The sequence below is a fragment of the Collinsella sp. UBA1693 genome (assembly GCF_002320115.1).
In the GTDB taxonomy this organism is placed as follows: Bacteria; Actinomycetota; Coriobacteriia; order Coriobacteriales; family Coriobacteriaceae; genus Collinsella; species Collinsella tanakaei.
Genome location: NZ_DCJT01000010.1, coordinates 289697 through 404301 on the forward strand (window position 1 = coordinate 289697; position 114605 = coordinate 404301).

Below are 114605 nucleotides of genomic sequence, written 5' to 3' on the forward strand. Positions count from 1 at the left end.
TTATGGACGAGCCCACCTCTGCTCTCGATCCCATCTCTACAGTTATGATCGAGCAGCTGGCAATGGAGCTTAAAGAGCATTACACCCTGGTTGTTGTCACGCACAACATGCAGCAGGCGTCTCGTATTTCCGACTCCGTGGCGTTTTTCCTGTTGGGCGAGTTGGTTGAGCATGCTGAGACCGGTGAGCTGTTCCGCAATCCGCGAGATACCAGGACTCAGGATTACCTTACCGGCCGCTTTGGCTAATCGACCGAGTTCGCACCGATTGCGGAGTCGCTTCTGATGACATGCACGCTGACTTGTTATCGGCGCGTCCGGCACGGTGTATGATTGGTCGCATAACAAGTGTGGGCAGTTGACGGGCGCCGAGGCCTTGATGGGTCTGCGGCGCCACACGATATCCGCGGGAGGCGAGCGGCATGATCTATTACGTTGAGGACGATGACAACATCAGGGGTTTGACACTATATGCCCTGCACCAGCAGGGTATCGAGGCGGAAGGGTTCTCGTGCGACAGCGAGTTCAAGGCGGCGGTGGCAAAGCGCGTGCCGGATGCCGTGCTGCTCGACATCATGCTGCCGGACACCGACGGCCTTGAGATCCTTCGTCGCTTGCGCTCGTCTTCGGAGACTGCAATGGTTCCCATCATGATGCTGACCGCAAAGGACACGGAGCTCGATAAGGTTGTGGCTTTGGACGGCGGCGCCGATGATTACCTCACCAAGCCCTTCTCGTTGATGGAGCTTACGAGCCGTTGCCGTGCGCTGCTCCGTCGCGGTGGCATGACCAAAAAGACCTCCGACATCCTGACTCTGGGCGGCATCTCTCTATCTCCCAGCCATCGTCAGGTTGTGGTCGACGGGCAGGAGGTCAAGTTGACCCTGCGCGAATTCGACCTTCTTGAGTACCTTATGCGCAAGCCGGGCGTCGTGTTCTCCCGTGAGGCCCTACTGCAAAGCGTGTGGGGGTGGGATTTCGACGGCGGTTCGCGTACCGTTGATGTCCACGTGCAGACGCTCCGTCAGAAGCTGGGTGAGCGCGCCGGTTGCATCGAGACGGTGCGCGGCGTCGGGTATCGCCTGGCTGACAGCGCAGAGTAGCTCGGGGCGTTGATTGTGACCACTCGCCATTCGCTTTCTCAACGCGTTTTCGCAACCTTGTTCATAATGGCCGTCGCGGTCATCGCGGTGTTCACCGTCGCGGGCACGTTGTATCTGCAGGGGAATCTTGCCGATTCCACTCACGAGGAACTGCGCGAAGAGACCGACGTGGTGGCGGCGGCGCTTAACCAGGCAAGCGATGACTATGTTCTCCTCGACCAAATCGAGCTGGGCGATACGCGCGTGACGCTGGTCGCCGATGACGGCACCGTTTTGTACGATAGCGACGAGAGCCCTGCCGACATGGCGAACCACGCTGATCGCCCGGAGATCGCCGAGGCGTTGGCGGACGGCGACGGTATATCAGAGCGCTCCAGCTCTACTATGGGCGAGACCATGCTGTACAACGCGGTGCGCTTGGACGACGGCAGCGTGATACGCCTCTCCAAGCGACAAGAGGGCTATATCTCCATCTTTTTCACCCTCCTCATTCCGCTTTTGTGCCTGGGCGCCGTGGCGGCGCTGCTTGCGTGGGCGGCCGCCAGCCGCGAGGCCAAGGCGATCATCGCCCCGCTTGAGCTGGTCGATCTCGATCATCCCAAGCGCAATATGGAAAATGCCTATCAGGAAATGGTGCCAATGCTTGAGCGCATCGAGAATCAGCGCCAGGAGCTCAAACGCCAGATGCGCGTGCTCGCTGACAACGATCGCATGCGTCGCGAATTTACTGCCAACATTACGCACGAACTCAAGACTCCGCTTACCGCAATCTCTGGCTACGCGGAGCTTATTGGCAGCGGTATGGTGGCAAGCGAGGATGACCAGCGTGATTTCGCCATGCGTATCTATAAGGAGGCAGGGCGTCTCACCTCGCTGGTTAACGATATCCTTACCCTGTCTAATTTGGACGAGGCCGAGCATAGTGCCGATGCCGCCGCTGCGAGCGTGCTGGGCACTCGAGAGCCGGTGGACCTGCCCCGCATGCTTGACTCCGTATATCAGAGACTTGAGGGCGTTGCCGCCAAGCAGGGGGTACTGCTGACCGTTTCCTCCTGCCCCGCGGTGGTCGAGGGCGTGCCGCGCCTGTTGGACGAGCTGGTCTACAACTTGGCGAGCAACGCGATTCGCTACAACAAGGCAGACGGCTCCGTTCTCTTGGCCTGCGGGCTCAATAGCGATGAACGACCCTATATTCGCGTATCGGATACGGGCATCGGCATCGCGGAGGAGGAGCGTGAGAAGATTTTCGAGCGTTTCTACCGCGTGGATAAGAGTCGTTCGAAAGCGCGCGGGGGAACCGGTCTGGGGCTTGCTATCGTGAAGCACGCGGCCGTGTTCCATAATGCCGAGCTAAATGTGGAGAGCAAGTTGGGTGAGGGCACGTGCATTACCGTTACGTTCCCCGAGGCATTCAAAGTCTCTTCGTTTTAGTTCATAAAAAGCGAGGCCGCCCCCTTTCACTCGACATTATGCGCTGCTAGACGAATTTGCTTTTAGCCATGAGAGCGAAGGTTCCGCTAAAAAACTGGGTCTTAAGAGCCTGAATGGTTATAAGGTGTCCGTTTCGAGCGAGACCACGTCGCGCGTCATTACGCTGAGCGTTACCGGCAAGGATGCCGAGGGTGTCGCCCGCGTTGCGAACGCTATCGCAGAAGAGGTCTCTGAGGTTGCGCAAAACGTGCAGATGGCTCAGAGCGTCAATGTGATCGATCGCGCCGACGCCCCCACATCTCCCAGCGGCCCCAACCGTACTTTGTATGTTGCCGTCGCGTTTTTGGCAGGACTGTTTGCCGCGGTTGCGATTATCGTACTTATCGATATGCTGAACACGCGCGTCCGCAGCTCTGAGGATGCCGAGGACCTCCTTGGCATCTCTGTCATTGGCCGTATCCCGGTTCTTAAGGACGGTAGGTAATCCATGGCGTTGAAAAAGAGGGCTGGCAACGATCGCCGCGCTGTTCAGAATGCAATGAAAACCTTGCTTGCCAACATCCGTTTTGCAAGCGTAGATAAGCCCATCCAGACCCTTGCGGTCACCTCGTCCAAACCTAAGGAGGGCAAGTCGACCACGGCATGCAATTTGGCTCGAGCAATTGCATCGAGTGGTGCTAGCGTGGTTTTGGTCGAATGCGATATGCGTCGTCGCAGCCTGGCGAATATGCTTGGCGTCCACTCGTCTGGTGGTATCTACGCCGTTCTTTCCGAGCAGGCAACGCTTGATGAGGCGCTGGTTGAGGTTGATCAGCCCGGTATGTTCTTCCTTGACTGCGAGCCGCATATTCCCAATCCGGCTGACCTGATTGCCTCCCGTCGTTTTGCAGACCTAATCAGTCAGCTCGAGAATCGCTTTAATTACGTGGTTGTCGACACGCCGCCGGTGGGCGCCTTTGTCGATGCTGCCGAGATTGGCCAGCTGGTTGATGGCGTTGTATTTGTTATTCGCGAGAACTATACCAGGCGCAAGGAGGTTGTGGACGCTGTCGCCCAGCTTCACAAGGCAGAGGTTCATATTATCGGCACGGTGATGAATTGCTGCGAGAACATTGGTAACGAGTATTATTACTCGTATTACTCCAAGGACGGCTCTCATCATAAGTCCAGCGCGGGCCAGCCCGATCCCGTGGCTGATGGCGTGCTGAGCGCTCCGGTAAAGCTTGAGCCCGCTTCGCGCGCCAAGCGCCCCAGCGGCAGCCGCTTCGCAAAGCGTTAACGCGGCCGTGCGCGATATACATTGCCACATTCTCCCGGGTGTCGATGACGGCGCCCGGGATTGCATGAAAGCTTAGATATGCTGCGGGCGGCAAAGAAGGCGGGTATAACCCGTATTGTTTGCACGCCCCATTGCCGGGACCCCTACTTTAATTATGCGGCCATGTGGAATGCCTTTAGGCTCCTACAGAGCCGTGCCGGGGGGGGTTCCCCTTGCAGATGGGCTTTGAGGTCAACTATGCAAAGCTGATGGACTTGGGCCTTGATTACGCGCGCTACCTTCACTTTGATGGCAGCAACGAGCTGCTGCTGGAGCTTTCTCGCGGCGCCACCAAGTACGACTTTGTGGAGTACGAGCGCACCATCTACGAACTCCAGGGTAGGGGCTATCAGATTATCATCGCCCACCCAGAGCGCTGCCGGGCTATCCAGCAGGATATCGAGATCGCTCAGCGCTTGTTTTCGATGGGTTGCAAGCTTCAGGCTTCGGCTGACTTTATAGCTGGCGGCAGATTTGGCAAAGAGAAGCGTCCCGCGCTTAAGTTGCTCAATGCCGGCTTGTATGATTATGTGGCAAGCGATGCCCATAACGCCGGCCATTACCGCTACTTCAAAAAGGTATGCTCGCGCTACGTCGAGCGCTAGTGTCTAGGGCTTCGCGCTGCTTTTGGTTATTGTGCTGCGGCAAGGAGGCCCAGATGGAACTGACCGTGCGCTTTGATGCGCGAGATGCGGCGTTTGATGTGCGCAAGCGCGTGTTTATGGACGAGCAGGGCTATGAAAACGAGTTCGATCAGATTGACGACGATCCCCGGTGCATTCATGTGACGCTCTACGTTGATGGCGAGGTCGCTGGCTGTTCCCGCGTGTTTCCCGAGGAGCTGGAGAGGGCGGCTGCACCCGATGCCCCCAAGTCTCCCGCTTGCGAGTTCGATGAGGGAATTGGGGCTTCTGAAACCTACTTGCTGGGGCGCGTGGCGGTTCTGGGCGAGTACCGGCGCCGCGGCCTCGCGAGCGAGATAGTGCGTGCGAGCGATGATGCGGCGCGTGCCGCCGGCGCTCGTCTGGTCAAGCTACATGCGCAGGAGTACGTGCGCGACTTGTACGCGAAGATGGGATACACCCAGATCTCCGACGTGGATTATGAAGACGAGGGCCAGCCCCATCTTTGGATGGCAAAGCGGCTTTAGAGATTATCTAAGTCTTTATCGCTTAGGTTTTATGAGCGCGAATGTGGGTAGTATAGAATCCGTTAATGTATAGGGCGCCTCAGCAAGGTTTGTGGGCGCCCGCTTTATGGAGGGATTCTCGCATGCGCCAGTTTAAGACGGAGAGCAAAAAGCTGCTCGACCTCATGATCAACTCGATCTATACCAACAAGGAGATCTTTCTTCGCGAGTTGATCTCCAACGCGTCGGACGCCGTGGACAAGCTCAACTTCAAGAGCCTGACCAATTCCGATATCAAGCTAGACTCCAACGACCTGGCTATCAGAATCTCGTTCGACAAGGACGCGCGCACGTTGACCGTTTCCGATAACGGCATCGGCATGACCGCGGAGGATTTGGAGCGCAACCTGGGCACCATCGCCCATTCGGGTAGCGAGGAATTCAAGCAGGAAAACGCCGAGAGCCAGGGTGGTGACGTCGACATCATCGGCCAGTTTGGTGTGGGCTTCTACTCTGCGTTCATGGTCGCATCCAAGGTTCGCGTGGTGAGCCGCGCCTTTGGCGAACAGACGGCGCACGTGTGGGAGAGCGACGGCCTTGAGGGCTACACCATCGAAGATGGCGAGCGCGCCGAGCACGGCACCGATGTCATCCTGACCATTCGCGAGAACTCCAAGGGCGAGAACGGCGAGGCGGGCGAGAATTACGACGCCTATCTTACCGAGTGGGGCCTGCGTGACCTCATAACCCGCTACAGCAACTACGTGCGCTATCCCATCCAGATGATGGTAAGCAAGAGCCGCGAGCTTCCTCGTCCAGAGGATGCCGGCGACGACTATCAGCCCCAGTATGAGGACTACCAGGAGCTCGAGACCATCAACTCCATGACTCCCATTTGGAAAAAGCGCAGCTCAGATGTTGAGCAGTCCGATTATAACGAGTTCTACAAGTCGACTTTCCACGATTGGGACGATCCCGCGCGCACCATCAGCTTCCATGCCGAGGGCTCGCTCGAGTACGATGCGCTGCTGTTCATCCCCGGCCGTGCGCCGTTTGACCTGTACAGCAAGGATTATCAAAAGGGCCTCTCCCTCTACAGCTCCAACGTCATGATTATGGAGAAGTGCGCCGACCTGCTGCCGGACTACTACAACTTTGTGCGCGGTGTGGTGGATTCCGCCGATATCTCGCTCAACATCTCTCGCGAGACCCTGCAGCAGGACCGTCAGCTGCGCGCCATCGCCTCGCGCGTAGAGAAGAAGATCACCGGCGAGCTCAAGGCTATGCGCGACGATGATCGCGAGACCTACGAGGCCTTCTTTGAGAACTTTGGACGCGGACTGAAGTTCGGCATCTACTCCAGCTATGGTATGAAGGCTTCCGAGCTGGCAGACCTGCTGCTGTTCTGGAGCGCGCGCGAGAACAAGATGGTGACGCTGGCGGAATACGCCGCGACCATGCCCGAGGGGCAGAAGGCGATCTATTACGCCGCCGGTGACGACCGCGAGCGTCTGTCCAAGATGCCCGTGGTGAAGGGCGTGCTCGATCGCGGCTACGACGTGCTGCTGTGCACCATGGATGTGGACGAGTTCACCTTCCAGGCCATGCGGACCTATCACGCCTGCGGCCTGCCCAAGGTCTACGAGGACGAGGTGGCGCGCGAGGCGGCTGCCAAGGCGGTGGCCGACGGCGCCGAGCCCGAGGTGGAAGATCGCGACATCGAGTTCAAGAACGTTGCGACCGGCGATGTTGATCTGGCAACCGAGGATGAGAAGAAGGATGCCGAGGAGGCTACGCGCGAGCACGGCGACCTGTTCGAAGCCATGAAGGAAGCCCTTGGCGATAAGGTGGAGAAAGTCGCCGTTTCGGCCCGTCTGACCGATGCCCCGGCCTGCATCACCACCGAGGGTCCGCTGTCGCTTGAGATGGAAAAGGTCTTGGCTCGCGGTCCCGAGGCGGGTGCCGAGGGCATGCCCAAGACCGTCCGCGTGCTGGAACTCAACGCTAAGCACCCGGTGTTCGAGAAGTTGGTGGCCGCTAAGGAGGCGGATGACACTGAGAAGCTCTCCCTGTACGCGGGGCTGCTCTATGACCAGGCACTGCTGGTGGAGGGTATCTTGCCTGCCGATCCCGTTGCCTTTGCTCAGAATATCTGCAGCTTGATGTAGATTGCTTCTTGGCGATGTAGTGCCGAGCGAACAGAGGGCTTCGCAGCTCATATACGAGTTGCGGAGCCCTTTTTGATGGATTAAGGCTTTCTGAAGGGACATGCTTTGGCCTTCTATAATTATGTGGAGCTGCCGGTTTGGCTGCTAAAATAAAACTCCAAGTACTACGGGGAATTATGGGAGGTGTGCATGGCGAGTTCGTACGGCACCGATGCTGACAAAAGCGCTTTGCGAGCGGGCTACCTTGCCGCGCGCCAGCAGATTCCCGCCCCTTTCAAGGCCCGTATGGATCGATCGATCGACGAAACGCTACTGGATTTTCCGCTGTTTGCAGAAGCCCCGCTTGTTTTGTCCTATATATCTTATGGGAATGAAGTCGATACACACGGCATTATCCAGGGCGTTCTCGAATCGGGGCGCCGCGTGGGCGTGCCCTTGGTCGATTCGGCAACCCGAGAGATGGCGTTTTACGAGATCGAATCCCTCAATCAGGTCTCACCTGGTTTCAAGGGCATTCTCGAGCCCGATCCAGATGAGTGTCGCCTGCTTTCTATGGACGATTTCTTTGGGTCGGTATGTTTGGTCCCCGGTTTGGTATTCGATGCTCAGGGTCACCGCATAGGGTATGGAGGCGGTTGCTACGACCGTTTTCTCTGGCATTACCCGGGAGACAAAATCGCCCTGGCAAGGACCATGCAGATCAGTTCGAATCCGCTTCCCGTCGAGTCATTCGACGTTCCGGTTGATTTCATCGTGACCGAGGGCAGCGTCTGGGCGTGCCGCTAGGCGCATGCTAGGAGATGTCTTCTAGATCAATCTCGTCAAACGGTAGCGTAAGCTTTACGTGCGAGTTCACCATACCCTGGGATTCGTAAAAACCATGCGCCTCCGAACGCGTGCGGTTGCTGGTGACTTCAAGTTGCACGCATCCCATTTCTTTTGCGACGCGCTGGGCTTCTTCGAGGAGCGCGGCCCCAATTCCCTTGCCGCGGTGGGGCTCGTCCACAATGAATTCAAGGATCTCAGCGACGCGCGCCGCGTGGTGCAGCTGGTTTTCAAAGCGCAGGTTCAATATGGCGCATGCGGGGGCATCTGCTTCTTCGCGGGCGACAAGGCAGCAGTAGTGCGTGCTCTTCACTTGTTTGACAAACATTTCGCGAAAGGGCTCAAAGGGCAGCCGACACTTCTCTAGCTGGCAAATGAGGTCCCAAACGCGTTCGCAATCGTCTGCGGAAGCGGTATCAAAGACAAACGACATGATCATCCCCCGTCCCGGTGCGACTATAGGGTGCGCGCCGACAGTGTATCCAGTATAGGCGGTGCGTGCGTGGCCTTTTGTAAAGTCTCGGTGCGCGGTCTATCGCGGGGAGCATGCGGAAAAACAGAGTACTTACAACAGTATATATATGCTACAACAACTGTCGCGTAGGCTTCGAATGTGTTGGTTTATTTCATCTGTCAACCAAAATTACTCCCCACATGTACGTTTATACACAATTGTTGTATAGTGCTGGAGCAATCGTATCGGAATCCTTTTCTGTCAACGACCCCTGTCTTGGACGGGGAGTGTACGTGGGGGACAGCGTCGACTAGGTTTGGATGGTTCTAGTGAAAAAGGCATTTCAGATTTTCAAGCGCGATATCTTGCGCCTGCTTAAAAATCCCGTTGCTTTGGTTATCACTATTGGCGTATGCGTTATTCCGTCGCTCTACGCTTGGTACAACATAGTTGCCAACTGGGACCCGTACGGAAACACGGCAAATATCAAGGTTGCCGTTGCCAACAACGACCAGGGCACGTCCAACGAATACGTGGGAGAGCTCAACGCGGGCGATGAGACCGTCTCCAAGCTTAAAGAAAACGACCAGCTTGGTTGGGTCTTTACAGACGCGGATGCTGCCGTGGAGGGCGTGAAGTCCGGCGAGTACTACGCAGCGATCATCATTCCGGATGACTTCAGCACCAACCTTACCAGCATGTTGACGGGTACGTTTACCCAGCCTCAACTTGAGTATTATTGCAACGAGAAGAAGAATGCCATTGCGCCCAAGGTGACCGATACGGGCGCGCAGACGGTCGAGGAGCAGATTAACGAGACCTTTGTCGCCACGGTGAGTGAAACGCTGGTCGAGAAAATACAGAATGCGGCGGGCGATCTGGATGCTCAGGGCGCCGAGACCCAGGGCGGCATCTTGGAGAACGTCCAGCGTTCCAACCAGGCTCTGCAGGACGTGCGCGATGCCCTGGCGGGCATGCAGAAAACCATCGCGACCTCCAAAGAGGCGGGGGCCAAGGCTGACGAGACCTTGTCGGCGCTCTCCGGCCAAATCCCCTCATTGGTCAACGCGCTCGATAAGGGCGATGCGCTGCTGGCATCCGCGCGCACCAGCTCGCGCAACTTTGCGAGCTCGCTCAACACAACTCTTAGTCACGGCTTGACCCAAATGGGCAAGGCGTCTTCCAATGCCAACGTCGCCGTGGGCAAGCTTTCCGGTGCCATTAGCGCGGCTGGCGGCAAGGTTGATGGAGCTCTGGCAGATGTCCAAATGGTCATCAATGATGTTAACCGGATTATCATCGATATTCGCGAAATCACGGGCATCGACAGCGGTCTTGTTCTTTCCGCGCTCGAAGAGCAGCTGGCAGAGCTCCAGACGTTGAAGGACGCCCTGCAGGACCAGAGCACTGATATTCAGAACTCCGCGGGCGCGATTGCGGGTGCGGTGTCATCTCTTGACTCGGCAACTCAACAGGGGATCAGCGCTATGGAGGGCGTGCAGCAGGATATGGCCAGCACGGTGCTTCCGCAGCTAAGCCAGGGCATGGATTCATTCTCCGAGGTATCCGGAGATCTTACCGGCGTGGTGGCAAGCCTTGAGCCCACCATCGCGCAGGCTCGCGGCGTGCTCTCCCAGCTCACCACAACCTTGGACCAGGCTTCTTCGACCATGTCGCAGGCTGACTCCTCGCTAGAGAAGTTGCAGGGCACGTTGAGTACGGCTGCAAATGATGTTGCCGCGCTTCGCGCATCCGAGTCGCTTGATAAGCTGGACGAGATTCTTGGTGCCAGTTCTGCCGACCTGGCGGATTTCATGTCCAGCCCCGTGACCCTTACCACTAAGGCAGTGTATCCCGTGAGCAACTATGGCTCCGGCGTGGCCCCGTTCTACACCAACCTGGCGCTGTGGGTGGGAGGTTGCGTCCTCATCGCCATCATTAAGCTAGAGGTCGATGGCGAGGGCATTGGCGCTTTCACTGCTACCGAGGGCTACTTCGGCCGCTGGTTGCTGCTGGTGGTACTTGGCTTTGTGCAGGCCTTTATCGTGTGCTGCGGCGATTTGGTCCTAGGCATGCAGTGCCTGCGCCCCGAGCTGTTTGTGTTGGCGGGTATTTTTACCTCATTCGTTTACGTCAACATCATCTATGCGCTTGCGAGCGCGTTCAAGCATATCGGCAAAGCGTTGGTTGTAATCTTGGTCATCGTCCAAATCCCGGGTTCATCGGGCATGTACCCCATCGAGATGATGCCGGGCTTCTTCCAGCGCCTGCACCCTCTGCTGCCCTTTACCTATGGCATCTCTGCCATGCGCGAGACCATTGGCGGCATGTACGGTATGGACTACGCAATCAATCTGGGTGTCCTTGCGGTCTTTTTGGCGGTCGCGCTCTTTATTGGTGTGAAGCTGCGCACCCTCATGCTCAACCTCAACCTGCTGTTTGATAAAGAGCTGGAGCGCACGGGCGTTATGATCTGCGAAAAAGATGACCGTCCCCGTGAGCGCTTCTCTTTGCGCTGGGCCCTGCGCGCCATGCTCGACACCGCGGGTTATCGTGAGGACCTTATTCTGCGGGCGGCTCGATTTGAGGAGCGCTACCCCAAACTCATCAAAGCTGGCTTCATGCTGGTGTTTGGTCTTCCCGTGGTGCTGTTCATCCTTACCGCCACGCTCGATTTGGAGATCGAGGGCAAGATTATCATGCTGGTCCTTTGGATTGTTTCGGTCATTCTCGTGGATACGTACATGATTGTGGTCGAGTACATACGCGAAAGCATGCAGTTCCAGCTTCGCATCGCCGAGCTTCCGGATGATGCCTTGGTGAATGAGATTCGCTCGCACACAACCGTGCTGCCCGGGTCGCTTGCGGTCAAGGTGGCCCATGACGGCGCGGATGAGGACAAGGACGTGGCGGGGGACCACAGCGCACCGCGCGCCAAGCACATGAAGGGAGGCGACCAGTAATGAAAAACATCATCAACCTGTTCAAACACGATCTTTCCAACATTCGCAAGAGCGTCATCGGCCTTATTGTGATGGTGGGCCTGGTCATTGTCCCCGTGCTCTATGCTTGGTTCAACATCGCGGGCAGCTGGGACCCGTATGGCAATACGGGCAACCTCAAGGTGGCGGTCGCCAACAGCGACGAGGGTTATACAAGCGATTTGATTCCCATCAAGATCAACATGGGTGACAACGTAACCTCTGCTCTGCGCGCCAATGATGCGTTGGACTGGGTGTTTGTGGATGAGGACGCGGCGATCGAGGGCGTGAAGTCTGGCGAGTACTACGCGGCAGTGGTGATACCGCAGGAGTTTTCGGCAGATATGATGACCTTGTTTTCAACCGAGGTGAAGCACTCTGAGATCATCTATTACGAGAACCAGAAAGCAAACGCCATCGCCCCGCGCGTGACCGATAAGGGCGCAAGCACGGTGCGCCAGCAAATCGACGAGACCTTTACCCAGACCATTGGCGACATTGGCCTAGCTACCAGCTCGAGTTTGCTTGAGTTCATGGATAGCGATGAGGTCAAGAATTACGTGTCAAACCTTAGCTCTACGCTGGATGGCGGCATCAGCAGCCTGCGCGACGCGGCGTCCACCGCCGGTTCGTTCGGCGGGCTCATGGGGTCAACCTCTAGTTTGGTGTCGTCTGCCGGCGACCTGTTGGGCACGTCTGGCGAGACGTCCGACCGCTCGCAAGAGCTTTTGACAGACGCTAAGGCAGGGCTGGCGAGCGTTCAGGGCGCGCTTGGCGACTCGGCCGACTCCATCAATGATGCCCTAGCCTCTGTGTCCGGCAGTTTTGATGACGTTTCAAGCGCTGTGGACGATGTGTTCGACGCGGCGGGAACCCAATCGCAAGATACCCAGGATCAAATGAATGCCTTGGCAGATAAGGTGGGCGCGCAGGCGTCCAAGATCGAGGCGATCACGGCGGACGTCGAGGCGCTCAAGCAGAAGCTGCCGGATAACGCCTTGAAGCCCCGGCTTGAGGCGCGCCTGAACGATATCATCACCAGTTTGACGAGCGTCTCGACCAAGCAGCGCCAGCTTGAGAGCCGCTTGCGCCAGGCGGCGAGCGATTTGGCAAGTGGTCTTGCGAACGCCCAGCAGGCCCGCGCCGACGTTATCGCCCTGATCGACGAAGCGAAGCAGACCTTGTCCCAGGTTAAGGGCGACTACGATGAGACGTTGAAGGGCCAGGCTGAGGAGCTGAAGTCCTCTGTTGAGAACATTGCGTCTTCTGCATCCGGCATCTCAGACAACGTTGACGCGACGGTGGACAGTCTCAAGAGCGCATCGGGTTCCCTGGCAGCAGACCTGGGCAATGTGCAAAGGGTCCTGACAAATACCTCGTCCACGCTGAATGCGTCCGCAGATGATTTGCAGCAGATGAAAGCGGAGCTCGACGAGGCGGTCCAAAACGGTGATCTCCAGAAGATTCGCGAGCTGATCGGCAATGACCCCGAGGCGCTGTCGGAGGCGCTTGCTGCGCCCGTTGGCCTTGACCGCCATGCGGTCTACCACATCAAGAACTATGGGTCGGCGATGGCTCCGTTCTACACCATCTTGAGCCTGTGGGTGGGTGGCATCGTCCTGGCCGCTATGCTGAAGGTCGGCGTGGATGATTCCGTAAAGATGCAGCTGGCCCCGGTGCGTCTGCACGAGCTATACCTGGGTCGTTTCATGCTGTTCGCCATGCTGTCGCTTCTGCAGAGCACTCTGGTGTGCGCCGGCGACATCCTGTTCTTTGAGATTCAGTGCGAAAGCCCGCTGCTCTTCTTGGCGACGGGCTGGCTTGCGGGCTTTGTGTTCTGCAACATCATCTACACGCTCACCGTCTCGTTTGGCGATATCGGCAAGGCGCTTGCGGTTGTGTTGCTGGTCATGCAGGTGGCTGGCTCGGGCGGAACGTTCCCTATCGAGATGACAGCGGACTTCTTCCAGATGGTCTATCCGTTCCTGCCGTTTACGCATGGCATCAATGCGATGCACGCTGCCATGGCGGGTTCGTATGGAATGGAGTACTGGGTTGAGATGGGCACGCTTGCCAGCTACCTTATCCCGTCTTTGGCTCTGGGCCTGGTGTTCCGTCGTCCGGTGATTCGCGCCAACAACTGGATTATCGAGAAGCTCGAAGAGACCAAGCTGATGTAGCGCGCGCCCGGGTCCGGATAGGTCGCGACGATTATGGGCGCGTCGCCCGGTGTTGGGGTCACTGCTAAAATCGCGCTCCAGTTGGACTTGGTGCCGCTAAAAATGACCTTCAGTTGGACTATCTGCTAAAAACGGCCTTCAGTTGGACTTGGTCGCTGCTGAAATCGGCCTTCATTTCGTCCCAATTACTAAAATCGGCCTCCAGTTGGATTTGGCTTCGTGAGTCTTCCGGTGCCTCGTCTTATCTACCTGCGCTTTCTTATATGCAGACATCATGCCGTTCCAACCGAAGTCCAACTGGAGGTCGATTTCAGTAGTCCCAAGTCCAACTGGACCCCAAAAATAGCAAATCACCGTACATGAAGGTCGATTTCAGCAGCGATCAAGTCCAACTGGAGGCCAAAAATAGCGGTGGTGCTACACGGTCGGGAGTGAGTGGCGTGTGGGCCCGTTTGCTTGGCTGAGATGCTCCCCCTGAGTTGCGCCACGGTTTCGCGTGCGACCAGAAAAGCTCGAGCCTAACGCAAAAGGGTCCGGACGAATCCGGACCCTTTGAGTCGCCATGGGGCGAAGACAGCCTTGCGGTGACGCGCCTATACGGGGGAAATGCTCAACGCGTCAAGCAAGTTGTGGAAGGAGCGCTCCAAGTTAACCCGTTGGTTAGAGGAGCGACGTTTGGTGGAGTCGAGGAGGCCAGTTCTCTGTGTCGGGGGGAAGGAGAAATGGTTCGCACGTCGGGATGGCTGCACCGAAAAGGTACTAGCTGCGTCTTTGGGAGAATGCATGCGTCGACCTCCTCGCCCGTCCACCTGTACCATGCGCATTACAGTCGCTGCTCTCGTAACGCGCTTAGTCCATTATCCCTTGTTTTTGCGATTAGAAAAGACCTAGAATCTCTTACACTCAAACGTGGTATGTATAAAATCGCAGGTAAAAATGGTTGTATTAGGAATTACCTACCGTTTAACCGTGAAAAATATACCGTCTACCGTGTGCGCCTCGTGATGAAACGGTAGGGGGTCAATGGAGACGGTTCGGTGCGCTATCAAATGAAATCATTCTCACAGGCACTTTGCATAATGAATAAAAGAATCACAGGTAAATGAGAAATGCTATTCATAACGTGATAAAATGTTACAAATTGCTGCGAATTAGATCTGTTCTATGCAAAACCCAAACATGGACATCACCTTACAAGGGGGCTACGCCTTGGTGGCCTCGCGTATCTGGGCGATAACGCGCTCCATGGTTTGGTCGATGTTCTTCTTTTTGAGCTCGCATTCCCAAATGGTGATAGCGGTCCATCCTAGGTTTTCAAGCTCGGCGATTGCCGCTTGGTCTCGCTCCACGTTGCGCTTAAACTTGGCGATCCAAAAGTCGGTGTTGCGCTTGGGAATGGATGGATTGCAATGGGGGCAGCGATGCCAAAAGCAACCGTTGACAAAGATGGCTATCTTGCGACCGGGAAACGCGATGTCGGGGCGGCCTGGCGCCTTCTTCCACTGCAGCCGGTATCCCGTAAGGCCGGCTTCGCGCAATCGCTGCCTCACCAGAAGCTCTGGCTTGGTGTTCGCCCTCTTGTTTCCCTGCATCGACTTCCTGCTGTCATGACGACGTTTTACCTGGCGCGCGTCTCCTTCGGCATCCTTTGCCTCGGTGAGCACTTGCACCACCTCAACGTCGGCGGGCATCCATTGCAGCGTGGCGAGCGCTTCGCGTTTGACCCAGCGGATATCCATCTGCTCGGTTTGCTTGATTTCGCCTGAATCTATCTGGCACAAGAAGCAGTCCATCGAGAGGTGGAAGTCGTCGTAGTCAAATTCAACGGTGTAGAAGTTTCTCAGGTTGGAAACGGTGACGTGTAGCTCTTCTGCGAGTTCGCGCACGCAGGCATCTAAAGATTGCTCTCCTCGTTCGACCTTGCCCCCGGGAAACTCCCATAATCCCGCCATGTCGCCGTACCCACGCTGGACGGCGAGGACTTCATCGGTTTCATGGTTGCAGATGACGCCGGCGGCAACATGGACGGTTTTCACGGTCTGGGCAATCCCTTCTAAACGCTTGGGCAGGGGGACGATTGAACGCTTGGTGCAAGCGATTGTCCCGATCGACCTAGCTATAGTAGCGCTCCGGCGACGCGGGGGTGAACCTTACAAAAGCGAAAGCATCTCGTAAGGCAAATCGATGGCTGTCGCAGCGTCAACTTGAGAGTATATGGTCAAGGAGGTGTTCGTCATGAAGGCAACAAACAACACAATGGATGGAATCGCATACGGTATGTCGATGGGCCAGATGGCTCTTGTGCTCATTGTTATGGCCGTGCTTTCTCTGGGCATGCTGTGGCTCATGGCAAACGCATCCATGCACAGCACGTTATAGCTCGCATATACAGATGTAGGGCAAAAGGGCGCCGTTTGGCGTAGATGAGAAGTGGAGTCATTATATGAATATGAACGTACCTACTCCCAGTATGGTTGGACGCCATGCGGCGCCTGCGGCGTCTCGGACCTCTACGGCTCCGGTGGTACTCGATGCGCAACATATCGAGAAGGTGTACGGTTCGCGTAATAACGTGACGCGTGCTTTGGACGATGTCTCGTTCAAGGTCACCAAGGGCGAGTTCGTCGCCATCATGGGTCCTTCCGGATCCGGCAAGTCGACGCTTCTGAACTGCGTCTCCACCATCGATCAAGTGACTAGCGGATCGGTGATCGTGGGAGGGGCGGACGTCACCAAGCTGAAATCAGCTAAGCTCACCAAGTTCCGCCGCGAGCAGCTCGGCTTCATCTTTCAAGACTCAAACCTGCTTGATACCTTGACCGCGCGGGAGAACATCGCACTGCCGCTCACCATCGCGCGCGTTTCCGCCAAAGAGGTGCTTGCCCGCGTTGAAGAGGTGGCCCTGCGACTCGGCATCGCCCAGACGCTCGACAAGTATCCTTATCAGCTGTCCGGCGGCCAGCAGCAGCGCGTGGCGGCGGCGCGCGCCCTGGTGACCAAGCCCGCGGTGATTATGGCGGACGAGCCCACCGGCGCGCTCGATTCCAAGAACGCCCGTCTGCTGCTCGAGAGCTTTGAGAATATGAACCAGAACTACGGAGCGACGGTTCTCATGGTCACCCATGATAGCTTTGCCGCCAGCTATACCGGTCGCGTGCTGTTCATCCGCGACGGCAAGATCTTCACCGAGTTGCGTCGCGGCGACAGTTCTCGTCGCGAGTTCTTCGACCGCATTATGGAAGTCGTCGCCATGATGGGTGGGGAGGGATCCGATGCTCTTTAAGCTCGCATGGGGCAACGTGCGCCGAGCGGGCAAAGACTACCTGGTCTACTTGCTCACGCTCACGCTTGCCGTAACGGTGTTCTACGCATTCAACACCATTTCCGTCCAGGCGGATATTGTCCTGGAGGAGGAGGGGTTGCCAGAGCTTCTCGGCACCATCATGTCCGGCCTCACCACATTTCTTGCCGTCGTCATGGGCTTCCTGATGGTTTACGCCAACAACTTCATCATGAAGCGGCGTAAAAAGGAGTTCGGTCTCTATCAAGTGCTGGGCATGAGCCGAGGCCAGGTATCGCGTGTCATGGCGCTTGAGACGGCGATCGTCTCTGGTGCGGCTCTGGTGCTCGGCATTGTGTTGGGCGTGGCGTTTTCTCAGTTCATGACGTTTTTTACGGCATCGTTGTTCAAGACGCAGATACGCGACTTTCATTTCTTCTTCTCGATTCCGGCCCTGCTGATTACCGTGGGGTGCCTGGTCGCCATCTTTTTTGTCACGTTGCTGTTCAATCTGGGCGTAGTTCGCCGCGCTAAGGTTATCGACCTTATGAGCGCAAATCGCAAGAACGAGGCGGTAAAGACGCGCAATCCCATCTTATCGGCTGTGATATTCATTGTCGGAGCGGTCATGATTGGCGTGGCGTACTACCGCCTGTTGCGCGACGGCCTGCCCATCGATGCGGCGCCAAGCGAGTACGATACGGCGTTTGTACAGTTCGCAACCACTACGGGAATCGTGGTCGTCGGCACAATCCTGTTCTTCTTCGGTTTCTCCGGGTTTCTGCTCAAGGCGCTGCAGGGGGCCCGCGGTCTCTACTGGCGCGGTCTCAACATGTTCACCATGCGCCAGCTCTCCGCCAAGGTGAACACGGTGAGTTTCTCCATGGCGATTATCTCGATGATTTTGTTCCTCGCCATTACTAGCGTGACGGGCGGTATGTCTATCGTCAACGTTATGAACACCAGCGTGGAGCGGAGCACAATCGCGGACTATTCCCGTGCGGTGATGTATTACGGACCCGACATGTTCAACGATCCTCAACTTGAAGCCGATCGGGCTCAGGAAGGCTATGCACCGATTAAGCTCGCGTCCGAGCCGCTCAACATACTGAAAATCAGCGAGAACAATATCATTGATGCCGGCACTGCTAACGAAGAGCCCTTCGACCTTGCTCATATCTTGGGTAAGTACGAACAAGTGGAAGTGTATGACTCTCGACGGATGGGCGAGGAGGTTCCGTTGGTAAGCCTCAACGGTCTTGCCGATGCGGTGAATATGCCTTTGCCCAAGGGCACGGCAAGCAGCAACGCCAATATGATGGGCTTGCAGGTCATGAAGGAGAGCGATTATAACCGCTATCTTGCTTTTCGTGGCATGGATCGCGTTGACCTGGGCAGGGACGGGTATTTGATCGCGAGCGATCTGGGCGAAAGCGTCGGCAAGATATATGATGCCGCCCTCCATGATGGCGTTGAAATCGACATGGGCGGTAACGTTTTGCATCCGGTGTCCGATCATGTGGACGAGGCGGCGAGCTCATTCTTTAACGCTTCAATGGGTTCCAATTCGGGTACCGTCATCGTGCCAGACCGAATCGTCGACGAGCTGGGGCTTCCGCTCTATACGAGCTACTTTATGGGAAACTACAAAGAGGGGCTGTCCTACGAGGAGACCGAGGGCTATGTGCGACGCGAGCGCACATGGGGAAGCATAACAAACGCCGACGGCACGGAAAGCGCCATATGGGGCATGGAGGCAACTAGGCTGCAGACCTACGAATCCACCAACTCGATGAATGGCCTTATCAGCTATCTGGCGATTTATATCGGTTTCGTTCTCGTCGTGGCGTGCGCAGCCATCCTTACTATTCAACAGCTCTCCGGCGTGGCGGATTCCAGCAAGAATTGCCGCATTCTCTCCGAGCTGGGTACGTCGCGTCACGAGATCATGCGCTCCGTACTGGTGCAGCAGGCGATCTTCTTTGTGTTCCCGTTGGTTATGGGCGTGGCGCACTCGCTGGTCGCGCTCCAGGTTGTTATCGAGATCGTGGCGCTTTTTGGTGGCATGTCGATCGGTGGCACGGTGGGGATGACTTGTTCGATCTTCCTGCTCTGCTACGGCGGTTACTTCCTGGTCACCTACCTCATGAGCAAAGGGATCGTGTCGGACGCCATCCGTGTGCGCCATGCGCACTAGCGAGCCCGTTTTTCGCGTACTCGTGTCCACCCTCGTTTTTGCTCGAGTGATTGGAGGCAAACCCCATGGTGCCTCGTCCCGTTATAGAAGCCATGGTCTGCGGTCTTAACGATGTGTTGCTTCCCGTTATGGGATGGGCGGCCGGATTAGCTGTCGTCTGGCTGGTTGTTGACATGTACCGCCGTGGACCCCGCGGCTAGGCTTGCTCCGGCAGGCTAAAACCGAGGATATAAGAAAGCGCTCCAGTGCCGCGTTTGGCATTGGGGCGCTTTCGCGTTGTGGTTGCAGAAAAAATGCGCCCCAGCTGTGGTACAAGGCAGCCGGGGCGCATTGGGGGCCAAGTGCGGGGATGGGGGAGGAGGAAGGGAAACTCGTATCTCCCCGCACTGGCTAGATTGAGGCGGCGTAGGGTCGCATGGGCCAGGCCTCGGAAGGAGAAAGAACCTGGGCGGCGGCGTTGCCTGCCTTCTTGGATGCGCGGATAAACGCCTGGTATGCGCGCTTGAGATTGGCTCGCTGGTCGGCAGAGTGATTGCGCTTAAGCGTTACTTTCTTAACGGGCGCGGGTTTGTGTGCCGGTTTGGGCGCAATCTCGATGGCGGTCTCGCCGATGGTTGCAAGAGCTGCGTCCTGCGGGGGAAGCGGGACATCATCAGGCTTTGCAATCGTGTCTTTGTGGCGCATACGATCAACTCCAATTCAGCGTTGCCGGGCCAGTGGCCCAACGGTCGTTTGGCGCACCGCTGTATATGTACCACCGCCCTTTTTTATTAATCAGGGGCGGTCCTTAAGAAAGACTGAATACAGATTCAGTCCACAGTTACATCGTTCCCATCGACATCAACGGTATTGCTTTCGCTGCTAATGGTCCGTGCGGCGCTTTGCAGGGCATCGTGGATAAGGGACGAGAGATTGCGAACAAATCGCTCGCGGTCGTCATCATCAAAAGCGCTGAAGCCGCCCGTCTTGCCGCCCGCTCGGCGCACCTTCTTCTCCTCATGGCGAATGAAGAGCTGCATGTCTATGGTCTCCTTGCGGTACAGGTGCCCGCGTACTCCTATGGCGAAGGCTCCTCGTCCCAACACCATGCTGGCAAGGCCAATGTCTTGGGTTACCACAACATCGCCGGGTTGCAGGCGCTCGACGATGGCGAAGTCGGCGGCATCCGCACCTACGCTCACGTCGAGCGTTTCAACCCAAAAGCCCCGGCGCGCGGACAGGGCGTCTCGGGGGTCGTCGCGGCGGATGCGGCGCTGCAGGTTCTGCGTACTGTTTCCGGCGACTACGGTATGGATGCCGTGTCTCCTGGCGGCATCGAGCGCCTCGCGCGTGACGGGGCATGCATCGGCGTCGATAAACAGGGTGGGTGCAAGCGGGGACGCGGTTTGCATGGGTAGGTCCTTTGCTGGATTGCGGGAGGCTACAATGGGGAACAAATGCGTCGATAGATGTATCAAAGGGGGATACCGTGTCTGTTCTCTACGCACTTGCCGGCCTGCTCATTATAGCTGCCGTTGTATCGCTGGTCTTATCTCTGCTGGGCGTTATCGTGGTGGGCGCGCTGCGCATCCTGCCCGTGGTCTTTGTGGTACTCGCGGCGGTGTTTTTTCTTTCCGGTGGTCGCATCGACGTGCACCTGCCCGATAAGTGGCGTAGGAAATAGACGCGATCGCCTTTTGCCGTCACCGGTTTGAAAGGTTTTTGGGACGGCGGCCATGTGTGTCCAAGGTGTGTTCGTTCAAGTTATTCGCAATCAATCTTTTTCCTGTGGAATAATCTAACGGCGTTAGATATTAGGAGGAACCGGTTGTGGCTACAGAAGAGCAGGTCGATGAATTCATAGCGTTGGTTGATGAAACAAGGCCGGTGCACCTATTCCATCACATCGATGAGACCACTGTGGGCGCCGGCGGCATCATGCGTATGCTGTGCTGCGCCAAGGAGGGAGACGATCCCGTCACGGCCGGCGCGATAGCCGAAGAACTGCACGTCAGCACGGCCCGCGTCGCAGCGCTCCTCAAGAACATGGAGGCCAAGGGGCTTATAGCGCGCGAGCGCGCCATATCAGACGCCCGCGTTACGGTGGTCATCCTCACGCCCCGCGGGCGCGCTCTGGCAGATGCGGCGTATCGAAACGTTCGCAACCATGCGGCCGCCATCATCGACGCGGTGGGTATCGAGAGGCTCCGGGCGTTTTTCGAAACGGCTCGCGACATCTGCGCCGTGGCTCGTCCCGCTTCAGTTGCTATGGACGAGGAAGATAGCGAGCAGGCACCCGGCGCATCGCGCTGCCCGTTCTCGTCCTAATACGGCTATGTCCTAATCAATCCCTGCAGCGCATGGCTGCATATAAATATCTCATAGGGTTAGGTATAAGGAGCGCGTGTACGATGGTCGATCTATCGGCGCATGCGCCTGCGAAGAAAAGGAGCAACGTGTGACAAAACTACTACGGTATCTCCGTTCGCGCGAATGGGCGGTGGCGGTGCTGGCACTGGCATTTATTGTTGTCCAGGTGTGGCTTGACCTTAAATCACCTGAGTATATGGCCGAGATTACCCGCCTGGTGCAGGTTGAGGGTTCAACTATGCCCGAGATCTTAACCGCGGGTGGCAAGATGCTCGCCTGCTCGCTTGGCAGTTTGCTGGCGGCCGTGGCAACGGCTGTATGCTCGTCGTTTATCGCGGCGGGTTTTGGCGGCACCATGCGCGCCAAGATGTTTCACAAGGTGCAGTCGTTCTCTATGGAAGAGATCGGCCGCTTTTCCACCCCAAGCCTCATTACCAGGTCGACCAATGACGTCATGCAGGTGCAGATGCTGATCGTGCTGGGTCTGCAGATGCTGATCAAGGCGCCTATTACCGCCGCTTGGGCTATCACCAAGATTGCCGGCAAGCGCTGGGAATGGACGGCCGCTACGGGTGTGGCGATTTTGGTTTTGCTTGCCGTTGTGGGAATCTGCCTGCTTATCGCTACGCCGCGATTCCGTCGCATGCAGCGTTTGACGGATGACTTGAACCGGGTGTCGCGCGAGAACTTGTCGGGCCTTTCCGTGGTGCGCGCCTATAACGCCGAGGCCTATCAGCAGGATCGTTTCGACGTCGTCAACGATACGCTCACCAACAACCAGCTGGTGGCTTATCGAACCATGGTCTTCCTCATGCCCACCATCCAGGCGACCATGAGCGGCCTGTCGCTCGCCATCTATTGGATTGGCGCGGCAGTTATCAACAGCGCTCTCATGGCGGATAAGATCGCGCTGTTTTCCGACATGATGGTCTTCTCCCAGTACGCAATCATGGTGGTCATGGCGTTCATGATGCTGGTAATGATCTTCATGATCTTACCCCGCGCCCAGGTGGCGGCGTCGCGTATCAACGAGGTGCTGGATACCGAGGCTTCTATCGAGGACGGCGCGCTTGAACAGGGCAAGCCCGGCCAGACCGGTGAGATCGAGTTCCGCGATGTGACCTTCCGCTACCCGGATGCAGAGGGCAGCATGCTGCGGCACGTCTCCTTCTCGGCGCATCGCGGCGAGACGGTGGCGCTTATCGGTTCGACTGGCTCGGGCAAGTCAACGGTGATCAACCTTATCCCGCGCTTTTACGATGCGACGTGGGGCGAGGTGCTGGTCGACGGCGTGAACGTGCGCGAGTACACCATGCGCGCGCTGCGCAACAAGATCGGCTACGTGTCGCAGCGAGCCACGCTCTTTGGCGGCACGGTCACGAGCAACATCGCCTACGGCGATAACGGCCGCGGCCCCGCGACCGATTCCGATGTTGAGGCGGCTGTGGGCACCGCGCAGGCGACTGAGTTTGTGGAGAAGATGGAAGGTGCGTACCAAGCGCAGATCGCTCAGGGCGGCACCAACCTTTCCGGTGGTCAGCGCCAGCGCTTGTCCATCGCTCGTGCAATCGCCCGCAAGCCTGAGATCTTGATTTTTGACGACAGCTTCTCCGCGCTGGACTACAAGACCGACCGCGTGCTGCGTGATGCGCTCGACCGCGAGTGCGCGGACACCACCCGCATCATCGTGGCGCAGCGCATAGGCACCATCCGCGATGCGGACCGCATCGTGGTGCTGGAAGACGGCCGCGTTGTGGGCCAGGGCACGCATGAGGAGCTTATGCGCGATTGCGAGACCTACCAGCAGATTGCCCTGTCCCAGCTAAGCGAAGAGGAGTTGGCGTAAATGGCAACCAATCATGCTATGCCGGCGCGCGGTCCCATGGGAGGCCACGGCCCTATGGGTGGACGAGGACCCATGGGTGGACGCGGCGCCGCTGGCCAGAAGATAGACCGCAAGACCTGGGGCAAGCTGCTCGCGTTTTGCCGCCGCTACGTTCCCGCGGTCGCGATCGCGCTCGCGTGCGCTGCGGTGGGCACCATCTTGACGCTGCTGGGCCCCAACATGCTCTCCGACATCACCGATGCCATCCAAAACGGCATCGCGCCCGATACGGATAAACTCGAGCTCATTGTGACCACCGTTTCTGACAACATGCAGCAAAACGCCCAAAAGCTGGCAGAGCAGCAGGCCGCTGCCGCAGTCGCCGCGGGTATGGACCCTGCTGCTGCGGGCGCTGCCGGCGACGCCGTCGCGATGGGCTCCATGCAGGATATGGCGAGCGTCGCGGACACCCCCGACACCTCGGCCCCGGGCGATGCCGCCAAGGGCATGGAGGCGCTGCTCCAGATGCCCCAGGAGACGCGCGCCGCGCTGATGACCGACGTTGAGGTCGATGGTGTCACCATTACCTCCAAGGATCAGCAGGAGCTGCTCGATATCTTTGCGAACCTTGATATGACCGATACCCAGGCGACCATGTCCGCCCTGGATAACCTACCCAAATCCGTCAAGAGTCTGGTTGAGCCCGGTATCGACATGGAGCTTGTATTGGGCACGGCGACGGTGCTCATTGGGTTCTACATAGCAAGCTACGTGCTCTCGGTGCTGCAAGGCCTCATTATGACCACGGTGACGCAACGCATCTCGCGCGGGCTGCGTGCAGAGATCTCTGCCAAGATCAACCGTCTGCCCATGTCCTACTTCAACCGCGTGCCCACTGGAGATATCCTCTCCCGCATCACCAATGATATCGATACGCTGGCCCAGTCGCTTAACCAAAGCGTCAGCACCCTGCTTTCCGCCGTGGTGCTGTTCTTTGGCAGTCTGTTCATGATGATCCGCACCAACGGGTGGATGACGCTTGCCGCCGTAGGTGCCAGCCTGTTGGGCTTTGCGTTGATGATGATCATCATGGGCCGCAGCCAGAAGTACTTTATGCGCCAGCAGAACGCCTTGGGTGCGCTGTCCGGCCATATCGAGGAGTCCTATACCGGTCACACGGTCATCACGGCCTATAACGCCGAGGATCTGGTTGGCTCCGAGTTCGACCGCATGAACACCGAGCTTGTGTCCGCCGGTTTTCGCGCCCAGTGCCTGTCCGGCCTCATGATGCCCATCATGACGTTCATCGGCAACTTTGGATACGTGGCGGTGTGCGTGGCGGGCGGCGCCCTCGCGCTTGACGGCCAGATTGGCTTCGGAGTGATCGTCGCCTTCATGCTTTACGTGCGCTACTTCACGCAGCCGCTTTCGCAGATGGCCCAGGGCGTGCAGGCGCTGCAGTCTGCCGGCGCCGCGGGCACGCGCGTGTTCGAGTTCCTCGATGCGGAGGAGATGGCGGACGAGTCCGCCAAGCCCGCGCTGGGCGATCGCACGGTGCGCGGCGAGGTTGAATTCGATCACGTGCGCTTTACGTACGACGGCGCGGACAAGCCCGTCATCAAGGACTTTTCGGCCCATGCCCTGCCTGGTCAAAAGGTCGCCATCGTGGGTCCCACGGGTGCCGGCAAGACAACCATGGTCAACTTGCTCATGCGTTTCTTCGAGATCGACGGCGGCGAGATCCGCATCGACGGGGTGTCCACGCGCGACATGCGCCGCGAGGATGTGCACAGCCTGTTTTGCATGGTGCTGCAAGATACCTGGTTGTTCGAGGGCACCATTCGCGAGAACCTGGTCTACTGCGATGAGGGCGTGGACGATGAAAAGGTACGCCAGGCGTGCCGGGCCGTGGGCCTGGACCACTTCATCCGTTCGCAGCCGCATGGGTATGACACGGTACTGAACGACCAGATCAACCTTTCGCAGGGCCAAAAGCAGCAGATGACCATCGCGCGCGCCATGATCGCAGACAAGCCCATGCTCATCTTGGACGAGGCGACCTCGAACGTGGACACGCGCACGGAGCTTAAGATCCAGCAGGCCATGGACGAGCTCATGAGCGGTCGCACCAGCTTTGTGATCGCGCACCGCCTCTCGACCATCAAGAACGCCGATCTCATTTTGGTGATGAAGGAAGGCGATATCATCGAGAGCGGCACGCATGATGAGCTGCTCGCGCAGGGCGGTTTCTACGCCGATCTGTATAACTCGCAGTTCGCTGAATAGCTGAGCTTGCAGACGGGCGCATCGTCCAAAAGAAAGCGGCGACCCTGGAGACGCTCCGGGGTCGCCGCTTTCGTATGGCGAATGTGCATGGGTGCGCGTGGATGCGCGGCTGCGATGACCGCAAGGGTGCTTAGGCGCCCCAGACCTCTTGGGCGATCTCGCGCACTAGGGCGATCTTTGCCCACTGCTCGTCCTCGGTGAGCTTGTTGCCTATCTCGCAGCTGGCAAAGCCGCACTGGGGAGAGAGGCAGAGGTTGTCGAGCGGCACGTAGCGCGCGGCTTCGTGGATGCGCTTGATGACGGCCTGCTTGTCCTCAAGTTCGGGGCGCTTGGTGGTCACCAGGCCCAGGACAACCTTCTTTCCCGGCGCCACGTGGGCGAGAGGTTCAAAACCACCTGAGCGCTCATCGTCAAACTCAAGGTAGAAGGCATCGACGTTCTCGCGGGCAAACAGGATGGGTGCGACCAGATCATATGGACCGCTCGAAGCATGGGTTGAGTGGTAGTTGCCGCGGCACACGTGCGTGGTGATGGCCATGCCTGCCGGGCGGTCGACCAGCGCCAGGTTGTTTACGCGCAGGTACTTCTCCGCTTCCGCTTCGGGCGTGGAACCCGCGGCGCGAATGGCTGCCTGGAAGCCCTCGTCCACCAACGCGCCCCAGGTGCAGTCATCTAGCTGCAGGTTGCGGCAGCCGGCGGCGTAGAGCTCGCGGATAACGGTGCGGTACGCGGCGCCGATGTCTTCAAGCAGCTCATTCTCATTGGGGTAGATGCTACGCGTGCGCTCGGTGGCGGCGGCGTCGCGATAGAGCTCCAGCAGCAGTTGGGCGGGCGCGGGGATGGTCTGCTTGGCGACGTGGCCGGGTTCCTCAAGCGCCTGCACAAAGGCGAAGTGGTCGATAAAGGGATGGTTCTCGCCAGAGATCTTGCCGGTGAGGACGGCGGAGCCATGCGTGGTCTCCTCGCCCACAAAGAAGTAACCGTGGTCTAGCTCCACGTGCTCGATGCCGGCGAATCCCCACATAAAGTCGAGGTGCCAGTAGGAGCGGCGAAACTCGCCGTCGGTGATAAGGGGCAGGCCGGCATCCTTCTGCTTTTGGACAAGTTCGGTTATGCACTCGTCCTCAACCTGTTTGAGCCCGGCGTCGTTCAGCTCTCCGGCGGCATGTGCGGCGCGTGCGGCTTTAAGGCGATCGGGACGAAGAAAGCTGCCGACGATATCGAAGCGAGTGGGTGCGATGGCGGTCATGATTGGTTCCTTTCATTGGATGCGCTATCTGATGAAAGGAGTATGCGCGGACGCACCTCGATTGGGAAATATAGAAATCAATGCCTATTTGATAGGAAAAACCTATAGTGTGGATGAACTGGGAATATGCTTGCGAATTGCAGCGATAAACGCCTCGCCGTAGCGCGAGGGGCGCGTGTCGCGGCGCGTGACTATGCCCACTTCCATGCGCTCTTCAACTTCAAGGGGGATTGCGATGATGTCTTCGCCGTTGAGCTCGTGCGAGATCACGCCCGAGCACACGGTGTAGCCATCGAGGCCTATGAGCAGGTTGAACAGGGTGGCGCGGTCGCGCACGCGGATGTTCTTGGCGCGGCCCAACGTGGAGAGCGGCTCTTCTGAGAAGTAGAACGAGTTGAAGTCGCCTTGCTCATAGGAGAGGTAGGGGTAGCCGGCGAGATCTTCGAGCGTGACCGAGGGACGCGTCGCCAGCGGGTGCGTCGAGGAGAGGAAGACGTGCGATGCGGTCGAGAAAAGAGGCTCGAACTCAAGCTCCTCAGCGCGCAGCATGCGGGTTATGACCTCGCGGTTTGCGTCCGAGAGGTAGAGCACGCCCAGCTCGCTTTTCATATGGGCGACGTCCTCGATGATCTCGTGCGTCTGCTCCTCGCGCAAGGTGAACTCGTAGCGGCTGGCGTTAAAGGTGCGGATCACGTCCACAAAAGCGTTGACGGCAAACGAGTAGTGCTGGCAGGAGACAGCGAAGCGGGGCACGGGCTGGGTGTCGCGCTTGAAGCGCTCTTCAAGCAGGTCGGCCTGCTCCAGCACCTGGCGCGCGTAGCCGAGGAAGGTCTGCCCCTCGGTGGTGGTCACCATGCCCTTACTCGTCCGCTCAAATACCGTGATGCCCATCTCGCGCTCCAGGTCGCGCACGGCGGCGGTCACGCTTGGCTGCGATACAAAGAGCCTGCGTGCGGCCTCCGTGACGCTGCCGCATGCTGCTACCTCGACGATGTACCTAAGCTGCTGGAGTTTCATCTGGTTTCCGTTCTTTCATGGGGAAGGCTTGCCGGAGAGGGGGCGTCCCATAGTCGCCGGTACGCGGTCGATCGCGCTGCGCCAACTTTCTCGATAATGCCCTCTTGCTGTAGCTTTGAGAGAATGCGCTCGAGCGTGCGTTGACTCATGCCGGGGTTGGCGTCCAGGATTTCCCGTTTTGTCGCGGTGCCGAGTTGCTTGTCGAAAAACGCACGGACCGCATCTTCGTTGCTCGCGGGGGCGCCCGCCAGAGAGAACCTGTCGGCGAGCTCTCGGTAGCACGCGCCGATGATGCCTAGCATGTACGTGATAAAGGGAGTGTAGTCGTTATCGCCCTCCCGCCAACCATGGGAGCTTGCGGCGAGGGCCTCGTAATAGGTCTCCTTCGTTTGCTCGATCTCCCTTTCGATTGAGATGTACTTTCCCACGTCGTATCCAGAGCGGTACATGAGCAGCAGCGTGACCAACCTGCTCATGCGTCCATTGCCATCGTTGAACGGATGGATGCTCACGAAGTCGAACGCGAACACAAGGGAGACAAGCAGGGGGTCGTACACCATGGCCTCGACCTGCTTGCGATATTCGTTGCAGATGGCCTCGATAGCGTCGGGCGTTGCGGCGGCGGACGTGGGGATGAAACGTGCGACGAGCTCGCCTTGGGCGGTTCGCTTGGCGACGACGTTATCGGAGTCCTTCCATCTGCCTGCATGGGAATCTCCGGAGAAACGGTATAGGTCGCGGTGGAGCTGGAGGATGACGCCGGGCGTGATGGGGATGTTATCGTGGCTCTCGTGGACGATGTCCAAGACGTACCGGTACCCGGCGATCTCACGCTCGTCGCGGTTTTTCGGCTCCACGTTCTCGAGCATAAGCTCGCGCAGGCGCCTGTCGGAGGTCGAGATGTTCTCGATCTTGTTCGAAGCGCTCGTGCTCTGGATCTTGGCCACCTCCACCAAGGTGGCGAAGCGGTTGGGATGGGCGGCGGAGAGCAGGGACGTCCTGCCCTTGAGCTCCCGGATGTTCCCGAGAGCGGATACGACCTCCGGAGTCATGAGGCTGGCAAGCGCCCTGTTGAAATCAAATTGAGTCACGATATCCTCACCATCTTCGTAATATTATCGACAAGTATACTAGATATGGCGAAGATAAGTTTGAGCGGTCGCACGGGTCGACGATCCCCCCCCATCGGTGTACCCCGCTACCGAGAACTTTGTTTAACTTTGTTCAACTTGTTAAAGCTCGCCATACCAGGCGGCCGCCTCCTGCCGGAGGCGTCTTGTGGACTTGGTGCCGTTCGAAACTCCTTCATATGGCATGGTTGGTATCGCATTTCCTTATGTGCGCGAATGCCGGCTCGAGTGCGTAAGGGAACGGGCGCTGCCTCAAGCGTGCCCTCATACTTCTCTCCAACGAAGTGAAGAAAAAGCTTAAACTTCTCTCCATTGAAGAGAAGTTGGTATACTGATGGCGGAGGAAGGGGAGTATCCAATGTCGCCGACTGCGTTTGACTATGCCGATCTTGTGCAAGAGGCTCGTGCTTTTGAGTTTCCGAGCCCCCGTCCGCGCCGCGAGGTTGTCGAGGCGCTGCCCGAGCCCGCGCCGTTCAATCTCATCCATGCCATTACGGGTATCCGTCGGTGTGGCAAGACGTTCTACGCGTTCCAGCTCATCCAGCAGTTGTTGTCCCGCGGCGTGCCGCGCGATCGGGTGTTCTACTTCAACTTCTCAGATGACAGGCTTCGACCGACGCCTCCTGCGTTGCTCAATGATGTCGTTGAGGAATACTGGCGTCAGGTCCCTTCTGCCAGAAGCGAAGGATGCTACCTATTCCTCGATGAGGTCCAAGAGGCGGACGATTGGGAAGGATTCTGTCAGAGAATCGCGGAGCGAGAGCGCGTGACGCTTGTGGTGACGGGTTCGTCGTCCAAGCTGTCCGCTGACGAGATCGCGAGCCGGTTTCGCGGCAGGCTTCTCGAGCATCCCATGCGCCCCCTGTCCTTTGTAGAATTCTGCCTATTTAATGGCATCTATCTTCCAGATGCGGACGACCTCGCGCTTGCAGGTTCCGTTGCTCCGGCGATGAGAAGTTCGTTGGAAGCCGCTTTTGATCGGTATTTGATTGAGGGCGGTTTTCCTGGGGCGCAGGGCTGCGGCGGCGCCGAGCGTATGGCGTTGCTGCAGACGTACGTTCGCGATGTCGTGGTGCGCGACGTGGTCGACAGGTACCCGCGTGCCGGCGTGGCGCTGGCGAACCAAGTCGCGCTGTATGGGCTGCGCAACACCGGTTGCGAGTTGTCGGTTAACAGCCTTGTGGCGAGCCTGAAAAAGGTGGGGTATCCAACAACGTGGGAGACTGTCTCGGAGGTGTCGCGACTGCTCGAGCAGGCACATCTCTACGATGGCGTAAGCGAGTATTCCACGTCGTTCTCCCCGTCGAGCACGGCGACCCGCAAGGTGTATGCCGTCGACACCGGCATGGCGCACGCCGTCTCCCGCGCGAGCCAGCAAGATGCTGGCAAGCGGCTGGAGACCGCCGTGCACAACGAGCTCGCTCGCCGAGCGGCATCGGCCCGGATTGACACGGTTTGCTCGCTCACCGTTCCCGGCGCAAAGCGGGAGAAGGTCGACTTCGTGGTGGGTGACGCTCTTTCGCTCGAGCCATATGGCCTTATACAGGTGACGGTGGATATGACGGCGGATCGCACGCGAGCACGCGAAATCGGTTCTTTGGCGTCCGCCATGCGGTATGCCGGGGTGGACAAGGGTCTAGTGGTAACGCTTCGCGAGCGCTCGACGATCGAGGTTCCCGAGGGAATGATCGAGGTCGTGCCCGCGTGGCATTGGGCGCTTATGGACGGCGGGGAATAGAGGACCGCGGACCTTACTGTAGGGGCAGACTTTTCTGTACTGCGCCACGGGTATACAGGCGCTGCTTTCGCAGCCGCTTTGCATCGGCCCGGCGTTGGGACTCCTGGTGTTTGCCGGCATTCAAGGCCCGCATGGAATCCTGTTTAACTTGTTAAACTTCTCCGAATGCAGAAGGTGATGCACGGTGGCACGCATCAACCCGTTTAAGCCAACGGCAGGGATGAACCCGCCCGAACTCATTGGGCGAGACGAAATTCTTGACGACTTTATCGAAGCACTTGAAAACGGCCCAGGCGCTCCCGACAGGCTACTGCGCGTCTCCGGGGTTCGTGGCGTGGGCAAGACCGTGCTTCTCAACGCATTGGGCGATGTCGCACGCGAATACGGGTTCCACGTGGTTGATGTCGCTGCGAACGCAGGTTTTTGCGATCGCATTCTCGGCGCCCTTGCGCGGAATCGCGAAGTGTCTTCTCTGTCGATATCGCCTTCGATTCCGGGCGTGAGCCTGGACTCCGTTGGAATATCCAAGTCGGCGACGCAGCTGGGACAGGCCATGTACGAGGCTTCGTGCAACGGAGGCCTCCTTATCACGCTCGATGATATTCAAGACGCGCCGCTCGATGAGATGCGCGAGCTTGGTAACGAGATCCAGCTGCTGGTGCGCCAGGGTGCGAACGTTGCCTTCGCCTTCGCGGGGTTTCCTGCCTCGGTCGACGGCGTTGTGATGGGTGAGACGTTGACGTTTTTGCAGCGCGCCAAACATGTCGAGCTCAAGCGCCTTATGGACTTCGAGGTTGGCGATTCGTTTGAGGAGACGATGGTGCGCGCGGGCAAGTCCGTCGCGCCCGGGGTGGCCGACGCTCTTACCGCGGCGGCAACCGGTTACCCTTTCATGGTGCAGCTTGTCGGTTACTACACGTGGCAGTCTGCTTCGCGCCGCGGCTCCGATGCGGTTGAGTTGTGCGATGCGGAAAAGGGTATCGCGACGGCGCGTAGGAGCTTCGACAGCATGATGATCGAGCCGGCGCTCAGGCATGTTTCGGGTAAACAGCTCGAATACCTTTCCGCTATGGCGCGATGTGGGACTGGGCCCGTGTCATTTGGCGATGTTGCGCGTGAGATGGGGGTCGACTCCGCGTCCGTGGGCACATACCGCCGTCGCCTTGTGGACGCGGCTCTCATCGAGGCGCCGGCATACGGTGTGGTCAGCTTCGCGATTCCCTACATGCACGAGTATCTGCTCGAGCATGTAGGGAATAAGATGCCATCTGAGGCGGTCTTCAAGAAAGCTCTCTTTATGGGTAACAGGGTCCTCGTCCAAATTGCCTGCCAATGAAACTGCAAGCTGATTCCGCGGTAGGCTGCTTGAGCATCCCATGCGCCCCTGTCTCTTGCCGAGTTCTGCGCGCTCAGCGACATTAGCCTTTCCGATGCCAAGGGCCTTGAACTTACGGGTCCTGTTGCCCCGGTGATGAAAGGCGCCTGCTCGAGATACTTTCCAACGTCCCTTCGTCAGAATAAGAGCATGAGCGTTGCGCAGCCGAAGCGAAGCGTCTTTAATGGCATTGTTCATCACGGTACGAAGTGACATGCAAGGGGGTCTCATGGCATCTTCCCGAGACTATCTCGATTATGTTCTCGAGCTGCTTTCTGGAGTCGACGGACTGACTACGAGAAAGATGATGGGGGAGTACCTCCTCTATTCGGATGGGATATTGTTCGGTGGAATTTACGATAATCGCCTCCTTATCAAGGAGAGCCCTGCTTCTTTAGCAGCGCTGAGGTCGACCGCGGTTCCCTATGAGGGTGCAAAGCCGATGCGGCTTGTCGATTTGGAGGACGGGGAGACGATTTCTCGTCTAATAGGAGCCGTGTGTGAGGATCTCAGCGGCAGCTCGGTTCGGAAGAGTGGTAGATAATGAGGCAGATTGTCTGTGCGCGTTGCGGACGAAGAGTGCCAGTCAAGTGCGGCGTCATGCCGAGGCGGTGTACCTGTGGAGAAGAGTTCGAATGGGCGCCGTTGGACGGAACCGGCAGATTAGCCTCTGTCTTACTAGCCTTTGCTCTTCTCATGTCTCCGATTCTTGTCCTCATATGGCTTGCGCGGCAGCTTCTTCAAGATTTTATCGTCCTGTACGCTGTTGCGTTGATTGTCGTTTTCTATTGGTTTCGCGTATGCGAGACGCTGCTCGTTCGTTTTGGCTTGGTGCGTATGGCGGGCATTGAGGTCGAATAATCGATGCCCCATCTTAGATTGAGCCGAAAGGGTCGACATACGCAATGCGGGCTCGATAGCGCTGTCGCCCAAAGATGATGGGGGCGCCTATTGCTGCGATGAAGGCGGTCTTCTTACGCATGGGCGTCTCCTGCGGACGTAAGGCCAAGCGGTGGTATCTTTTGATCATTATATTGCCGCGCTTGAACAGTGGGTAACAAGCGGCGGGTTTATCTACTGGGTGGGGGTTGCCATGGCATTTGACTACAAGAAGGAATACAAGGAGTTTTATCTTCCGCCAAAGAAGCCGAGCATTGTCGAGGTTCCTAAGATGACGTTTCTTGCGGTGAGAGGGCATGGTGACCCCAACGAAGAGGGCGGGGCGTACAAGGATGCGCTCGAGATGCTCTACGGAGTTGCCTACACCATCAAGATGTCCAAGAAGGGCGATCATCGCATTGAGGGTTACTTTGACTTTGTAGTGCCTCCGCTAGAAGGATTTTGGTGGCAAGACGGCGTGTTTGGCGTGGACTACGCGCGCAAGGAGGACTTCAACTGGATCTCTGCCATTCGCGTGCCGGATTTTGTGACGCGCGGTGAGTTTGAGTGGGCCGTTGAAGAGGCGACTGCCAAGAAAAAGCGCGACTTTTCCCAGGTGGAGCTGCTTACCATTGAGGAGGGACTGTGCGTTCAGTGCTTGCACGTAGGTCCCTATGATGATGAGCCGGCGACCGTTGAGGCGATGCGCGCGTTCGCCGAGGAGAGCGGTTATGCTGAGGATTTTTCTGACGAGCGCCTGCACCATGAGATCTACCTTAACGACGCCCGTCGCACTGCGCCCGAGAAACTCAAGACGGTGATCAGGCATCCGGTTTGTAGGGCTTAAGCGTCAGAGCGGTGACGGGATTGCTTTGCGTGCTGCTAGAAGTCCTGGGCATTCTGTTGCTATATCGAGGTTCAATGAATAAGAAACGGCACCAGACTCGCGAAGCCTGGCGCCGCCCAGAAACCCGCAGGCGGCGTGCAGGGGCGCCGGATAAGCGGGTATGCTGGTAGCGACTCGGGAGGCGTACGCCCTCCTGGATTGGTGTAAGTGGGGTAAAACCCGCACGAACAGCCGCTCCGGCCAGGGCGGCTGTTCTCTTATGCGGCGAGTTTCACCCCTATATCGCTAGAAAAACAAACGTAAAGCAATCCTAAAGCCTTGCCTTCTACCATGGGGCTGTGGAGGCCTCCCGTCCCATGGTCCGCACCTGTGGGTGCCGTTGTTTGGAGGATGAATATGAGGAACATAGGTAAGCTTGCGTTGGCGTCCGCTGGCCTGATTGTGGCAGCCACCGTCGCCTTTGGCTTGTTCGCTCCTGCATTTGCTGTCGCCGACGAGGGGACGCCCGTCGAAGGGGGAATCGTAATAGGCGTGGGCGAGGCGACGCCGCAGTCTGATGGAAGCGTGGAGTGCGAGGTCACCCGTTGGATCGAGGACGGCGTCGAGGTGACGCCCGTTCCCGACGTGAGAGTGTTCGCTGGTGCTGCAGAATAGACGAGTTAAGTAGGTGCGGCGGCGCGGGTTGAGATGGTCCGTGCCGCCATTGTGGGAGGACTTGCATGAGGCTTTTGCTGGTGGAGGACGCGCGGCTCATTCGGGAACCGCTTTCTCGCGCGCTCGAGCTTTGCGGGTGGGAGGTGGAGACGGCTGCGGATGGAGAAGGTGCCCTTAAGAGGCTTTCCGCGGCGCCGGTTGACGCCGTAGTGCTCGATATCATGCTGCCCGGCAATGACGGCTTCTCGGTTCTGTCGGAGCTGCGGGCTCGCGGCGATGATACGCCTGTCGTCTTGCTCACGGCCCGCGATGACGTGCGCGATCGGGTGCGCGGCCTGGACCTTGGTGCGGATGATTACCTTGCCAAGCCCTTTCATGTGGAGGAGCTCCTTGCGCGGTTGCGTGCTGTTCTCAGGCGGCGTGGCGTCTCCGATCCATCCACGACGATCGAGGCGTTTGGCATGTCCTACGCACCCGACTCGCGAGAATTGAGCTACGGCGGAAACGTTTGCACCCTCACGCCAAAAGAGGGTTTAGTGCTAGAAGCGCTCCTTCGTCATGCTGGTTCGCCTGTTCACAGGGAGAGGATAGAAGCGGCAGCATGGGGAGACGTGATCGAAGGAAGCGCCGGTAGGCTTGAGTCGCAGGTTTCGTTGCTGCGCACCAAGATTTCCGCGCTTGGGGTGCCCGTTTCGATTCGTGCGATTCGCGGCATTGGCTACGCGTTGGAGGCAAAGGATGAAGATGCCTAGGGACCTCATGGTTTTCCGCCGCCGTATCGTCGCGTCGGCTGCATGCCTTATCGTCCTTTGCGTCGCCGCGTGCATGGCCACGCTTGCTGTTCCACTTGCCGATGCTGACAAGATGGCTCAAAGGCGCACCTTAGAGAATCTATCGAATCAGCCGTTTGATGCTGTGGGCAATGAAATTAGCGGCGATGAGGGCCGAACGTCAAGCGTTGCCATTGTGGAAAACGTTGCATCCTGGTGTCGCGTGGCTGTGGACGAGTCGGGCGAGTTGCTCGCGATCGATCGCGGTGGCACGCCTCGCGATGATGACATGTCAAAGAGCGACTATGCACGTCTGGTCCAACTTCGTGATAAGGCGGGAAGCGAGGTTTTTTCCAGCGATGGACGCGAGTGGATTGGGTTGTGGCAGCCGCTTGGTGTTCAGGATGGAGCGTTAACGGTTTCGGGTGAAGACATTGCTGCGGTCGACACATCTTCAACTGAGGGACGTGTCTACACGTTTCTCGACGTAACATCCCATGGCGAGTTTGTTGCCTCGCTTATTGGGGGCTGCGTAGTCTGCGGAGGGGTCATGGTGCTAGGCGCAACGGCGGTAGTTGCCCTTGCAGTTACGCGGGCGCTTCGTCCCGTTGCGGAATCTCGCGAGCGTGGGAGGGAATTCGTCCTTTCTGCATCCCATGAGCTGAAGACTCCTTTGATGGCGATTACCAGCGCCTGCGATGTATTGGAGGCCGAGGTGGCGCGCTCAGCTGTGTCACGCGATGAAACGGCTGCTTATGGTACGTGTGATCTTGCCGATGGCTTGGCTCGTTGGATCGTTGTTATTCGTGAAGCAACTGATGAAATGGCGCGGAGCGTGTCGTCGATGCTCAGGGATTTAAAGGACGAGGAGTAACGCTGATGGGAATGTTCTGGCCATCCTGTCGCGCCGGTAAAGGCTGTGCGAACAATGTATGCAATGGCACCTGACCGGCGGGGAGGGAAAGCGGAACCGAGTTCTCTCAAGCGAGTCTTTCGGCGATATACTGATATCTATCGAAGATAAAAACACAGCGCCCGTCGGGTAGTCGGGCCGCGGGCGTCCGCCCGCCAGTAACCTGCCTCCTTGGTTGTCCCTTCTTCGCGTAGCCCTACATAGAAGGAGGTCGCGGCTATGCGGAAGAGAGAAGTCTCATCAACTCTGACGGTCTACCATGACGGTCAGTTTTGGGTGGGCGTGGTCGAGCATGTCGAGAGTGACATGCTGAGCGTTGCGCGCGTGGTATTTGGCGCGGAGCCATCGAATGAAGAAGTCTATACATGGGTGCTTGAGCGTTGGACGAGCTTGCATCTAAGCACAGCGACGGAACCGGTTGAATCTCATCAAAACCGGCTGCCTGGCAATCCCAAGCGCCGTGCGCGTGAAGCAGCGAAGGCCTTGCATATGCGAGGCGCCTCAACCGCGTCGCAACGTGCTCTCGCTCGCGAGCGGGAGCGCTCGAAGGATGAGGCTCGATCAGAGCGTATGGCGCGCGGCAGGGAAGAGACACTTGCGCGATGGGAAAAACGCCGCGAGAAAAGGCGTCGCAAGCATCGCGGGAAATGAACAGTTGCGTCTCTGCCCGCAGGGCGTGGCTGGTCTATCTGGATGAATGGAAGGCGGGGCCGCCAGCCGGACTCTCGAGTAAGCTCGCATAATCCGCTCAATTTATGCGAGGATTGAAAAAACGCATTGCCCCATGCTTGTTTTCGGAAGGATGGTGACCCTATGGGCTGGATAGAAGGGTTGAATGCCTCTGTGGACTACATAGAGGAGCATCTTGACGGTGATGTCGATATCGCGCGTGCGGCGTCTTTTGCGTCTTGCACCGAAGGGCAGTTCCGGAGGATGTTTTCCTATCTTGCGGGGATGGGGCTGGCGGAGTACGTGCGCAAACGTCGTTTGTCGTGTGCCGCGCTCGATTTGTCTAGGGGCGAGCGCGTGCTCGATGTGGCGGTGCGGTATGGCTACTCTTCGCCAACGGCGTTCAATCGAGCATTCCAAGAGGCCTTTGGCATATCTCCCAGTGAGGCAAGGCGTCCCGGCGCCCCTCTTCTCGTTTTCCCGCGGTGCACGTTCGCCCTTACCGTTACGGGTGCGGAGCCCTTGTCGTGGAGGGTTGCGTCTCAGCCGGGAATGCGTCTCGTGGGAATAGCGGCATTCTGCGGTGGCGCTCAGGGCAATCCGCTAGTTCAAATGTCCTCTTCAGGCAGAGAGGGCTTGCGCAATCTCTGGGAGAGCGCTTCGCAAGATGGGGTTATCGAGCAACTGATCGCGCTGACGGATGGGTCGGGGCCTCAAGGAATCCTCGGCGTCAACGTGTGCAAGGACGATGGCCAAAGCTATCAGATAGCCGTTGCATCGTCTCGTGAGGCGCCGGCGTGGGCGGATGAGATCCATGTTCCGGCTGGGCTTTGGGCCGTATTCGACTGCACGGGTCCTTGCAGCACGGCGACGGCAGAGCACTATCGCAAGGTCTACTCCGAGTGGCTGCCTTCGTCAGGCTACGGGCTGTCGGGTGACGTAAGTATCGAGGTGTATCCGCAAGGCGATTTCTCGTCCACGTCATATCGCAGCGAGATATGGATGCCCATCTTGAAGCGGCCCGGCGCATAGCCATCCTTCCTTCTGTTCGTTGCGGGTTTACCGCGCGGTTCGTCCATGAGGACGAGGAGAAGGAGGAGTACAACAATGAAAGAAACCCGTACCGGTGGAGCTTGTCAACCTGTTGGCGGGTTGATGACGGCCGGGCTCATGCTCGCGTTGTTTATCGCTGCGCTTGATTCTACCGTGGTGGCAACGGCGCTGCCGACGATTTCGGCCGCCTTGGGTGGAGCGGCGCATTATGCCTGGCCTATGACTGCATATCTTGCTTCAAGCACTGTGTCCACGCTCCTATGCGGCGGCCTTGCGTTTCATTTTGGCTTGAAGCGAACGTATGCGTTTGGCCTGGCTCTCTTTGCTGCGGCGTCTGCGCTGTGCGCCGCGGCTCCCACCATTGAGGCGCTTGCCGCGTTTCGCTTGTTACAGGGTGTTGGCGGCGGCTTGTTAGAGGCCGGCGTCTTCATAGCCGCTGCCATGATGCTTCCGCCGCGCGATAGGGGTCCTTATCTTGGGGCGGCGTCCGCCATGTACGGCGTGGCGAGCGTTATCGGTCCCGTGATTGGAGGGGCCGTTGCCCAGGGGTTGTCTTGGCATGTCATTTTTGTTGTGAATATTCCGATCGCGATTGTCGCGTTTGCACTATCGTCGAGGAGTCTGCCGGGCAGGGGCGATGGGTACCGCTCGGCGCAATTCGATGCGGCGGGAAGCGCGCTGGCATCGTTGAGCGTATTGAGCCTCGTTGCCGTGTTCAGTTTGGCGGGCGGCGCGTTCCCCTTGGTATCTCCCCGGGCAGCCGCTCTCATAGCGCTATTTGTTATCCTCACGTTTGCCCTGTACAGGGTTGAGGCTGCTGCGAGTGCTCCCGTGATTCCCATGGGGCTGTTCTGCCGCCCTCGGGTTGTCGCAGGATTCATCTCGGGCTTCTGCGTGCAGTTTGCTCTCATGGCGGGCGTGACGTATCTGCCGCGGCTTTTGCAGGAATCGATGGGTATCGCCGCCGCCTCATCGGGTGCGGCGCTCATTCCCATGACGCTTGCCCTCATGCTTGGAAGTAACGTGTCGGGCGCCCTGTTCAGGAAGAATGGCAGGCTTCGTGCGCTTGCGGTGACATCTTCGTTCGTAATCTTAGCTGCGGCTGCAGCGTTCATTGTTGGGGCGCAAAGCCTGACCGCACCCCTGGTTACATTGCTCACGGCGGCGCTTGGCCTGGGCGTCGGCGTGGGAATGCCGGTTTCCAATCTATCGGCGCAGACGGGGGCAGATGCCCGCGACGCTGGCAGGGCAACATCCACGGCGATGTTCTTTAGGGGATTTGGCGGAACCGTATCCACTGCTGTATGCGGAATGCTTGCCCCCGCTGCATCCCCTGCCGGCACCACTTGGGTATTTTGCGCTGTGCTTGTGTCTGCGGTGGTGGGCCTTGCGGTGTCGATTCCTATTGCAAGGAGAATCTCGTCCCAAATGATTTCAAGGTGATGCTTGCGTTGGCACCTGCCTTACTTATCCGTTGCATTCCACCTGCGCAGATTGGGCAAGATCGCCCCCAAAAGCGATGCGCATTCGTCCACTGACCAGCCCATGTGCTCCGCCATGCGCGGCGCGCAGTCCTCGATCATCTCTTCCATGGTGGTCTCGTAGGTGTACGCGCCCTGGTCGTAGCACCAGCGGCAGAAGTCTTCGGTCTCGGTGCCGTCTGCTTCGTGCCCATGCTGATCGGGTCCGGTGAACATCATGCCGCAGCTTTGACAGTAGTGCTCCGGCATGTCGAGCAGTCGCATCACGGGCACCTCGAGCTCGCGAGCGATGAGCTTGATCATGTCGATGCTCGGCTCCGTCGCTCCCGGTAGAGAAATTGCCCTTATATAGGGAAAGGAGTAAAATATAGCCATTGTCCTGCGCAAATGTATCTGAATCGGCCCTAGGGGTGATGTACGCGTGGGACAATCGAACAAATCCAAGACTAACGATACAGTCGAGAAAACTGCCGCGATCTACGTCCGAATCTCGCTCGACCAAGGCTATGGCGAGATGGCGCTCGACCGTCAGGAGAAGGAGTGCCGGCAGCGAGCGGCACGCGACGGAGTCGAGGTGCCCGCCGACCGGGTCTACTCCGACCTCTCGATTTCCGCCGCGGACGCGAAAAAGAACCGACCCGCATATAACAGACTCATCGAAGACGTGAAAGCGGGCTTCATCAATCGCGTCTACGTGTGGGACCTCGACCGCCTCACGCGACAGCCCGGACAGCTCGATCAATGGGTCAAGCTCGCCAAAGCGGGTCTTTGCCACGTCGTCGAGGCGCACGGCATGGATCTCGACCTATCGAAGTCGGGCGGCCTGCTCATCGCCCGCATCCGCGTCGCCGTCGCTGAGAACGAGTCGAAGCACAAGGGCGAGCGGCAGCGTGCGGCGATGCGGCAGCGAGCACAGCTGGGCATCGTGCCCGTGGGCAACCGCCCCACCGGCTACTCGCACAAGGGCGAGGTCATCGAGCACGAAGCCGAGGCCGTGCGCGCCGTGTTCGACGCGTTTCTCGCCGGCGCGTCGCTCAAGTCCATAGCCCGCGCCCTCTCCGGCGAAAAGGAAGAGCTCACGGGAGACATCCCGACGCTGCCACGCCCGAGCTGGACAGCGACGGTCGAGTGGAACGAGCGCCACCCCGACCGCGAGCCGCACGATCTGCCCGCGAAGCAGCCCTGGTGCAGCTCCGCCGTGCTCAAGATGCTCCGCAACCCGCGCTACGCCGGCTTCGCGACCTACATCCCCACCGAGGTCGGCAAGAACGGCGACAAGAGCGCCAAATGGCACAACCGGCGCGTTCGCGACCCCAAAACCGGCGAGTGGGTGCGCGGGCAGTGGGAGGCGATCGTCGACGACGAGACGTGGGATCGCGCCCAGCACATCCTCGACGACCCCGCGCGCAAGATCAAGGTCGCCGACCCGGGCGTGCGCATAAGCCTCGGCAGCGGCCTCTACCGCTGCCCCGTCTGTCACGGGCGCGTGCACCGGCAGGGTCGGAGCTATACGTGCACCGGGCATGCCAACCGCGTCGCCGCACCCGTGGACGAGTTCGTCGAAAGCGTCATCGTCGCCGTACTCTCTCGCCCCGACTTCCGCGAGCTCGTGTGCGTGAGCAGCAGCGACCAGTGCGTGCAGACCTCGAACCTCGAGGCAGAAGTCACGCGACTGCGCGGGCGCATCGAACACGCGGAGAAGGATTACGTCGACGACCTGATCCGAGCCGATGATCTCAAGCGCGTGCGCGACGCGGCGGAGGCGCGGATCCACGAGATTGAGATAGAGATCAGCCAGATCAAGAACACGCAGGCGTCATCGCCCGTGTTCCGCGAGGTGTCGCCTGCCGAGGCGTACCGCAGTGCAGACCTCGAGACGAGGCGCGCCGTCATCGACCTTTTGTGTGACGTCTACATCACAAAGACCGACCGCGCAGAGACCGCCCGCAGGAACGGGCGGCGCATCCCGTTTGACCCGACGGAGGCCGTCCGCTTCGAGTGGAAGACGGCGGCTACGCCGCCGGCCGAATAGCGACTCCGTGTTCTTCGCGCCCGTCCCGCTCACGCCGGGGCGGGCGCTTTGCTTTCTCGTTCCTTCCACCGCGCGGCAGACGCCGGCGCGGGCGGCGGGCGCGCACTTATTAACTTTCACACCTCGAAAGGCGGGAGCGGCAGCCCTCGTTTTGCCGCAACCAGAGAGTTGTATCCTTTTCCGTGGCTTTGTAACACTTTTTGGTTACAAGCATTTTCCCTGCTCAGAGTACCTGTTTTTGGGTTTGTAACACTTGTAGCCCATTTGGTGGACAAACTTTTTTTCGGTATATAGGTACTGTATTGCGTATTCTGCTTTAGGTACGCCATTCCTGACACAATCAGTAATCCTATATAGGAAAAAACTTTTCTACTGAAAAGTGTTACAAGCTATTTTTGAGCTGTTTTATATAGGTTTGCCTGCGGAAACCTTTGTAACCTAAAAGTGTTACAAACAGGCCAAAAAGGTTACAAGGCCCTACCGGGCCCGCCGGCCGCGTTTTCCGATGTGTCGTCCGACAAAAGGGCGCTCGCGCCTCGACCGCCACCGCACCGCAGGCACGGCAGTGCAGAGACAGAAGAGCGCCCGCTACCGGCGTGTGCCGGTAGCGGGCACGTGTATCCCATGTTCGTTTATGCCACTTATTTGCTGTTATCTGCGCTTGCGCTTGAGCGCTCGCTTCTCCCGCTCGAGCATGTCGTAGAAGATCACGTCGGGGCTCACGCCCTCCGCGGCGGCGACCTCGCGAATCAGGCGCACCCAGCCGATAATCGTCGACTGGTAGGCGACCATCGTGCGGCCTGCCTCCTTCGACCAGCGCTTGAGGTCGTCATAGTCCTGCGCCCCCATGGACGCGAGCCACTTCTTCTTCTGCGTCTTGCCCTCGCTCGTGCGCTTCGCCTCGTTACGGTCGAGATCAGAATCGCTCAGAAGCGCTTCGACGTCGCGCACGGCATCCGTATCACGCATGTGCACCCACCGCCTCAATCACATACCGCGTCAGCTCGCCCACGGCCTCAGCTACGCGCGAGCGCTTCGCGAGCGCGACAACGCTCTTGCGCTCGTTCTTTCCCCTGCGCACGAGCACCGTCTCGGGCACGTAGAACACGGCCCAGCCCTTCTCGCGCCACCTGTCGACGTGCGCCTCGAAGTCGCGTGCCGCGTTGAAGCGCGTCCACTTGTTCACGACCAGCACTTTCACAGCATCAGGGCAGTTGCACTCGACGAGCGACATGGTGTACTCGGTCGCCGGCACCTCGCCGTCGTCGGTTTCCGTGGGGATCACCACGACGTCGGTCTGCACGAGCAGATCGTGCAGCTGCCGCATCAGTCCCGCCGGCGTGTCGATGACGAACACGTCCGCGGCGCGCCTTTCCTCAGGCGTGCTCTCCTCGTGCGGTGTGCCGCCCTGCTTGTCGAAGTTCAAAAAGGCGCACGGAACGCTCTCGCGCTCGAGTCCCCATGCGATTTCGTCGGCGATGAAGGTCTTGCCGACTCCGCCCTTTTGATTGACAACTGTGATTGTAGGCGTGTGCTTACGTTTTTGTCCCATGTGATTCGCCCAAAACTAGTGTTTACCTGCGAATATTATACCCCCTGTGTGTGCGTTTTAATATCTACCTAATATTATTTTCCACAGCTTGGGGCAGCGATTTTAATATCCAAAAGATATTAAAATCGCCGACCTTGAAACGCGCCTGCCTACAAAACTTGTACCTGTTTTGTTGCTCGATTGTTCAAAACCCAGACGAATCTTGTACACAGTACATTTCCGGAACAATCCGCGTACCCACTCTGTACGCTCTACGTACAACGCACCCTCGCTGTCCCAAAACACGACAATCCACGAACCGTTTTTGTTGCTCTTTTGTTCAAGCTACGTACAACGCCCCGAAAATCGCTCCCGTTGTATGTTCTCGGTACATTTCACGTTCAATTAAACGACAAACTCTGTACACCCGCCCCAGCACCCTCATCTCAGGCCCGCGACTGCCGTCTCGAGCCACGGTTCCATCCATGTCAGCCTCCGATAGGAAAGGAACCCATCATGTCCATCAACACCTGCGCCCTCTCCGGCAACCTCGCCGCAAACGCCGAGCTCAGGGCCACCAAGTCGGGCACCCCGGTGCTCAGCGCCACCGTCGCCGTCAACGAGCGCGCCCGTCAGGAGGACGGCTCTTTCGCCGACCGCCCGAGCTATATCGACCTCGTGCTGTTCGGCCGCCGCGCCAACGCCCTCGCCCAGTACCTCATGAAGGGCACCTACGTCTCGGTGCAGGGACGCCTGCGTCAGTCCAGCTACGAGGATCGCCAAGGTGTCCGTCGCTCCAAGGTCGAGGTCGTCGTCGACGAGCTCGACTGGCGCACCCGCACCTCCGAGCAGACGGCGTAACCGCAGCTCAGCGCCCTATCCGCCCATCGCCCGCGAGCCGCACCCGGCTCGCGGGCTTTCTTTTTCCGAGGCAGGCCCCGCACATGCGCGCGGGGCCACGGGTGACTCAGCGACCCGTGTCCCCGCTCGAAAGGAGCCAACCATGTCTCTCGTTGTGACCTCAATCCAGATCAACGTACCCGACGTCCCGACCCTCACGCCCGTGCTCGGCCGCTACGTCATGGGCGACCGACCTGCGGTGATGCTGTACGACCTCGCCGAGGAGGAGCTGTGGAGCGACCTGACCGTCAACCTCAACGACGCCCTGCCTCAAGGCTGCGCGTTCGTGCCCTATGACCAGCGCGTCTACCTCGACGCCCTCATCGAACAGGGCTACGCGAGCATCATCGGAGACACGAGCTACGGCAACTTCGGTCAGCGCGCGTACATCGTTCAGCTCGCACCCGAGCTCATCGCGAAGGAGGCGTAACGATGCAGGTCAGCACCATCATCGCCGCCCTCGCCAACCAGCGCCCCCGCTCAGCGTGGGAGCGCGGAGTGGTCGCCTACGCTCAGTCCATGCTCGACGAACTGGAACCAACTGAGGAGCTTTGGCCTCGAACTGTCGAGAAAGTGCTGCTCAACGGTGCGCCGTCGTGGCACGACTACTCATGGGGCGGCTGTTCGCTCATCTACAACGCCGACATCGCCGAGCGCCTGTGCTGCCCTTCCGAGCTTCGCCGCAGTGACAACGGACGACGTCGTCCCAACGCCCGCGAGGAGTGGCTGGACACGCAGGCACGTGCGTGCTTCCAAGCAGCTCAGCTCGTCAAACGCATCGTCTGCGCCTACGAGAGGAGCGCCGTATGAACGCCATCGGAACCACGACCATGAACCAGATCCTCGCTGTGACGGACGAGCTGCGCGCCTGCGTGCGCGACGAGTTCGCGCCGTTCGAGGGTGTGTACCGGCTCAACGACTTCGGGGAGTACATCGCCGAAGAGGACTGGCTCAACACCTGGGCGGCATATCCGCTCTGGTGGATGCACGCGTGGCTGCTCGCCGACAACGGCCAGCTCACATCCGCGCAGGTGAGCGCTATGTCGGTCGAGGAGATCGAGGCCGCCTACGCCGACCCGGGGTTCGAGCCCGAGTACGCGTTTTACACCGAAGTTGACGAGGAAGGACGACCCTAATGAATGATGAAACCACCTGCTCAGAGATTCGAACGCTTGATTTCAGCGGCTTCGACTTCACGTCACAGCTATCCGAGCACGGCGTTCAGATTATGAACCGAGCTTACCGCATCGCGATGCGCCGCTATGACCGGCACGACGACCGCGATGACCTGAGGCTCGCGCTGCTCACGCGCTATTGGAGCGATGCGTTCGTCAATATCGAGGACTACGCCGCCTCGTGGAACGCGACCTGCGTCGACGCCGACCTCGGCATCAGCCTGCCGATATGGACAAAAGCGAGCGTCGACCTGCGCGCACTGTACGTCGCCCACGAGCTCTGCGAGTGCGTCGAGCGGATGATGCAAGCCCTCGAGAACGCCGAGTGCGGCGTGCACGACCGCATGCCGTGCGCGTGGGAGATCTGCACCTTGTGACATGTAAACCCCTGCTCGGCATCGCGCTGAGCGGGGGTTTTATCTTTTGGCCATGTGCCCGAGAGGCGGGTACACGTCGAGAGGAGTCCCCATGCGTGTTGCCATGTCCACTGCCATGCTCATCGAGGTGCTCGAGGGCGTGTCGGAGCTGCTTCGCCAAAGCGTCGAGGCAGACTATGACCTCACGGTCGGCATGCGCGCCGCCATGCACTGCGCATGCGAGGAGTGCATCGAGGAGTTAAGGGCACGATGGGAGGAGGAGTAGCCCTCACCCACGCCTGAGCAGCGCTTTTACATGTTCGTGGTGATAGAATCACCCATGGAAGGAGGTGTCGTCAGAGCGCACTTTTAGTGGTTATGAACAGAAAGGATACGTTATGAAGAACACGACCATCACGAAGTGCGTTAGTCAGGCAACCAAGGCCCTGTCCTCGCTCGACGTCAAAGATGCCGCCGTCATCACGGCCCTAATCCCGCTCGCGTTTTACATCACGGACGCGGTGAAGGAGATTGCGTCAGAGGCGATGGAGAACGGGTGCAAGTTCAGCTTCAAGTGCCCGTTCGCTGAGGTCAACCTTGAGCCTGCAGACGCGTCGTAACCGCTCGTTCTCTTCGTCTCGATAACAACTCCGTTCATTCATAACTCCTTTCTCGAGAACTTTACCTTTCCGCACGCCCCAAAGCGATACGAGGGCAGCGCGATGACGGCCCTTCTTCCACTCTGACGAGAAAACCCCGAGGCCAAACGCTTGACCTCGGGGCTCTTCATTACAGAGCGTGTTGAAAACAAGCAAATCGTCGATTGGCCTCATCCAGCTTTCGACGCATAAACGCTTCCATGAACGCCCAATCTGGTTCGCCGTCACCTGTCACTGGAAGCCGCACAACTTCTTTCGCCATCGTCGCCTTCGTGCGCTTCTCAGTGAAACCGTAACCATAGATATCCCGGTTACGGTTGAGCGCCGTGACGAGAAACATACCCGTATAAAGATTGAGGTGATCGTTATACCCCACCTTAATATCACGTGAACCTATGAAATCGTCTGGCATATAGACCGTGTATCCACCCGACCCCTGCCCGTTGCAGATGAAAACGATGCAGTTGCCTTTTGAGATCATGGAGGGGTTGTCGTCAGCAACGTAGCGCATAACACCGTTGTTCCTGTTCGTCGCCCCGATGTAGGGGATGTCACCATCCAGCAAAGTACCGGCCGATTTGCACTTCCCAAAGTCAATGCCGTGGAACAGCCCGTTTGAGCCTCCTACGAGAAATTCGCCCCATGCTGTAACATCGAGGTTTGTCATGACAGCGCCTCCTCGCTGCGAAGCGTCACTTCAACTGCATGCCCGTGCGTATTGACCTCACTCGCATACATGACCTTCGATAGTAGATTGTTGCCAAACTCACCCGCATCGACGCCGTTTTGGTACATCGTCCAATCGAACGCGACGCGAAGAAAATCCTCGTCAGTGATGGAAAACTCAACGGGCGGCATCTGGTAGGACAGGCATTTGGAAGGATCGTTCCACTGCACCGTTGCGTCCCCGCTTTGGCGGCGAACTACCTGCACCCAATAATCCTCTATGGCGTCCCACTTGCCGCGAACATCGTGCCGACCCTTGTTCTTAACCGCCTCGAGCCCGTCTTCGGCCATGTAGCAGGCGAAAAACTCCTGACCGTTTTGCGGGACCCGTGCTTCGAACACGAATATCGAGGTCGTAATACCGACGTTCTGGAACAGGGATTCGGGGAGCTTAATCACCTTCAGCAGCCTGTGGTGCTTGAGCAGCCGAGTTTGGGACGCCTTCGGCATCTTTTCGAGCTTCTTGTCCGGCAGGATGAACCCGCACATCGTGTGAGGGGGTACGTGGTCGAGCACATTCTCGACGATGGTCATGCAGCCATACTTGTTCTCGAACGGCGGGTTCATCATGACCTTGGTAATCTTCTGTCGCGCTATCCAATCCGCGGCGGACTCATACCGGGCGTCAAGCTGCTCAAGATTCGTTTTGCCGTCCTTGTGGATGAGCATGTTCGCGCAGGCGAGAGCGTAGATTTCCTTATCGAGCTCGATGCCGAAAAGCTGCTTCTGTTTAATTGCTTTTGCCTTATCCGTATGCGGGCCGCCCGCTTCTTGAATCATGTTTGCCATGGCTTTCACGAGGAAGCCGCCGCTGCCACATGTCGCGTCAAGTATCCGATCATTCATGTCGACGTCGAGAATCCGGTACATGAAGTCCGTGATGTGTTCGGGCGTGAACACCTGCCCGCCCTCGTTCTGCTTCTTGTAGCGGTTGAACTCGTTGAAAAAGATACCCATCACGTCCTCGCCGCGCCATGCGTCGGAGTTGATGCACGCGGAAATCTCCTCGATCCACCCGATGAACTGAGCGATCAGGTCTTTCACGCGCTTCTGTTGCTTCTCATCCTCGCTCGTGACGTCGAGGTTCATCTCGATTTTCGAGAACTCGTCGGTGAGTACGCCGAGCTTTTGGTTTTGGCGCTTGAAGCGAACGAGTTCCTTGTTCAAGCAGTTCAGTATCGCGTTGTGGAACTCGCTGTAATCCATGCCCCGAACCATCGTCGCGTCATAGCGTTTTGCGACCAGCGCGCAGGCGGTGAAAATCATGCGGCTGTACAGGTTCTTTATGCCGAAGTCGAAATGCAGGCAGTTGTTGATGCGCGCAGTGAGCTCGTAGATGCGCTCCTTGTCGATGCGATCGACCGTGAACAACGCGAGGTAATGCTCCTTGTTCTGCAGAGCCGGCGCGTCGTCAATTTCCTCGCTGCCCTTGAAAACACGCGTGTCCTCGCCGTTGTAGAGGATGCCCACGACGTGCTCATACGACGTTTCGGCGATATCGACGTTCTTCATCAGCTCGATGACCTGCTTATCGCCAAGGGCGACCTTTGACGCCTTGACCTCAAGGATCAACGCCGTGTCCGCATGGTTGTGCGGCAGATACCACCCGTCGGGCTTGTCAGCGACACCGTTGAATCCGAGCTGGTTGAACGTGGTGAGTTGGCCGACGCCGCACTGAGCGTCAACCGAGCTATCGAACTCGAGAATGACACGAGCGCGATCGCGCACCTGATCTTCGGTGAGATTGAGCGCCATCTCACGCCTCCCTAGTCAGGGCAGCGCGCCGCTCACGCTCACGCCCCATCATCTCGTGCACAACGGCGGATTTGGTTGTTCCGTCCGCGTCTACCCATGCGCACAGCTCCTCGTAATCGGCTGCCGTCATCGAAATCAATGCCTTCTTACGCGGCTGAGGCTTTGGCCCGCGCCGGGGCTTCTCAGCCTCCTGAGCTGCGGCTTCGGCCATGACGACTCTCCTCTCGGGTATTGCGGATATCTAAATTATATTTTAGCAGAATAGAAAAGATATCCACTTGAGACGCAGGAAAAGGCCCCGCCGCCCCTCGGATGTGTCCGAGGGGCGGCGGGGCCTTTTCTTCCTGTCTAAATCAAAAGCTAGGAAATCTTTTGCACTTCAACAGGCGCTCTCATCTCGTCATATTTCACGTCCCAATTAGTGGATGCCACAAGGACTTGATCCCCCTCCTCGATACCCTGATCGGATACTACGCTCGGGTCGACTTCGATAGTGAGCGCGGTCGCCGCAGGGTGGCCCATCACGGTCTCGGTTGCGGCAAGCTGGAGTGCAGCTTCAACTGTGTTGCCGCTGTTGAGCTGGAAATCGCTCTTAGTCGCGAGAACCGTTGCGGAAACGACAATCGTCGCGCCCTCGGCGTCCTCCTCGAATGCGACCTGGTTGTCGTCGACATCGTCAAGCTCCCAATCCGTCTCCTTACCGTCAGAACCGATGACGATAACGCGACCAGATGCGAGATCCGCGTATTTTGAAAGATCGACCGAAGGTACCGCGCTCTCTGATGTACCGGATGCACCGCAGCCCGTTAAAGTGACGGACGCCGTGAGGACACAGACAACAAGCGCTGCAAACATTCGAATTGTTTTCATTGTCACACCCACTTCAGTTGTCGAACGCCACGAGATAAAGTGTACCTGAACGTTCGATATTCGGTAATTGCGCTCGGCTTATTCAGCCTTCCGTCTTTAGACCGAGAAGATGTATCGATCGCCATCACATGTGCGCGCTCGAAACTTGCCTACTCGCCTGTATCCGCGAGATAGGACTCGTCAATGCCGACCATCGCCTCGCGCAGCTGCACGGCCGCATGGAGCTGCCAAGCGATGTAGTCACCCCACATCTCGGGCTTTCTCTTGACGTCGCAGTTCTCGCGGTAGAAGCGAATGCCGCACGACTTCTTTGCGTCGTAGGGCTCGCCCTTCGCGCCGAGCAGCTGCTCGAGTTCCTGCTGGTGGTCGAACACCACTTTGCCGAAGTCCTTGTCGTTCGATATGCAGACCTCGACGCCTATGCGGCGCTTCTGCACGACGGCGAGCAGGCACAGGTGGTACCTCGACGAGCCGACGTTGACGTCCGACCAGTGCTGGGCGTGCGCCTTCTGCGGCCGCATGATCTTGGAAAAGCCCGGGTCGGAGAGCGCGGCCTCGCGGTACGCCTGCCAATAGCCGAGCTGGGCGGCCTGCGTTTCGCTGAGCCCGTCCTTCGCCTTCTCGGCGCGCGCCCACTCGTTCGGCGACTCGACCACGTTGAACCTTGGTGCCATCGGGGAGTCGCCGATGCGCCATACCTCGATCTCGACGAGGAAGAAGGAGCACTCGTCGTCGGTGTGCTCGTTCAGCCACTCGATGGCCTTCCGATGCTCGTCTCGGGCGCGGGCGACGACCCAGATGACCACGTCAGCACCCTTGCCCGCAGCGTAGGTGATGATTTTGCCGAGGTGGTCGTGGTTTGTGTCCTCGAGCTGGTTCTCGATGACGACGCGGCGGTCGGAGCCCGTCTCCTTCGCGAAAATGTCGACGGCGAACGACCCCACGGCGCTTTCCGTGTCCACGAGCTCGAGGTCAATCGAGCAGGCATCCCCGAGCTGCGCGAGGTTTTCCTCTTCGGCGAGCCACTTTGTGAAGTTCAGCGCCTCGTGCGGCCACACCTCGCGGACGGGCACCGGCTCGATCTTCCCGAGTTTCACCTGCGGCATCTGCATCAACTCCCTCGACGTTTATTGGAGACATTATCTCACGTCGCGTAGAAACACGCATTTGCGCAGCGCTTATATCATGCGAGGGCTTTGCAGGCATGCAGAAAGCCCGCGCGCCCCCGGCACTAGCACCGGTGAGCACGCGGGCTTAATCGCGCTGTCAGCGGTCTTGAGCGGCCTCAGAGGCTAGAAATCAGGCTCGTCGTAGTCCGTGGTCGACGGCGTGGTGTCGACCTCGTCGATGTCGATGCCCCAGCGCTCCGCGAACGACACGCGCTGCGCCTGCACCTGCTGGGCGTTGGCGCGGGCCTTGCCCGTGCTCGACTTTGGCCCGCGCATCTCGTCGAACACGCCCATGAGCTCGTCGTCGAGCGATGCGGGCTTCGCATCCTCGACGCGCTGCCATTCGTCGTGGTCGCCATCGTCGAAGATCTGGGCGAGCGCCGGGTTGTTCGCGAACGCGCCTGCGCTGCTGATGTGGATGCCCCACTGATACGCCGCCTTCGCGAAGGTCTCGCCGATGCCTCGCACGAGGTCGGAGCGCGAGGACTGGAACTGCCGCGCCGCCTTGCCGAGGAAGCGGTGGACGTCCTTTGCGAGCTGCTGCGCGGACTTGCGCAGCGTGCGCTTCGCATCCGCCCACCAGTCCTCGACCTCGGCGTCGTGCCTGCGGCTCGCGTCCACGACGGCGCGGGCCTCGGATACGGCCTGCTCAGCCTCGCGCTCGCGCTCGTCAGCCGCGGCTTCGCGCTTCGTGACGTCCGCCTCGCGACCTGCGACCAGAGCTTCGCGGAACAGATAGCCCGGAACGAACTCACCGATGATGATGCGACCATCGGCAGGGCCTTGGCCGACTTTGTATTTTGTGCGGATGCGGCGCAGGAGCCTATCCGCCGCTTCGGCGCACGAATCCGGGTCGGTGAGGTTGGCGCGCCCGACATCACTCACGGGAAGCGCGATTATCGTCTTCTTGCCGTGCTTGTCGAGGGCGGGGAAATAGCCGCTCTCGCGCGCGGCCGCGTCGCGCTCGGCGTCGGTCTTGAACTGCGCCTGCTCGTCCAGAAGCACGCGTCGGTCGGCATCCAGCTGCACCCTATCGTCCTCGAGCTGCGCGCGGTCGCTGTCCAGCTGCTCGCGGTCGCTCTCGAGTGCCGCTTGGTCGTCGGCGAGCGCCGCCTGCTCCTTCGCGAGCTTCGCCTGACCGCTTTCGAGTTCGGCCTGCTCGGCCTTCTTCTTGCGCTCCCAGCGCGCCTGCCGCGCGTACTTGTTCGCCGAGCGCCCGGCTTCCGGGAACACCTCGCCCTGCTTCTCGCGCTCGTGCTTCTCAGCGCTGGAGACGTGCGGCTCCACCGACCAGCCGGTCGCCTCGAGATCGTTCTCGTCGGTGGGCTCGCGCCAACCGCGCTCGGCCATCTCGCCGGCGAACATCTTGTGCAGCAACTGCAGGCGGCCTGCCTTCATGACGTTGCCCGTGCGGTAGAGACAGCCGTCGTTCTCGCCGTCATAGCGGTCGATGAAGTTCTGCGCGCCCTTCTCGCCGAGATACTTCACGAGCAGCTCGCGGTCGGGAATGAGGTCGGGCATGCGCCCGAGCCCGTGCCAATGCAGGCCGTCGTCGCCGAGCTCGTCGTCGCGCGTGAGGCCGCGCTCCTCGATCGCACCCTCGTCGACGTGCTTCGCGTACGCATCGAGCGGGCGGCAGAGCCATTTCTCGATGACCTCGCGCGAGTCGTCGACGAACTTTCGCCGCAGCCATGCCGGCCACTGCGCGACCGCCTCCTCGTCGGGCGTGACGACGATGCCGAGCCCGATGGTCGTCGAGATGGGCGGGCGGCGCGGCGAGCCGTCCTTCTTCGGCTTGTGCGCCTTGCCGTACTCGATGGCATAGTCCTCGAACTGCTCGAGCAACCAGTTCGAGAGCGCCCCGCCCGAGTTACCGCAGCCCTCGGGGAAGAAATACTCGTTACGCGATGAACGCGAGCGGTCGAGGTTCTCGGAGAGCGACGCGCGCTCCTCGCCGAACTCCATGCACGCTTTGTCGTGGGGCATCGAGGTGCTCGTGGACTTCCCGGTCATGTTCAGTTTCGACGTGGACACGCCGCAGCCGAACGAAGGCATTCCGATCACTCCTTCCGTCAATGGACGTAGAACAGATATGTCCGGGCATCGGCCCGTGATGGTGTGAGCTTCGCGGGCATCGGCCCGCGTGTGGTGTGAGTGCTTGCGCGCATGAGCACGCGTGAGATGTGGCGCACGGCTCGCAGAGCTTCCCGTGCTCTCCGCGGGCACGAGCCCGCGCTGTGTAGTGAAGCGCTCGCGTGCATCCGCGCGCTCGCTCGTGCGCATATCGCGCATGATGTAAAGCCCGCGCCGTCACATCCGTGCCGACGCGTCCGGGCAAAAGCCCGATGGATGAAAGCATGCACGCCTCACAACGGCTCGACGTGCTCTCGCAGACAATGGTCTGCGGAAGGAAAAGCGCCCGCGAGCATCGGCTCGCGTGCAGGCGTCAAAAGACGCCGACGTTTGCCCGGAAAAATTCCGGGACAAACTATAAGGTAGTGCCCGTAGGGTTTTCTACGGTCGCCTGCGGCGACCTCCGTAAACCCGACGGGCCTGCTCTCGGGGAGCTGCGCTCCCCGCCGCAGGGGCACCCCCTCGGCCGGCGACGATGCGCCGTCCCGAAAGCCGCTCGCACCGATGTGCTCACGGCTCCGTGCTGAGGTGCGCGTCTGGTTGCTCGCTTGATAGCTCGCAACGTCGACGGCACACCTCAGCACATGCGCGGCCTCGCGTGCACTCACGCCCCACTGACGGGGGACTGCCGTGCTCGCTCGCCGCGCTGCGCGTACGCGCCGCATGCGAGACAGATGCCCGCACGCCGGCGCTTACGCGCCCGAGCCCTCGCGACGGATGCGCTCGAGCTCGGAGCGCAGGCGCTCGTTCTCCGCACGCACGCGCGCGGATTCGAGCGCCTGCTCGAGAGCGTCGCGGTTGCCGCGAAGATTTTTCATACGGCGGCGATGATCCGCCTTCTCCTTTTCAATCTTCGCCTCGGCATCCTTGAAGCTCTTCTCGAGCTTCGCGACGCTCTCCTCGGCCGCTTCGAGCCGCGTCTTTTCGACGCCGTCTTCCGCGCCCGGGGCAGACTTGTCCGCGCCCTCGTCGGCACTCACGGCCGCCTCGTTCGCGGTCACGTCCGCCGTGCCCTCGCGCACATCGGCAGCAGGCATCGCGGCCCGCTGCTCGGTGCTCTCGATCATCTGCTCGCTCATCGTTCACCAACTCCTTAACGTTGTTTGCTGTTACTCTTCGCTCGTCGCGTGCGCAGCCTTCGCCGCACGCTTGAGGTCGTCCACCGTGGGACGCACTCGTGCATCCACGCGCACGCGGCGCTCACGCGCGCCGACGGGCGTATATCGACGGCCCCGCTCGCGGACGCGCCGTTGCGCGGAGCCGGGGGTGGGCACTAAAGCTGCGACATGACCGAGATCACCGTATCGTCGCCAATAAGCTCCACCACAGGCTTGGTGCCGCGAGCTTTGTCATAGTCGTCGGTAATCCATTTCGACATGAAGCTGAAAGCCTCAACGACACCGTCTGCGCCTATCTCCGTCACGATGTCGCGCAGTTGCGCACGCAGAGCAGCCTTGGCAACCTCACACGCGCGAATGGCCCCCTCGATATGCGAAAAGTAATACCGACAGAACGCATTAAGGGTTTCGCGGGGGCAACAATCCTCGGCGAGAATCACCTTATGGTCGCGGAAGTCAATGCAGGTGCGCTCAAGCTGCTGCTGCGCGGTGTCATAGTCGACAAACGCACGATGAAGCCGCGCCCTTGCCTCTTCGGACATGCCGCCGGAGTAGAGTGCATTCATAACGAACGCGCTGGTGTAATCGAGCCGGGGCGAGAGCTGCTCCGCAACAGCCTCGTACTCGGCCTCAGTGGGCTGCTGGGTGGTGGTGGGGTTAGCGGTCATGATGAAACTCCAATCGTTCGTTGATGGTGGTTAGAGGCCCGCGCACCACGCGGGGCGCGCGGGCTGGTTCGTGCAGGGTGAGCGCTAGGGCGCGCTCGGGGCGGGGTCGGGGCGGCTACCGATCAGCGGCAGCTTCTCGCCGTCGACATCGACAGAGCCCGCCTCAACGAACGGCTCGCCGTAGACAGACCACTCGTCGCGTGGCAGCACCTCGCGGCAGACGGTCGCGCCCTCAGGCCCGCCGTCGTAGACCACGTAGCCGCAGGACTCGTCGATATGGCGCTTCGCCGCGGTGCAGAACCGGTCGTAACGTTCGTCGGACGAGAGCTGGGGTTCGGGAGCGGGCGGCGCAGGTGCCCACGTGAACCCGCTGGACGCGGCGGGATGCAGTCCACGAGCCGGTTTGGACGCCCTAGAGCCTGCTGGCGGCTCGTTCGCAGGGGCGGGCTCACCGGTGGACGCGGGAGCCTCACCCGCACCGTCAGCGGACACTGACTGGGCGTCGGCTGTCTGAGCTGCGGGTTTATCGCTCGTAGGCGCATCCGTCGATGCGGAAGTCGAGGTCGGAGCGGTGCCATCGTCATCGTCAGGCTCGTTGTCAGGCTCATAGACCCACGCAACGGCGTAGACCTCGGAGACGCAGTTGCTGGACAGGCGCTCGACCTCGCGATAGCTGCCGTCGCGAGACGCTTCCTTACCGTGCCAATGAAGCAGAGTTTGCGGCGTCGTCGGCCCGTTACGCCACACGCGGCAGATGGTAGTCGGGCGGTCGCTCTCGAACCACGCCTCAGGACGCATGGGTCGGTACAGGCGGCCGTCCACGCGACGGAGCTTGAAGAGCCTCACATCCTCGTAAGCCTCGAGATATGCCGCGTAATCGGCGCGGTCCTTCTCGCTCCATGAGTCGAGAACCTGCTGGTCGTGGGCGGCGCGGGTGTCGGACGGATGCTTTCCGGCCTGCTCCTGCTCCCAGGCCTCCTGCTTCCAGACGACGCCGCGGATGTTGTCCGCGTAACGGCCCTCGTAGGCATAGTTGAAGAGCTCATGCAGGCGTTGGGGAATGCTCGACCGGAACGCCTCCACGTCCGAGAACTCGCCGTAGGGGTGCGTGCCTGTGATCGAGCGGAGGGCGTCGAACACGTCGTCGGGGTAATAGCGGTTCTTCAGCCTGAACTGGGCGTCCTTGCCGGACGGCTCCTTCGGGAGCACGAGGCCGTACTCGGGCAGGAGGCGGTCGAGATCGCGCTTGAACTTGGTATCGAAGTTGCCAAGGCGGCTGTTCTTTGCGTAAGTGGACATGTACGCCTGCGCTGTGAGATAGAGCAGCCGCTTCGGGATGCACTCTGTGCGCTCGAACAGGTCGGGCAGGATGGCGTTCAGCACCATGCGGGCGGGGTCGACCTCGTCGAGGGCGCTTTCCTGCGCGGCGTCCATGAGCGGGTTCGGCGCGAAGTGACGCCACGAGGGGTACGCCTCGTCGGCGTGCCACGCGAACCACGTCACGACCTCGGGGGTGGCCATCCAGTCGACCACGTCGTCGATCTTCTGATCATCGGGAATGGGGTCGCCGGCGGGGACGATCTTCGTACGGCGCGTCATGTCCGCGTCGTACGACGCGAAGCGCGGAATGTCATTGAACGGTTGAATCGACGGCACGCACAGGGCGTCGCTCTTGATCGACTTATCGTATTTGCGCTTCAGGACGACCGCTTTACCTGCGGAAATGACCTTGTAGCGGAGGTACGCCTTGCCGCGGACGTCACCGTCGGCGGGGTTGTCATCCGGGTAGTTGATGACCTTGCCGATCACCGTGAGCAGCGTCTCATCCTCGTCGTACTCGCAGACGGACACGTTCGAGACGTTGTCCTCGCCGCCGACGAGCGACACGATCTCGCAGCGCAGCGTCGACTTGCCGGAGCCGCCGCGCCCGATGGGGAAGAGGTTCGCCTGCGGCTTCGCGTAGGGGGTCATGATGTACTTGTGGGTCTGGTCGAGGCAATCCCACATGAGGTCGGGGTGCTCGCGGTTCCAGCCCTCGGCGAACTGCTCAGGCGACCACGTGACCGTCTCGCCTGCGTGGTTCTTGCCGGTGAACTCGATGTGGTCGGGGATGTCGGGGCGCGCATGGCCGGTGCCGTCGTCCACGAGCATGTAGTTCGGGAACGCCGGGAGCGCCCAGTCGTCGGGCGTGACCTCGCGGATCTCCTTCGTCCGGCTGTTGAACACCAGCGTGCCCTGCGACACGACCTTCTCGTCCAGGTCGACCTCGTGGCTGTCGCGCGCCTTGAACTTGAACACCGACGGGGCGGCGCAGCGCATCGCCGCGCGGAACTTACGCTCGTAGCCCTCATCAGCAATCGGGTTCACCATGAGGCAGAGCTCGCGGATGATGCCGCTGACCTCCTTGCCGCCTGTGGGATCCTCGATGGGCACGTAGTGCCTGCCGGAGCCGGGGCGGAACCAGCTCAGCACGCCGTCGATGCACTTGATGGGAGCGATGTCGCGATAGGCGCGAACCACCAGCTCGGCGGCGTAATCGACGGGAATCTCGTCGCGGAACTTGACGCGCGCCGTGGGGTTGTCCTTAGACGTGCGCTGTAGATTCCACATCTCGTCGCGCATGAGCTCGAGAGCGAGCTCGAAGTTCACCAGCTCGAGGAGGTCGGGCGTCTCGCCGTCATCCTGCATCGGCACGCCGAAGCGGTCGATGAGCTCGAGCGTCAAGCGGTGCAGGCGCTTGTACGCGTCCGCGCGGTGACGCACCTCGGGTTCAACGGAGTAACCGAACCGTGACCCGGGAATCTCGATTTCGTCCGTAACCCAGTCTTCGAGCTTACGGCTGGGGCCCCACGGGCCGCGAGCCTTACGCTCGGCCGCCTCGCGGGCCTTGGCGTTCTTCCCAGCCTCTTCGGCGAGGTCGGTAAGGCGCTGGTATTCGGCGAGGGCGTCCTCGGAGACTGCTCCGATGGCTTTCGCGGCGGACGGACAATCCTTTTTCGTGAAGTTGTAATTCAGGAGGTACTGGTAGGTCTGCAGTCCATGCACGACATCTTTGCGCTGCGCATCTGCGACCTTGTCGCCTGCGCGCGTCTCGAGGTCTTGCAGCTCCTGCTCCGCCTCGTTGTGGGCGCGATTGAGCATGTCGCCCTCGTGACGGAACAGCTCGCGCAGAGCATCGTAACTCCTGACTTGGACGTAGTCGCGCCACTCCAATTTGCAAAAACAAGCGTCTGAGATAATCTCGTCGAACCCCTCGGGGGCCGGATTGACCTTCGGCATAAACGGGAAAACCATGAGCGTGACCGTCCATGGGAACGCGGTGTCGCTGTGAACCGAAAGCGCGCCGGACTGGGACTCGACCTCGCGCTTCCACGCCGCATCGAACTCGTCGGGGTCGAGACCGACGCGCTTCCACGCGAAGCGCGCGCACTCGCGGTTGACGTCGATGAGCGGCACACCGTCGCGCCGGAGCTTCTCGACGCGGTTGACGTGGGCATTGTTCGCCCACACGCGGCGCACGCGAGCTTTATCCGTTTCGCCGAGCAGCGCGAACATCGCCTGCTCGTTAGCCTCGAGGTCGGCAAACGACGACTTGAACTGCACGAACGGCTTGATGTCGACGACGCCGTCCTCGTCGGTCAGGCACGCGAGCTGCTGCTCGGGCGTGAGACCCGACTCGTCCGCTGCCACAGACGTGTGCGCTGCGTGTTCATCGCCATTAGTTTCGATTATGACTTCACGCGAATCATTAGTCGTGGTAATATCACTAATAGATTCGTTGTTGGGTGCCGTCCCCGATACGCTGGCAGGCGTGGGGGGCGGCTTCCTGCTTTTTAGGCACCTAACTCACCGCCCCTCCCTACGCCGAAAGCAGCTCGACGAGCTGCTTTTTTTGTTCGGCGGAGAACACCGGGGCGAGCTGCGCCACGCGATGCGCGAGGACTTCATAGGCGCTCGCGACGTTGAGGACCTTGCGCTCGGCGAGCTTCAGCTTGATGTCCTCTTCTGCGAGCATCGTACCGTTGCCGAGGTTGATCGAGCGCACGGAGCCCTCCTGCGCCCAGCGGTGCAGGGTGGAGCGGGAGCCGTAACCGAGACGATGAGCCTCCGTCTCCGAGATGTACGTGAGCTGGCCGTCGGGCACGCGCTCAGGTACGGCGATGGGTTCACACATGAAAAAACCTCCTCGAGAACCCGGATTCGCTATGCGAATCTCCAACAGGTTCTCGGGAGGCGACCATCCCGAGCTATGACGCGGCGTTGTTATTCGCACCCGCGCCCGGATGCGCTGTACCGAATCGCTACTGAGGCGATCTCAGACCGCCCGATGACTCCTCATCCGAGTCCGCGCTCATGCGCGACTCCGCTTCGGCCGACGTCGTTATGATGTATCGCGCTACCGCTGCCTACGTCGGACAGCCGCGCGACACGATGCCGCGTACTGATAGTGTATGTCATTCCCGATTGTTCGCCAAGCCTAATTCGGCAAAAATAAGTTCAAAATCAGAGTGTACGAGTGTATCATCATCGTATCGGCGCAGGTACAGCCGGTTGAAGGGCATTTTCTCTCCCGCCAGTTTCCCAGCGACTTACCGCTTGGCGTGTGATGTAGAGCCGCGAGGCGAGTTCCTCTTGGGTGAGACCGCGTTCGCGGCGCAGTTGGGCAAGGGCGTCTTTGAGCAAGATCATGGCGATTCTCCTTTAGGTGGGCATTGGGTTTAAGGCCCGTTTCTTTCTCGCGATTATCTCGTGCCGCATGTGGCCCGTCGAGCAACGCTTTGTTGCGCTATCCCTTTTTACGGGTCGCGATCGCCCCGGCGATGGCTGCGATGAGGATGAAGGGCGCGATGCGGACGAAAATCCACTCGAAGCCGTGGAGCATGGTGCCCGCGATCGCGTATTCGGGGTTGGTGAAATTCCAGTCGAGATATGATTCCCCAATCATTCCAAGCGCCAGGAGGATAAGGGCTACGGCGACGGCGAGCGATATGCACAGCGTGTTCAAGGCTCGGCGCTTTAATTCCTGAGCCCGCGCAAACTGCGCGTTGAGCACTTCGAGTTTTTCGGAGAGGGCTTGCAGGCTGTCCGGCTCAGAAGCGATGACCGTCTTGCCTAAAAGGGTGCTTACAGGCGTATCGAGCACCTCGCCCAGGGAAAGGAGCATCTCCGCGTCGGGCACCGAGAGACCGCGTTCCCATTTGGATACGGTCTGCCTCACCACGCTCAGCTTGATTGCGAGCTCCTCTTGGGACAAGCCCTTCTGTTTCCTGAGTTCGCGGATGTTCTCGTTTAACATGGGGAGCCCTTTCTCTCGCTGGGACTTACGATACCGCAATATTGCTCATGGCACGTCCGTTGCCGCAAGCAACGGTTTGTAACAGCGGGCCGTAGCGGTGCGATTGCGTGAGGGCGTGTGCTGATGAGGGCGTAGCTTGCGAAAGCGGGAAAGGGTGGGCGTTTTCGATTTGGGGTCCGTTTTGTCATCATTGCGAGTGAGCAAAGATGAGCCCTTCGGTTTCTTCGGCGCTTGCCTCATAATGACGGTATAGCTGAAAAACGGCACCAGGCTCGCGTAGCCCGGCGCCGCCTAGAAACCCGCGGATGGCGTGCAGGGGCGCCGAAAAAGCGGGTATACTAGTAGCGACTTGGGAGGCGTACGCCCTCCTGGAGTAGAAGCAGTGGGGTGAAACCCGCACGAACAGCCGCTCCGGCACAGGGCGGCTGTTTCCTTATATGGCGAGTTTCACCCCTATATCGCTAGCGAGCGATAAGGAAGAGCAGCACGATCGATAGAACGAGCACTGATGCCGCAATGAGCGGCGCGGTGATTTTCGCCATGGGAACCCTCCTAACCCCCTGCAAGGACTCGGAGGGCACCGCCCATGTCGCTGCCTCTGTTATAGCGCAATACGCGAACGTGTGTTCTATAGTTTTATTAAAAGGGGATAGTTTTCTCAGCGACTAACGGCATGGCTTTCGCACCGTGTTCCCACTGCGAGGATTTTCCGTAATAAGGGGAGCAAATTCCCGCTCATCGTCCGCTCAAGCAATCTACCTGCGGAATGCAACCGCTGGGTGCCTGTAAGTTGCGTAAAATGAAGCCTCAAGTTGGTGGTTCTCGACGCGTGGCTACCGTAGTATGTAAGTCGCCGGCAGGAATACGCCAAACGCTTGGGACGCCGCGCCCGCTCCAAAGCGGGCCGCAAGTCGCGTCCCGGGCAAACGAGAGGACCCACCATGAGTTTTCGCGACAATCTCCAGCATCTGCGCGCCACGCGCAACATGACGCAAGAGCAGCTTGCCATGCTTCTTGGCGTGTCACGCCAGTCCGTCACCAAGTGGGAGGCGGAGAAGTCCTATCCAGAGATGGACAAGCTCACATGCCTCTGAACAGGGAAAAGAATCCAAATATAAATTGAGCGCCGGAGTGCTTGCCCTTGATCGGGGGCTCGTTTGCACTCGCGGCGCTTTGCAGACATATGGTTGCTGGCGATTTAACTCTTGTCGTTTTTTGGCGCGTCTTCCTTTTTTGGCAGGCGCCCCGCGCGCTTGAGGGCGTCGCGCAAGATCCACTCCACCTGGCCGTTGGCGCTGCGCATTTCATCGTCAGCCCAGCGTTGCACCGCCTCCCAGATGGCGGGGTCTATGCGAAGGGGGTATTGCTTGCGTGCCATGTAAGCTGCCTCGTGAACTCGTGTTGTGTCTTATGTGACCTTACCAGAGATGCCGGCGCCCCCACTGGGAGAGCTCCGGCATTACATGTGATATTGATTAGTAGAGTGAGCCGGCGTTGAGAACGGGGTGCGCCTCGGATTCGCCGCAGAGAACCACCATGAGGTTGCTTGCCATCTGCGCCTTGCGCTCCTCGTCCAGCTCGATGGTGCCGCCGGCTGCCATCTCCTTGACGGCCATATCGACCATGGAGACCGCGCCTTCCACGATCTTCTTGCGTGCGGCGATGACGGCTTCCGCCTGCTGGCGGCGCAGCATCGCCTGGGCGATCTCGGGTGAGTAGGCAAGGTGGGTGAGGCGCGCGTCGTCCACGGTTACGCCGGCGGGGGCCAAGCGCTGGGACAGCTCGTGCTTCAGGGCGGTGGAGACCTCTTCCACGTTGGCGCGCAGGGTGATGGCGTCCATGGAATCGGAATTCTCCTCGGCATGGTCGTAGGCGTAGATGCTCGCCACATGGCGCAGCGCGGTCTCCGCCTGCATGGCTACGTAGCTTTGGTAATCGTCCACGTCAAAGAGCGCCTTGGCGGTATCGGCTACATGCCACACCACCACGTTGGCGATCTCGATGGGGTTGCCCATCTTGTCGTTGACCTTGAGGCGCTCGCCGTTCAGGGTGCGCACGCGGGTGGAGATGGTGGTGGGGTTGCCCTTGGCGGCCTTCTGAGCTGCGGCCTTGGCGGCTTTGGAGTCGCTCATCTCGAGTTCCAGCATCTCGCCGATACCCGCACTGCCGCCCATGCTCCTGCTGTAGAAGGGGTTTGCCCAGAAGAAGCCCTCGTCGCGGACGGTGCCAACGTATTTACCAAAGAGGATGCATACGCGCGCTTGGCCGGGTTGCAGAGAGAAAAAGCCGCTCAACGGGATAAACCACAGCAAGAAGGCAAAGATGCTGACCCCTAGCCCCCAACCGTAGACGGCGGGCGTGTCGATGCCCTCCGGCGTGCCGGCCATGCCCGCGACGCTCCAGATGAACAGGCCAACAATTACTGCAAGCAGCACGGCGACTATGGCGAGCATGCCGTATCCGCTCTTGGCCTTGATTTTCTTTTCCACGCTCATCGAAGTTCCTCCTCGACTCATTCGCCCGCGTTTGCGTGACGGCCCGGGCGCCGTCCTGTTGTTCCGTGGGGGAGGACGACCCCCAATACGAAGCTTTCCGTGCGCTTCGTTGGTCTCATTGTGATATCACATTGAAACCAAGTCAAGAGAGCAATTCCTCAAGAATGCGTAAAGTGTTCTGTAGTGAACACATTATGGGGATGAAGAACGGATCTGCTTGCCGCTATCTAAATGTCATAAAGTTGGTAGCAGCATTTGGCGTCCGCAAGGGCAGCGCTCTTAATTCGAAAGGAGCGATGTCCTATGGTCGATATCGTGATCGAATTACTGGAACTCGCATGTGCGGTTCTAAACGCTTTGACGGCTTTCTTTGAATTGCTGCAGCAGCGAAAAACGATTGAGAAGCGGCGCGCGAAAAGAGTGAGGATGAAAATGCCACGGCGATAGCGTCATGGCATAAAAGTGGGGCTTCGGCGTTGCAGCGCCTAGGCCCCTAATCCTAACAACCTGAGCGCTGCCGATCGAGAGAGCGGACGCCAGATGTTGCTTTTATAATAGCACCTTTGCTGAATCTTGAATGTGTGTGTTGTGGGTATTGCAACGTGGTTTTTACCGGTTTTTACCCGTGGGCGGTAACCGGGGCTTCACGTCGCCGCTGGCGTGAATGTGCTTCCTTGACCGCGCGTTATCGACCCTGTTATGCTCGTTCAAGCGCCCGCTCGTAGTGAAACCGAGCCCCATGCGAGGGCGTTCCTTCTCATAGATTGGCAACCATGCGCTTCTAAGACATTTCAACATCGCCGGATGCACCGGTAAAAAGTCCGCTTCGCCGCGCCCCGCGCGCGAAGGCGCTCGCCATGTTGGCGGGACGCGGCTTGAAATGTCACAAGGAGATATGCATGCAGCTGTCGCTTCAATCCATTACGTATACCTATCCTTCGTCCGCGGAGCCTATCCTTCGCGACGTCAGCGTTGTCTTTCCCCAGGGCTGGACGGGCCTTTTGGGGGATAACGGATGCGGAAAAACGACGCTAGCCAAAATCGCGTGCGGACAGCTGAAGCCGCAAGCTGGATTGGTGACCGGCCCTTCTGTTTCTTTGCTGTGCTCTCAGGAGACGGCTCTTGCGCCTGAAAACCTCTATGATTTTGCTGCTGCATACGATCGAGAAGCGCGTGACCTGCGCTGCGAACTCGCCCTAGAGGACGATATGCCCTGGCGTTACGATGAGCTTTCATGCGGGGAGCAGAAAAAGCTTCAGATCGCCTGCGCGCTGTGGGCTAAGCCTGACGTGCTGGTCTTGGACGAGCCTACCAACCATATCGACGCCGCCGCGCGATCTTGCCTTATGACGGTGCTGCGCCACTTTGACGGCATAGGCATCGTGGTGAGTCATGACCGCGAGTTATTGGATGGCCTGGTAGACCGGTGTGCGTCATTCGAGGCGGGTGCCGTGCGGGTGCGGCCAGGCGGCTTTACGCGGGCGAGCGGCCAGCGCGATCTTGAGAGAACGGCATCGATGCGCGAAAGGCGCCGCGCCAAGGAGCAGCTTGATCGACTTGTGGTCGAGAAGGATAAGCGTGCCCATGAAGCCGCTCGGGCGGACGCGCGCATGTCAAAGCGGCATATCGATCAAAAGGACAGGAGCGCCAAGGCGAAAATCGACCTCGCGCGCTTCAGCGGGCAAGACGGAAAACGGGGTCGGCTCTCCTCTCAGTTGGAGGGACGCCTTGATGCCGCACGCGAACGGCTGGCGCACGCCCGGGTCGAAAAGCGCTACGACGGCGACTTGTGGCTCGACGTGGCCCCGGCGCCGCGACGCGTGCTGATACGTTCCGGCGCGCGCGATATTCCGTGCGGGCCCGGTGTGCTGCACCTCCCCGACCTCTATGTGGGCAATACGGACCACATCGCCATCACGGGCCCCAACGGGGCGGGAAAGTCGACGCTTCTAGAACATCTTCGTCCACATGTTCCGGATGACATCGCTTGGCTGGATATTCCGCAGGAGTTGGACGAGGGGCTCGCGCGCAGCGTGGTCGAGCGCGTGAGGGCCTTATCTTCCGGAGAGCGCGGCAGGGTGCTCAGCGTGGTGGCGCAGCTCAATTCTGATCCGGCTCGCATACTGGAGGGATGCACAACCAGCCCGGGGGAGATGCGAAAGCTGCTGTTGGCGCTGGGGGTTTTGTCGTCGCCCGCCCTCATAGTGATGGACGAGCCGACCAACCATTTGGACCTTCATTCGGTCGAGGCGCTAGAGCGGGCTCTTGCAGGATACCCGGGAGCGCTGCTGCTGGTATCGCATGACGAGCGGTTTTTAAATGCGTGCACATCGGTCAGGTGGAACATATTGGATGGTAGGGTTCAAAAGTATGAATAGGATAGACACTTTATTGTATGAAAGCGCGAGATAAAACCTACGTAGATGATGGAGTTAGCCACATCTAAATTGCTCCAAAATTGTAGGAGTTGGGGGCGTACGCCCATGCCCGCCTATGATATTCTTACGAACATGGGTGATTTCTCGGTGAATGGTCTTAATTGACGCCCGAGCGCGCATCTTATGCCCTGAACGGTGCCTTATGCATGGTTAAACGGCTTATTGCCTGTTGGGTTTAATTAAGTATGCGTTGGGCTGTTGGTTTCCCCATACATCGAGGTCCAATATATTCGCGCGCGAGCCCCCAACGCGCGCAACGTTGACTCTAGGAGAGTGGTCACAAAAATGCAGGAGGCATGGGAAGGCTTCGAAGGCGGCAATTGGCTGAACGAGGTTGACGTCCGCGACTTTATCCAGAAGAACTACACCCCCTACGAGGGCGACGAGTCGTTCCTCGTCGGTCCCACCGAGCGCACCACCAAGCTGTGGGACGACGTCATGGCTCTGCTCCTCAAGGAGCGCGAGCAGGGCGGCGTGCTCGACATGGACACCAAGACCGTTACCGGCATCGTGAGCCACCCCGCTGGCTACATCGACGCCGCTCACCCCGAGCGCGAGACCATCGTTGGTCTTCAGACCGATAAGCCGCTCAAGCGCGCTCTGCACGTCAACGGCGGTATCCGCATCTCCATGCAGGCTGCTGCCCAGCACGGCTATGAGATCGACCCCGAGGTTGTCGAGAACTACACCTTCAACCGCAAGACCCACAACGCCGGCGTCTTTGACGTGTACACCCCCGAGATGCGCGCTTGCCGTTCCGCTCACATCATCACCGGTCTGCCCGATGGCTATGGCCGCGGCCGCATCATCGGCGACTACCGTCGCGTCGCCCTGTACGGTATCGATTACCTGATCAAGGACAAGGAGGCCCAGAAGGCTTCCACCCCCAAGGTCATGACCGAGGAGAACATCCGCGACCGCGAGGAGCTGCAGGAGCAGATTCGCGCCCTGGGCGAGCTCAAGATGATGGCCGACTTCTACGGCTTCGACATCTCCAAGCCGGCCAAGAACACCCAGGAGGCCATCCAGTGGATGTACTTCGCCTACCTGGCTGCCGTCAAGGAGCAGAACGGCGCCGCCATGTCCATCGGCCGTACCTCCACCTTCATCGACATCTACGCTGAGCGCGACCTCAAGAACGGTACCTTCACCGAGGAGCAGATCCAGGAGTTCGTCGACCACTTCATCATGAAGCTTCGTATGGTCAAGTTCGCCCGTACCCCCGAGTACCAGAACCTGTTCTCCGGCGATCCCCAGTGGGTCACCGAGTCCATCGGTGGCATGGGCGTCGACGGCCGCACCCTGGTCACCAAGATGAGCTTCCGCTACCTCCACACCCTGGAGAACATGGGCACCAGCCCCGAGCCCAACCTGACCGTCCTGTGGTCCACCAAGCTGCCCCACGCGTTCAAGGAGTTCTGCGCCAAGGCCTCCATCGCCTCCTCGTCCATCCAGTACGAGAACGACGACGTCATGCGCGTCTACCACGGTGACGACTACGCGATCGCCTGCTGCGTGTCCTCCATGCGCGTCGGCAAGGAGATGCAGTTCTTCGGCGCTCGCGCCAACCTGGCCAAGTGCCTGCTCTACGCGCTCAACGGCGGCGTGGACGAGGTCTCCAAGAAGCAGGTCGGCCCCAAGTTCCGCGCCGTCGAGGGCGATACCCTGGACTTCGACGACGTCATGGAGAAGTACAAGGACATGATGCAGTGGCTGGCCGGCGTGTACGTCAACTCGCTGAACATCATCCACTACATGCATGACAAGTACTGCTACGAGCGCATCCAGATGGCCCTGCATGACAAGCACGTTCACCGCTGGTTCGCTACCGGTATCGCAGGCCTCTCCGTTGTCGCCGACTCCCTGTCCGCCATCAAGTACGCGAAGGTCCACCCCGTTCGCGACGAGCAGGGTATCATCGTCGACTTCGAGATCGAGGGCGACTTCCCCAAGTACGGCAACGACGACGACCGCGTCGACGTCCTCGCCCACGATATCGTGCACCAGTTCATGGAGTACATCCGTATGAACGACACGTATCGCAACTCCGTCCCCACCACCTCGGTTCTGACCATCACCTCCAACGTGGTCTACGGCAAGAAGACCGGTGCCACCCCCGACGGTCGTAAGGCCGGCGTGCCCTTCGCCCCCGGTGCCAACCCCATGCACCAGCGCGATACCCACGGCGCCATCGCTTCGCTGTCCTCCGTCTCCAAGCTTCCGTTCCGCGACGCTCAGGACGGCATCTCCAACACCTTCTCCATCATCCCCGGCGCGCTGGGCAAGGAGGACCAGGTGTTCTTTGGCGATCTGGACCTCTCTGGTGACATCGAGATCGAGAACGTTGTTCCCTGCTGCGACTGCACCGACTCCTCGGCTCCCGAGGGCGCTTGCGACTGCCAGTAAATCGCTTTGATTCGGCGGGCGAGAGGTTGTTGGCTTTTTGCCCGCTTGCTTTGCAATCTGTGCTGCGACTCGCACATTTTCGCAGCGTATGGACGTTGCGTACGATTGCAAAAATGTCATTGTCTTGGTGGCAATGGCTCCATATCGAGATATAATCTCGATAGCGACTTTGGTACCGGGCCCGCATCGCGGGCATAGAAGGAGGCTCACATGAAGGTTTCTGACGTCCCCCAGACTCAGGCAGACAACCTGGTTGGCATGATCGACGCTTACGCTGAGAAGGGTGGCCACCACCTGAACGTCAACGTGTTCAATCGCGACACCCTGCTTGACGCCCAGGCTCACCCTGAGAAGTATCCGCAGCTGACCATTCGCGTTTCCGGTTACGCTGTCAACTTCCACAACCTCACCAAGGAGCAGCAGGACGAGGTTATCTCTCGTACCTTCCACGAGGGTATGTAATAGCTCATCTAGCTACTTTATATAGTTGGGTTGCTTGCAAAGCCGCCGGGTGGACGTTTGTCCGCTCGGCGGCTTTTTCACTGCGGGAGCTTTAGGGCTGGCATTAATGGGCGCCGGGAATGCGAGCAGAGTGGTGCGTTTGCTATCCGTTGCGCACCCGCCGCGCGCTTATGACGGATAATTGCACGAATTTTGAAATTCCCTTTGTATGCTCTAGGTAGGCATGGCGTCTGCCAGCTGTTTTTAAGGTCAGGCGGGGGCGCCTACTATGCCTTCTCGGTAATCGATGCGATTATCCGTCATAAGTGCGCGCCGTTACTGCGGCCAGCGCCTCAAAAGCGATAAAACTAGAAGAGGATGAACGCGATAAAAAGCAGCAGTGCAAGCAGGCAGATATTGATCACGCAGAACCAGAGTAGGTAGCGACCGGTTTGGGCGTGGGGCATACGGGCGTAGATGCGCAGCGAGATAAGACTCGCGAGCGACGCGATGGGCGTGCCGAGTCCTCCAATGTTGGTGCCAAGCAGCAGCGCCTGCACATTGTCGGTAAAGCCAGAAAGCATAATAGCGGCGGGAACGTTACTTATAATTTGGCTGGCAAGGGCGGAGACCAGTACTTCGCGCCCCTCCATAATGCCGCCGATGAAGGATGAGACCGAGCCGATTTGCTTGAGGTTACCAACAAAGACGAAGAAGCAAATGAACGTGACGAGCAAGCTCGCGTCTAGGTTCATAAAGACACGCCGATCAAGGACGAGGCATGCGGCGGCGACGGCGGCGCAACAGAGCTGCCATGAGATGGCGTGGCCAACGCATGCGATGCAAAGTGCAAAGAGTATAAGGTAGAGCGCGAGAAGCCGTGGGTGTACAGGAGATGCTTCTCCGTGATTCACGTCTTCAAGATGTTCGGTTGGAACCATCAGGGTGAGAGCGATGCAGCATAGGTAGCTGAGCGCCCCCACCGGAAGAACCGTCGCAAAGAATGCGGCTATGTCCATACTGAACGCGGAGACTAAAAAGATGTTTTGGGGATTGCCGATGGGGGTGCACATGGATCCTAGGTTTGCCGCGACGGTGATGGCGACAACGGTGGCGATGGTCGCGCGCGGGGTCGCTTGCATAAACAGGGCGAGGGCCAGCGGCACAAACGTGATGAGCGCAACGTCGTTGGTGACCAGCATGGCGGAGATAAAGACAACGTTGATAAGTATAAAAGCGAGCGTGCGGGCTGATCCAACGCGGGTCATGAGCCAATCGCGAATGGCGTTGAGAAGCCCCGCCCTTCCCAGACCTGCGACTACCGTCATCAGGCAGAACAACAGGCCTATGGTACGCATGTCGATATAGCCAATATAGGTAGAAAGCGTGGCGGGGGTGAGGGGGAAGGCCGCCATAGATGCAACCGCCGCGACGGCGGCGATAACTAAAACGGCTTCGGATTTGATGAAGTCGCGAATGCGCGAACTAAGATCGGTCGACATGGTTGCTCCCCCGGTAGATGTGCAGCTTATCGATAATACGTCAAGGTAGAGGCTTTGTGCGAACGCGTTATTGCTTTATGCTCGCGGATAAACGCAGGGGGCACCGGCGGGAAGCGACGGCGGGCGCGTAACAACATGGAAACCAACCAATGCCGTGGGTTTGACCATTGGCAAATGGAGGCGTACTATGCAACCCCAATTAACTACAGAATAAGTAGGTAATTACTGGGGGAGCAAAGAGCCAAGGAGGCAAACCATGGGCCAGTACACAGACAATCCAAACCACACATTCCATTTCGACACCCTGCAGTTGCACGTGGGCCAGGAGCAGCCTGATCCGGCAACGGATTCGCGTGCGGTCCCAATCTATCAAACCACCAGCTATGTGTTTAAGAACTCGCAGCATGCGGCGGATCGATTCGGCCTGGCGGACGCGGGCAATATCTACGGACGCCTCACCAACACCACGCAATCCGTTCTCGAGGAGCGCATCGCGGCGCTCGAGGGCGGCGTGGCCGCACTGGCGGTGGCGTCCGGCGCCGCGGCGATTACGCTGACCATCCAGGCGCTGGCGCAGGCCGGAGCTCACGTGGTGGCTCAGAAAACCATCTACGGCGGAACTTACAACCTGCTTGAGCACACGCTGGCGGCATTTGGCATCGAGACCACCTTTGTGGACGCTCATGATCTGGACGAGGTCTCTGAGGCGATTCGTCCCAACACCGCGCTGGTCTACCTGGAGACGCTCGGTAACCCAAATTCCGATATTCCAAATGTTGACGCTATCGCTAAGATCGCTCATGACAACGGTCTACCCGTAGTGGTCGATAACACGTTTGGCACGCCGTATCTATTCCGTCCTCTTGAGCATGGAGCGGATATAGTGGTGCACTCCGCCACCAAGTTCATCGGCGGTCACGGCACAAGCCTCGGCGGCATTATTGTGGACGGTGGCACCTTCGATTGGGCGGCAAGCGGCAAATATGCTCCTATTGCAGCGGCGAACCCCAGCTACCATGGCATATCTTTTGTCGATGCGGCGGGACCCGCGGCGTTTGCAACCTATGTGCGTGCAATCTTGCTGCGCGATGAGGGCCCGTGCATCTCGCCCTTCAACGCTTGGATTTTGCTGCAGGGCACCGAGACCCTTTCGCTGCGTCTTGATCGCCACATCGAGAACACCCGCCGCGTAGTAGAGTATCTTGCATCCAATCCGCATGTTGCGCGCGTGAACCATCCAAGCCTGCCCGACCACCCCGATCACGCGCTCTATGCCGAGTACTTCCCGCGCGGCGGAGCTTCCATCTTCACCTTTGAGATCAAGGGCGGTAAAGAGGCTGCGTGGAAGTTCATCGACCATCTGCAGGTGTTTAGCCTGCTGGCAAACGTAGCAGATGTAAAGAGCCTGGTGATCCATCCCGCGACTACCACGCATTCGCAGCTGACCGACGCCGAACTTGCCGACCAGGGCATCACACAGGCGACCATTCGCCTGTCCATTGGCACCGAGGCGGCGGACGATATAATTTGGGACCTTGAGCAGGCCTTTGCTTCGCTTGACGCCGCGGAGAAGTAACGGCGGCAAAACAAGCACATTGACGGGGCCGTGCGTGCTCTAGAATGGATGGGAACCATTCAAGATAGGAGCACGCATGGCTCAGAAGATATTCGATGCGGATGCAGATGCCGCATCTTCTCAGTACGCCCTTGGACGCATTCATTCGATCGAGAGCATGGGCACGGTGGACGGCCCCGGTATTCGCTTTGTGGTCTTTACCCAAGGATGCCCCATGCGCTGCGCGTACTGCCACAACCCCGATACTTGGGCAGTGAACGCGGGTAGCATGGTTTCGGTCGAGAAACTTGTTCAAGAATTTGAAAGCAATCGGCAGTTCTACAAGTCCGGCGGCATCACCGTCACGGGCGGCGAGCCCTTGTTGCAGCCGGATTTCCTGGCCGATCTGTTCCGCGCCATGCACGAGAATCCCCGCGGCCGTGTTCACACGTGCCTTGATAGCTGCGGCTATGCCTATTCGCCCGAGCATCCGGAGCGCTTTGACGCTGTGTTGCGCGAGACCGATATGGTCTTGTTGGATATTAAGCATGCCGACCCAGAGGGTCATCGCGAGCTGACGGGTTGCGACCCTGCGCGCATCATAGCGTTTGGAGATGAAATCGCCCGTCGCGGCATCAAGACCGTGATCCGCCATGTGATCGTGCCGGGCATCACCGATACGGTTGAAGAATGCGAGGCTCTGGGGCGCCTTATCGCTCCCTGGCGCAACGTGGTGGGCCTTGAGCTGCTGCCGTACCACACCATGGGTATTGTGAAATACGAGAAGCTCGGCATTCCCTACAAGCTCGAAGGCGTCCCGCAGATGGACAAGGCCCGTATTCCCGAGCTGCGGGCTGCGGTGCTGCATGGCATGCGTGCCGGCCGCGCTGCGGAGAAGAATGCTTACGGAGCGTAGTCAATTAAAGGAAATCTAACAGTCTAGAAGTGTGGTGGTCCCGCATGCCCTCCTACGTGCGGTAGGTCGCGTCGGCCATGATCAGATGGCGGACCGCCCTTGCAGCCTTGGGCCACCTGTTCTGCGCCTGGCGCACGCGGAACAGGTAGACGAACCAGTCCAGGTAGGACTGGAGGTTCGCCGGGTCCACGCCCGTGAAGCGCCGGAGGTGGCGCTTTAGCCACGAGCTCAGGTTGTTCACCATCTCCATGGCCTCGAGGTATGCCGGGTTGCCCACGTCGGCCTTATAGGCCTCCGAGGCGCACCCCTTGTCGGCGATGGCTCCGTTGTGGGCGCGCTCCTTGTCGTGCACGACCGTTGCCGACCTCCTCCAGGTGGCTCCCCAGGGCTGCCCTTATCCTCTTGGTCGACGGCTTGCCGTGCCCGCAGACGAACGTCACCGGGGTCTTGGATGCGTCGATGGCGATGGCTATGCGCAGCTTCTCCTTTGACGGGCCGCGCTTGCGTGCCTGGCCGCACCCCCTTCGAGAGCTCGGTGTCGTTGACGTAGACCTCGTCTATCCACACGCGGCCCCCGAGCACGATGCGGTCCTGGCAGCCCGCCACCGCGACGAAGACGCGGTGGCGCCACTCGAAGGCGGTCTGGTGGGCGACGCCGCAGAGCTCGGCGGCGGCCTCGACGGGCACATTCCACGTCATGGGCTCGACGAAGCGGATCCAGGTCGCGAAGTCTTTCTTGCAGTTCTCGAAGATGGTGCCCGATAGGGCGCCGAAGCGCGCGCGGCAGTCGGGGCACCTGAACCTGCGGTGCCCGGCGGGCGTCCTGCCGTCCCTGGCGGCGCGGCCGGACGCCCGCAGCGGGGGCAGGCCGGGCGCGGCCGGAACGCCTCTGCGGCCTCGTCGAAGGTCCCGTATCCGATGCTGTCGCGGCAGGCCCGTGCCTCGGCGGCCTGCCGCGACAGCGCGAAGTCGGCGTCTGTTATGGCGTCGACCCCCGCGCCGCGGGGGTCGCGGTTGATGTTCATTCGGTTGTCCCGTCCACCCAGGCGCCCACCCGACCGGGACGTCGCCAAACTTAGGGACGGATGGACGCCTGGGTAAATCTAAGTTTGGCAGGGACAATCATATACCAGGGTCGGCCCCTTTCGCGGGGTCTGCTATCACCACATTTCTAGACTGTTAGAAAAGGAAAAAGAAAGACGGCCAATGCCGAAACGAAATATAAACGGGCATTGGCCGTCTCTGTATTACGACACGTGAAAGTGCTAGTAGTCGACAATAGAGAGCTTTGAGCAGGCAGCGGAGACGATTTCTTCGCTGGAAAGATGATTGATGCTTCCCGGAATGGTAGACTTGAGCGCACTTGATGCGAGCGCATAATTAATGATAGTCGATGATTCCCATTCGCTTCTAATGCCATGGATAATTCCGGCGGCAAAAGAATCTCCACATCCAGAGTGCTCGTCGTTCATGACCTCGCGGGGGACGGAAAGAATGGCTTCTCCATCGCGCATAAGGAGTCCGCGCCATTTGCCAATGCCACTCGATGCTAGTGATCGGATCTCGATCGCAACGGCCTCGCATCCAAATAGCTGGGATACCTCAAAAGCTATATCTTGATAGTAATCAAGATAATTGTAGGTGGTTGTGCGGTCTGGATTGATTCCATGTCGAGGGAAGATGCTCCAAATGTCCTCATCCGATGCTATACAGACATCAACATAAGGGAGTAGACGTTTCCAGGTATCGTTAGCTACTGCCCGGTTCCACATTCGAGAACGATAGTTAAGATCGCAGTATACCTTTACTCCGCGACCTTTGCATGCAATCAAAGCATCTTCAACGGCACCGCGCAGCTCTTCATTGATGGCTGGCAAAACGCCGGAGAAATAGAATGAGTCGATTCCGTTGAGTAAACTGTCCCAGTCAAAATCCGTACGTTTCATCGTTGTGATAGGTGTGTGTTCACGGTCATATATAACTGCAGAGCGTCTCTCTCCTGATCCTCGCTCAAAGTAGATGACGCCCATACGGCCTGGACGCCGGGAGACTCGCGTGACATCGACTCCTGCCCCAAGTAAGTTCATAAGCCCGCGAGTGCCGATACGATTGTCGGAAACACAACTTGCATAGGCAACGCTTTCGCCTTGATGAGCAAGGTCGATTGCAACCATCGCCTCTGCTCCCTCGTAGTATATTTGGAGGTTAGCAGTCTGTTCGATTCGTTCATGACCTGTTGGAGAGAGCCGCAGCAAGAGCTCTCCAAAGCACAGTATCTTATTTGTGTATGTAAAGGGCCCCATGATTCCTCCCAGAATCAAATGTATATCTAAGCATAGTATATAAAGTTAAGAAATTGTTCCATAGGCGACGGTTATTGCCGTCATCGCAATGATGCTGAAAAAAATACTGATTGTGTTTGCCAAGCCAGCAAGGCCATGATCGCTGTGTTCCCAAAGGGTGAATACCGGCCCCATCGAGCCCATCGGCGCCCATAGAAGGACGGCGATGATGTAGCGAATTCCCGAGCTAAATGGCAAAAGCTTAAAAGCGGCAACGCTCATTACGAGGCTGAAGACGATTCGCCCAGACATTAAGTTAATCAATTTGTGAAGCCGATCCTCATTAATGGAGAAGCTGACCATAAGTCCGAGCATAAACATGGAGAGAAAACCATTGGCATTTGCCATGGGTTCAGTAAATGCAACGATTGCTTGGGGCACGCGCAGTCCAACAATCGCCATCGAGATGAGCACAAGGTAGGAGTCGAACGGAATTGAGGATAGAAGTCGTCTGATGATAGTTTGAATGGGGTGATTGATATGATTGCCGCTTGTGAGGACTCGAGTGACTGCGTACGTACCTCCGGTCATCATGAGGGCATTGCCGGCGTCGAACATACATGCTGCAACTACGGTTGAAGCGGGGAAGAATGCTTGCACGAAGGGCAGGCCGAAAGAGCCAATGTTGAACCCGCTTATGTTCATCAAATATAGGATGCGATCATCGTGTGAAGAGTGTCTTGTGACCACGTATGTGATGAGGTACGGGCAAAGGGCGCAAATGAGTCCAAGAGGCACCAATAAGAGCATATCCGGGGTGAAGTTTGCTGATCCGAACGCATGGACAATCGCAGCGGGAAGTGTGAAGTTGAATACAATTTTAGAAATGGCCTCTCCAGTTCTGCGACCGAGTTTTCCTGTTCTGCCTGCAAGCATGCCAGCAATTATGATGGATAAAAAAGAGCTTACTTTGATAAGGACAAGATTCATCGGATTCAGTCTCCGAAATCGTTAATATCGAGGCTTGCGAACGCGAGTGACCTTCTTGGGTTTGAGTTTCTTGACAAAAGCAACGCCGTCTTTGGAGGAGACGCTGTTTCCCACCTTTTTGAATTGGATGCGAATGGGTGCAAAGCCTGCGTCAAGGTTTGCTTTGGCAAGTTGCTGCTGGCGTTTGGAAAGGTGTTCGTACCAAGAGTCGTAGTCAGCGGGAATTGCACACAAGTAGTCATCGCTTTTTAGTCGAAGAAGAAACACTTCAGCAATGTTATCCCAAGAAGTAAACCCGGAAGATAATGAAGTGGTGTTGTCGGTGATGCCATTTTTATCTATTCGGATGGCGTTTCGCCTGTGAATAATCTTATGAATATTCAGGTAAATGAGGGCAATCGAGAACGGAATGCCGCAATAGCCCATACCTATGCGCATGAACATGGGGTTTTCAGCATAGGGAAGGGGAGCAAAGGCAGCTAGAAGAGCCGCAACAAGTAAGCAGAGCCCCATAAAAATAAGAATGATATGCAACACGATAGGATTTCGTATTTCGAGTACATCGTTAGATCGATGGACAGTAGTTTCGTTCATGGCCTCTCCCTTATCGCTAGAGCTGCTCGTAGGTGTGCATAGACAGGATAGCAAGCTATGTAGCAAATATATGAAGAAACTGTGAAGGAATGTAGAAAATGTGAGTAATTAGCTAAAAACAGAACAAAAATACGAACATGACGTGAAGATAACATGAAAGCAAGCCATATTACGACTGAGATAGCTGTTTTAAAATGTGATGACACTATGATGTGAGCCATTGAAAGGACGACCAAGCTAAAGCGCGGTTGTTCAGGGACTCGCTTTAGTGAAGTCGGAGAGGAGGAAATATGGCAAAGAAGTTCATCGTGGGTGTAACCGCTTGTCAGATTGGCATCGCCCACACCTTCATGGCGGCTGAGTCGCTCACTCAGGCCATCGAGGCCCTTGGGTGCGAAGCCAAGATTGAAACCCAGGGCGCGACCGGCATGGAGAACGAGATCACTGCCGAGGACCTTGCTCGTTGTGACGCTGCGATCATCGCGGCCGATGTCAAGATCAAGAATCCGGAGCGTTTTGATCCGATTCCCACGCTTTCGTGCAAGACGAAAGAGGTCATGACTGTTGCGACCGCCAAGGGCGTGGTCGAAGAAGTATTGGAGGCTATTTCCTAATGGCAGAGATTCAGCGCAAGGGAGCCAAGAAGAAGTCTCAGGCCCAGGTTGCCTGGGATGCCGTTCTCACTGGTATCTCCTATATGATTCCCTTTATCGTCGGTGGCGGCGTCCTATGGGGCATCGCCAAGGCGATGGGCGGCTACAACATTGCCGCCGACATGGCCGAGCTTGACTACACCCAGTACTCGCTCGCGATGGTCATCTACTCCATCGGCTCAGCCATCTTCAACGTGTGCGTGCCGATCATCGGCGCCTACATCGGCTGGGCACTCGCCGATAAGCCCGGCCTCGCCCCCGGTTTCGCCGTCGGCGTGATCTCCAACACTATCAAGGCGGGCTTCCTTGGTGCCGTTGTTGGCGGCCTCATCGCCGGCTACGTCACCATCTGGATGAAGGACCTGGCCAAGAAGGTCCCGGCAGATGTGAGCTCCGTCTTCCCGATTCTCCTGATCCCGGTCTTCTCGACCCTCGTGACCTCGCTGCTCATGTGGTACGTCGTCGGCGTGCCGATCGGCTGGTTCATGACCTTGATTACCAATGCTCTCATGAATCTCCAGGGCGTGGGCGGATTCGTCTTCGGCGCTGCGATCGGCGTCGGCATGTCCACTGACCAAGGCGGCCCCATCTCCAAGGCCGTCGCCCTCGTCGCCAACGGCCTGAACGCCGACGGCATTCTCGGGCCCGCGGCCTGCAAGATGTGCGGCGGCATGCAGAATCCGCTCGGCGTCTGCATCGCCCAGATTATCGACCGCTTCACCGGTAAAAAGAAGTTCACCGAGAAGGAACGCTCGACCACTGTCTCCGGCCTCGTGCTCGCTTGCTGCTACATCCAGGAGTACGTCATCCCGTTCCTCGTTCAGGATACTTGGCGCTGCCTCGTCCCCTGCATGATCGGAGGCGCCATCTCCGGCGGCCTCTGTGGCTACTTCGCACTCGAGTCCGCGGCTGTCCACGGCGGCATCTTCGTCATCCCGATGATGAGCAACCCACTGCAGTTCGTGCTCTTCTGGTTCGCCGGCGCTGTCGTTACCGGTGTGCTGTACTTCCTTCTCCGCAAGCCTGTCGACCAGGATGCTGAGATGGGCGGCAACGGTGTTCTCGACCAGCTCCTCGGCTAGTTAGAAGCCTTGTTCGGAGGGCGCCTCTCATAAGGGGCCCCTCCGATGTTCTAACCGGTTGCCGAATGCCGCCGTCAAGGGCCCCTTTTGGAGGCGGCATTCGGCAAGCGATGCAAACGAATTGGAGAGCGAGAGGGCCCTCTATAGGAGGGATGGTCCCTTGCGCGTCGAAGACCTTGCATTAGGTGTAAGCCGGCCTTAAGGAGAGAAGCATGTACACCTCAATGAAGCAAATGCTCGACCATGCAAACGAGAACAAGTACGCGATTATGGCGATTAACTGCACCAACATGGAGCAGGCGCGCGCCATATGCTACGCGGCGGCTGAGGAGTCCTCCCCGGTCATCATCAACGTGTCCCCACGCCAGATGCTCGCCCACGCCACGCCCGAGATCATGGTCCCCATGATTCGCGCCATCGCCGAGCCGCTGGATGTTCCCATTGCGTTCAACCTCGATCACGGCGACACCTACGCCAACGTCTGCCGTTGCCTGCGCGCCGGCTTCTCCTCCGTCATGATCGACGCGTCGTCCTACGAGTTCGAGGAGAACGTTCGTCGCACCCGCATGGTCACCTCCATCGCCCACGCATACAACGCGAGCGTCGAGGCCGAGCTCGGCCACGTCGGTCAGGCCGCCGCGGGCGATGGCCGCTCGTCTGATATGTACACCAACGTCGAACAGGCCGTCGAGTTCGCCGAGCGCACCAACTGCGACTGCCTCGCCGTCGCAATCGGCACCGCGCACGGCGCCTATCCGGATGATTTCGTCCCCGCCCTCGACTTCGATCGCCTGGCGGAGCTCAAGGCTGCCACCAAGATGCCCCTGGTGCTTCATGGCGGCTCCGGTGCCGGCGAGGAGAACATTCGCCGTGCCGTCGAGCTCGGTATCAACAAGATCAACGTCTGCACCGATCTGTTCAAGCATCAGCGCAAGAGCATGCATGAGAAGCTCAACGAGCAGCCCAGCATTGACTACATGGACATCCAGATGTGGGGCGAGGACGCTGCTAAGGACTACATTAAGTCCTATATGCGCATGATCGGCTCTTCGGGCCGCTACACCTTCGACCATACGGGCGAGCAGTACGACTAACCAAAGCAGCGACTTAACAGGGGGGCAGCAGGAATATGACGCGTTTTCTCTTCGCATCCGACTCGTTCAAGGGCACGCTCTCGAGCGAGCGAATCGCGCAGATCCTCGGTCAGGAGGCGGGCAAGGTATTCGCCGACGCGTCATGCTCCTCGCTGCCTATCGCCGATGGCGGTGAGGGCACCGTCGACGCCATCTTGGCCGCATGCGGTGGCGAGCGCGTTCATGTCACGGTCGATGGCCCGATGGGCGAGCCCGTCGACGCCGCCTATGGGATACTACCCGATGGCCGTTGCGTGATCGAGCTCGCCGCGGCAAGCGGCATCACACTGGTTGACCGAGGGGCGCTCGACCCCCTGCGAGCCTCGACGGCCGGCTTCGGACAGCTGATCCGCCATGCCCTCGAGCACGGCGCCCACGACATCTTCCTTGCCCTGGGCGGGAGCGCGACGAACGACGGCGGCATGGGAGCGATGCGCGCCCTCGGAGTGCGCTTCCTCGACGCGGATGGCCGCGACCTGCAGGGCCGTGGCGAGGATCTCTCCGACCTCTTCACCATTGATGTCAGCGGCCTCATCCCCGAAGCTTATATGGCCCGCTTCACCGTGATGTGCGACGTGACCAACCCGCTCATTGGCAGGCTCGGTGCCACGGCGGTCTTCGGCCCCCAGAAAGGCGGCACTGTCGAGACCCTTGCCCAGCTCGAGCGCGGTATGGTCGGCTACGCGCGAATCATTGCGCGCCAGCTCGGCGTGGACGTCGCCTCGATTCCCGGCGCAGGCGCCGCCGGCGGCATGGGCGCGGCCGCCGCCGCGTTCCTTTCAGCGCGACTGGTCTCGGGCATCGACTGCCTGATGGACCTGGCGCATTTCGACGAGCTGCTTGCCGAGTGCGACTACTGCATCTCGGGCGAGGGACGCGCCGACGCGCAGTCACTCGATGGCAAGGTCCTCTCGGGGGTCGCTCGTCGCTGCGCCGCCGCGGGCAAGCCCCTTATCATCATTGCGGGATCCTTGGGCGAGGGTGCCGAGGGGCTCCTCGACCGAGGAGCGTCCAAGCTCGTTGCCTGCGTCGGTCCCGAGACCCCCATCGAGGAGGCGCTGGCGTACGCGGAGGAGAACTACCGTCGCGCCGCGGCGTCCGTCTTCGCTGAGATCGCGGAGGTGTGCTCGCGATGATTTTGGGTAGCTCCTGTTGGAGCATCGCACAGCAGCGCGGGATGGGTCCGCGCGAGATCGGCGGCATGACCTTCCATACCTTCAACGATATGCCGAGCACGGTGTACGACGTCCTGGCACGAACTGCGAGGGTGACCCCGGATGCCCTTGCCATCGTGGACGACGACGAGACTCGATACACGTTCGCAGAGCTCCTTGCACACGCGGACGGCGTCGCCGCCCATCTTGCTGCCTCCTATGGAGTCGGCCCGGGTGATCGCGTCGGTTTGTTGCTCGACTCAAGCATCGAGTTTTGCGCCTCATACTTTGCCTGCAGCAAGATTGGTGCGGTCGTTGTGCCGTTCTCGACCAAGTACCGCGAGAAGGAGATCGCCCCGCTCTTGGAGCACGCGCGCGTCTCCGTCCTATTCATCGACGGCCGTTACATGGCTCGCGTCGGGCAGGCCGTTCGGCTTGCCGGCCACGTCGAGGTGTGCGACCGGGCCTGCGATCCCGGCGGCTTCGGCATCGTCGGGGCCCTCGAGAGCCTTCCCGAGCCCGCGCGCTCGGGCGGTTTGGCGGACGACGCCGTCATGATGTACACCTCCGGCACGACCTCCCGCGCGAAGGCCGTCCTGCTCACCAATGCGAACATCGTGCACGCGGCGATGGTCTACCAGCGCCTCATGGGAACGACCGAGCATGATAGCACCGTCATCCCGGTGCCTATCTACCACGTGACCGGCCTCGTCGCCCTGCTCACCCAGTTCGTGCTCGCGGGCGCCCCCATCTACCTGCATCGTCGCTTCGATGCCCGCAGGCTTCTCGAGACGGTGCGCGAGCGGGGCATCACCTATCTCCATGCGTCGCCGACGGCGTTCGAGAAGGTCTTGGCGCTTCGCGACGAGTTTCCCGAGCTGCCTTCGCTGCGCGTGCTTCTCTCGGGCTCAAGCTACGAGCCCGTGTCCAAGATGCGCGCCTTTCACGCATGGCTGCCTGCTTGCGCCTTCCAAGTCGTCTATGGATTGACCGAGACGGCGTCGCCCGCGCTGCTCTTCCCGTTCGACTCGCCCACGAGCATTTACGCCGGCGCTACGGGCAAGCCCGTCCCTGGCGTCGAGGTACGTATCGTGGACGATGCCGGCGCGGAGATCGAGGTGGGTTCTGTGGGCGAGATCATGCTTCGCGGCGCTTGCGTCACCCGCGGCTACTTCGATTGCGATTCGGCATTCATCGGCAAAGATGGTTGGCTGCCGACGGGTGATATGGGCTATGCGGACGCACTCGGCATGGTTTGGGTCGTCGACCGCAAGAAGGACATGATCAACCGCGGCGGCGAGAAGGTCTGGTGCAGCTGCCTGGAGGAGACCCTGGGGTCCCTCGATGGGGTCCGCGAGGCCTGCGTGGCCGGCATCCCGGACGAGCTCTACGGGGAGGTTCCTGTGGCGGTCATCGTGCCAGAGCCCGGTGCCGAGCTGACCGAGGGGGGAGTTATCGCCTCCATGCGCGAGCGCGTTGCGGGCTTTGAGGTCCCCGAGCACGTGGTCTTCGTCGACCGCATACCCCAGACAAGAGGAGAGAAGCCCGATCGCGCGTCGGTTCGCGCGGCAGTGCTCGAGAAGAAGGGTGAAACCCGATGATCAAGGCAAACTTCGTGACCGCAGACGAGGCGGCGGCCTCCATCGAGGACGGCTCGACCGTCGCCACGATCGGCATGACGCTGGTCTCCGCCTCGGAGTCCAACCTCAAGGCCATCGAGCGCCGATTCCTGGAGACCGGCCATCCCCGCGGGATCACGCTGCTGCACTCCTGCGGCCAATCCGATCGCGAACGCGGCATACAGCACTTCGCGCACGAGGGGCTCGTCAAGCGCATCATCGGATCCCACTGGGGCCTGCAGCCTCGTTGGATGGACATGATTGCCAGCAACCAGGTCGAGGCCTACTGCCTACCTCAGGGCCAGATCGCCCAACTCTATCGCTCTATGGCCTGCGGCCTTCCCGGCAAGATGAGCAAGGTCGGACTTGGCACCTTCATCGACCCCCGCATCGAGGGCGGCAAGATGAACGACCGCACACGCGAACTCGAGGACATCACCGAGATCATCGAGATCGATGGCGAGGAGTACATGTTCTACCGAGCCGTGCCCATCGATACCGTCTTGATCCGCGGCACCGCCTGCGACGAGATGGGCAACCTCACCACCACCGAGGAGGCCATGAAGCTCGAGGTTTTTAACGCGGTTCTCGCGGCGAAGCGCTTTGGCGGCCAGGTTATCGCCCAGGTCAAGCATGTCGTCAAGAACGGTACCATCAACCCCAAGGACGTTACGGTCCCCGGTGTCTTCATCGACAAGGTCGTCGTGTGCGACGATCCCGAGACCGATCACCGCCAGACCCACTCCTTCTACTTTGACGCCTCCTATTGCGGGCAGATGGTCGTTCCCGAGAACGCCATCGAGCCGGCTCCCTTTAACGAGCGCAAGTTCATCGCCCGCCGCGGTGTCATGGAGATGTACCCGGGTTGCGTGGTCAACCTCGGCACGGGCATCCCCAATGACATGGTCGGCCGCGTTGCCCAAGAAGAGGGCATCTCTTCCGAGGTCATGATCACCGTCGAAAGCGGCATCTACGGCGGCGTGCAGATGGGCGGCGTTGACTTTGGCATCGGCCAGAACCTCGTTGCGATGGTCAGCCATCCCGAACAGTTCGACTACTACGACGGCGCGGGCGTCGACGTGACCTACATGGGTCTCGGCGAGCTCGACGGCGAGGGCAACGTCAACTCCACCAAGATGGGTCCCCGCTGCACCGGCGCGGGCGGGTTCATTGACATCACCCAGAACGCCAAGAAGGTCGTCTTCCTCGGCACTTTCACGGCGCGCGGTGCCAAGTACCGCTTCGAAGAGGGCAAGCTCATCATCGAGCAGGAGGGCCAGATCAAAAAGATGGTCAAGAAGGTCGCCCAGCTCTCCTTCAACGGCCCGCAGTCGCGCGCGTCCGACCAGCAGGTGCTCATCGTGACCGAGCGCGCGGTCTTCGAGCTCGTCCCCGAAGGCGTCAAACTCATCGAGATCGCGCCGGGAATCGACCTCAAGACCCAGGTCCTGGACATGATGGACTTTGAGCCCATCATCGCCGAAGACCTCAAGCTCATGGATCCCTGCCTCCTCGAGACGGATGGCCCCGCGGGGCTCATCAAGTTCCTCTAGGGCGCAGCCAAGGTTTAATCATCAGTTGTTCGCAAAAGAAAGGGCAGAACAATGTCAAAGGTAGCAGTTATCGGTTCCGGTCTCATGGGCGGCGGCATCGCGCAGGCGTGTGCCGTGGCGGGTTACGAGGTCGTTAACCTCGACATTGCGCAGGAGCCGCTCGATCGCGCCCAGGCGCTCGTCGCCAAGCTCATGAACAAGAAGGTCGCCAAGGGCAAGATGACCCAGGAAGAGTGTGATGAGGTCCTCGGCCTTATGAGATACTCCACCGACTACGCCGACCTCGCTGGCGCCAGGTTCGTCATCGAGGCCGTTCCCGAGCGCCTCGACTTCAAGGAGTCAACGTTCGCCAAGATGGATGAGTTTGCCGATGAGGACGCCGTCCTGCTTACCAACACGTCTGGCATCGACATTGACGCCATCGCCGCCGCGACCAAGCGCCCCGAGTCCGTTCTCGGCATGCACTTCTTCTATCCCGCGCCCGTCATGAAGCTCGTCGAGCTGATCCGCGGAGCCGCGACCTCCGATGAGGCCTTCGCCGCCGCCAAGGAGCTCGCCGACCAGATCGGTAAGACTAGCGTCACCGCCCCCAACCAGCCTGGCTTCATCGTGAACCGCATCATCGTCCCGTATCAGAACGAGGGCGCCTTTCTCGTCTCCGAGGGCTGCACGCCCGAGGACGTCGACAACGGCATGAAGCTTGGCTGCAACCATCCCATGGGTCCCTGCGAGCTTATGGACTTCACCGGTATCGACGTCGTGTACGCCACCATGAAGGGCCTCTACGAGTCCTTCGGCGACGAGAAGTACCGCCCCTGCCCGCTGCTCAAGGAGATGATCGACGCCGGGCACCTGGGCCGCAAGACCGGCCGTGGCTTCTACACCTACGAGTGACCCCGGCACCCGCACCCATGCCAACGGCTCGGGCGCATCGCGCGCTCAATGGTGTGCGACCTTTCGAGTAGCCTCTTGCGACGCCGTCCGAGCCTTTGGCGCCACGTGCCACAATCTTCGTCCGATTTGACTACAAGGAGAGACCAACATGGAGAAGAACCCTAACGACATCGTCATCGTCTCCGGCGCCCGCACCGCGGTCGCCAAGTTCGGCGGAAGCCTTAAGGGCGTGTCCGCCATCGAAATGGGCGCCCTCGTGGTCGCCGAGGCTGTGAAGCGCGCCGGCATCGATCCCGCCGTCGTCGATGAGTGCATCATCGGCCAGGTCGGTTCCTGGGGCGAGAACGGTTTCCTCGCCCGCTCTATCAGTCTCAAGGCCGGCCTCCCCAATGAGACCTGTGCCTACTCCGTGAACCGTCAGTGCGGCTCCGGCCTCCAGTCCATCGTCGATGGCATCATGGAGATCCAGACCGGCGCCGCCGAGGTCGTCGTCGCGGGCGGCTCGGAGAACCTCTCCCAGCTCCCGTACTACGTTCCCAGCGCCCGCTGGGGCGCTCGTATGGGCCATAAGCAGTTCGAGGACGGCGTGATCGACATCCTCACCTGGCCCCTCGACATGTCCCACAACGGCGTTACCGCCGAAAACGTTGCCAAGAAGTACAACGTTACCCGCGAGGAACAGGACGCCTTCGCCGCGACCAGTCAGCAGCGCGCCTGTGCCGCCGTCGATGCGGGCGTTTTCAAGGATGAGATCGTCCCCGTAGAGCTCAAGGACCGCAAGGGCAACGTCACGCTGTTCGACACCGATGAGAACCCCCGCGCCGGCGTGACCGCCGAGGGCCTCGCCCGCCTAAAGCCCTGCTTCGTGACGGACGGCACCGGCACCGTCACCGCCGCGAACTCCTCAAGCCTGAACGACGCCGCGGCCGCCGTGGTCATCATGACCCGCGCCAAGGCGGAGGAGCTCGGCTGCACCCCAATGGTCGCGATCCGCGGCTACGCCATTGCGGGTTTCGAGGCTTCTCTCATGGGTTACTCGCCGTACTACTCCAGCAAGAAGCTTGCCGACAAGCTCGGCATCGACCTTGCCGACGTCGACTTTTTCGAGATCAACGAGGCCTTCGCGAGTCAGGCCTACGCGGTCATGCGCGACCTCGGCCTCGACCATGATAAGGTGAACATCTACGGCGGCGGTATCTCCATCGGCCATCCGATCGGCGCTACCGGCACCATTCTCGCGCTCAAGTGCGCCTATGAGCTCGCCGTGCGTCATCCCGAGAAGAAGGACGCCATGGTGTCCATGTGCATCGGCGGCGGCCAGGGCATCTCCATGTATTTCACCGCGGAGTAGTCCCCGCGCTCCGGTCCCCTGCGACGCAGCGGGGGACCGTTTGACTGCAAATCGCTATCGAGAGGAAGATACGAATGGTCAACTTCGAATACCTCGTTCCCACCAAGGTCGTCTTCGGCAAGGACACCGAGCTCGAGGCTGGTCGCCTCGTCAAGGAGTTTGGCGGCACCAAGGCCCTGATCCACTGGGGCGGTGACTATGTCCGCGACACCGGCCTGCTCACCCGCGTTGAGGAGGGCCTCGCTGCGCAGGGCGTCGGCTACGTCGAGCTCGACGGCGTCGTTCCCAACCCCCGTCTCTCCCTCGTCAAGGAGGGCGTCGAGCTCTGCCGTCAGGAGGGAGTCGACTTCATCCTCGCCATCGGCGGCGGCTCAGCCATCGACTCCTCCAAGGCGATCGCCTACGGCCTCGCGAACGACTTCGAGCTTGAGGACCTCTTCCTCGGCAAGGTCGCGACCACCAAGATCGCCAAGATCGGCGCCATCTCCACGCTTGCCGGTACCGGCTCCGAGACCTCCAACTCCACGGTGATCAACATCGACACCATGGGCGACAAGATGCTCAAGCGCTCCTACAACCACGAGTGCGCTCGCCCGCTCTTCGCCATCATGAACCCTGAGCTGACCTACTCGCTGCCGGCGTTCCAGACCGCCGCGCCCGGCGCCGACATCATGATGCACACCATGGAGCGCTACTTCACCCGCGAGCTGCATACCGAGCTGACTGACGAGTTCTCCGAGGGCCTGCTTCGCACCGTCAAGACCATGGTCCCCGAGGCGCTCGCCAACCCCACGAGCTACACCGCCCGCGCCAACCTGCTGCTCGCCGGCTCCAAGTCCCATGACGGCCTGACCGGCCTCGGCTGCGTCGGCGACTTCGCTTGCCATGCCATCGAGCACGAGCTGGGCGCCATGTTCGATGTTGCCCACGGCGCCGGCCTCACCGCCATCTGGTCAAGCTGGGCGAAGTACGTCATCGACGTCGACCCTGCCCGCTTCGCGCAGTTTGCCGTCAACGTCTTCGGCGTTCAGAACGACTTCCACGACTCCAAGACTACCGGCCTGCGCGGCATCGAGGCCTGGGACCAGTGGTGCCATGCCATCGGCATGCCCACCACCCTGTCCGAGCTTGGCGTCGATCCCACCGACGAGCAAATCCACGAGATGGCGCAGGGCGCCGTTGACGCCCGTGGCGGCGATCATGCCGGTGCGTTCATGGAGCTCCATGTGGAGGACATCGAGAACATCCTCAAAGCTGCCCGCTAGGCTGTGAGAACGGAAAGGTTGCAACGCATGAAGGAATTCGTACAGCCCGCACAGGTCCTGCTCGATCTCGACTGCATGACGAAGGACGAGGTGCTCGCGCTCCTCTCTGACAAGGCTCTTGAGCTGGGTATTACCAACGATCGCGATGCCGTCAAGGCCGCCTTCGATGCGCGCGAGGATGAAGGCTCCACCGGCATGATGGACGGCTTCGCCGTGCCGCATGCCAAGACGGACGCCATCAAGGACGCTGCCGTCATCGTGACGCGCTTCACCGCACCCATCGCTGACTGGGAGTCCATCGACGGCTCCGAGATCACTGTGGGCATCGCCCTGCTCGTTCCTGACGCCGAGGCTGGTAGCACCCATATCACGCTGCTCGCCAAGATCGCGCGCGCCCTCATGGACGACGCGTTTCGCGACGCCATCCGCGCCGCGACCGAGCCCGGCCAGGTCTCCGGGCTCATCAACGGTCGTCTCTCCGATTAGCATCTCATGGAGCAAGCAAAGCGTTCCGGCGTTCTTTGCACCGGCATGGTACTGCTGTTGTTCCTTGGCCTCATCTACGCGTACTCGGTCTTGCTGGCACCCCTTAAGACAGAGTACGCGTGGCCTATGTCGGGGATGACTTTCATCTTCGCGCTCTCCATCTCGGCGTTCACGGTCGGCGGCCTCCTCTCTGGCAGGTTGGTCGCGCGCGGAATGGTGCGCGGGGGTCTCTTGCTCGGGGCGGCGCTTCTGCTCGCGGGCTTTCTTGCCGTGCCGGCTGCCGCGGCAGCCGGCGGCCTCGTTTCCGTCGCGGCTTTTTACGGCGTCGTCGCGAGCTTTGGCATCGGCGTCGTCTACAACATCGTGACCCCGGTGGTCAGTGCATGGTTCCCCGATAGGCCCGGCTTCGCCCAGGGCGCGTGCCTCATGGGGTTCGGTATGGGGGGCTTCCTGTTCGGTCCGCTTGTGACGAACCTTTACGCCGTGATGCCCTGGCGCCTCGTCATTGGGTGCGTGGGGGTGATCTTCTCCGCCTTGATTGCGATGAGCTCGCTGGTCATTCGCGCGCCTCGGCTCGAGGAGCTCGGGTTGCCCGTGGCCGTCGCGGAAACGGACGGCCACGGTTCCGCCTCTTCGGGGTCGGTGCGGAGTGTGCTCTCCTCGCCCGTCTTCTACCTCGAGTTCCTGTTCCTCTTCTTTATGGGGAGCAACGGGATGGGCGTTACCGGCCTCGGGCGCGAGCTGCCCCTCGCCCTCGGCGTGGGGGACGTTGCTGCTGCGTTTATTATCGGCTTCGTCAACATCGGCAGTGGACTGGGGCGTCTCGGCGGAGGCATCCTGCTCGATCGTGTCGGCTGCGAGCGCTCCATGATTGGAATCGCGCTGGTCGGCATTGCGTCCCCGCTGGTGGTCTCTGCCTCACTCGCCATGGGCAGCGTCCCCTTGCAGCTAGTTGGATGTCTGCTCTTCGGACTCTCATGGGGCTCCGCGATTGTCACGATGCCGTTCATAGCGCGTCGGGAATGGGGACAGGCGGGGCTTGCCCAGAACATGGCGATGGTCAATACCTACAGCATCTTCGGCGCTATCGCGGGCTCGTTCGGGGCCGGATTGCTCGTCGAGGCGACCGATTCGTTCTATCCGGTTCTCAGTATCATGGCGGTTTTCGCGCTCGCTGCCCTTATGGTGGCTATACGCATGGGGAGGCTGCGTGGGATGCGCCTGTTGGCGCTTCGATGAAGGGAGGCTTGCCATGGAGGTGGTCTGTAGCAGCATTCAGACGATTACCCTTGGCTCTGGTGCGGAAATTCCCCAGATAGGTTTCGGCACGTTCCAGATCTGGCCCTATGAGGCCCAGCAGGCGGTCGAGGACGCTCTCGCCCTCGGATACCGTCATGTCGACACGGCCGCGGCGTACTGCAACGAGGCTCAGGTCGGTGCCGCCCTCAAGGCCACGGGAATGACGGGCGAAGTCTTTGTGACCACCAAGCTGCGCAATGCCGATCACGGCCGGGATGAGGTCCTCCGCGCGTGCGACGAGTCGCTCGCCGTTCTGGGCGTCGACGCGATAGACCTGTATCTCATCCACTGGCCATGCCCCACCATGGACCGATATCTCGAGGCATGGCGGGCGATGGGGGGGGCTACGTGATCGCGGCATGGTGCGCTCAATCGGCGTCTCCAACTTCCTGCCCGAGCACCTCGACCGCATCATTGAGGAGACGGGCATCGTCCCGGCTGTCAACCAGATTGAGTCGCATCCGCGTTTCTGGCAGCCCGGCCTCGAGGCATATTGCCGCGACCGAGGCATTGCCATCGAGGCGTATTCTCCGCTCGGCCACGGCAAGGACATCGAGTCCGAGCCCGTGTGCGCCGCCGCGGAGAGGCTCGGTGTGACGCCCGCGCAGGTCGTTTTGCGCTGGCATGTCCAGAAGGGCCATGTGGTGCTGCCCAAGTCGACCAAGCCCGAGCGCATGAGGCAGAACATGGACATCTACGGCTTCGAATTGACCGATGGCGAGGTCGCCGCGATTGACGGGCTGCATGATCCGGAGTGCGCTGTCTCCAACGACCCCCGTACCTTTTGCGCTCCGCAGACCCTCGAGGACATGCTCGCGCGCGGTACGGTGAGGCTCGAGCCCTAGGCATCACGACGGACAATCGAATCGGCTCGTTTGCAGGGCGTCGCCAGGCGGGATTGCGTCGCCAAGCGGCGCCCTTGTTTTTGCTCGAGGGCGACCCACCGCGTTCACCTGACTGGAGGCGAGCTCGAGGGCGAGGAGGGGCCGCCGACAGCTAACCGAAAGCGGAGGGGGCGCGTTAGCGCAATTGGCGAAACTACATCGGCGGAAACGGTGTAAGTACATTGGTAAAAAGGGTGAATAACACGTTAGTGTTAACACATCTCACCACAGTCGGTCCATCCCGTGCCTTTGCGCGATCTCGTTGAAGTTCGGCTTGGCGCCCGCCTGTCCGCACATATTCAGCCCTCCCATCACGTTCCTCCCTATCGGATTCTTCTTTCGAGCGGTGCGATGCCGCACAATCACGTGGCGAACGACTCGTACGAGTCGAGGCACCGGAGCCTCGAGGGGCCCAGCTGTTCTGGGGTTATTGGAAAACGCGGGCGGTGTGCGCCATATTCAACTCAGCTTAGAAGCGGTGAGGCTTTCCGCTAGGGTTTTCCTCTGGTCCGCGGCCCGATGGTCCCAAAGCCCGATACATAAATAGGGGGTGCGGTAAAAAGTCGAAAATCATTAATAAAAGTTAGGCCGAATGAGCAGAAGGTTTAAATGGAGCAAGTGCGAAATCCGTTCACGCCATCTTTTGGCATGGTTCCGCCCGTCATGACCGCCGCCCAAGCCAGCGCCGTCGGCCCATCTTCTGGTTAACGCTGCAACTCAAACATGGGCTATGATTTCAGACGGAGAATAATGACCTGGGTTGCGGCGAACGGGGGCTCACGTGGTAAAACATGCGCTTCAAGATGGCTTTGATAGAAAGATAAGCTACCTGCGCATTGCCGTCACAGATAAATGCAACTTTCGCTGCGTGTACTGCATGCCCGCCGACGGCGTGCCCCCGCGCGCGCATGGCGAGTTGTTGAGTGCCGAGGAAATAGCCCGCTTTGTGCGTCTGGTCGCGGGCGAGGGCATCACGCGCGTGCGCTTAACCGGTGGCGAACCGCTGGTAAGCCATCGCATCATTCCGTTAATTGAGGAGATCCGCGCGATACCCCAGATCGAAGACGTATCGCTCACAACTAATGGCGTGCTTCTACCACGTCTGGCGCCAAAGCTCAAAGAGGCGGGGCTTGATCGCGTCAACATCTCGCTGGATACATTAGATCCCGTCCAGTTTTCCAAAATCACCCGCTTGGGACGCCTGGAGCAGACCCTTGCGGGCATAGACGCGGCTCTGGAGTATGGGTTTGATCCCGTGAAGGTGAACTGCGTGGTGGTTCGCAGACTCAATCAAGACGTGTTTGGCATGGCGAGGCTTTCGATCGATCGTCCCATACACGTGCGCTTTATCGAGTACATGCCCATTGGAAGCGATGAAAATCGCGGGTTTTGCGCAGCGGATGCTGGGGAAAACCCGGATGGCGAGCTTTGTCCCGAGCAATGGGACGCCAGCGATACCGTGCCCTCTAGCGAGCTGCGCCAGATTATCGACGCCGCTGCCAGCGCTGCGGGGGTAGGTGGGCTTGAGCCGGTGGATAACGCGCTTTTGCCCGACGGGGTGGGGCCGGCTCGCTATTGGCGTTTTTCGGGCGCTGCGGGCACGGTGGGATTCATCTCTGCCATGTCGAACCATTTCTGCAGCAGCTGCAACCGCATGAGGCTTACCGCGGACGGCTCTATTCGCCCATGTTTGTTTTCCGATGCGGAGTATCACGTGCGAGAGGCTTTGCGCTCGGGCGATGACGCGCGCGTTGTCGAGATTTTCCGCGACGCCGTCGCACATAAGCCGCAAGAGCATGAGGTGATCGAAGGCACGGAGCGTTTCATGTCGCAGATCGGCGGTTGAGAAGGCGCGTCTTGCGCGGCAGTTGCGCAGCGGCGCGCTGGGTAGAATGGATGCACATCAAGACGGGCCCCGCCCGGGTTCTAGGGAGAACGCACATGACTCAGAACAATCCCCGCGATGCATATCGTGACGAGCTGACGCACGTTGACGAGTCCGGTGACGTCCGCATGGTCGATGTGGGCGATAAGGCCGTGACCCGCCGCATCGCCGTGGCGGAGGGCAGCATCCTCATGCATCCGGAGACCCAGGCCATGGTGCTCGAGGACCGCGCAAAGAAGGGCGACGTACTCGCCTGCGCGCGCGTGGCCGGAATCATGGCGTCCAAACGGACCAGCGACCTTATACCCATGTGCCATCCGCTCAACATCACTAAAAGCAAGGTGGAGATCGAGTCCATCCCCGCTATGGGCGAGGGCGCGCGCAAAGACGGCCGTGTGGGCTTTCACGTGCTGGCAACCTGCGGCGTCACGGGCGTGACCGGCATCGAGATGGAGGCGCTGACCGCGGCGAGCACGGCCTGCCTCACCATCTACGATATGTGCAAGGCGGTCGATCGCGGCATGGAGATCGTCGACGTGCGCCTGCTGCTAAAAGAGGGGGGACGCTCCGGCGTGTGGGAGCGCGAGGGCGCCAGTGCCGCGGCGGTTGAAGGCAAGGACGGCGCGGACGCTACCGCTTCTGACTCCAGTGAAGATGCCCCCGCCGCTCCCGCCCCTACAGTTGCATTTATCGGTTACCAGAATTCTGGAAAGACCACGCTGGTAGAGAAGGTTATTGCCGAGCTAACGGCGCGCGGGCTGCGCGTGGGGTCCATCAAGCACCACGGGCACCACCGCTTCGACATCGACGTGCCGGGCAAGGATTCCTGGCGTCACGCGGAGGCGGGCAGCCGCCATGTGGGCCTCATCTGCGCCAATCGATACGCGGAGTACGTGGATACGGACCAGGAGTTTCCGCTTGATGACTTGTTGGCGCGTTACACCGATGTGGACGTGGTCATTGTGGAGGGGTACAAGACCGCCGGCCTGCCCAACGTGGTAGTGGCTCGTTCCGGCGTCGATCGCCTGCGCGGCTCGAGCTCGCTGGATTTAGTGGACGATGCAACGCTGGCGATTGCCTGTAACGACACCCTGGCAAACCATATCCACATCAATCTGCCGGTTGCCGACATTAACGATGCGGCGACGGTCGCCAACGTGGTGGAAGGTTATCTGGCCCGCTAAGGGTTCCCAAAAGCCCGGCGCGCATGCCGACAGGTACACGCGCTGGCAAACCCTATGACTGGTTTTCGCGCTTGTCGGTGGTCTGGCGGCCTGATTCCGCGCATCGGCGAACGGCGACCTCTGCCAATACAACGTCGGCAGCAAGCAGGCCGGCGATCATAAACGGGATAAGCTCCGGGTGGCTTGATCCCGCAACCATGCCAAAAAGGGGCGGTACAACCATAGCGCCCGTATATGCGCACGCCATCTGCAGGCTGACCAGGCCTTGCGATGCGCGCTCGCCAAAGCGCCCAGGCGTAAGCGCGACAATGCTGGGGTAGATGGGCGCGCAGCCAAGGCCGATGACGGCAAGGCTTGCCCAGAGCACGGGGACGGCGTCAAAGAGGATGAGGGTGACAAGGCCGCCGCCAATAAGAAGCTGGCCCAAGCGGATCTGCTGCTCGCTGCCCAGCCACTGCGCAGCGAATCCAGAGAGCAGGCGACCGGCGGTAATGCCGATGTAGAACAGTGAGACCATGGACGCCGCGGTTGCCGTATCGACGCCGCGCGCCATGACCAGGTAGGTTGCGCTCCAAAGGCCGGTCGCGCCTTCAAGCGCGCAATAGAACCCAAAAGAGCCTATGGAAGCGGCCGCGCCCGGGAGCGCAAGAAGCTGACGATTGGTAAGGGGTTGCTCCTGGTTGGCGGAAGCTTTGCTGGAATCTGGCAGCTTGCCGTCGCTTGCGGCGGATGCGTCCTCGTCCACGCCGCGCTTCCACAAAGGCAGGGAAAAGAACAGGACAAGGGTGATAAAAGCTTGGATCGCGCCTATGGCGAGGTAGCCGCCGTGCCAGCTTGGCGGCCCCGCAAGGGCCCAGCCCATTACAATGGGGCCCGCGCTGGCGCCAACACCCCAGCAGCAGTGCAGCCAACTCATGTGCTTGGCTCCGTAGTTAAGCGCGACGTAGTTGTTGAGCGCGGAGTCAATAGCGCCTGCGCCCAGGCCGTAGGGGATCGAGATCAGGCAGAGCTGCCAAAAGGAGCCCGTAAACGCAAAGGCGAGGATAGCGGCGGCGGTAAGGCCAACGGAGAGAGCGCATAGCCTGCCCGTGCCCAGTTTGCGCACCAGCCGTGCGGTCATGAGCGAGGATACGATGGTGCAGCACGAGATGATGATCGAAATCGCGCTTTGGGCTGCGACGGGTGCGCCCAGGTCGAGATGCATGACCGGCCAGGCCGTGCCCAACAAAGAATCGGGCAGGCCAAGCGAGATAAAGGTGAGGTAGATGATGGGGATGAGAAGAGAGGCCATAGAATACCTGTTCAAAATCTAAGGGATATCGGCGATTTGTTTGATGGGGGCGCGTCCGCCGGTTGTCGTCTGGCGTGCGGGGGCGCCGCAGTTTCCTAAAGGGCGTGAAACACGGGCTGCATGTGGCGGTACGTGCAAAACTCGGTAAAGCCAAGATTGCGCAGGCGTTCCCGTACCTCTGGAATATGAGCGCCCAGATGCTCGGGTTTGTGCGAGTCGCTGCCAAAAGTGATCACGCGTCCGCCCAGCTCGCGATAGAGCTTGAGGATCTGGGTGCAGGGTTGCAGGTCCGGTAGACCATAGCGGAACGAGGAAGTGTTGATCTCGATGCCCTTGCCCTTCTCGATGGTGCGGACAAGGATTTGGCGCACAAGCTCCTCGCTTTTCTCGTGCGGCCAAATACCTGCGGGATCGTAGCGCTTGATAAGGTCAAGGTGCCCCAGTACGCTCCAGTTATCAAACGTATCGACCACGTGAAGCATTTCTTGGTAGTACGCGGTGTTGTACTCGTCCTGCGTGCGCCCCCGCTGAAACTCGCCCGTCCAAAACTCCTTGTTGCCCACCTGGTGGATGGACAAGATGATGAAGTCGAGCGAGCTCGAGAGGCGGTCGAACAAGGCGTTGTAGCGGTCCTGCGTGTGCGACTGCACGCCAAATTCCAGACCGCAGCGCACTTCAAGCCTGCCGGCGTAGCGCTCGCGTGCCTGCATGATGGCGGGGATGTAGCGCTCGTAGTCCACATTGGTGGTGGGTATGCCTTCGACTACGGGCGCCAGCGACGGGTCGCGGCGGAACTCGTCCACATCCGGCTTGATGCCGTAATCGACGTGATCGGTGATGCAGATCTCATCGAAGCCGCGGTCTATGGCGTCGCGGCAGACCGTGTCGAGCGGATAGACGGAATCGTCAGAAAACTCGGTATGGACATGGTAGTCGGCAAGCATATGATCCCCCCTTAAAACAATGCAGCATAGAGAAGGATACCGATTGCATGAACAGGGCGCGGACGAGAAGGATTAAAAAGCAAAAGGTTCCCGACATTAAGATGGGGCGATGCAGCGGGTGGCCCTGCTGTAACGTGCTAGGATAGTGAGCATCCGAGTATCATCTGTTTAACGGAGGGAACCAATGAGCAACGTTCTAGTTTTTGGTCACCAGAACCCCGATAACGACGCCATCATGTCGTCCGTCGTGCTGTCCCAGCTGCTGAACCAGGTTGAGTTCGATGGCAACACCTACCAGGCTTGCTGCCTGGGGCCGCTGCCCGCCGAGTCCGCTAAGCTGCTTGAGGACAACGGCGTCGCCGCTCCCATGCTGATCGACGCTATCGAGCCCGCCGCCGAGGGCGAAGAGGCCCAGCTGGTGGTTCTGTGCGATCACAACGAGCCCGGCCAGTCCGTCACCGGCCTTGAGAACGCCGTGATCGCCGGTGTTGTCGACCACCATCGTTTTGGCAATTTCACCACTGCCGCCCCGCTGCACATCGTCGCGCTGCCCTGGGGTTCCTCTTGCTCCATCGTCGCCAAGCTGTTCGAGGTTCTTGGCGTCGAGCCCACGGACGTTCAGGCCAAGCTCCTGCTCTCCGCTATGATGACCGACACCCTCATGCTCAAGAGCCCCACCGCCACCGCCATCGACGCCGCCATCGCTAAGAAGCTGGGCGACCAGATTGGCGTCGACCCGGTCAAGTTCGGTATGGAGGTCTTCCTCACCCGTCCGTCCGGCTCCTTCACCGCCGAGCAGATGGTCGGCAACGACATCAAGATGTTCGAGGTTGCCGGCAAGAGCCTGCTCATCGGCCAGTACGAGACCGTCGACAAGACCCGCGCCCTCGGCATGATTCCGGAGATCCGCGAGGCCATGCGCGCCTATCAGGCCGAGAAGGGCGCCGACGGCATCGTGCTCTGCCTCACCGACATCATGGAGGAGGGCTCCCAGGTGCTGCTGGAGGGCGATACCGCTGCTGCCCAGAAGGGCCTTGGTATTGCGGACGAGTCCGACGGCGTGTGGATGCCCGGCGTGCTTTCCCGCAAGAAGCAGGTCGCCGCTCCCATCCTGGCTGCTGCCGAGTAGCTTCTGCTCGCTATAAAACTGTTTAGCCCCGGATACCTTTGAGGCCGACGCGTGGTCTCGCTGGGTATCCGGGGCTTTGTACCCGAGGTGGAAACCTTATGGCACATGCGCCCGCCTCAGACTAGGTCTCTTCATAGATAATCGTCAAAAACGCGTTATCTGTGGAGCGAATTTTGTAATCGCTCTGTAGTCGCTTTTGAGGGAGCGGGTCGCCTATGGGTGGGATGGGTACCATAGATTGGTCAAGCGATTGACGCCGATGCCTCGCGCGATGCGGGGCTTTTTGTTTTTTATCCCGTAGCGCGCGGTGACGCGGGATAGCGTCCAACAAGATGGGAGCCGCCATGGCAGCAAGCCAGCACCTGTTCAACGAGACTCAGCGCAAGCGTATCAAGCGCCGCTACGCATACGAGGTCATCACGGAAAACGGCACCGTTTCCGCCGCCGTCATGGTTATCGCTGCGATCGCGGCGGTGATCTGCGCCAACACGGATGCCTATGAGCCCATCCATCAATTCTTGTCCGAGCCCATAGGTATAGGCATCGGTCATTTCTCGGCTTCGATGTCCGTTGAGTTGTTTGTGAACGACTTTCTCATGGCGATCTTCTTCCTCTTGGTTGGCATCGAGCTCAAATATGAAATGACGGTGGGCGAACTCAAGAAGCCCCGTCAAGCCCTGCTGCCCATGCTGGCGGCCGTGGGCGGCGTGGTGGTGCCCGCGTGCATCTACTCGTTCCTCAACAAGGGCGGTATGACCCAGGGCTGGGCGATTCCCATGGCGACCGACATCGCGTTCGCGCTGGGCGTGCTCTCGCTGCTGGGCAACCGGGTTCCCGCCGGCGTACGCGTGTTCTTCACCACGCTTGCCATTGCAGATGACCTGATCTCTATCTTGGCGATCGCTATTTTCTACGGGCACACGCCGGATCTTTTCTGGCTTGCCATGGCCGTGCTGGTGACGGTGCTTTTGGTCCTGCTGAATATACGCCAGTACTTTCGCCTTGCCCCCTATATGGTGCTTGGCCTTGTGCTGTGGTTCTGCCTGTTTAAGTCCGGCATCCATGCAACCCTTGCAGGCGTTATCGTGGCGTTCGCCGTTCCGGCGCGCTCAGGCGTTCAGCTGAGCAACCTGTCCAACTGGTTGCAAGAGAGCCTGCCGGATTTGGCGGATAAGTATGATGATGACGCGCACGTGTTGGGTCAGCATGATTTTACCCGCGCGGCCGTGGGCGTCGAGCGCATCATGCATCGCGTGTCGCCTCCGCTGGTTCGCTTGGAGCGCGCCATCTCTACGCCGGTGAATTTCTTGATTCTGCCCATCTTCGCTTTTGTGAACGCGCAGGTGCGCTTGGTGGGCGTTGACCTGGTCGCTCTGGCGACCGACCCCGTTGCGCTGGGAACCTACTTTGGCATGCTGCTGGGCAAGCCCATCGGTATTGTGGGCGTAACGTTCATCCTGGTGAAGAGCGGCATCGCCGAGCTGCCGCGCCGCGTCACCTGGGGCCACATCGCCGGCGTGGGCGTGTTGGGCGGCATCGGCTTCACCATGTCCATCCTCATCTCCGGCCTGGCGTTTCCCGCGGAGCCCTTCGAGCTGCTGGCGGCAAAGGCCGCTATCCTGTGCGGGTCGGTGACCGCCGCCGTGCTGGGAATGCTCGTGATGAGCAGGGTTACTCGTCCAAAGCTTCGCGCGCCGCAGCCTACCTCCAAGGATGCTCCCAAACCCCAGCAGGTGCATGTCGAGGCTGCGGAATAGGCTTCGATCGAGAGGGCAAAACGAGCGGGTTTTCGTTGACCGGCTCATGGGTATAGCGATATATGCAAACGGTCCGGTTGCCTCGACGGTTGCCGGACCGTTTTTATTTTGACGAGGAACAGCCGTTTTCTTGGGTTGACGATACCGCGGCGGGGCTTATCGCGTCTGCATGGTAGATTATGCTGCGAGCGCGATCGCGGCCTTCTGCGGGGAGGCGTCAGGCGTGGTCGTGCATTCAGATGGGTGCGCCCGTGGATGATGGCGACTGTCGATAAAGGAGGAAGCGCGTATGGATATCGGGTCGTTTCAGGCCGAGGAGTTCGGTGAGCTGCAGCATTTGGTAGATGGCCTGTACGCGGGACGCCAGACGGTCGACCGTCTGGATATGGTGGTCCAGGGCGAGATATTGGATCTGTCCTCTGACCTTATGGAGATTATCAACCTGCTTCCCCCCGGGGTATACGAGCGCCAGCGCCTGTGCGACCAGCTCAATTCGGCGCTTGCGGCCCACGGCTGGGGCGGTATGTACGGAACGGTCGAGTAGGGGAGTGCCATGAAGACACCTCAACAGCAACGCGACGAGGCCGTCGCCGCCGCGGACGCAGCGCTGGGCCATCTTGAAAGCGCCTATGACACGCTGAGGTCCGCCGGCAGATGGAGTCTTTTCGACATTTTGGGTGGAGACCTGTTCGCGGCTTTGGTCAAGCACGGCAAGATCGACAAGGTCAATACCGAGCTTGATGCTGCGCGGGATGCGCTGCGCGCGTTTGTCCAAGAGGTCCAGGACGTGGATCAGGGATCCGCGCTTCGCGTCGAGCTGGACGACTTCCTTACATTCGCGGACTTCTTCTTCGATGATCCCTTTAGCGACCTTATGGTCCATGCGCGTATCAACGACCTCAAGGGCGAGATCGAAAACGCGATTGTGCAGGTGCGCTCCGTGCGCGAGCGGCTACTGCGGTTGGCGTAGGGTTTTGGTCGCGGACGCTTCTGCGGCCCCTCGCCCTGGGCGCCCCGTGTTCATGTTGAAGACGTTACGCGTGCGCGTGTGCGGTGACGCCGACGCGCGAGGCGGGTATACTGCGACAAGGTGTTATGTATTGGCGCCGGGGCGGGTGCAGTGCGCATGCCCGCCCCGCGCTCTGTCGAAAGGCTCATCATGCAGACGATGTATCAGCAGATGGATGCGGACGCCCTGGCTCAGGCCATCGAGGCCCTGCGTGCCCAGGTTGAAGAGGTCAAGGCCCGCGGCCTCGCCCTGGATATGGCGCGCGGTAAGCCGTCGCCCCAGCAGGTGGACATTTCTCGTCCCATGCTCGACATCTTGAGTTCGGACGCGGACCTGCACGATGGCAACGTGGACTGCTCCAACTACGGCTTCTTCGAGGGAATCCCCTCTGCTCGCGCGCTCGCAAGCGAGATGCTGGGCGTGCCTGCCGAGCAGACCCTGGTGCTGGGCTCTTCCAGCCTGCTGCTCGAGCATGATATCTGCGGCCAATTCTGGCGCTGCGGCAGCCTGGACAGCGAGCCCTGGGCGGATTATTCGGCCAAGCATAACGGCGAGACCGTCAAGTTCCTGTGCCCCGCTCCCGGCTACGACCGCCATTTTGGCATCACGGCCGACCTTGGCATCGAAAACGTTCCCGTTCCCATGACCGGCGAGGGTCCGGATATGGACGTGGTCGAGGCCATGGTTGCAAGCGACGCCAGCATCAAGGGCATGTGGTGCGTTCCCAAGTATTCCAATCCCACGGGCGAGACCTACTCCGAGAAGACCGTCCGCCGTCTTGCGACCATGAAGACGGCCGCCCCGGACTTCCGTATCTTCTGGGATAACGCCTATTGCGTGCACGACCTCTACGACGAGACCGATGACCTCGCCAACATCTTCGATTACACCCGCGGCACCGAGAACGAGGACCGTGTGGTCGCCTTTGTCTCCACTTCCAAGATCACCTTCCCTGGTTCCGGCGTCGCTTTCGTCGGTGCGTCGCCTGCGGTCATCGCCGAGGTCTCCGCGTTCCTCAAGATGGGCCTTATCAGTGCCGATAAGATGAACCAGCTGCGCCATGTGCGCTTCCTGCCCAACCTGGACGCGGTTCGCTCCCACATGAAGAAGCATGCGGAGTTCATGCGCCCGCGCTTCGAGGCCGTAGAGCGCAAGCTTGCCGAGGGCCTTGGCGGCACCGGCTGCGCCACGTGGACCCATCCGCGCGGCGGCTACTTTGTCTCCTTCGATGGTCCCGATGGCTCTGCTAAGCGCGTCGCCGCCCTGTGCGCCCAGATGGGCGTCAAGCTCACCCCGGCTGGCGCTACGTGGCCCGGCGAGGATCCGCGCGATACCAACATTCGCATCGCCCCAAGCTACCCCAGCGTAGAGGAGCTCGAGGCGGCCCTCGACGTGTTGGTGCTCGCCGTCAAGCTGGTCGCGGCCGAGCTCGCAGCGGAAGAGCGCGCGTAGATGGCTGACGCCCACGCGGAGCGAGTAAAGGGCATCTTTTCCGAGATCGCCCGTCGATATGATCTGTTTAACGCGTTGTCCAGCTTTGGTATCTACCGAAGCTGGCTTCGCCGTGTCGCTCGTACTGCCGCCTGCACGGACGCCGATCGCGTTTTGGATGTTGCGGGCGGCACGGGCGACGTCGCCTTCGCCTTGTGCGAAGCGTGCCCGCCGGCTTCCATCGAGCTTACGGACTTCACGCCCGAGATGCTCGAGGTCGCAGCCGAGCGCATAACGGTTGGCGCCAACCTTGGCGTACCATGTGGCCTCAACGTGGTCGATGCCCATAATCTCCCGTATGGGGACGAGGAATTCACGGTAGTCACGTGCGCCTATGGCCTGCGCAACTTCTCTGATCGCCGCCGCGCGATGCGCGAGGCCGCGCGCGTGCTGGCACCCGGCGGGCGCTACGTGGTCCTGGAGTTTGGTACGCCGCCTAACGCGGTGTGGCGCGCGTTGTATCGCTTCTACCTCACCCATATGATCCCGTTTATCGGCGGGGCGGTGACGGGCGACCGCTCGGGTTTCGACTACCTGCGCGACTCCATCAAGGCGTTTCCACCGCAAGACGCCATTGCCCAAGAGCTTCACGAGGCGGGATTCTCGCAGGTGGAATATGAGAACTGCACCGGCGGCATCGTCGCGGTCTATGCCGCGGTGAAGTAGAGGCGAAGTATCGCTGGGGGTTGGGGCTTTTTGCCAGGCCGTGCAGAACTGCTGCAAATCGCACGCCGTCATAGGGCTTATGCCACGGGGCAGCTACAATAATCCAGGTATGTACCCGAGATAACTGACTGGATTCAAAGCATGACCGATGATTTCTTCGATGACGAGCAAGAGCTGATGGAGGCAGATGCCGCTGCGGCTTCGTCCGATGCGGATATGGTCGAGCAGGAGGCTGCGGCCGTATCTAACGCAAGCGATTCCGATGATGCGGCGGACCAAAAGTCCGCTTCTGGCAATGCCGCTCGTCGCAATGACGCGCCGCCCTTCTGGATGGTGCTGGCGATTGCCGCCATCGCGCTTATCCTGGGCGTGGTGATTGGCTACATGATCGGCACCTCCGCAACCTTGGCAGAGCTTGGTAGCTCTAGCGAGCAGATGGCCCAGCAACAAGACCAGTCTGCTGGCGAGCTCGATTCCACCCAGCTGCCCGAGGGCCACCCGCAGCTGTCCGTCGATCAGGATGGCAACGCGACCGTGGTGGACTCCGGTTCCTCGTCCGCAGACTCCTCGTCCGCAAACGCGAACGCCGACGCGAGCCAGGAGTAGAGTGCCATGGCATTCAACGCAGAGCAGACCAAGCGTACCCGCGCCGTTATAGTGATCTTGCTGCTGGTTGCGGTTATCGTCCTTGCCGTTGTGGTGCTGTCCGGCGCCCTGACTCCTGCGGGGTCCCAGGGCCAGCAGACATCGCAGCAAAGCGAGCAGGCGGACGGCAACGCGTCTTCTAGCAGCCAGGCTGCATCTGATGACGCCCATACCATGGACGATGTCGACGCCACGTACGGTACCGCGGCCAAGCAGCTTAAAGCCAAGTACGAGGCCAACCCCGCCGACCCGTCGACCCTGCTGAACCTGGCTAACGGCTACTTTGATTGGGGCACCGCCGCCATGAGTCATGCTCAAGGGGACGAGGATCAGCAGCACGCCATCGACCTTTTTAAGCAGGCGATCAGCTACTACGACACCTATATCGAGCGCAATCCTGGCTCTAAGTCCGCCGAGGTCGACCGCGCGATCTGCGTCTTCTACTCGGGCGACCATACCGCGGCCATCGCGGCGCTTGAGGATTTTGTGGCAGGCGATTCCACGTTTGGACCCGCTTGGGCCAACCTCGGTATGTTCTACGAGAACGAGGGCCGCATCGATGACGCCAAGGACGCCTACAACAAGGCGATCGAGGCTGATCCCGAGGACACCTACCAGGTCAAGACGTATGCCCAGCAGCGTCTGGCTAACCTTGAATCCACCCAAAGCGACGCTTCGTAGCGCGGCTTTGGAGCCCGGTATCTTACTAACACTTCGAGTGCAAGGAGCATCAACATGGAGCTGGTAATTACCGCCAATCCCACCCCTGAGTGCTATCTCATCTCCGTGACCGGCGAGGTCGACATCTCCAACGCGTCCAAGCTGCGCGACGCCATCGACTTTGCCCTTGAGCAGCCCACCGAGGAGGTCAAGCTGGACTTTGCCGAGGTCTCCTACATCGACTCCACCGGCATTGGCGTGCTGGTTGGCGCGGCTCATCACGCGGAAGAGCACGGCAAGCGCTTTGTCGCCGTCAACGCCCAGCCCGGCGTCTTGCGCGTGGCGCAGCTGCTTGGCCTTGACAAGGAGATCGGCATCACCGCTGCGTAAGGTTCGCCTCCGCGCAGCGTAAAGCTTGCGTAAGTCCATGCTCGGAAGCGTAAGCGTTGGTTATACTAATAAAGTTGTCTATTTTCGAGGCTCGGCGCCCTTGCGACGGGTCTTGGTGTACCGAGAATTCTTGGAGGCGCCGTGTTTGGAATCAGTTCCACGGAGCTGATGATCATTGTGATCTTTGGTTTCCTGCTATTTGGACCCGACAAGCTCCCGCAGATTGGCCGCACGCTTGGCCGTGCCCTTCGCCAGTTCCGCGAGACGCAGGAGAAGATGACCTCTGTGGTTCAGTCCGAGGTCATCGATCCCATGACCGCAGCTGCAGCGGCTCCGGTCAAGCCCAAGAAGAGCGGATCCTCGTCCACCTCTTCCACGGCAGAAGACGATAGCGACCTTGATTCCGTGGGCGAGCCCACGCCGCGCCGCAAGGAAACGTTCGCCGAGCGCCGCGCCCGCCTCGCCGCCGAGAAGGCCGAGAAGGAAGCTGCTGCCGCCCAGGCGGAGGCCACCGAGTCTGGCAACGCGAGCGATGAGGCTTCTGCTGCCGACGCCGCGCCCGCCGCTGCGACCGCCGGTCAGTCCGTCGATGCTGCCGACCAGCCTGAGCCCGCTGAGGAGGAGCCCGCGGTCCGCACCACCGAGGACCTCTACGCCCGCCGTCCCCGCAAGCGCAAGGCCGCTGCCGACGCGCCTGCGACCGATGACGCCGCCGATTCCTCGTCCGCCGACGCCTCTGCAGAAGGGGGTGAGCAGTAATGCCCATCGGACCCGCGCGAATGCCGCTGTTTGACCACTTGGGTGAGCTGCGTCGCCGCCTGACCATTGTGGTGGTCTCCGTTCTTTCCGCCTCCCTTGTCCTGTACTTCGCCACGCCTACCGTGATCGATATCCTGCAGGATCCCATCCGCGAGTTCGCGGACGAGTTCTACGTCATGACGGCGCTGGGCGGCTTCAGCCTGCGATTCTCCATCGCGTTCAAGCTTGCCCTTGTTATGTGCACGCCCATGATCATCTGGCAGATCCTCGCGTTCTTTTTGCCCGCGCTCAAGCCCAACGAACGCCGTTGGGTGGTTCCCACCATCGTGAGTGCCACCGCGCTGTTCTTCCTGGGCGTTATCTTCTGCTATTTCGTGATCATCAACCCCGCCTTTGGTTTCCTTATCGGTGAATCCGAGGCGATCGGCACGGCCATGCCCATGCTGGAGGACTACATCAATATCGAGCTTCTCCTCATGATCGGCTTTGGCGTCGCGTTCGAGTTGCCGCTTATCGTCTTCTACCTTGCGGTGTTCCACATCGTCCCGTATGTCAAGTTCCGTGAGGCATGGCGTTACGTCTACGTTGTGCTGCTGGTTGTTGCCGGCTGCGTCACGCCCGACGCTTCGCCTGTCACCATGGCGTATATGTACGCGGCAATGCTGGCGCTGTACGAGATCGCGCTTGCCGTGACCCGTATCGTCATTGTTAAGCGCGAAGGTAAAGCCGGCCTCAAAGAGGGTCGCTTGAGCCTGTTTGATGATGACGAGGACGAAGAGGAGTAATAGAGACGCATGCATGAACTCGGAATTGTTTCCGGAATTCTAGATGTGGCTTGCAAGACGGCGCGTGAGGCGGGAGCTTCGCGCGTCGTTTCCGTTACCGTGCGAATCGGCGACATGTGCGAGACCGTTCCGGAGGCCATGGATTTTGCTTGGGAGGCCCTGCGCGAGGAGGACCCCCTTACCCTTGAGAGCGAGATGATCGTGGAGCGGGTGCACCCTCGCAGCGCCTGCGTGCAATGCGGCGAGGAGTTCGACCACGACCGCTTCCATTGCCGGTGCCCTAAGTGCGGCAGCGGGCAGACCATGTTGCTGCGCGGCCGCGAGTTGGATATTGTGTCGCTTGAGATAGAGACTCCGGACGAGGATGAACCGTCCGCGGGCGATGCGGTCACGGGCGACGTCGATTCCGCGTGCGGCGCCGCGCCGAGCGATGTCGCGCCGAGCGATGCCGCCGATCCTCGTCCACAAGCCAATCTGTAAGAAAGAAGGATCCATGTCCGAGAAGACCATAGGTATCGAGAGCCCTATCCTGTCGCGCAATGAGCGCCTGGCGACCCAGCTGCGCGAGCGCTTTGCCAAGCACCAGATCTTTGTGGTGAACGTGCTTTCCAGCCCTGGCTCCGGCAAGACATCGACCATCCTGGCGACCAACGAGCGCCTGCGCGATCGCTACCGCTGCGCCGTGATCGAGGGCGACATCGCCTCCGACGTCGACGCCATCACCATGAAGGAAGCGGGCATGCCTGCCATCCAGATCAACACGGGCGGGCTGTGCCATCTTGAGGGCAACATGATCAACCAGGCCGTCGATGCATTCGAGGCGGGCGTTGGCCTGGACAATATCGACGTCATCTTTATCGAGAACGTGGGCAACCTGGTGTGCCCCGTGGACTTTGATTTGGGGGAGAACCTGTCCATCATGATTCTCTCCGTGCCGGAGGGCGACGATAAACCGTTGAAGTATCCCGGTATCTTCCAGCACGCGGGCGCGCTGCTGCTCAACAAGGTCGACGTCGCCCCCGCGTTCGATTTCGATATGGACGAGTACAACCACACGCTCGACAACCTCAACCCGCAGGCGCCGCGCTTTAGCGTGAGCGCAGTGCGCGGACAGGGCATGGACGAGTGGTGCGCCTGGCTGGCTGAGCAGATCGAGGCCGCGAAGTAGGTTTTCGGCGTAAAATGTCCGGCTTTTCGCACTTTCTATGGCTGAACAGCGGCAAGGATGTGCAAATCTGCAGGATAATTGCATGCATTTTTGAAAATCAAGCGCTATATCGTCCTGATAAGAAATTTATAAGCTGGGAAAATCATGAGAGCAAGGGCGGGCTACTTCCCAAAAATAAAAAACGATGCAATTAGCCTTCCGAATTGCACATGGAGCATGCCGATTCCGCCAAAAGCGACGCGAAGCTGTTGAGAATGTAGCGCTCCTTCGGTCCGCCGGCCACCGAGCTTGTGGCTTGGCGCGGGCGCGGGGGAATCGGCGGTAACTTCATGCGTGTTTCGCGAACTCGTATTTAGTCGCTATACTGCTGACCATACATGAACGTATAGCGAAGGAGCCCCGTTGAAGCTCGTCATTGCAGAGAAAAACATCGCTGCGCAGAAAATTGCGCAGCTTCTAGCTACCGGCAAGCCTAAAAACGACAAGGTTTACAACACGCCCGTCTATCGTTTCGACGTGGAGGGCGAGGAGTGGGTGTCCATGGGCCTTGCCGGCCATATCCTGGCGCCGGACTTTCCAGATGAGATCCTCTTCGATAAGAAGGAGGGGTGGTACTCGCTGACCGAAGACGGCGAGGTGCTGAACGCCCAGGTACCGGACGGTCTTGCCCGCCCGCCGTACGACACCAAGCGCAAGCCGTTCCTTGCCAACGGCATCAACATCAAGGGTTGGAAGGTCGAGAGCCTGCCCTACCTTACGTGGGCACCCATCATCAAGAATCCTGCGGAGAAAGAGATCATCCGCGTTCTCAAGAACCTGGCGAAGAAAGCCGACTCCGTGGTGATCGCGACGGACTTCGACCGCGAGGGTGAGCTCATTGGATCGGACGCCTTGTCTTGCGTGCGCGAGGTGGCGCCCGATGTGCCCGTGAGCCGCGCCCGTTACTCCGCGCTTATTAAGGGCGAGGTGACCGAGGCGTTCAACAATTTGGTTGAGCTTGATCAGAACCTGGCGGATGCGGGCGAGAGCCGTCAATACATCGACCTTATCTGGGGCGCGGTGCTGACCCGCTACCTTACGCTCGCCAAGTTCGGCGGTTTTGGCAACGTTCGATCCGCTGGCCGCGTGCAGACGCCCACGCTTGCCCTGGTGGTAGAGCGTGAGCGCGAGCGCATGGCGTTTGTGCCAGAGGATTACTGGCAGATTCGCGGCATGGCGGCAGCCAAGGGTGCGGACTTCAAGATCAGCCACGCAACGGCGCGCTTTACGGACAAAGATGCCGCTCAAACCGCTTTTGGCCATGTGGACGGCGTCGTAGCCGGAACCGTTACCGATGTCGCCAAGCGCTCGCGCAAGCAGCAGCCCCCGGTGCCGTTCAACACCACCTCCTTGCAGGCGGCGGCGGCCGCAGAGGGAATCAGCCCCGCTCGCACCATGCGAATCGCCGAGAGCCTCTATATGAGCGGTCTTATCTCCTACCCGCGCGTCGACAACACCGTCTACCCGCGCTCACTCGACCTCGAGGGCATCGTGAAGGGCTTGGCGGCGAATTCGCCGGCTCTGGCGCCCGTGTGCAAGAAGGTCTTGGCCGGCCCCATGAAGCCCACGCGCGGCAAGACGGAGACCACCGATCACCCGCCCATTCACCCTACGGGCCAGGGCGACCCCACCACGCTCGATGGCGGTCAGCTCAAGCTCTACAACCTCATCGCCCGCCGCTTCCTGGCTACGCTTATGGGTCCCGCGACCATCGAGAACACCAAGGTGTCCATCGATGTTGCCGGCGAACCCTTCGCTGCCTCCGGTGACGTGCTGGTGGATGCCGGATTCCGCGAAGCCTACCCGTATGGCCTCAAGCGCGACGAGCAGCTGCCCGCGCTGGACGCCGGCGATGTGGTGGACGTGCACGACGTCAACCTGGAGGCCAAGCAGACCGAGCCGCCCGCACGCTACAGCCAGGGCAAGCTGGTCCAGGAGATGGAGAAGCGCGGCCTGGGCACCAAGTCCACGCGCGCGAGCATCATCGAGCGCCTGTACCAGGTTCGCTATCTCAAGAACGATCCCATCGAGCCCAGCCAGCTGGGTATGGCCATCATCGATGCGCTCTCGCAGTTCGCGCCTCGTATCACCACGCCGGAAATGACGGCGGAGCTGGACGAGGACATGACGCATGTGGCAGAGGGCCAGGACACGCAGACCCATGTGGTCGACCACTCCCGCGCGCTGCTGGCGGGCATGCTCGACAACCTTATCGAGCATAAGGACGATCTGGGCGAGGCCATCAGCGACGCCGTCACGGCAGACGCCCGCGTGGGCGCATGTCCCAAGTGCGGCAAGGACCTGGTGATGAAGCAGAGCGCCAAGACCCGCGGCAGCTTTATCGGTTGCATGGGCTGGCCGGATTGCGACGTCACCTATCCCGTGCCCAGCGGCGTCAAGGTGAGCCCGCTTGAGGGCGACGCGGCGGTGTGTCCGGAGTGCGGCGCCCCTCGCATCAAGTGCCAGCCGTTCCGCCAAAAGGCCTATGAGCAGTGCGTGAACCCCAAGTGCCCCACCAACTACGAACCCGACCTCAAGGTTGGCGAGTGCTCCGTGTGCGCCGAGGCGGGCCGTCGTGGCGACCTGATCGCGCATAAGAGCGAAAAGAGCGGCAAGCGCTTTATCCGCTGCTCCAACTACGAGGAGTGCGGCGTGTCCTATCCGCTGCCCGCTCGCGGCAAGCTTGAGGCGACTGGCGAGGTCTGCGAGCACTGCGGCGCGCCCGTGGTTGTGGTAGAGACCGCTCGCGGTCCGTGGCGCATCTGCGTCAACATGGACTGCCCAGGCAAGGAGAAGAAGGAAAAGCCCGCCCGCGGTGCCAAGGGCGCTGCAGCCAAGGGGTCTACAGCCAAGAAGACCCCGGCAAAGAAGGCCTCCTCGTCCAAAAAGGCAACGGCGAAAAAGCCCGCCGCTAAAAAGACGACGTCCAAGAAGTCCTCGTCCGCTCAATAGCCTCGTTAGAATGCGGGCCGTCCAATCAGGGCGATTTGCAGCAAGAAGAAAGCCCGCCGGGTCCAAATAGTCCGGCGGGCTTTCTTGTGAGCGTCTTTTGGCGGTTCGCGTATGGACGAGAAATGGCCGCCGTACGCAGAGTTAGTTCAGCAGATTCTTCTCGATCCATGCCGCGACGCCGTCTTCTTGCACCGTTGCGGTGATCTCATCGGCGCGCTCTTTGATGAATCCGTCCGCATTGCCCATGGCGACAAAGTGGTTGGAACGGCCCGTCAGGGAAATGTCGTTGCCGGAATCGCCAAAGGCAACCGCGCGAGCGGGATCTATGCCAAGCTTCCAGCACAGGAGCTCGAGGGCCGACCCCTTGTTGACGCCGACCCCGGTAATCTCGAGTTCCGTGGCGTTGAGGATGGCGATATCGAGGTCCTTGTGAACGCGCGTGAGCTCGGAGAAAGCGGCATCGGTGTCTTCGGCGGAGTCGAAGGCGCATCCGAACTTCTGCACCTTGGAGGTTTTGGGCAGGTCTTCTACCAGCTTGTAGATGGAGGGGACGATATTCATATCGGTGCGGGACGCGAACGCCTCGATGGGGTTGAAGCCAAAGCGCTCCATCACGCTCTTGCCCTCGCCGGTATCCGTATCGCTCGCATCGGCGGCGGCCGACGTCACGCCGGGGTCGGAGAAGGCCCCCAATCCCATCTCTGCCATGTGAAGGACCTTTTTCTCCTCCACATAGGGGGTGTCATCGATAAATGTGCTCCAAGAGACCTTGTCGCCAAGTTCACGCATTAGCTTGAGCGCCAGCTGCTTGTCGATTGGCCGGCAAAGCGAGGGCTGATCGCCCTGCATGTCGACGATCTGGGCGCCGTTGACCGTGATGCCCCAATCGAGCCACGGCGCGCTTTTAAGCTGATCACCCAGCATGGCGACGGGACGGCCCGTGGCGACGGCGATGGTGATGCCGCGATCATGCGCGGCTTGAAATGCGCGGTAGACGCGCTGGGTGATCTCTTGCTTGAATGGGATACCAAAGACGGTTCCATCGAGATCGAACGCGATGAGGTCAAATGCAGCCATAGTTCCCCCTGCTTAATTCCCCTGGCAGACACAATCCATGCAATGGTACTCTGCGAAGCGGCGCGGGCGGTGCACAATTGGCGTAACCCATGAGAATGCCCATAGCTTGCGTTGCGTGTCCGCTCATCGCGTATCATGGATACATGACTGAAAGCAAGCGAGATTGATTGGAGCCCCATGTCCTCGCTTTCGCATATACAAGACGGCGCGCATGCCCCCTTGCGTCTGCGCGATGCAGCGGGCGAGCGCGAGCTGCCACCATTTATAACCCTTGAGGGCGTAGACGGCGTGGGTAAGTCCACGCAGGCGCGGCTTTTGGTGCTGGCGCTCGAGCACGCCGGCATCGACGTGCTGCATCTGCGCGAGCCGGGCGGTGCGGCGATTTCTGAGAAGATCCGCGCGTTGTTGCTCGATCCCGCTAACAGCGAGATGGGCGATGTATGCGAGCTTTTGCTGTACGAGGCCGCCCGCGCGCAGCTGGTGCACCAGGTGATAGAGCCCGCTTTGGCGGCGGGTACGTTGGTGGTGTGCGACCGCTTCTATGATTCGACCACGGCCTACCAGGCGCATGCCGCCGGCCTTGATACGTCTATGGTCGAACAAGCGAACAGCTTGGCCGTCAACGGGTGCCATCCCGCACTGACGCTGGTCTTCGATTTAGACCCCGCTGTCGCGCAGCGCCGGTCCGCGCGAACCGATGCGGACCGCATGGAGGCCAAGGGCATGGCCTATCAGCAGCGCGTGGCAAGTGGGTTTAGGGAGATCGCCAAGCAGGATCCCCAGCGCGTGAAGATCATCGATGCCTCGGGCGATATCAAGTGCGTATTTGCCCAGGTGCGCGCCCAGCTTGGTGCCGCGGGCATTGATTTGGACGAGGAAGACGTGGCCTATGCCCTAGATAGCTTTGGGGATTCGGCCGCCTTGGGCAGGGCGGGGGAGGCTGATCGCGCATGACCACGGTCCCCGATCACTCGCTGCTTGCCCGTCTTGACACCCAGCCCCGCGTGCGCGATTTCATCTCCCGCGCGGTGGCATCGGGCAGGGCGAGTCATGCCTACCTCTTTTTGGGCGCCCCCGGTTCTGGAAAGCTCGATGCCGCTTGGGCTCTTGCCCAGGCCCTGCTGTGCGAGCGGGCGGGGGAGGACGGCGATGCATCGTCCACATTAGCGGGCGCTGCGTGCGGCAGTTGCGACGCGTGCGTTCGCGTGGCGCGCCATACGCATCCGGACGTTCATCTGCTGGCGCCTGAATCCGCGACCGGCTACTTGATCAACCAGACCCGTGAGCTGCTGGAGGACGTTGCCCTGGCGCCCATCCGCGCCCGCGGCAAGGTCTACATCATCGACCGTGCCGAACAGCTGCGCGCCAACACGGCCAACGCGCTGCTTAAAACGCTTGAGGAGCCGCCGGCGGGCGTGACGTTTATTTTGCTGGGAACAAGCACAGAGGTGATTTTGCCCACCATTGTGTCGCGCTGCCAGTGCGTGCCGTTTCGCACGGTCTCGCCGGTGCGCGCCGCGGAGGCGGTCGAGCGCGCTACAGGCACGTCCCCGGAGCGCTGCCGCATGGCGGTGTCCGTTGCCGGCAGCCCCGCGCGCGCTATCGAGTTTCTCAAGAACGCGGAGAGGCAGGAGGCCCGTCGTCAGATGGTGAGGGCGATAGATTCGCTGCGCCATGCGGACGAGGCGGACGTTCTCTTGATCGCTAAAGACCTTATGGTTGCCATCAACGCGCCGCTCGCAGAAGTGAAGTCGACCCAGCAGGCGATTTTGGAGCAAAATGCCGATTATCTCTCACGTGGAGCTATGAAGCAGCTTGAGGACCGAAACAAGCGCGAGCTGTCCGCCCGTGAGCGTTCGGGTATCATGGAAGCGCTGGCGAGTGCTCGCTCGCTTCTTCGAGACGTGCTCATGCGGTTGCAGGGCGATCCCGCTCCGGCCATGAACGGAGACGTGGAGGACATCATCGACCGCTTGTGCTCGGCCGCAACCGTAACCGGCGCGACCGCCGCCTTGGACGCCGTCGCCTCTGCCGAGAGATGCATCGCCCGCAACGTAACCCCCCAGCTGGCCATCGAGGTCATGCTTTTCGATATCAGGAAGGCTCTCACATGCCCGTAGTTGTTCCCGTTAAGTTCGCGTTTGCGTCGCGCGATCTATGGTTCGACCCGCAGGGGATCGATGTCCTGGCCGGCGATCATGCGATCTGTTCAACTGAGCGCGGAACCGAGATAGGTTTGGTTACCGCCGATCCCTTCGACGTTCCCGCATCTGAGCTCGCAGCTCCCTTAAAACCCGTTTTGCGCGTTGCGTCGGACGAGGACCTTGACCACGCCGATGATCTTGCTCGCATGGGCGAGGACGCCATGTATGATTTCCGCCGCTTGGTAGAGCAAAACGAGCTCGATATGAAGCCCGTGGGCGTTGAATACCTGTTTGGCGGTGAGAAGGCGGTCTTCTACTTTGCCGCTGAGGACCGCGTCGATTTTCGCCAGCTGGTCCGCGACCTGTCCGCTTTCTTCCATATTCGAGTCGACATGCGCCAGATTGGCGTGCGCGACGAGACCCGCCTTATTGGTGGGTATGCCACGTGCGGTCAGGAATTGTGCTGCGCGCGTTTTGGCGGTCAGTTTGAGCCCGTCTCCATCCGTATGGCGAAGGAGCAGGACCTGCCGCTGAACTCGTCCAAAATCTCTGGTGTGTGCGGCCGCCTCATGTGCTGCCTGCGTTATGAGTTTGAGGCGTACAAGGACTTTAAGAGCCGTGCTCCCAAAAAGAAGGCGATCATCGATACGCCGCTGGGCAAGGCGCGCGTGCAAGAATACAACACCCCGCGCGAGGAGCTGATCTTGCGCCTTGAGAGCGGCAAGGTCTTCCGCGTGAGCCTGGCGGACATGACATGCTCGGACTCCTGCAAGAAGAAGTCCGCGGAATCCGGCTGTTCTTCTTGCCGTCCGGATTGTGTGACGCGCGACGTGCTCGAGAAGATCGAGTCTCCCGACATTGCCCTGGCGCTGCTGGAGCTTGACCGCGAGCGCGGCGTGGACGTGGGCGACGGCCTGGATCGCGCCGATCGCATTGTGGCTAGCGGTCCCACGCCTCGCCGCCGTCGCATGCGCGAGGAGGAAGCTGCCAAATTTGGCGGCGGTGCCGCCGCGAACAAGCCCAAGGCCGCTAAATCCGCCAAGGCAAAGCAGGCAAAAGCCGTCGAGTCAGCGCCGGAGGGCGCCACGCCGCGCCGCCGTCGTCGCCGTAACGCGGGCGAGGCCGCGGAGCAGGCCGCGCAGCAGGGCCAGCAGCGTACATCCACGCAGGGTCAGCGCGGTCCGGCGCGCTCCCAGGCGTCCGATCAGCAGGCACAGCCCTCGCGCCGCCGTCGCCGCCATCTATCCGGCGAGGAGCGAGACGACGCGTTCCGCGCGGCAGCGATGCGCGATGAGGTCAAGCGCGCAAACAAGGCATCCGAGGATAAGGGCGAGGGTGCTTCCGCGAAGAGCCGCCGCAAGCATACCGCTCAGAAGCCCGATGTGCCTTCCGTTGCCGAGCAGCTTTCTTCTGGCAAAGTCAAGGTGACGCGCAGGCGTCCCGGTGATGGTGGCGGCGCGGCTGCGGAGAAGAAGTCTCCCGCTCCTCAGGACGGTTCGCGCCAGGATGTGGCGCCCGACCAGCAGGCGCAGAAGCGTCGCCGCCGCCGTCGTTCGCGCAAGCCAAAGCAAGATGGCGGCGCGTCGAACGGGGACGGTGCTTCTTCAAGCGCGGAATAGCACCTTTGAATAACCCCTTTGCCGCCGGGGTACATGAACATGCAACGACCTCTCCCGCACCTGTGTACGGGGGAGGTCTGTTTGTATGGATATCAGCTGGCTGTGTTCGTCATTCGAGGAGTTGAAGGCCTGTTCTGGAGCATCGCGCGAAGCGTTGTTGGAGACGCTGTCGCCCACGCGGTGCGCCGGCTGCGAAAGGCCCGGCGTGCTATTGTGCGATGATTGCCTAAATAAGCTTGTTCTTATAGATCCGGAAGAGTCTTGCACGCTGTGCGGCGCCCCCTATGGGCGCGTTTTGTGCACGGAATGTCGCGGTGCGGTCTCATCGCTCGACCGCTGTTTGGCTTGCGCGCTCTTTAGCGGCGCCCTGCCGCGGGTGATTCGCGCGTATAAGGATGGTGGCGAGCGCCGGCTTGCCCGCGTGATCGCGGAGCTCTTGCTTGATACGGCGCTGCACGCGCAGGTTGCGGCGCCCGATCGCTACGGGGGCATTCTTGCAGATGCGGACTTCATCACGTTTGTCCCTGCGACCAAAAGCGCGTATCGCCGCCGCGGGTTTGACCACATGGAGGCCATCGCGCGCTCGCTGGGCTCCATGGCGGGCGTTGCCGTGTGCGACTGCATAATCAAGCATGGCAGCTCTGACCAGAGAAAGATGGGGAGAGAAGGGCGCTTGGCAACGGCGCGAAGTATCTACGAGGTGCCGGATATCGTCCAAAAAAACGTGTACGGCGCGAGGCTTCTGCTGATAGATGACGTCATTACCACCGGCGCCACCATGACGGCAGCGGCGGCGGTGCTCAAAGGGGCGGGGGCGGTCCATGTCGACGGTCTCGCCGCGGCGCGCGTGCTTTGATGCGATGCCCCCGCGCTTGCCGTCCTGCGCGCAGGTTCGCGTGTGCGGTGGGCGTGGAAAAGATTACACACCCCTTCTACCTGCGATAATTGAACAAAACCTGTTATAATTGCCCCTTGTTCCTCCCAGGCTGTGGTTGCGGACGGATGCCGACGGCGCCGTCTTAGTCCATGACAGACGCGGTCAAAGGGATCCACGTAAGCGTCCGCGTGCGCGCGGAAGCGATCATGGCGCGTCCTAGAAGTAAGCCGTACCGTCCGTTTTATTCTTATGGGGCAATAGGTGCCTCGCGGGCGAGCGGGCTAGTAGTGATGCCGTCGCGGCGGTTGAGCGAACGTTCCGGTGCGCAAGTGTGGGGTCAAAGATCAGGTCAGCTGGGAGGACGCTTTGCAAGCATGCCACGCCCGCGCTGCTGTCCGTCGATTGCCTTGCGGCTGCGCGGAGGGTCCGTCGGGCGCGAAGAAGGACATAAAGGAGCGGGCGAGATGTCGAATGGCTGGGTTGGAACGAGTAAGACGGGTGCCCGCAAGGGGTCGTGCGGGATGGCGCGCGCCGTTGCCGTCGCGATGACATGCGGTTGCATCGCCGGTTTGTCTGGCTGCACGTTTCTCATCCCAAGTCGCGCGGAGGTTGCCCCCAAAGAGGTGCTTGTGCGCGTGACCACGCCGGCCGTCTCGACCGAAGGCGTGCTGGCCGTCGCCCTGGACGATGCCAACGCCCCGCTTGGTATGAACGACGCCAAGGGCGATCTGACTGGATATTTGACAGACGTTGCGTACGCGCTCGGCCAGCGCCTGGGCGTGAGCGTTGAGTTTGTTACGGACGAGACCTCGTCTGACATGGCATCTTCAAGCGACGCCGACTTGTATATAGGCGCTGCAAGCGATAGCGACGCGGATAAGGTTACGGTTGTTGGCAGCGTGCTGCATGATGCCCCCGCGCTGTTTGCCAAGGGCGCGGCAAGCGCACCCATCGATTCGTCCGCCCTTGCCGGGGCGACCGTGGGCGTGCAGTCCTCCTCTGCCGCGCAGGACATTTTGACCGCGTGCGGCATCGACGCGGAGCAAAAGACCTTTAGCAACGCCAACGAGCTGTTTGAGGCCTTGGACGCGGGCGAGGTAGACTACGTGGCGTGTGATTCCGCCATTGGCGGATATCTGTCGCGCGCGTACCCGGACATCTCTTTTGCCGGCGCGCTCGACGAGCCCGATTCCTTTGGTATCGCGCTGCGCTCCACTAATGATGACCTGCAGGAAAAGATTACCGAGGTGCTGGACGAGCTCCAGGCGGACGGCACGCTCGACGCGGTATATCGCAGCTGGTTTGGCGGACTGCCCGTTGACCTGTCCGATATGCTGCTGGGCGGCATCACCACTTCAGCCGAGCGCGAGCAGCAAGAAGAGCAGCGGCGCGCTCAAGAGGAGGCTCAGGACGAGGACCAGGGTGCGGACGATACGGATTCCAATGGCTCCGCC

111 protein-coding genes (2 of these 111 running past the window's edge) are annotated in these 114605 nt (G+C 60.0%); 79 read left to right on the forward strand and 32 right to left on the reverse strand.

The genetic code is table 11. The features are described from left to right. The 10 genes from pstB to B3H65_RS05725 form a co-directional block, all read left to right on the forward strand. A protein-coding gene (gene pstB / locus B3H65_RS05680) for a phosphate ABC transporter ATP-binding protein PstB (RefSeq protein WP_422652258.1) crosses the window boundary here: on the forward strand, positions 1–248 show its final stretch. It extends 559 nt beyond the left edge of the window; 248 of the gene's 807 nt are visible here — the last part of the coding sequence; the start codon falls outside the window, past its left edge; it ends in the stop codon at positions 246–248. 173 nt (positions 249–421) lie between these two features. Next, a complete protein-coding gene (locus B3H65_RS05685) occupies positions 422–1102 on the forward strand; it encodes a response regulator transcription factor (protein WP_286684473.1) in 681 nt (226 codons plus the stop codon). A 15-nt stretch (positions 1103–1117) separates the two neighbouring features. Continuing rightward, on the forward strand, positions 1118–2533 hold the full coding sequence (locus B3H65_RS05690) for a sensor histidine kinase (RefSeq protein ID WP_286684474.1): 1416 nt from the start codon (positions 1118–1120) through the stop codon (positions 2531–2533). Between the two features lie 124 nt (positions 2534–2657). Then, positions 2658–3017 carry a YveK family protein gene (locus B3H65_RS05695; protein WP_270480925.1) on the forward strand — a complete coding sequence of 120 codons (360 nt, stop codon included), beginning with the start codon at positions 2658–2660 and terminating at the stop codon, positions 3015–3017. A gap of 3 nt (positions 3018–3020) precedes the next feature. Next, positions 3021–3812: a CpsD/CapB family tyrosine-protein kinase gene (locus tag B3H65_RS05700; protein ID WP_286684475.1), complete on the forward strand. Its 792-nt coding sequence runs from the start codon at positions 3021–3023 to the stop codon at positions 3810–3812. A 7-nt stretch (positions 3813–3819) separates the two neighbouring features. After that, positions 3820–3888, forward strand: coding sequence for a CpsB/CapC family capsule biosynthesis tyrosine phosphatase (locus B3H65_RS05705; protein WP_286684749.1), 69 nt, complete (start codon positions 3820–3822; stop codon positions 3886–3888). Between the two features lie 142 nt (positions 3889–4030). After that, the gene (locus tag B3H65_RS05710) at positions 4031–4456 is read left to right on the forward strand and encodes a CpsB/CapC family capsule biosynthesis tyrosine phosphatase (protein ID WP_286684750.1); all 426 of its coding nucleotides are present in this window, start codon (positions 4031–4033) and stop codon (positions 4454–4456) included. Between the two features lie 53 nt (positions 4457–4509). After that, positions 4510–5001, forward strand: a complete 492-nt coding sequence (locus B3H65_RS05715) for a GNAT family N-acetyltransferase (protein ID WP_286684476.1) — start codon at positions 4510–4512, stop codon at positions 4999–5001. A 122-nt stretch (positions 5002–5123) separates the two neighbouring features. Beyond that, the gene (htpG, locus tag B3H65_RS05720; RefSeq protein ID WP_286684477.1) at positions 5124–7148 is read left to right on the forward strand and encodes a molecular chaperone HtpG; all 2025 of its coding nucleotides are present in this window, start codon (positions 5124–5126) and stop codon (positions 7146–7148) included. A 189-nt stretch (positions 7149–7337) separates the two neighbouring features. Continuing rightward, entirely contained in the window at positions 7338–7934 is a 597-nt protein-coding gene (locus B3H65_RS05725) for a 5-formyltetrahydrofolate cyclo-ligase (protein ID WP_009140907.1), read from the forward strand. Between the two features lie 7 nt (positions 7935–7941). On the opposite strand, the gene B3H65_RS05730 is transcribed toward B3H65_RS05725, so the two are convergent. Beyond that, positions 7942–8406 carry a GNAT family N-acetyltransferase gene (locus tag B3H65_RS05730; protein ID WP_286684478.1) on the reverse strand — a complete coding sequence of 155 codons (465 nt, stop codon included), beginning with the start codon at positions 8404–8406 and terminating at the stop codon, positions 7942–7944. A 341-nt stretch (positions 8407–8747) separates the two neighbouring features. On the opposite strand from B3H65_RS05730, the gene B3H65_RS05735 reads away from it, so the two are divergent. Both B3H65_RS05735 and B3H65_RS05740 read left to right on the forward strand, forming a co-directional pair. Continuing rightward, positions 8748–11390 carry a YhgE/Pip domain-containing protein gene (locus B3H65_RS05735; protein ID WP_286684479.1) on the forward strand — a complete coding sequence of 881 codons (2643 nt, stop codon included), beginning with the start codon at positions 8748–8750 and terminating at the stop codon, positions 11388–11390. Next, the gene (locus B3H65_RS05740) at positions 11390–13588 is read left to right on the forward strand and encodes a YhgE/Pip domain-containing protein (RefSeq protein WP_009140904.1); all 2199 of its coding nucleotides are present in this window, start codon (positions 11390–11392) and stop codon (positions 13586–13588) included. The genes B3H65_RS05735 and B3H65_RS05740 overlap by 1 nt, the downstream gene beginning before the upstream one ends. A 1202-nt stretch (positions 13589–14790) precedes the next feature. Here the strand turns inward: B3H65_RS05740 and vsr are convergent. Next, positions 14791–15624 carry a DNA mismatch endonuclease Vsr gene (gene vsr, locus B3H65_RS05745; protein ID WP_286684480.1) on the reverse strand — a complete coding sequence of 278 codons (834 nt, stop codon included), beginning with the start codon at positions 15622–15624 and terminating at the stop codon, positions 14791–14793. A gap of 199 nt (positions 15625–15823) precedes the next feature. On the opposite strand from vsr, the gene B3H65_RS05750 reads away from it, so the two are divergent. From B3H65_RS05750 to B3H65_RS05760, 3 genes are all read left to right on the forward strand, one after another. Then, positions 15824–15967 carry a hypothetical protein gene (locus tag B3H65_RS05750; protein ID WP_181973295.1) on the forward strand — a complete coding sequence of 48 codons (144 nt, stop codon included), beginning with the start codon at positions 15824–15826 and terminating at the stop codon, positions 15965–15967. 91 nt (positions 15968–16058) lie between these two features. Then, positions 16059–16871 carry an ABC transporter ATP-binding protein gene (locus B3H65_RS05755; RefSeq protein WP_117679239.1) on the forward strand — a complete coding sequence of 271 codons (813 nt, stop codon included), beginning with the start codon at positions 16059–16061 and terminating at the stop codon, positions 16869–16871. After that, positions 16861–19065 (forward strand): ABC transporter permease, encoded by a 2205-nt coding sequence (locus B3H65_RS05760; RefSeq protein WP_286684481.1) that lies wholly within the window; start codon positions 16861–16863, stop codon positions 19063–19065. The genes B3H65_RS05755 and B3H65_RS05760 overlap by 11 nt, the downstream gene beginning before the upstream one ends. Before the next feature lie 390 nt (positions 19066–19455). Here the strand turns inward: B3H65_RS05760 and B3H65_RS05765 are convergent, their stop codons facing one another. Both B3H65_RS05765 and B3H65_RS05770 read right to left on the reverse strand, forming a co-directional pair. Then, positions 19456–19749, reverse strand: a complete 294-nt coding sequence (locus B3H65_RS05765) for a hypothetical protein (protein ID WP_270480942.1) — start codon at positions 19747–19749, stop codon at positions 19456–19458. Between the two features lie 125 nt (positions 19750–19874). Continuing rightward, positions 19875–20456, reverse strand: a complete 582-nt coding sequence (locus B3H65_RS05770; protein ID WP_286684482.1) for a YaiI/YqxD family protein — start codon at positions 20454–20456, stop codon at positions 19875–19877. 77 nt (positions 20457–20533) lie between these two features. Here B3H65_RS05770 and B3H65_RS05775 point away from each other — a divergent pair, with 77 nt between their 5' ends. The 4 genes from B3H65_RS05775 to B3H65_RS05790 all read left to right on the forward strand — a co-directional run bounded on the left by B3H65_RS05775 (position 20534) and on the right by B3H65_RS05790 (position 25525). Continuing rightward, positions 20534–20728 carry a hypothetical protein gene (locus tag B3H65_RS05775; protein WP_009140894.1) on the forward strand — a complete coding sequence of 65 codons (195 nt, stop codon included), beginning with the start codon at positions 20534–20536 and terminating at the stop codon, positions 20726–20728. A gap of 146 nt (positions 20729–20874) precedes the next feature. Beyond that, the gene (locus B3H65_RS05780; protein WP_286684483.1) at positions 20875–21372 is read left to right on the forward strand and encodes a MarR family winged helix-turn-helix transcriptional regulator; all 498 of its coding nucleotides are present in this window, start codon (positions 20875–20877) and stop codon (positions 21370–21372) included. 130 nt (positions 21373–21502) lie between these two features. Next, positions 21503–23260, forward strand: a complete 1758-nt coding sequence (locus tag B3H65_RS05785; protein WP_286684484.1) for an ABC transporter ATP-binding protein — start codon at positions 21503–21505, stop codon at positions 23258–23260. Beyond that, a complete protein-coding gene (locus B3H65_RS05790) occupies positions 23261–25525 on the forward strand; it encodes an ABC transporter ATP-binding protein (RefSeq protein WP_286684485.1) in 2265 nt (754 codons plus the stop codon). Between the two features lie 130 nt (positions 25526–25655). Here B3H65_RS05790 and B3H65_RS05795 read toward each other — a convergent pair whose 3' ends face one another. The 3 genes from B3H65_RS05795 to B3H65_RS05805 all read right to left on the reverse strand — a co-directional run bounded on the left by B3H65_RS05795 (position 25656) and on the right by B3H65_RS05805 (position 28882). Continuing rightward, on the reverse strand, positions 25656–26774 hold the full coding sequence (locus B3H65_RS05795) for a 5-methyltetrahydropteroyltriglutamate--homocysteine S-methyltransferase (protein ID WP_286684486.1): 1119 nt from the start codon (positions 26772–26774) through the stop codon (positions 25656–25658). A gap of 102 nt (positions 26775–26876) precedes the next feature. Further along, positions 26877–27791, reverse strand: a complete 915-nt coding sequence (locus B3H65_RS05800; RefSeq protein ID WP_286684487.1) for a LysR family transcriptional regulator — start codon at positions 27789–27791, stop codon at positions 26877–26879. Then, positions 27788–28882, reverse strand: coding sequence for a Fic family protein (locus tag B3H65_RS05805; protein ID WP_286684488.1), 1095 nt, complete (start codon positions 28880–28882; stop codon positions 27788–27790). Before B3H65_RS05805 ends, B3H65_RS05800 begins: the two co-directional genes overlap by 4 nt. Before the next feature lie 397 nt (positions 28883–29279). Between B3H65_RS05805 and B3H65_RS05810 the strand changes: the two genes are divergently transcribed. The 10 genes from B3H65_RS05810 (at position 29280) to B3H65_RS05855 (ending at position 39262) form a co-directional block, all read left to right on the forward strand. Beyond that, positions 29280–30659, forward strand: coding sequence for an ATP-binding protein (locus tag B3H65_RS05810; protein WP_286684489.1), 1380 nt, complete (start codon positions 29280–29282; stop codon positions 30657–30659). Between the two features lie 184 nt (positions 30660–30843). Beyond that, positions 30844–31995 carry an ATP-binding protein gene (locus tag B3H65_RS05815; RefSeq protein ID WP_286684490.1) on the forward strand — a complete coding sequence of 384 codons (1152 nt, stop codon included), beginning with the start codon at positions 30844–30846 and terminating at the stop codon, positions 31993–31995. Between the two features lie 268 nt (positions 31996–32263). Beyond that, positions 32264–32578, forward strand: a complete 315-nt coding sequence (locus B3H65_RS05820) for a TfoX/Sxy family protein (protein WP_286684491.1) — start codon at positions 32264–32266, stop codon at positions 32576–32578. Positions 32579–33127: 549 nt separating this feature from the next. Further along, complete coding sequence (locus B3H65_RS05825; RefSeq protein ID WP_270480960.1) at positions 33128–33760, forward strand: GyrI-like domain-containing protein; 633 nt, start codon at positions 33128–33130, stop codon at positions 33758–33760. Positions 33761–34156: 396 nt separating this feature from the next. Continuing rightward, entirely contained in the window at positions 34157–34414 is a 258-nt protein-coding gene (locus B3H65_RS05830) for a hypothetical protein (protein WP_286684492.1), read from the forward strand. A 65-nt stretch (positions 34415–34479) separates the two neighbouring features. Further along, positions 34480–35166, forward strand: a complete 687-nt coding sequence (locus B3H65_RS05835) for a response regulator transcription factor (RefSeq protein ID WP_286684493.1) — start codon at positions 34480–34482, stop codon at positions 35164–35166. 7 nt (positions 35167–35173) lie between these two features. After that, positions 35174–36058 (forward strand): histidine kinase dimerization/phospho-acceptor domain-containing protein, encoded by an 885-nt coding sequence (locus B3H65_RS05840; RefSeq protein ID WP_286684494.1) that lies wholly within the window; start codon positions 35174–35176, stop codon positions 36056–36058. 258 nt (positions 36059–36316) lie between these two features. Further along, positions 36317–36748 carry a YjdF family protein gene (locus B3H65_RS05845; protein ID WP_286684495.1) on the forward strand — a complete coding sequence of 144 codons (432 nt, stop codon included), beginning with the start codon at positions 36317–36319 and terminating at the stop codon, positions 36746–36748. A 162-nt stretch (positions 36749–36910) separates the two neighbouring features. Next, positions 36911–37798 (forward strand): AraC family transcriptional regulator, encoded by an 888-nt coding sequence (locus B3H65_RS05850; protein WP_286684496.1) that lies wholly within the window; start codon positions 36911–36913, stop codon positions 37796–37798. A 75-nt stretch (positions 37799–37873) separates the two neighbouring features. Further along, the gene (locus tag B3H65_RS05855) at positions 37874–39262 is read left to right on the forward strand and encodes an MFS transporter (RefSeq protein WP_286684497.1); all 1389 of its coding nucleotides are present in this window, start codon (positions 37874–37876) and stop codon (positions 39260–39262) included. Positions 39263–39282: 20 nt separating this feature from the next. On the opposite strand, the gene B3H65_RS05860 is transcribed toward B3H65_RS05855, so the two are convergent. After that, complete coding sequence (locus B3H65_RS05860; RefSeq protein ID WP_286684498.1) at positions 39283–39603, reverse strand: zinc ribbon domain-containing protein; 321 nt, start codon at positions 39601–39603, stop codon at positions 39283–39285. Between the two features lie 118 nt (positions 39604–39721). Between B3H65_RS05860 and B3H65_RS05865 the strand changes: the two genes are divergently transcribed. Next, on the forward strand, positions 39722–41332 hold the full coding sequence (locus B3H65_RS05865) for a recombinase family protein (protein ID WP_286684499.1): 1611 nt from the start codon (positions 39722–39724) through the stop codon (positions 41330–41332). A 651-nt stretch (positions 41333–41983) separates the two neighbouring features. Here the strand turns inward: B3H65_RS05865 and B3H65_RS05870 are convergent. Both B3H65_RS05870 and B3H65_RS05875 read right to left on the reverse strand, forming a co-directional pair. Next, entirely contained in the window at positions 41984–42301 is a 318-nt protein-coding gene (locus B3H65_RS05870) for a hypothetical protein (protein ID WP_286684500.1), read from the reverse strand. Continuing rightward, positions 42294–42884: a ParA family protein gene (locus B3H65_RS05875; RefSeq protein WP_286684501.1), complete on the reverse strand. Its 591-nt coding sequence runs from the start codon at positions 42882–42884 to the stop codon at positions 42294–42296. Before B3H65_RS05875 ends, B3H65_RS05870 begins: the two co-directional genes overlap by 8 nt. Before the next feature lie 495 nt (positions 42885–43379). Here B3H65_RS05875 and B3H65_RS05880 point away from each other — a divergent pair, with 495 nt between their 5' ends. The 7 genes from B3H65_RS05880 to B3H65_RS05910 all read left to right on the forward strand — a co-directional run bounded on the left by B3H65_RS05880 (position 43380) and on the right by B3H65_RS05910 (position 45914). Continuing rightward, entirely contained in the window at positions 43380–43724 is a 345-nt protein-coding gene (locus B3H65_RS05880; protein WP_286684502.1) for a single-stranded DNA-binding protein, read from the forward strand. Between the two features lie 142 nt (positions 43725–43866). Next, positions 43867–44193: a hypothetical protein gene (locus tag B3H65_RS05885; RefSeq protein ID WP_286684503.1), complete on the forward strand. Its 327-nt coding sequence runs from the start codon at positions 43867–43869 to the stop codon at positions 44191–44193. A gap of 2 nt (positions 44194–44195) precedes the next feature. Further along, on the forward strand, positions 44196–44573 hold the full coding sequence (locus tag B3H65_RS05890; RefSeq protein ID WP_286684504.1) for a hypothetical protein: 378 nt from the start codon (positions 44196–44198) through the stop codon (positions 44571–44573). Continuing rightward, positions 44570–44899 (forward strand): hypothetical protein, encoded by a 330-nt coding sequence (locus tag B3H65_RS05895; protein WP_286684505.1) that lies wholly within the window; start codon positions 44570–44572, stop codon positions 44897–44899. The genes B3H65_RS05890 and B3H65_RS05895 overlap by 4 nt, the downstream gene beginning before the upstream one ends. Continuing rightward, positions 44899–45315, forward strand: a complete 417-nt coding sequence (locus B3H65_RS05900) for a hypothetical protein (RefSeq protein ID WP_286684506.1) — start codon at positions 44899–44901, stop codon at positions 45313–45315. Before B3H65_RS05895 ends, B3H65_RS05900 begins: the two co-directional genes overlap by 1 nt. A 91-nt stretch (positions 45316–45406) precedes the next feature. Further along, positions 45407–45580 (forward strand): hypothetical protein, encoded by a 174-nt coding sequence (locus tag B3H65_RS05905; protein ID WP_286684507.1) that lies wholly within the window; start codon positions 45407–45409, stop codon positions 45578–45580. A gap of 112 nt (positions 45581–45692) precedes the next feature. Then, positions 45693–45914 (forward strand): hypothetical protein, encoded by a 222-nt coding sequence (locus B3H65_RS05910; RefSeq protein WP_286684508.1) that lies wholly within the window; start codon positions 45693–45695, stop codon positions 45912–45914. 169 nt (positions 45915–46083) lie between these two features. Here B3H65_RS05910 and B3H65_RS05915 read toward each other — a convergent pair whose 3' ends face one another. The 12 genes from B3H65_RS05915 to B3H65_RS05970 all read right to left on the reverse strand — a co-directional run bounded on the left by B3H65_RS05915 (position 46084) and on the right by B3H65_RS05970 (position 59688). Further along, entirely contained in the window at positions 46084–46620 is a 537-nt protein-coding gene (locus tag B3H65_RS05915) for a restriction endonuclease subunit S (protein ID WP_286684509.1), read from the reverse strand. Beyond that, positions 46617–48434, reverse strand: coding sequence for an HsdM family class I SAM-dependent methyltransferase (locus B3H65_RS05920; protein ID WP_286684510.1), 1818 nt, complete (start codon positions 48432–48434; stop codon positions 46617–46619). Before B3H65_RS05920 ends, B3H65_RS05915 begins: the two co-directional genes overlap by 4 nt. Position 48435: 1 nt before the next feature. After that, on the reverse strand, positions 48436–48645 hold the full coding sequence (locus B3H65_RS05925; RefSeq protein WP_286684511.1) for a hypothetical protein: 210 nt from the start codon (positions 48643–48645) through the stop codon (positions 48436–48438). A gap of 149 nt (positions 48646–48794) precedes the next feature. Next, a complete protein-coding gene (locus B3H65_RS05930; protein WP_286684512.1) occupies positions 48795–49304 on the reverse strand; it encodes a hypothetical protein in 510 nt (169 codons plus the stop codon). 149 nt (positions 49305–49453) lie between these two features. Then, on the reverse strand, positions 49454–50416 hold the full coding sequence (locus tag B3H65_RS05935; protein WP_286684513.1) for a DUF4268 domain-containing protein: 963 nt from the start codon (positions 50414–50416) through the stop codon (positions 49454–49456). A gap of 180 nt (positions 50417–50596) precedes the next feature. Then, the gene (locus tag B3H65_RS05940; RefSeq protein WP_286684514.1) at positions 50597–52528 is read right to left on the reverse strand and encodes a hypothetical protein; all 1932 of its coding nucleotides are present in this window, start codon (positions 52526–52528) and stop codon (positions 50597–50599) included. Positions 52529–53298: 770 nt separating this feature from the next. Then, positions 53299–53685 (reverse strand): hypothetical protein, encoded by a 387-nt coding sequence (locus B3H65_RS05945; RefSeq protein WP_286684515.1) that lies wholly within the window; start codon positions 53683–53685, stop codon positions 53299–53301. A 194-nt stretch (positions 53686–53879) separates the two neighbouring features. Beyond that, complete coding sequence (locus B3H65_RS05950) at positions 53880–54392, reverse strand: hypothetical protein (protein ID WP_286684516.1); 513 nt, start codon at positions 54390–54392, stop codon at positions 53880–53882. 84 nt (positions 54393–54476) lie between these two features. Beyond that, on the reverse strand, positions 54477–58082 hold the full coding sequence (locus B3H65_RS05955; RefSeq protein WP_286684517.1) for a hypothetical protein: 3606 nt from the start codon (positions 58080–58082) through the stop codon (positions 54477–54479). 169 nt (positions 58083–58251) lie between these two features. Next, complete coding sequence (locus tag B3H65_RS05960; RefSeq protein ID WP_286684518.1) at positions 58252–58566, reverse strand: hypothetical protein; 315 nt, start codon at positions 58564–58566, stop codon at positions 58252–58254. A 350-nt stretch (positions 58567–58916) separates the two neighbouring features. Next, positions 58917–59081: a helix-turn-helix transcriptional regulator gene (locus tag B3H65_RS05965; protein WP_286684519.1), complete on the reverse strand. Its 165-nt coding sequence runs from the start codon at positions 59079–59081 to the stop codon at positions 58917–58919. Positions 59082–59178: 97 nt separating this feature from the next. Continuing rightward, on the reverse strand, positions 59179–59688 hold the full coding sequence (locus B3H65_RS05970; RefSeq protein WP_286684520.1) for a helix-turn-helix domain-containing protein: 510 nt from the start codon (positions 59686–59688) through the stop codon (positions 59179–59181). Positions 59689–60629: 941 nt separating this feature from the next. Between B3H65_RS05970 and B3H65_RS05975 the strand changes: the two genes are divergently transcribed. Then, a complete protein-coding gene (locus tag B3H65_RS05975; RefSeq protein ID WP_286684521.1) occupies positions 60630–60782 on the forward strand; it encodes a helix-turn-helix transcriptional regulator in 153 nt (50 codons plus the stop codon). Between the two features lie 104 nt (positions 60783–60886). Here B3H65_RS05975 and B3H65_RS05980 read toward each other — a convergent pair whose 3' ends face one another. After that, positions 60887–61066, reverse strand: a complete 180-nt coding sequence (locus B3H65_RS05980; RefSeq protein ID WP_009140869.1) for a hypothetical protein — start codon at positions 61064–61066, stop codon at positions 60887–60889. A 97-nt stretch (positions 61067–61163) separates the two neighbouring features. Further along, positions 61164–62183 (reverse strand): SPFH domain-containing protein, encoded by a 1020-nt coding sequence (locus B3H65_RS05985; protein WP_117679261.1) that lies wholly within the window; start codon positions 62181–62183, stop codon positions 61164–61166. A gap of 303 nt (positions 62184–62486) precedes the next feature. Between B3H65_RS05985 and B3H65_RS05990 the strand changes: the two genes are divergently transcribed. From B3H65_RS05990 to grcA3, 4 genes are all read left to right on the forward strand, one after another. Then, on the forward strand, positions 62487–62630 hold the full coding sequence (locus B3H65_RS05990; RefSeq protein WP_286684522.1) for a hypothetical protein: 144 nt from the start codon (positions 62487–62489) through the stop codon (positions 62628–62630). 452 nt (positions 62631–63082) lie between these two features. After that, the gene (locus B3H65_RS05995) at positions 63083–64561 is read left to right on the forward strand and encodes an ATP-binding cassette domain-containing protein (RefSeq protein WP_286684523.1); all 1479 of its coding nucleotides are present in this window, start codon (positions 63083–63085) and stop codon (positions 64559–64561) included. Positions 64562–64906: 345 nt separating this feature from the next. Beyond that, positions 64907–67027 (forward strand): formate C-acetyltransferase, encoded by a 2121-nt coding sequence (pflB, locus tag B3H65_RS06000; RefSeq protein WP_286684751.1) that lies wholly within the window; start codon positions 64907–64909, stop codon positions 67025–67027. A 210-nt stretch (positions 67028–67237) separates the two neighbouring features. Further along, positions 67238–67489: an autonomous glycyl radical cofactor GrcA3 gene (gene grcA3, locus B3H65_RS06005; protein ID WP_009140865.1), complete on the forward strand. Its 252-nt coding sequence runs from the start codon at positions 67238–67240 to the stop codon at positions 67487–67489. Positions 67490–67836: 347 nt separating this feature from the next. On the opposite strand, the gene B3H65_RS06010 is transcribed toward grcA3, so the two are convergent. Then, positions 67837–68970 (reverse strand): SLC13 family permease, encoded by a 1134-nt coding sequence (locus B3H65_RS06010; protein WP_286684524.1) that lies wholly within the window; start codon positions 68968–68970, stop codon positions 67837–67839. Positions 68971–69226: 256 nt separating this feature from the next. On the opposite strand from B3H65_RS06010, the gene B3H65_RS06015 reads away from it, so the two are divergent. Both B3H65_RS06015 and pflA read left to right on the forward strand, forming a co-directional pair. Then, positions 69227–70546 (forward strand): O-acetylhomoserine aminocarboxypropyltransferase/cysteine synthase family protein, encoded by a 1320-nt coding sequence (locus tag B3H65_RS06015; RefSeq protein WP_286684525.1) that lies wholly within the window; start codon positions 69227–69229, stop codon positions 70544–70546. A 76-nt stretch (positions 70547–70622) separates the two neighbouring features. Further along, positions 70623–71441 carry a pyruvate formate-lyase-activating protein gene (pflA, locus tag B3H65_RS06020; RefSeq protein WP_117679266.1) on the forward strand — a complete coding sequence of 273 codons (819 nt, stop codon included), beginning with the start codon at positions 70623–70625 and terminating at the stop codon, positions 71439–71441. A gap of 52 nt (positions 71442–71493) precedes the next feature. Here pflA and B3H65_RS06025 read toward each other — a convergent pair whose 3' ends face one another. Beyond that, the gene (locus B3H65_RS06025; protein WP_286684526.1) at positions 71494–71793 is read right to left on the reverse strand and encodes a hypothetical protein; all 300 of its coding nucleotides are present in this window, start codon (positions 71791–71793) and stop codon (positions 71494–71496) included. A gap of 107 nt (positions 71794–71900) precedes the next feature. Here B3H65_RS06025 and B3H65_RS06030 point away from each other — a divergent pair, with 107 nt between their 5' ends. Then, positions 71901–72206 (forward strand): hypothetical protein, encoded by a 306-nt coding sequence (locus B3H65_RS06030; protein WP_286684527.1) that lies wholly within the window; start codon positions 71901–71903, stop codon positions 72204–72206. A 500-nt stretch (positions 72207–72706) separates the two neighbouring features. Here the strand turns inward: B3H65_RS06030 and B3H65_RS06035 are convergent, their stop codons facing one another. The 3 genes from B3H65_RS06035 to B3H65_RS06045 are packed head-to-tail and all read right to left on the reverse strand — an operon-like array spanning position 72707 to position 75307. Continuing rightward, positions 72707–73744, reverse strand: a complete 1038-nt coding sequence (locus tag B3H65_RS06035; RefSeq protein ID WP_286684528.1) for a sugar kinase — start codon at positions 73742–73744, stop codon at positions 72707–72709. A 45-nt stretch (positions 73745–73789) separates the two neighbouring features. After that, complete coding sequence (locus B3H65_RS06040; protein WP_286684529.1) at positions 73790–74713, reverse strand: AEC family transporter; 924 nt, start codon at positions 74711–74713, stop codon at positions 73790–73792. A 21-nt stretch (positions 74714–74734) separates the two neighbouring features. After that, entirely contained in the window at positions 74735–75307 is a 573-nt protein-coding gene (locus tag B3H65_RS06045) for an STM3941 family protein (RefSeq protein ID WP_286684530.1), read from the reverse strand. A gap of 290 nt (positions 75308–75597) precedes the next feature. Here B3H65_RS06045 and B3H65_RS06050 point away from each other — a divergent pair, with 290 nt between their 5' ends. The 15 genes from B3H65_RS06050 to moaC all read left to right on the forward strand — a co-directional run bounded on the left by B3H65_RS06050 (position 75598) and on the right by moaC (position 91749). After that, the gene (locus tag B3H65_RS06050; RefSeq protein WP_286684531.1) at positions 75598–75921 is read left to right on the forward strand and encodes a PTS fructose transporter subunit IIB; all 324 of its coding nucleotides are present in this window, start codon (positions 75598–75600) and stop codon (positions 75919–75921) included. Continuing rightward, on the forward strand, positions 75921–77042 hold the full coding sequence (locus B3H65_RS06055; RefSeq protein WP_286684532.1) for a PTS fructose transporter subunit IIC: 1122 nt from the start codon (positions 75921–75923) through the stop codon (positions 77040–77042). The genes B3H65_RS06050 and B3H65_RS06055 overlap by 1 nt, the downstream gene beginning before the upstream one ends. A gap of 212 nt (positions 77043–77254) precedes the next feature. Further along, complete coding sequence (locus B3H65_RS06060) at positions 77255–78136, forward strand: class II fructose-bisphosphate aldolase (protein ID WP_286684533.1); 882 nt, start codon at positions 77255–77257, stop codon at positions 78134–78136. A gap of 35 nt (positions 78137–78171) precedes the next feature. Further along, positions 78172–79311: a glycerate kinase gene (locus B3H65_RS06065; RefSeq protein WP_286684534.1), complete on the forward strand. Its 1140-nt coding sequence runs from the start codon at positions 78172–78174 to the stop codon at positions 79309–79311. Continuing rightward, positions 79308–80930, forward strand: a complete 1623-nt coding sequence (locus B3H65_RS06070; protein ID WP_286684535.1) for a class I adenylate-forming enzyme family protein — start codon at positions 79308–79310, stop codon at positions 80928–80930. Before B3H65_RS06065 ends, B3H65_RS06070 begins: the two co-directional genes overlap by 4 nt. Beyond that, entirely contained in the window at positions 80927–82501 is a 1575-nt protein-coding gene (locus B3H65_RS06075) for an acyl CoA:acetate/3-ketoacid CoA transferase (RefSeq protein ID WP_286684536.1), read from the forward strand. Before B3H65_RS06070 ends, B3H65_RS06075 begins: the two co-directional genes overlap by 4 nt. A 51-nt stretch (positions 82502–82552) precedes the next feature. Then, a complete protein-coding gene (locus B3H65_RS06080; protein ID WP_286684537.1) occupies positions 82553–83395 on the forward strand; it encodes a 3-hydroxyacyl-CoA dehydrogenase family protein in 843 nt (280 codons plus the stop codon). A gap of 148 nt (positions 83396–83543) precedes the next feature. Continuing rightward, complete coding sequence (locus tag B3H65_RS06085) at positions 83544–84746, forward strand: thiolase family protein (protein WP_286684538.1); 1203 nt, start codon at positions 83544–83546, stop codon at positions 84744–84746. Positions 84747–84820: 74 nt separating this feature from the next. Then, positions 84821–86011: an iron-containing alcohol dehydrogenase gene (locus B3H65_RS06090; RefSeq protein ID WP_286684539.1), complete on the forward strand. Its 1191-nt coding sequence runs from the start codon at positions 84821–84823 to the stop codon at positions 86009–86011. Positions 86012–86038: 27 nt separating this feature from the next. Next, positions 86039–86497 carry a PTS sugar transporter subunit IIA gene (locus B3H65_RS06095; protein WP_286684540.1) on the forward strand — a complete coding sequence of 153 codons (459 nt, stop codon included), beginning with the start codon at positions 86039–86041 and terminating at the stop codon, positions 86495–86497. Positions 86498–86503: 6 nt separating this feature from the next. Then, on the forward strand, positions 86504–87736 hold the full coding sequence (locus B3H65_RS06100) for an MFS transporter (protein ID WP_286684541.1): 1233 nt from the start codon (positions 86504–86506) through the stop codon (positions 87734–87736). A gap of 13 nt (positions 87737–87749) precedes the next feature. Beyond that, positions 87750–88148 (forward strand): aldo/keto reductase, encoded by a 399-nt coding sequence (locus B3H65_RS06105; RefSeq protein ID WP_286684542.1) that lies wholly within the window; start codon positions 87750–87752, stop codon positions 88146–88148. Positions 88149–88155: 7 nt separating this feature from the next. Next, positions 88156–88641, forward strand: coding sequence for an aldo/keto reductase (locus B3H65_RS06110; protein ID WP_286684543.1), 486 nt, complete (start codon positions 88156–88158; stop codon positions 88639–88641). A gap of 916 nt (positions 88642–89557) precedes the next feature. Continuing rightward, on the forward strand, positions 89558–90526 hold the full coding sequence (locus B3H65_RS06115) for a GTP 3',8-cyclase MoaA (protein ID WP_414630714.1): 969 nt from the start codon (positions 89558–89560) through the stop codon (positions 90524–90526). Positions 90527–90621: 95 nt separating this feature from the next. Next, positions 90622–91749: a cyclic pyranopterin monophosphate synthase MoaC gene (gene moaC, locus B3H65_RS06120; RefSeq protein WP_286684545.1), complete on the forward strand. Its 1128-nt coding sequence runs from the start codon at positions 90622–90624 to the stop codon at positions 91747–91749. A 52-nt stretch (positions 91750–91801) separates the two neighbouring features. Here the strand turns inward: moaC and B3H65_RS06125 are convergent, their stop codons facing one another. Together B3H65_RS06125 and B3H65_RS06130 are read right to left on the reverse strand one after the other, a co-directional pair. After that, the gene (locus B3H65_RS06125) at positions 91802–93040 is read right to left on the reverse strand and encodes an MFS transporter (protein WP_286684546.1); all 1239 of its coding nucleotides are present in this window, start codon (positions 93038–93040) and stop codon (positions 91802–91804) included. Positions 93041–93135: 95 nt separating this feature from the next. Further along, positions 93136–93984 carry a histidinol-phosphatase HisJ family protein gene (locus B3H65_RS06130; RefSeq protein WP_286684547.1) on the reverse strand — a complete coding sequence of 283 codons (849 nt, stop codon included), beginning with the start codon at positions 93982–93984 and terminating at the stop codon, positions 93136–93138. A gap of 184 nt (positions 93985–94168) precedes the next feature. Here B3H65_RS06130 and B3H65_RS06135 point away from each other — a divergent pair, with 184 nt between their 5' ends. From B3H65_RS06135 to B3H65_RS06200, 14 genes are all read left to right on the forward strand, one after another. Next, on the forward strand, positions 94169–95113 hold the full coding sequence (locus B3H65_RS06135) for a DHH family phosphoesterase (protein WP_270480987.1): 945 nt from the start codon (positions 94169–94171) through the stop codon (positions 95111–95113). Between the two features lie 344 nt (positions 95114–95457). Continuing rightward, the gene (gene nhaA / locus B3H65_RS06140) at positions 95458–96870 is read left to right on the forward strand and encodes a Na+/H+ antiporter NhaA (protein WP_286684548.1); all 1413 of its coding nucleotides are present in this window, start codon (positions 95458–95460) and stop codon (positions 96868–96870) included. Between the two features lie 289 nt (positions 96871–97159). Beyond that, positions 97160–97414 (forward strand): hypothetical protein, encoded by a 255-nt coding sequence (locus tag B3H65_RS06145; protein WP_286684549.1) that lies wholly within the window; start codon positions 97160–97162, stop codon positions 97412–97414. A gap of 9 nt (positions 97415–97423) precedes the next feature. Continuing rightward, complete coding sequence (locus B3H65_RS06150) at positions 97424–97840, forward strand: hypothetical protein (protein ID WP_286684550.1); 417 nt, start codon at positions 97424–97426, stop codon at positions 97838–97840. A 189-nt stretch (positions 97841–98029) separates the two neighbouring features. After that, on the forward strand, positions 98030–99331 hold the full coding sequence (locus B3H65_RS06155; protein ID WP_286684551.1) for an aminotransferase class I/II-fold pyridoxal phosphate-dependent enzyme: 1302 nt from the start codon (positions 98030–98032) through the stop codon (positions 99329–99331). Continuing rightward, positions 99332–100036 (forward strand): ubiquinone/menaquinone biosynthesis methyltransferase, encoded by a 705-nt coding sequence (locus tag B3H65_RS06160; RefSeq protein ID WP_286684552.1) that lies wholly within the window; start codon positions 99332–99334, stop codon positions 100034–100036. A 141-nt stretch (positions 100037–100177) separates the two neighbouring features. Continuing rightward, positions 100178–100642 (forward strand): hypothetical protein, encoded by a 465-nt coding sequence (locus B3H65_RS06165; RefSeq protein WP_286684553.1) that lies wholly within the window; start codon positions 100178–100180, stop codon positions 100640–100642. 6 nt (positions 100643–100648) lie between these two features. Beyond that, positions 100649–101362, forward strand: coding sequence for a tetratricopeptide repeat protein (locus B3H65_RS06170; RefSeq protein ID WP_286684554.1), 714 nt, complete (start codon positions 100649–100651; stop codon positions 101360–101362). 54 nt (positions 101363–101416) lie between these two features. Beyond that, the gene (locus B3H65_RS06175; protein WP_286684555.1) at positions 101417–101731 is read left to right on the forward strand and encodes an STAS domain-containing protein; all 315 of its coding nucleotides are present in this window, start codon (positions 101417–101419) and stop codon (positions 101729–101731) included. A 141-nt stretch (positions 101732–101872) separates the two neighbouring features. Beyond that, positions 101873–102490, forward strand: a complete 618-nt coding sequence (locus B3H65_RS06180) for a Sec-independent protein translocase subunit TatA/TatB (protein WP_286684556.1) — start codon at positions 101873–101875, stop codon at positions 102488–102490. Next, positions 102490–103275, forward strand: a complete 786-nt coding sequence (tatC, locus tag B3H65_RS06185) for a twin-arginine translocase subunit TatC (protein WP_009140844.1) — start codon at positions 102490–102492, stop codon at positions 103273–103275. The genes B3H65_RS06180 and tatC overlap by 1 nt, the downstream gene beginning before the upstream one ends. Before the next feature lie 9 nt (positions 103276–103284). Next, complete coding sequence (locus tag B3H65_RS06190) at positions 103285–103755, forward strand: hydrogenase maturation nickel metallochaperone HypA (protein ID WP_286684557.1); 471 nt, start codon at positions 103285–103287, stop codon at positions 103753–103755. A gap of 13 nt (positions 103756–103768) precedes the next feature. Then, positions 103769–104443: a hydrogenase nickel incorporation protein HypB gene (gene hypB, locus B3H65_RS06195; RefSeq protein WP_009140842.1), complete on the forward strand. Its 675-nt coding sequence runs from the start codon at positions 103769–103771 to the stop codon at positions 104441–104443. 402 nt (positions 104444–104845) lie between these two features. Beyond that, on the forward strand, positions 104846–107434 hold the full coding sequence (locus B3H65_RS06200) for a DNA topoisomerase I (protein ID WP_286684558.1): 2589 nt from the start codon (positions 104846–104848) through the stop codon (positions 107432–107434). 141 nt (positions 107435–107575) lie between these two features. On the opposite strand, the gene B3H65_RS06205 is transcribed toward B3H65_RS06200, so the two are convergent. Then, positions 107576–108511: an HAD hydrolase family protein gene (locus tag B3H65_RS06205; protein WP_286684559.1), complete on the reverse strand. Its 936-nt coding sequence runs from the start codon at positions 108509–108511 to the stop codon at positions 107576–107578. 177 nt (positions 108512–108688) lie between these two features. On the opposite strand from B3H65_RS06205, the gene tmk reads away from it, so the two are divergent. The 5 genes from tmk to B3H65_RS06230 all read left to right on the forward strand — a co-directional run. Next, positions 108689–109465: a dTMP kinase gene (gene tmk, locus B3H65_RS06210; RefSeq protein ID WP_286684560.1), complete on the forward strand. Its 777-nt coding sequence runs from the start codon at positions 108689–108691 to the stop codon at positions 109463–109465. Then, on the forward strand, positions 109462–110631 hold the full coding sequence (locus B3H65_RS06215) for an ATP-binding protein (protein ID WP_286684561.1): 1170 nt from the start codon (positions 109462–109464) through the stop codon (positions 110629–110631). The genes tmk and B3H65_RS06215 overlap by 4 nt, the downstream gene beginning before the upstream one ends. Beyond that, complete coding sequence (locus tag B3H65_RS06220; protein ID WP_286684562.1) at positions 110622–112274, forward strand: PSP1 domain-containing protein; 1653 nt, start codon at positions 110622–110624, stop codon at positions 112272–112274. The genes B3H65_RS06215 and B3H65_RS06220 overlap by 10 nt, the downstream gene beginning before the upstream one ends. Before the next feature lie 85 nt (positions 112275–112359). Then, entirely contained in the window at positions 112360–113130 is a 771-nt protein-coding gene (locus B3H65_RS06225; protein ID WP_286684563.1) for a ComF family protein, read from the forward strand. Between the two features lie 485 nt (positions 113131–113615). Then, positions 113616–114605 carry the 5' portion of a substrate-binding periplasmic protein gene (locus B3H65_RS06230; protein ID WP_286684564.1) on the forward strand. 45 nt of this gene lie beyond the right edge of the window, so 990 of the gene's 1035 nt are visible here — the first part of the coding sequence; the start codon lies at positions 113616–113618; the stop codon falls past the right edge of the window.

Coding starts and splice junctions, on each gene's coding strand:
- B3H65_RS05905 (WP_286684507.1), top strand. CDS start 45,407: ATGCGTGTTGCCATGTCCACTGCCATGCTCATCGAGGTGCTCGAGGGC.
- B3H65_RS05975 (WP_286684521.1), top strand. CDS start 60,630: ATGAGTTTTCGCGACAATCTCCAGCATCTGCGCGCCACGCGCAACATG.
- B3H65_RS06090 (WP_286684539.1), top strand. CDS start 84,821: ATGGTCAACTTCGAATACCTCGTTCCCACCAAGGTCGTCTTCGGCAAG.
- pflA (WP_117679266.1), top strand. CDS start 70,623: ATGGCTCAGAAGATATTCGATGCGGATGCAGATGCCGCATCTTCTCAG.
- B3H65_RS05710 (WP_286684750.1), top strand. CDS start 4,031: ATGGGCTTTGAGGTCAACTATGCAAAGCTGATGGACTTGGGCCTTGAT.
- B3H65_RS05765 (WP_270480942.1), bottom strand. CDS start 19,749: ATGCGCCACAAAGACACGATTGCAAAGCCTGATGATGTCCCGCTTCCC.
- B3H65_RS05990 (WP_286684522.1), top strand. CDS start 62,487: ATGGTCGATATCGTGATCGAATTACTGGAACTCGCATGTGCGGTTCTA.
- B3H65_RS06100 (WP_286684541.1), top strand. CDS start 86,504: ATGGAGCAAGCAAAGCGTTCCGGCGTTCTTTGCACCGGCATGGTACTG.
- B3H65_RS06220 (WP_286684562.1), top strand. CDS start 110,622: ATGCCCGTAGTTGTTCCCGTTAAGTTCGCGTTTGCGTCGCGCGATCTA.
- B3H65_RS05735 (WP_286684479.1), top strand. CDS start 8,748: ATGGTTCTAGTGAAAAAGGCATTTCAGATTTTCAAGCGCGATATCTTG.
- B3H65_RS05700 (WP_286684475.1), top strand. CDS start 3,021: ATGGCGTTGAAAAAGAGGGCTGGCAACGATCGCCGCGCTGTTCAGAAT.
- B3H65_RS06085 (WP_286684538.1), top strand. CDS start 83,544: ATGGAGAAGAACCCTAACGACATCGTCATCGTCTCCGGCGCCCGCACC.
- B3H65_RS05820 (WP_286684491.1), top strand. CDS start 32,264: ATGGCATCTTCCCGAGACTATCTCGATTATGTTCTCGAGCTGCTTTCT.
- B3H65_RS06150 (WP_286684550.1), top strand. CDS start 97,424: ATGAAGACACCTCAACAGCAACGCGACGAGGCCGTCGCCGCCGCGGAC.
- B3H65_RS05920 (WP_286684510.1), bottom strand. CDS start 48,434: ATGGCGCTCAATCTCACCGAAGATCAGGTGCGCGATCGCGCTCGTGTC.
- B3H65_RS05885 (WP_286684503.1), top strand. CDS start 43,867: ATGTCTCTCGTTGTGACCTCAATCCAGATCAACGTACCCGACGTCCCG.
- B3H65_RS05980 (WP_009140869.1), bottom strand. CDS start 61,066: ATGGCACGCAAGCAATACCCCCTTCGCATAGACCCCGCCATCTGGGAG.
- B3H65_RS06015 (WP_286684525.1), top strand. CDS start 69,227: ATGGGCCAGTACACAGACAATCCAAACCACACATTCCATTTCGACACC.
- pflB (WP_286684751.1), top strand. CDS start 64,907: ATGCAGGAGGCATGGGAAGGCTTCGAAGGCGGCAATTGGCTGAACGAG.
- B3H65_RS05840 (WP_286684494.1), top strand. CDS start 35,174: ATGGTTTTCCGCCGCCGTATCGTCGCGTCGGCTGCATGCCTTATCGTC.
- B3H65_RS05795 (WP_286684486.1), bottom strand. CDS start 26,774: ATGACCGCCATCGCACCCACTCGCTTCGATATCGTCGGCAGCTTTCTT.
- B3H65_RS05940 (WP_286684514.1), bottom strand. CDS start 52,528: ATGCCTTCGTTCGGCTGCGGCGTGTCCACGTCGAAACTGAACATGACC.
- B3H65_RS05950 (WP_286684516.1), bottom strand. CDS start 54,392: ATGACCGCTAACCCCACCACCACCCAGCAGCCCACTGAGGCCGAGTAC.
- B3H65_RS05915 (WP_286684509.1), bottom strand. CDS start 46,620: ATGACAAACCTCGATGTTACAGCATGGGGCGAATTTCTCGTAGGAGGC.
- B3H65_RS05800 (WP_286684487.1), bottom strand. CDS start 27,791: ATGAAACTCCAGCAGCTTAGGTACATCGTCGAGGTAGCAGCATGCGGC.
- B3H65_RS05855 (WP_286684497.1), top strand. CDS start 37,874: ATGAAAGAAACCCGTACCGGTGGAGCTTGTCAACCTGTTGGCGGGTTG.
- B3H65_RS06205 (WP_286684559.1), bottom strand. CDS start 108,511: ATGGCTGCATTTGACCTCATCGCGTTCGATCTCGATGGAACCGTCTTT.
- B3H65_RS05970 (WP_286684520.1), bottom strand. CDS start 59,688: ATGTTAAACGAGAACATCCGCGAACTCAGGAAACAGAAGGGCTTGTCC.
- moaC (WP_286684545.1), top strand. CDS start 90,622: ATGACTCAGAACAATCCCCGCGATGCATATCGTGACGAGCTGACGCAC.
- B3H65_RS06165 (WP_286684553.1), top strand. CDS start 100,178: ATGACCGATGATTTCTTCGATGACGAGCAAGAGCTGATGGAGGCAGAT.
- B3H65_RS06070 (WP_286684535.1), top strand. CDS start 79,308: ATGATTTTGGGTAGCTCCTGTTGGAGCATCGCACAGCAGCGCGGGATG.
- B3H65_RS06035 (WP_286684528.1), bottom strand. CDS start 73,744: ATGGGGCCCTTTACATACACAAATAAGATACTGTGCTTTGGAGAGCTC.
- B3H65_RS06145 (WP_286684549.1), top strand. CDS start 97,160: ATGGATATCGGGTCGTTTCAGGCCGAGGAGTTCGGTGAGCTGCAGCAT.
- B3H65_RS05725 (WP_009140907.1), top strand. CDS start 7,338: ATGGCGAGTTCGTACGGCACCGATGCTGACAAAAGCGCTTTGCGAGCG.
- B3H65_RS05875 (WP_286684501.1), bottom strand. CDS start 42,884: ATGGGACAAAAACGTAAGCACACGCCTACAATCACAGTTGTCAATCAA.
- B3H65_RS05825 (WP_270480960.1), top strand. CDS start 33,128: ATGGCATTTGACTACAAGAAGGAATACAAGGAGTTTTATCTTCCGCCA.
- B3H65_RS06050 (WP_286684531.1), top strand. CDS start 75,598: ATGGCAAAGAAGTTCATCGTGGGTGTAACCGCTTGTCAGATTGGCATC.
- B3H65_RS06105 (WP_286684542.1), top strand. CDS start 87,750: ATGGAGGTGGTCTGTAGCAGCATTCAGACGATTACCCTTGGCTCTGGT.
- tmk (WP_286684560.1), top strand. CDS start 108,689: ATGTCCTCGCTTTCGCATATACAAGACGGCGCGCATGCCCCCTTGCGT.
- B3H65_RS05835 (WP_286684493.1), top strand. CDS start 34,480: ATGAGGCTTTTGCTGGTGGAGGACGCGCGGCTCATTCGGGAACCGCTT.
- B3H65_RS05760 (WP_286684481.1), top strand. CDS start 16,861: ATGCTCTTTAAGCTCGCATGGGGCAACGTGCGCCGAGCGGGCAAAGAC.
- B3H65_RS06215 (WP_286684561.1), top strand. CDS start 109,462: ATGACCACGGTCCCCGATCACTCGCTGCTTGCCCGTCTTGACACCCAG.
- B3H65_RS05770 (WP_286684482.1), bottom strand. CDS start 20,456: ATGCAAACCGCGTCCCCGCTTGCACCCACCCTGTTTATCGACGCCGAT.
- B3H65_RS06095 (WP_286684540.1), top strand. CDS start 86,039: ATGAAGGAATTCGTACAGCCCGCACAGGTCCTGCTCGATCTCGACTGC.
- B3H65_RS06060 (WP_286684533.1), top strand. CDS start 77,255: ATGTACACCTCAATGAAGCAAATGCTCGACCATGCAAACGAGAACAAG.
- B3H65_RS05880 (WP_286684502.1), top strand. CDS start 43,380: ATGTCCATCAACACCTGCGCCCTCTCCGGCAACCTCGCCGCAAACGCC.
- grcA3 (WP_009140865.1), top strand. CDS start 67,238: ATGAAGGTTTCTGACGTCCCCCAGACTCAGGCAGACAACCTGGTTGGC.
- B3H65_RS05750 (WP_181973295.1), top strand. CDS start 15,824: ATGAAGGCAACAAACAACACAATGGATGGAATCGCATACGGTATGTCG.
- B3H65_RS06045 (WP_286684530.1), bottom strand. CDS start 75,307: ATGAACGAAACTACTGTCCATCGATCTAACGATGTACTCGAAATACGA.
- B3H65_RS05945 (WP_286684515.1), bottom strand. CDS start 53,685: ATGAGCGAGCAGATGATCGAGAGCACCGAGCAGCGGGCCGCGATGCCT.
- B3H65_RS06110 (WP_286684543.1), top strand. CDS start 88,156: ATGGTGCGCTCAATCGGCGTCTCCAACTTCCTGCCCGAGCACCTCGAC.
- B3H65_RS05995 (WP_286684523.1), top strand. CDS start 63,083: ATGCAGCTGTCGCTTCAATCCATTACGTATACCTATCCTTCGTCCGCG.
- B3H65_RS06135 (WP_270480987.1), top strand. CDS start 94,169: ATGAGCAACGTTCTAGTTTTTGGTCACCAGAACCCCGATAACGACGCC.
- B3H65_RS05910 (WP_286684508.1), top strand. CDS start 45,693: ATGAAGAACACGACCATCACGAAGTGCGTTAGTCAGGCAACCAAGGCC.
- B3H65_RS06080 (WP_286684537.1), top strand. CDS start 82,553: ATGTCAAAGGTAGCAGTTATCGGTTCCGGTCTCATGGGCGGCGGCATC.
- B3H65_RS05810 (WP_286684489.1), top strand. CDS start 29,280: ATGTCGCCGACTGCGTTTGACTATGCCGATCTTGTGCAAGAGGCTCGT.
- B3H65_RS05890 (WP_286684504.1), top strand. CDS start 44,196: ATGCAGGTCAGCACCATCATCGCCGCCCTCGCCAACCAGCGCCCCCGC.
- B3H65_RS05845 (WP_286684495.1), top strand. CDS start 36,317: ATGCGGAAGAGAGAAGTCTCATCAACTCTGACGGTCTACCATGACGGT.
- B3H65_RS06160 (WP_286684552.1), top strand. CDS start 99,332: ATGGCTGACGCCCACGCGGAGCGAGTAAAGGGCATCTTTTCCGAGATC.
- B3H65_RS05925 (WP_286684511.1), bottom strand. CDS start 48,645: ATGGCCGAAGCCGCAGCTCAGGAGGCTGAGAAGCCCCGGCGCGGGCCA.
- hypB (WP_009140842.1), top strand. CDS start 103,769: ATGTCCGAGAAGACCATAGGTATCGAGAGCCCTATCCTGTCGCGCAAT.
- B3H65_RS05985 (WP_117679261.1), bottom strand. CDS start 62,183: ATGAGCGTGGAAAAGAAAATCAAGGCCAAGAGCGGATACGGCATGCTC.
- B3H65_RS05960 (WP_286684518.1), bottom strand. CDS start 58,566: ATGTGTGAACCCATCGCCGTACCTGAGCGCGTGCCCGACGGCCAGCTC.
- B3H65_RS06190 (WP_286684557.1), top strand. CDS start 103,285: ATGCATGAACTCGGAATTGTTTCCGGAATTCTAGATGTGGCTTGCAAG.
- B3H65_RS05740 (WP_009140904.1), top strand. CDS start 11,390: ATGAAAAACATCATCAACCTGTTCAAACACGATCTTTCCAACATTCGC.
- nhaA (WP_286684548.1), top strand. CDS start 95,458: ATGGCAGCAAGCCAGCACCTGTTCAACGAGACTCAGCGCAAGCGTATC.
- B3H65_RS05850 (WP_286684496.1), top strand. CDS start 36,911: ATGGGCTGGATAGAAGGGTTGAATGCCTCTGTGGACTACATAGAGGAG.
- B3H65_RS06115 (WP_414630714.1), top strand. CDS start 89,558: ATGCCCGCCGACGGCGTGCCCCCGCGCGCGCATGGCGAGTTGTTGAGT.
- B3H65_RS05685 (WP_286684473.1), top strand. CDS start 422: ATGATCTATTACGTTGAGGACGATGACAACATCAGGGGTTTGACACTA.
- B3H65_RS06125 (WP_286684546.1), bottom strand. CDS start 93,040: ATGGCCTCTCTTCTCATCCCCATCATCTACCTCACCTTTATCTCGCTT.
- B3H65_RS05870 (WP_286684500.1), bottom strand. CDS start 42,301: ATGCGTGATACGGATGCCGTGCGCGACGTCGAAGCGCTTCTGAGCGAT.
- B3H65_RS05935 (WP_286684513.1), bottom strand. CDS start 50,416: ATGCAGATGCCGCAGGTGAAACTCGGGAAGATCGAGCCGGTGCCCGTC.
- B3H65_RS06155 (WP_286684551.1), top strand. CDS start 98,030: ATGCAGACGATGTATCAGCAGATGGATGCGGACGCCCTGGCTCAGGCC.
- B3H65_RS05965 (WP_286684519.1), bottom strand. CDS start 59,081: ATGATCTTGCTCAAAGACGCCCTTGCCCAACTGCGCCGCGAACGCGGT.
- B3H65_RS05715 (WP_286684476.1), top strand. CDS start 4,510: ATGGAACTGACCGTGCGCTTTGATGCGCGAGATGCGGCGTTTGATGTG.
- B3H65_RS06030 (WP_286684527.1), top strand. CDS start 71,901: ATGGCGATGGCTATGCGCAGCTTCTCCTTTGACGGGCCGCGCTTGCGT.
- B3H65_RS05895 (WP_286684505.1), top strand. CDS start 44,570: ATGAACGCCATCGGAACCACGACCATGAACCAGATCCTCGCTGTGACG.
- B3H65_RS05830 (WP_286684492.1), top strand. CDS start 34,157: ATGAGGAACATAGGTAAGCTTGCGTTGGCGTCCGCTGGCCTGATTGTG.
- B3H65_RS06010 (WP_286684524.1), bottom strand. CDS start 68,970: ATGTCGACCGATCTTAGTTCGCGCATTCGCGACTTCATCAAATCCGAA.
- B3H65_RS06170 (WP_286684554.1), top strand. CDS start 100,649: ATGGCATTCAACGCAGAGCAGACCAAGCGTACCCGCGCCGTTATAGTG.
- B3H65_RS06130 (WP_286684547.1), bottom strand. CDS start 93,984: ATGCTTGCCGACTACCATGTCCATACCGAGTTTTCTGACGATTCCGTC.
- B3H65_RS06175 (WP_286684555.1), top strand. CDS start 101,417: ATGGAGCTGGTAATTACCGCCAATCCCACCCCTGAGTGCTATCTCATC.
- tatC (WP_009140844.1), top strand. CDS start 102,490: ATGCCCATCGGACCCGCGCGAATGCCGCTGTTTGACCACTTGGGTGAG.
- B3H65_RS06225 (WP_286684563.1), top strand. CDS start 112,360: ATGGATATCAGCTGGCTGTGTTCGTCATTCGAGGAGTTGAAGGCCTGT.
- B3H65_RS06065 (WP_286684534.1), top strand. CDS start 78,172: ATGACGCGTTTTCTCTTCGCATCCGACTCGTTCAAGGGCACGCTCTCG.
- B3H65_RS05730 (WP_286684478.1), bottom strand. CDS start 8,406: ATGTCGTTTGTCTTTGATACCGCTTCCGCAGACGATTGCGAACGCGTT.
- B3H65_RS05930 (WP_286684512.1), bottom strand. CDS start 49,304: ATGAAAACAATTCGAATGTTTGCAGCGCTTGTTGTCTGTGTCCTCACG.
- B3H65_RS05900 (WP_286684506.1), top strand. CDS start 44,899: ATGAATGATGAAACCACCTGCTCAGAGATTCGAACGCTTGATTTCAGC.
- B3H65_RS06040 (WP_286684529.1), bottom strand. CDS start 74,713: ATGAATCTTGTCCTTATCAAAGTAAGCTCTTTTTTATCCATCATAATT.
- B3H65_RS05755 (WP_117679239.1), top strand. CDS start 16,059: ATGGTTGGACGCCATGCGGCGCCTGCGGCGTCTCGGACCTCTACGGCT.
- B3H65_RS06075 (WP_286684536.1), top strand. CDS start 80,927: ATGATCAAGGCAAACTTCGTGACCGCAGACGAGGCGGCGGCCTCCATC.
- B3H65_RS05860 (WP_286684498.1), bottom strand. CDS start 39,603: ATGATCAAGCTCATCGCTCGCGAGCTCGAGGTGCCCGTGATGCGACTG.
- B3H65_RS06055 (WP_286684532.1), top strand. CDS start 75,921: ATGGCAGAGATTCAGCGCAAGGGAGCCAAGAAGAAGTCTCAGGCCCAG.
- htpG (WP_286684477.1), top strand. CDS start 5,124: ATGCGCCAGTTTAAGACGGAGAGCAAAAAGCTGCTCGACCTCATGATC.
- B3H65_RS05790 (WP_286684485.1), top strand. CDS start 23,261: ATGGCAACCAATCATGCTATGCCGGCGCGCGGTCCCATGGGAGGCCAC.